We start from the raw sequence: 114534 nt of genomic DNA, 5'->3' as shown, positions 1-114534 counted from the left end.
GGCGAAGTCCTCGATCGGTGCGAGCCCGATCTGTATGCCGCTACGGGAATGCACCGAGTACGACATGATCCCGACGGCGATCATGATGTTATCGAACACGGCGGTCGCCACGAGTGTGAGCACGAGGGCGATGCCGATGGGCGCCAGCAGGCGCGGACGCCGGCGCAACGCCACGACGCCGACCACGGCCACGATGGCGAGCGCGATCGCGTCGAGCAGGGCGTAGGTCATGCGCGACGCCGTTTCATCAGGGATTCGGTCAGGGCGATCGCGTTCATGGTCAGGTAGCACAGCAGCACGAGGAAGAACGGCTCCTCGAGCGTCAGCTCGGGGGCCAACATGAGGCCGGTCAGGAAGGGCGAATCGCCCACGAGGAAGAGCCCAAGCGCGATTCCCGCGAGGTCCCAGAGGAGCAGGAAGGCGACCCCGATGGCGAGCACGGCCGCCGCCCGCCAGGGGGAGCGCCAGAAGAACAGCCGGAAGCGCGCATCGAGCACGACCATCCCCGCTATGGAGAGCAGCAGTGCCCCGAGGTAGGCCGCACCCATCAGCTCTCCGCCGCCACGGCATCCGCGACGGCGACGGGACCGGGTGCGACCTCGCCGCGCACCCGCTTCAGTTGCAGCTCTGCGCTGATGAGGCACATCGGCAGTCCCACTCCGGGAATGGTCGTTCCGCCGGCGTAGCTGAGGCCACGTACCCGGTGCGAGCGGTTGGACCCGCGGAGGAACGCGCTCTGGCGCAGGGTGTGGGCGGGACCGAGGGCGCCGCCCTGCCACGCGTTCAGGTCGCTCGCGAAGTCGGCCGGTCCCACGGTGCGCCGCAGCACGATGCGTTCCCGCAGATCGGGGATGCCGGCCCACTGCGCCAACCGGTCGATCGCGGCATCGGCCGCGGACTCGACCGCGGCGTCGCCGTCGCCCTCGAGCCCGCCGGCGCCGATCGAGGGATCGGCCGGCACCGGGATGAGCAGGAAGAGGCTCTCGTGGTCGGCGGGTGCCACGCTGGGATCGGTCGCGCTCGGCATCGAGACGTAGAACGAGGCCGGCTCGGGCACGCCCGGCCGGGCGCCGAAGATGCGAGCGAAGTTCGTGCGCCAGTCCGCGGTGAAGACGAGGGTGTGGTGCGCCAGCTGCGGCAGCCGCCCGCGCACTCCGAGCATGACGAGCACGGCACCGGGCCCGGGGTTGCGCCGTCTCCACCACCGTTCCGGATAGGTGCGCTGGGCCGCGGGAAGCAGTTCGGTCTCGGTGTGGTGCAGGTCGGCGCACGAGACGACCTCGTCGGCGGCGATCTGCTGCAGGCTTCCGTCGATCTCGACCTGCACCCCGGTCACCGAGACCGGCGACTCGGAGGTCGTGGTGATGGCGCGCACCCGCGCGCCCGTGAGGAGGAGCGCACCGTTCTCGCGAGCGAGGCGGGCGATGGAGTCGATCAGGGTGCGGAACCCGCCCTGCGGATAGCGCACGCCGTCGGCGAGGTCGAGGTGGCTCATCAGGTGGTAGAGCGCCGGGGCGTCGAAGGGCGATGAGCCGAGGAAGACCGCGGGGTAGCCGAGGATCTGGCGCAGTCGGCGATCGCGGAAGCGCCGGGAGACGTACGTGTCGAGGCTCTGGGTGAGCAGCCGCAGCAGGGCGGGTACGCGTGCGCCCAGCCCGGGGGAGCGGATCGCCGCGAGCGACGAGAAGTCTGTATAGAGGAATCGCTCCACGGCATCACGGTACGCGCCCTCCGCAGAGCGCAGGTAGCGCTCCAGCGCTGCACCGGCCCCAGGCTCGATGCTCTCGAAGAGACGGATGTTGGCCTCGCGCGACGCCGCGACGTCGACCGGCTGCGACGTGCCCTCGAAGTAGAGCCGGTAGCCCGGATCGAGGGTGCGCAGGTCCAGCTGCTCGGCGGCGCTCGTTCCGAGCAGGCGGTAGAAGTGGTCGAAGACCTCGGGCATGAGGTACCACGATGGCCCGGTGTCGAAGCGGAAGCCCGCGCTCTCCCACAGGCCGGCGCGTCCGCCCAGCGTGGCGTTCGCCTCGAGGAGCGTGACCTGCCTGCCCTCACGGGCCAGCAGTGCCGCCGTCGCGAGGCCGGCGATGCCGCCGCCGATGATCACGGTGCGCGTCACGGTCGTCGTCCTCCCGAGCTGAGCGCGGTGCGCGCCGCGATGCCGAGCTTGGCCGCATCCGTCACGCGCACGCGCGTGACCATGAGCCGCTCGGCCGGCGTGCGGCGCAGCTTCTCGGCCAGCCGCGCGAACAGCCGGGCGGCCGTGGCGACGGCGACCCTGCTCCCGCGCGGAAGCAGGGTGATCGCCTCCTCGGCGGCGAGCAGGTCGTCGTCGATGTCATCGAGCAGGGCGTTCTTGGTGGTCTCCGTGAGCGCGGCGCCCTGAACGCCGGGCAGGTAGTTGCGACCCAGCTGGCCGGCGTCGGCCGCGAGGTCGCGCAGGAAGTTCACCTTCTGGAACGCGGCGCCGAGACGGGTCGCGCCGGCTTCGAGCACGCGGTGCTGTTCGGGCGAATAGCTCACGCCGGCCACGAAGACCCGCAGGCACATCAGGCCGACGACCTCTGCGGAGCCGTGGATGTAGCTGCCCAACTCCCCGTCGGCCAGTGGGGCCGAGTCCAGGTCTCGACGCATGGAGGCGAAGAACGGGGCGGTCAGGCTCGGGGAGATGCCGTAGCGGCGCCCGACGTCGGCGAAGGCGTGCACGATCAGGTTGGTGCTGAAGCCGCAGTCCAGGGCCCGGACGGTCTCGTTCTCGAGGTCATCCAGCTGGCGCCTCTGCTCCGCGAGGCTGAGCCCCGCCTGGGCCGCCGATCCGTCGACCACTTCATCCGCGACCCGTACGAGGGCGTAGATGGAACGGATGGGGGTGCGCAACTCGGGGGCGAGCAGGCGCGTCGAGGTTCCGAACGACGTGGAGTAATGCGCGATGACGGCCGCCGCGCTCGCGTGGGCTGCGGCCGTATAGAGGGAGTCGGTCATCGCGCCCTGCTCACCGCGGACGAGGCGAACTCGGCCAGCTCATCGGCGAGGGTCTCCGGCAGCTCGGATGCGGCGAGTTCGGCGACCGCGAGAGCGGCGTACTGCTCAGCCAGTCGCTGCGTCTCGGCGTCGGCGCCGCAGAGGTGCAGGTGTTCGCGCACGACGGCCGCCGCGTCCTCCTCCAGCGAGGGGTCGCCGATGAGCGCGCTGATCGCCGCCCAGGAGTCCGTGGTCGCCGCATGCGCGAGCAGGGTGGTCGCCTTGCCGGCACGCAGGTCGGCCAGAACGCTCTTGCCGGTCACCGCACCGTCGCCGAATACGCCGAGGAGGTCGTCCGTGAGTTGGAAGGCGATACCGGCGAAGCGGCCGAATCGGCCGAGCGCGGAGATCTCCCGCTCGCCGGCGCCGGCGAGCACGGCGCCCGCCTGGAGGGGCGCCTCGCAGGAGTAGACGGCCGTCTTGCGCTCGAGCGTCGCGATGACCTCCGACAGGGGTGGCGTGTTGATCGCTCCGGCGACATCCGCGAGTTCGCCCGCAGCCGAGACGAAGACGGCACGGTCGATGATCTCGAGCAGCCGCATGCGCACCTCGGCGGGCACGTCGAGGGAGGCAACGAGGCGGTGGGCGAGGCTCAGGGCGAGGTCGCCGGCGAGCAGTGCTGCGGCGGTTCCCCATTCCCGCGCCCGGCCCGATTCGACGCCGCGGGCACGTGCCCGCGTCGCGAACGCGCCGGCGACGTTGGGAGCACCCCGCCGGAACTCGTCGCCGTCGATGATGTCGTCGTGGATGAGGAAGGCGGTGTGCAGCAGCTCGAACGCCGCCGCGAGAGCCGTCGCCGCCTCGGGGTCCGCGCCACCGAAGGCCTCGTAGGCGGCGAGAACGAGTGCCGGCCGTGCGCGCTTTCCGCCCGTACTCGCCGCCTCGAGCCGGCGCCAGAGTTCGACGTAGTCCGGCCCGAAGGCGTCGGCGCGCTCGAGCGCCTCGGCGAAGATCCGGTCGAGCCGGAGCTGCACCGCGTCGATGGCGATCTCAGGCATGGAAGCGTTCCAGCTCGCCCAGTTGCAGCACCATCCACGGGCTGAACGCCCACGGGGTCGCCTCGACGGCGTCGACGAGCGCCGCCGGGCTCACCCAGGTGAACTCGGCCACCTCGCGGGGATCGGGGTCGGGCGCGTCGTCGGTGACGGCGATGTAGACCGGGCAGATCTCGTTCTCGACCGTGCCGCCGGCATCCGTTGCGCGGTAGCGGAAGAGGGGCAGCACGAGCTGCACGTCGCGCACCCGGATGCCGAGTTCGGCGTCGGCGCGCCGGTGCACGGCGCTCAGGAGCGGCTCGGCCGGACGGGGGTGCCCGCAGAACGAGTTCGTCCACACACCGGGCCAGGTGCGTTTCGCCAGCGCACGCCGCGTGACGAGCAGGCGGCCGTCCCTGTCGACCACGTAGCACGAGAAGGCGAGGTGGAGGGCGGTATCCGGACCGTGGGCCTCGGCCTTCATGGCGGTGCCGACCGGCGCTCCGTCGAGGTCGACGAGAACGATCTCATCGTCCACTGGGTGCTCCGTCGGCAACAGCGTCATGCATTCCTCCACAATTAGCTAACTCAGTTAGCCAGATCGACGTTAGCATGTTCTCATGTCCACGGGAACCGACGCACGCGATGAGGGTGTGGCGTACTGGTACGACGTCGAGGACGGCGAGACCACCGCTGCGATCACCGTTCTCGAGGCGATGCGCCGGTTCCGGGCCGCGGACCGTTTGATGCGGGTGCGCACCCAGGGCGACATGGACATGGGGGAGACCGACCTCGCCGCCCTGCGCTTCATCATCGCCGCGGAGAAGAACGGCACCTCCGTCGGACCGACCGACCTGGCCCGGCACCTCGCCATCTCGACGGCGGCGACCGCGAAGCTCGTCACGCGCCTCGTGGCATCGGGGCACCTGCGCCGCCAGCCGCATCCGAGCGACGGGCGCGCGCTCGTGCTGACCACGACCGACAGCTCCCACGAAGAGGTGCGCAAGAGGCTCGGACCGATGCACCGGCGCATGCTGGAGGTCGCTGAGACCCTCACCCCCGATGAGCGCGTGATCGTCGGGCGCTTCCTCTCGGCCATGGCGGATGCCGTGACGGTTCACGACGATCGGTAACGCCTCACGGCTGGCCGTGGGGCATGCTGGGGGAGTGAGCATGCGCAGCGGAGACGCCTGGGTCGAGGGGCCGGACGGCGCCCGCTACTGGGGGCGATTCGGTGCGGCCGGGCTGCTGGCGTGGGATCCCGTCGCCGGAGTCCTCATGCAGCATCGGGCCGCGTGGAGTCATTTCGGCGGAACCTGGGGCCTGCCTGGCGGGGCCCGCCTCGAGGGCGAGAGCGCGGTCGACGGCGCCCTGCGGGAGGCCCAGGAGGAGGCGGGCGTACGCGCCGGCGACCTCGAGGTGCTCACCACCTCGGTCTTCGACGTGGGGTTCTGGTCGTACACGACGGTGATCGCCCGGGCCGTGCGTGCCTTCGAGCCCGTCATCAACGATCCCGAGAGCATCGCCGTGCGCTGGGTCCCCGTCGACGAGCTCGACGCCCTCGAGCTTCACCCCGGATTCGCGGCGAGCTGGCCGGGCCTGCGGGCGCTGCTGCCGACGGCCTGAGTTCAGCCGGTCGTCGCCGGTGTCGGATCGGCGTGCTTGCGCGGGAACCACGGGATGACGGGTGATGTGGCGGCCTGGTAGTCCGCGTACTCCGGATGCCGTGCCCGCGAGAGTGACTCGGTGAAGACGGTCGATCCCACGAACAGCAGCGTGAGCAGCACGGGGGCGAGCAGACTCCAGTGCAGCAGCTGGCCGGTCGCCGTGACGGCGAAGAGGAAGAACACCCACCATTGCGCCTGCTCGAAGAAGAAGTTGGGATGCCGCGAGAAGCGGAACAGACCCCGGGTGAGGAAGCCGGGTGACACGGTGCGGCCGGCCGCGAGTTCCCGCTTCTTCCACTGGTGGAAGTTCCACTGCTGCTGGTTGGCCGCCGTCTCGCCGGCGAGGAAGAGCAGGAACAGCACGGCGAGCACGATGTCCCAGCCGTTCAGCGCCGCACCGCCGTTGTCGTAGACCGTCCAGGCGGGCAGGCAGATGCCCAGGATGAGGGCGTTCTGGTAGAGGGCGATGAAGAAGAAGTTGAAGGCCTGGAATGCCGCCGGCGACATCCGGCTACGCAGTACGGCCCAGCGGTAGTCCTCGCCGCCCGGGGCGTAGCCGCCCTTGCGCGCGAAGTTGAACGTGAGCCGCGTACCCCACAGCGTGACCAGCACGGCCATGATCAGCAGGCGCGGGTCGGAGAATCCGCTGGCCGCCGCGAACACCCAGACGTAGGCGATCGGCGCGAGTGACCAGATGCGGTCCACCCACGAGTACTCGCGCGTGAGGAGGGAGGCGAGCCAGGTGGCTGCGACGAGTGCCCCGCAGATCCAGAGGCAGAGCACGAGGGGGTTCATGTCTCGCATTGTAGACTCGGCCCGTGGCCGCGCAGATGGAGCCCAGCGCTCGCGTGTTGACCGTGCCCAACGTGCTGAGTTTCATACGGCTCGCCCTCGTGCCGGTCTTCCTCATGCTGCTCGTCATCGGCGACTTCGTGGCGGCCCTCGTCGTGCTCGTCGTCTCGAGCATCACCGACTTCCTCGACGGCTACCTCGCCCGGCGCCTGAACCAGGTCTCGCGACTGGGCCAGCTGCTGGACCCGGCCGCCGATCGCCTCTACCTGTTCGCTGCGCTGCTGGGCCTTGCCACCCGCGAGCTGATCCCGTGGTGGCTCGTCGCCCTCATCGTCGGGAGGGACGTCTTCCTGCTCGTGCTCGGCATGGTGCTCGCCGGGCACGGCTTCGGCCCGCTGCCCGTGCACCAGCTCGGCAAGGTGGCCACCTTCGCGCTCTTCCTCGGCCTGCCCGTGATCATGCTCGGCGTGGCATTCCCGGCCGCCGCCGTCGTCGCGGAGCCGGTCGGCTGGGCGATCGCGTTGTGGGGCACGTTCCTCTACTGGTGGGCCGGCGTGATCTACGCGATCGAAACCGGGCGTGTCATTCGCCTCCCGCACCTCGCGCCGGCTGCGCGATCCGATACGCTGGAATGAAAAGGAAAGGGGCATCGTGGGTCAGTCGGAGAATCCGCTGTTCGGCCAACCGGCCAACGGCATCGGCGGGAAGCCGTTCGAGCCTTCCACGGACACGACGTTGTCGTTCACCCAGGAACAGGCCGCCGCACTCTCCGCCCTCGACTCCGATCTCACGGCCGAGGAGGAGGATGCCGTCTCGGCACTGCCCTCCGGCTCTGCGCTGCTCGTGGTGCGCCGCGGCCCGAACGCCGGCGCCCGCTTCCTGCTCGACTCCGACGTGACCACGGCCGGACGCCATCCCGACGCCGACATCTTCCTCGACGACGTCACCGTCTCACGTCACCACGCGCAGTTCCTGCGCCACGGCACGGCCTTCGAGGTCAAGGACCTCGGCTCGCTGAACGGCACCTACTTCGACGGGGTGCGCATCGACACGGCCATGCTCAGCGACGGGGCCGAGGTGCAGGTGGGCAAGTTCCGCCTGACCTTCTACTCGTCGAGGTACGACCTCGCCGGAGCGTGATGGCAGGCGCACCGGCCGCCGTACGCGCGCCGAGCACGGCGCAACTGCTCAGCATCGGACAGGTGCTGGCGCGTCTGAGCCCCGAGTTCCCTGACCTGACCCCCTCCAAGCTGCGCTTCCTCGAGGAGCAGGGCCTCATCTCGCCGGCCCGCACGGAGTCGGGCTATCGCAAGTTCGGCGCCGCCGACCTGGAGCGCATCGAGCGCATCCTCACGATGCAGCGCGACCAGTACCTCCCGCTCAAGGTCATCCGCAGCCATCTCGAGCAACTCGATGCCGGCCACGTGCCCACGTTGCCCGCCGCCACGGCGCCCTCCATGCTCGGCAGTGCCCGCCGGCTCAGCCGCGAGGAACTGCTGAGCGAGGCGGGTGCGAGTTCCGCCCTGCTCGGCGAGGCGGTCTCGGCCTCGCTCCTGAACGCCGGCGACGTGTTCGGCGAGGATGCCGTGACCGTGCTGCGCTGCCTCGTCGAACTGCGCCGTGTCGGCATCGAGCCGCGGCACCTGCGCGGTTTCCGGGCAGCCGCCGAGCGCGAGGCGGCTCTCGTCGAGACCGCGACGGCGACGCTCGCGCGCAAGCGCGACAGCGCCAGCCGCGCCAAGGCGGCCGAGCTCGCGATCGAGGTCGCGACCCATCTGGAGACGGTGCGCGCGAACCTCACGCGCGCCGCGATCGTGCGCGGGACGCAACGATGATCGGCGACACGCTGGGAGCGGATCATTGAGGCAGCACACTCGCATCGCTACCGTTGAGAGCAGCGGTGCTGTTCCGCCCGCACCGTTGAAAGAGGCCGACCATGAGTGAACTCAGCCGGAGTGATTCCGAGCGTTACGACCTCGGTCTCCTCTTCACCGACGGACTGCCCGAGATGGATGCCTCCACGGGCTACCGCGGCGCCGTCGCCGCCCGCGCTGCGGGCATCAGCTACCGCCAGCTCGACTACTGGGCACGCACCGAACTCGTCGAGCCGACGGTTCGGGGAGCAGCGGGTTCGGGTTCGCAGCGTCTCTACGGCTTCCGCGACATCCTGGTGCTGAAGCTCGTCAAGCGCCTTCTGGACACCGGCATCTCGCTCCAGCAGATCCGCACCGCCGTGAACCAGCTGCGCGAGGCCGGCGTCAACGACCTGGCGCAGACGACGCTCATGAGCGACGGCGCCAGCGTGTACCTCTGCACCTCCGACGACGAGGTCATCGACCTCGTGAGCCGCGGCCAGGGCGTCTTCGGCATCGCCGTGGGCAAGGTGCTGCGCGAGGTGGAGTCCAGCCTCGTCGAACTCGACATGCAGCCGAGCGATCACATGGACGAACTGGCCGTGCGTCGCGCCGTGCGCAAGACCGGCTGATCCGCCCCACACCACACGCGCCGCTCAGCTCGCGCGCCGCGGGGCGGACGATCGGCGCCGAAGCTAGGCGAGGTTGGCGTACTCGCCGATGCGCGCGGTGCGCAGCACCCGGTCCAGCAGCTGGTCGAAGTAGCGCGCCATCTCCAGGGCGCTCTCGCCCGGCCAGGCGTGCAGCGGCTGACCGGCGCCCTGCGCCTGCTGCAATGAGGTGCGCTCCGGCAGCTGGGGGGAGAGCACGAGCGGCCCGAACATGTCGCGCAGCTCCTTGATGCGGTACTGGTGCTCGAGTGAGGCGACGCGGGTGCGGTTCACGATGATGCCGAGCGGCTGGAGACGGCTCGACATGCCGCGGCGGATCTCCTCGATGGCGCGCAGTGCGCGGTCCGCGGCCGCGACGGAGAACAGGCCGGGCTCGGTGACGACGGCGACGCGGTCACTCGCGGCCCACGCCGTGCGGGTGAGCGCGTTCAGGGTCGGCGCGCAGTCCACGAGGACGAGGTCGTATTCGTCCTCGATCGTCTCGAGAGCGTCCTCGAGCTTCCAGATGTCGCGCTCATGCGGATGCGGTCCGTCGAAGTTGATCGCCGACGGGCTGCCGATCATGACGTCGAGCGTCGAATTCGGGCGACCCCGCGTCCACCCGCTCGTGGCGATCGCGCTGCGCACGATCTTCTCTTTCGGGCTCGCCAGCACATCGGCGACGTTGAGGTGTCCGGCGATGCTGACGGCCATTCCCGTCGACACGTCAGACTGCGGGTCGAGGTCGACGACAAGCGTGCGGATTCCACGGGCGAATGCGGCCGAGGCCAGTCCGAGGGTCACCGTTGTCTTGCCGACGCCTCCCTTCAAGGAGCTGACGGAGAGTACGTGCACAAACAGATACGTTACCTTTACTAGTCTGGGAGAACCTAAACCGCTGCGTTGCCCCTGTCGGGGTGCTGTGAAAGGCCTGCATGTTCACGAAGATCCTTGTTGCCAACCGCGGTGAAATCGCCATCCGAGCGTTCCGGGCCGCTTACGAATTGGGAGCGAGGACCGTCGCCGTCTTCCCGTTCGAAGACCGCAACTCCCTGCACCGCCTGAAGGCCGACGAGGCGTACCAGATCGGCGAGCCCGGGCATCCGGTGCGCGCGTATCTGGATGTCGCCGAGATCATCCGCGTCGCCCGCGAGTCGGGTGCCGACGCCATCTACCCGGGCTACGGCTTCCTCTCGGAGAACCCCGAGCTCGCCGAGGCGGCCGCCGCAGCGGGCATCACGTTCATTGGGCCGGGCAAGAGCGTGCTCGAGATGGCCGGAAACAAGGTCACCGCCAAGGAGCACGCGATCGCCGCCGGCGTTCCCGTGCTGGCCTCCACGCCGCCCTCGCGCGACATCGACGAGCTTCTCGCCGGTGCCGACGCGATCGGGTTCCCCATCTTCGCCAAGGCCGTCGCCGGCGGCGGCGGTCGTGGGATGCGCAGGGTCGACAGCAAGGACAAGCTGCGGGCGGCCCTGGCCGAGGCCATGCGCGAGGCCGACAGCGCCTTCGGCGACCCCACCATGTTCCTCGAGCAGGCCGTGCTGCGACCCCGGCACATCGAGGTGCAGGTGCTCGCCGACGCCACCGGCGAGACCGTGCACCTGTTCGAGCGGGACTGCTCCGTGCAGCGCCGCCACCAGAAGGTCATCGAGATCGCGCCGGCCCCGAACCTTCCCGAGGAGACCCGGCAGGCGCTCTACCGCGACGCCATCGCCTTCGCCCGCTCCATCGGCTACGTCAACGCGGGCACGGTCGAGTTCCTGCTCGACACGGCTGGCGAGCGCGCGGGCAAGCACGTCTTCATCGAGATGAACCCGCGCATCCAGGTCGAGCACACCGTGACGGAAGAGGTCACGGACGTGGACCTCGTGCAGTCCCAGATCCGCATCGCCGCCGGCGAGAGTCTGGCCGACCTCGGCCTGCAGCAGCAGAACATCCAGCTGCGCGGCGCGGCGCTGCAGTGCCGCATCACGACGGAGGACCCCACGGCGGGCTTCCGCCCCGACACGGGCAAGATCACCACCTACCGCTCCCCGGGCGGGGCCGGCGTGCGCCTCGACGGCGGAACGATCAACCCCGGCGCCCAGATCAGCCCGCACTTCGACTCGATGCTCGCGAAGCTCACCTGCCGCGGCCGCGATTTTCCCGCCGCGGTGGCGCGCGCCCGCCGTGCCCTCGCCGAGTTCCGCATCCGCGGCGTCTCGACGAACATCCCCTTCCTGCAGGCGGTGCTCGAAGACCCCGACTTCCAGCACGGCGACCTCAGCACCTCCTTCATCGACGAGCGGCCCGGTCTCGTGCGCGGCCGGCCCTCGAAGGACCGCGGCACGAAGATCCTCAACTGGCTCGCCGACGTGACCGTGAACCAGCCGAACGGCGCCCGCCCGATCGGCGGCAACCCAATCGACAAGCTGCCCTCCATCGATCTCAGCACCCCGGCACCCGATGGTTCCCGCCAGCGGCTGCTCGAGCTCGGCCCGGCCGGCTTCGCGGCGGCCCTGCGCGCCCAGCAGCCGCTCGCGGTCACCGACACGACCTTCCGTGACGCGCACCAGTCGCTGCTGGCCACCCGCGTGCGCACCCGCGACCTCGCGGCCGTCGCCCCCTACGTCGCCCGGATGACCCCGCAACTGCTCTCCGTCGAGGCGTGGGGCGGGGCGACCTACGACGTCGCCCTGCGTTTCCTCGGCGAAGACCCGTGGGAGCGGCTGGCCTCCCTGCGCCAGGCGCTGCCGAACATCAACATCCAGATGCTGCTGCGCGGACGCAACACGGTCGGCTACACGCCGTACCCGACGGCGGTGACCGAGGCGTTCGTGGCCGAGGCCGCCGCAACGGGCATCGACATCTTCCGCATCTTCGACGCGCTCAACGACGTCGGCCAGATGCGCCCCGCGATCGACGCCGTGCTCGCGGAGGGGCACGCGATCGCCGAGGTGGCGGTGTGCTACACCGGCGACCTGCTCGACCCGGCCGAGGACCTCTACACCCTCGACTACTACCTGCGACTCGCGGAGGCCATCGTCGAGTCGGGCGCCCACGTGCTCGCGATCAAGGACATGGCGGGCCTGCTGCGCCCCGCCGCCGCGACGAAGCTCGTGACCGCCTTCCGTGAGCGCTTCGACCTGCCCGTGCACCTGCACACGCACGACACGGCCGGGGGCCAGCTCGCGACCCTGCTCGCGGCCGCCGCCGCCGGGGTGGATGCCGTCGACGTCGCGAGCGCGCCGATGGCCGGAACGACGAGCCAGCCCTCCGCATCCTCACTCGTCGCCGCGCTCGCGCACACGCCGCGCGACACGGGCCTCTCGCTGGACGCGGTCTCGGACCTCGAGCCCTACTGGGAGGCCGTGCGCAAGGTCTACCGGCCCTTCGAGTCCGGGCTTCCTGGCCCCACCGGCCGCGTCTACCACCACGAGATCCCCGGGGGCCAGCTCTCCAACCTGCGGCAGCAGGCGATCGCCCTGGGCCTGGCAGAGGACTTCGAGCTCGTCGAAGACATGTACGCGGCCGCCAACCGCATCCTCGGTCGCATCCCCAAGGTCACGCCCTCCTCGAAGGTCGTCGGCGACCTCGCGCTGCAGCTCGCCGCCGTGCACGCCGACCCGGCCGACTTCGAGGCGAACCCGCAGAAGTACGACATCCCCGAATCCGTGATCGGCTTCATGGCCGGAGAGCTCGGCGAGCTCCCCGGCGGATGGCCGGAGCCCTTCCGCAGCAAGGTCCTCGCCGGCCGTACCGTCCGCGTCGGCGTGACCGAGATCAGCCCCGAGGATGCCGCCGACCTGGCGGCCGACTCGCAGACCCGTCGGGCGACGCTGAACCGCCTGCTCTTCCCGGCGCCCACCCGCCAGTTCGAGCAGATCCGGGAACTCTTCGGCGACCTCTCCGTCGTCGAGACCCCCGACTACCTGTACGGGCTGCGCCAGGGGAGCGAGCACGTCGTCGAGATCGACAAGGGAGTACGGCTCTACGCGGGTCTCGAGGCGATCGGCGAGGCCGACGACAAGGGCATGCGCACCGTCATGACGACGCTGAACGGCCAGTTGCGCCCGGTCTTCGTCCGCGATCGCGGCATCGCCGTCGAGTCCAAGGCGGCCGAGAAGGCCGACGCCAACCAGCCCGGACAGGTCGCGGCACCGTTCTCGGGCGTCGTCACCCTGCAGGTCGAGGTCGGCGCGAGCGTCCAGGCCGGCCAGGCCGTCGCCTCCATCGAGGCGATGAAGATGGAGGCGGCCATCACGACGCCCGTCGCGGGCGTCATCGAACGGGTCGCCATCCCGCGTACCCAGCAGGTGGACGCCGGTGACCTGCTCGTCGTGGTGCGGGCAGGATAGGCTGTCGTGCTGGATTGCCCGCGAGGAAGGAGCCGACCGTGACGGACCAGGGCGGTGACGGCGCCGACGCGCGCGCCCGTCGGGGACGGCAGGAGCCGGTGGACGAGTACAACAGCGAGCTTCCGCCCCAGACCGGGCCGACGCTGGCCGCTGCGCTGCCCGAGAGCTTCGGCGTCACCATCGACCTGAGCACCCCCCGCGACACCGAGTCCGATGACGACGTGGCGCGGGGCGAGATCACCCTGCAGCCGGTGCGGGCGGCCGACGTGTCGACGCACTCCATTCCGGTGACGACGGGGCCGACGCGCGGACTGCACCGCGGCCAGGGTCCGGCTGCGGGCTCCGCGGACGGCGCGGGAGCCGGCGCCCAGAAGCCGGCATCCTCGCCCTCGGCCACCTCCGCCACAGCGGGAACCACCAAGGCCGTCGCCTCGAAGGGCGCCTCGGCCAAGGCGCCTCCGCGGCCGGCCGGTCCCGAGACGGCGAGCATGCTCACCCCCGAGCGGCTGCTCGAGTCCAGCCGCAAGACCCGCCCGGCGCCCGAGGGCGGCTGGAACCGCGTGGTCTACAACGCGACGGGCCACCTCGTCAATCTCGGAGACTCGCGTGCCGTGCGGGCCCGCAAGAACCTCGACGAACGCATCCAGCGACCCTTCGGCGGCGGAACCCGCTTCGTTCCCGTGCTCACCCGCAAGGGTGGCGTCGGCAAGACGACCGTCACGGCCCTGCTCGGCATGGCGCTCGCGGATGCCCGTGAGGACCGGGTCGTCGCCATCGACGCCAACCCCGACCGCGGAACGCTCTCCGAACGCATCACCAAGCAGACCGGCGCGACCGTGCGCGACGTCGTCGGCAAGGCGCCCTCCATCGGCGGCTACACCGACTTCTCGGCGCTCGTCTCGCGCGACGAGACCCGCCTGGACATCCTCGCGTCCGACACCGACCCGCTGCTCTCCGAGGCGTTCGAGGCCGACGACTACAACGTCGTCGCCGACCTCTCGGCCCGGTTCTACTCGATCGTGCTCACCGACTGCGGCACCGGCATCGTGCACTCGGTCATGCGCGCGACCCTTCAGCGGGCGGATTCGATCGTCATCGTCTCCGGCGGCAGCGTCGACGAGGCCCGACTGGCGTCGGAGACCCTCACCTGGCTCGAGGCGAACGGCTACGCGGACCTGGTCAAGAACTCCGTGGTCGCGCTGAACACCGCGACGCAGGCCACGAATCTCGTGAAGCTGGAAGAGATCGACAGGCACTTCGCCTCGCGGGTGCGCGAGGTCGTCCGCATCCCCTACGACCCCGTGCTCGCCGCCGGTTCCGTCATCCACTGGAAAGACCTGAAACCACTCACTCGGCATTCCGCGCGCGTGCTCGCCGCACTCGTCGTCGAGGGACTGCCCGGCGACGGCGGCCACTGAGCCGCGCCGACATCGAACGAAAGAAACCATGACAGAGCGTGAGATCCGCCTCTTCGGCGACCCTGTGCTGAAGACGGTGTCCGAGCCCATCGGAGCGATCGACGACGGCGTGCGCGCCCTCGTGGCCGACCTCGTCGACAGCGTGAAGCTTCCCGGGCGCGCCGGCGTGGCGGCCGCGCAGATCGGCGTGAACCTGCGGGCGTTCAGCTACAACATCGACGGGGAGGTGGGCTACATCCTCAACCCCGAGATCGTCGAGCTCGCGGGGGAGGTGGAGCAGGTCGAGGAGGGCTGCCTGTCGGTACCCGGACTCTGGTATCCGACCCCGCGCTATCCCTTCGCCCGTGCGAGGGGGATCGACCTGGACGGCAACCCCGTCGAGGTCTCCGGCGATGGCCTGATGGCACAGGCGCTGCAGCACGAGACCGATCACCTCGACGGCCTGCTCTACCTCGACCGGCTCGAGAAGCCGAACCGCCGTGCGGCGATGAAGCAGATCCGCGAGTCCGACTGGTTCTGACCCGCGGGGGCGCCGCAGGAGCGCCGCGAGGACGGCCGCCTGCTCGCGCAGGCGGCCGTTCGCCCTACTGGGCCAGGCTGTAGCCCTGCGTCGCGGGAGCGCCGGAGTACATCTCGTCGATCACCTGGGCGAAGTCCTTCAGGATGACGTGCCGCTTGATGCTCAGCTTCGGGGTGAGGTGGCCGCTCTCCTCGGTGAGGTCGGTCGCGAGCACGGTGAACTTCCGGATGGACTCGGCGCGCGAGACGGTCTCGTTGGCGGCGTCGATGGCCCGCTGGATCTCGGCGATGACGATCGGGTTCACGGCCGCCTCGGCGAGGCTCATGCCGGCATCCTCGCCGTTGTTGCCGAGCCACACCGGCAGCATCTCGGCGTCGAGGGTGACGAGGGCCCCGATGAAGGGCTTGGCGTCGCCGACGACGATGACCTGGCCCACGAGCGGGTTGGCCCGGATGGGGTCCTCGAGCACCGCGGGAGCGACGTTCTTCCCGCCGGCCGTCACGATGATCTCCTTCTTGCGGCCGGTGATGGTGAGGAAGCCGTCCTGGTCGAGCGTGCCGAGGTCGCCGGTGCGCAGCCAGCCGTCGTCGAGTGCTGCCGCGGTCGCCTCGGGGTTCTTCCAGTACTCCTTGAACACGTTGACGCCCTTGACGAGGATCTCGCCGTCGTCTTCGATACGCAGGGAGACTCCCGGCAACGCGGGACCGACGGTGCCGATCTTGGACTTCGCCGGACGGTTGACCGTCGCGGGAGCCGTCGTCTCGGTCAGGCCGTAGCCCTCGAGGATGGTGATGCCGAGGCTGTGGTAGAAGTGGCCGAGACGCGATCCGAGCGGCGCCGAACCGGAGACGGCGTAGCGGACCCGGCCGCCGAGCGCCTTGCGCAGCTTCGCGAAGACGAGGCGGTCGAAGACGGCGAACTTCACCCGCAGGCCGAGCGGCACCTTCTCGCCGTTCTCGAGCAGTCGCGAGTGCTCGATCGCGGCCGTTGCCGCGGCCCGGAAGATCTTGCCCTTTCCGCCGGCCTCCGCCTTCTGCTCGGCGGAGTTGTACACCTTCTCGAACACGCGCGGCACGGCGAGCAGGAAGGTCGGCTTGAAGCTCTCCATGGCGGGAAGGAGCTGGCGCGTGTCAGGCTGGTGGCCCACGTGCACGCCGGCGTGCACCGAGAGCACCGCGATGAGGCGGGCGAACACGTGTGCCGTCGTGATGAAGAGCAGGGTCGAGGCGTTCTCGAGCACCTCGCCGAGGCCGAGGGCCGCGTTGCGGCTCGTCTCCACGAAGTTGGCGTGGGTGAGCACGCATCCGCGGGGCTTGCCGGTGGAGCCCGAGGTGTAGATGAGGGTCGCGATGTCGCTTCCGACGGCCAGGTTGCGTCGCCGCTCGATCTCGGCATCCGACACCTCGGCGCCCTGGGCGGCCAGCTTGTCCAGATCGCCGAGATCGATCTGCCAGACGCGGTCGATGAGCGGGAGCTCGGGGTGCACCTCGTCGAAGCGGGAGAACATCTCGGGAGTCTCGAGGATGAGGGCAACGGCGCCCGAGTCGCTGAGATTCCAGCGGATCTGGCTGGGGGAGCTCGTCTCATACACCGGAACGAGCACGGCGCCCGCGAACCACATGGCGAAGTCGATGAGCGTCCACTCGTAGCGCGTCTTCGACATCAGGCCGACCTTGTCGCCGGGCTGGATGCCGGCGGCGACGAAGCCCTTGGCGAGCGCAACGACCTGACGGTGGAATTCGGCGGTGGTGATCGGCGACCAGCCGGCGCCCGCGGGAACCGAGAACAGGACGGCGTCCGGCGTGCGTGCGACGCGATCCACGAGCAGGTCGGTGGCATTGGCGTCGGGATCCGCCGGCGAGAGGGCGGGCGCATCGAACTGTTTCACGGTATCTCCTTTGGCACCGGGGGAGCGAGGGCCTCCCAGCGCGCTCACCTTTGCGCACGCGGGAGGAGGGAACGTTTCCGGCAGAACTGGTTGATTACACTCTACTTGGTGCGCCGCGAGAGCTCTGCGACGTCACAGCTCGCCCCTCACTGTTGGAAAGGCTCTCAGCGTGCACGCAATCGGCATCGACATCGGCGGAACGAAGATCGCGGGAGCCCTGGTCGACGAGCTCGGAACCATCCTGCGCTCGGACCGGGTGCCGACGCCGAAGGACTCCGAATCGCTGGAGAACGCCCTCATCGAGATGATCCGCTCGCTCGCGGACGGGGGTGACGCGATCGCGGTCGGCGTGGCCGCTCCCGGCTTCATCGACGCGTCGCAGTCGGTCGTCTACTACACGCCGAACATCGACTGGCGCAACGAGCCCCTGAGGGCCAAGCTCGAGCAGCGGCTGGACCTTCCGGTCTTCATCGACAACGATGCCAACGCCGCCGGCTGGGCCGAGTTCCGCTTCGGAGCCGGCCGGCTCTACAGCGACATGGTCACCCTCACGATCGGCACCGGCGTCGGAGGCGCGATCGTCATGAGCGACCAGCTCGTGCGGGGCGGCTTCGGTGCGGGCGCCGAGATCGGCCACATGCGCGTCGTTCCCGACGGCCTTCCCTGCGGCTGCGGGGCCCGCGGCTGCATCGAGATGTACGGCTCCGGCCGTGCACTGCTGCGCTTCGCCAACGAGCTCGCGGATGCGGGCGGCATCGGGCAGACCCTCGCGGCCGTGCGCCGGCGCAACGGCGCGCTCACGGGCCACGACATCAGCGACCTCATCGGCTCGGGGGATGCCGGAGCCGAGGCGGCACTGCGCACCCTCGGCAACTGGCTCGGCCAGGCGAGCGCGAGCCTGTCGGCGATCCTGGATCCCCAGGTCTTCGTGTTCGGCGGCGGCGTCTCGGCGGCGGGCGAGGCCCTGCTCGAGCCCATCCGCAGCGCCTTCATCGAGCACGTGCCTGCCCGCGGCTATCACCCGGAACCGGACTTCCTCGTCGCCGAGCTCGTGAACGACGCCGGCGTCGTCGGAGCGGCCGACCTGGCGCGCATCGGCGCCACCCGCGCGGCCGCGCGATAGTCTCTCAACCGGCGGCGCGGCAGGAGCGGACATGTTCTATTGGGTGATGAAGCACATCGTGGTCGGTCCACTGCTGCTCAGCCTGTTCCGCCCGTGGGTCGTCGGCCTCGACAAGGTGCCCGAGCACGGCGCGGTCATCATGGCCAGCAACCACCTCTCGTTCATCGACTCGATCTTCCTGCCGCTCATCATGAAGCGGCGCATGGTCTTCCTCGCCAAGAGCGAGTACTTCACGGGCACCGGCCTCAAGGGCTGGGCAACGCGGCTGTTCATGAATGCGGCCGGGCAGCTGCCCATCGACCGCTCCGGCGGCAAGGCGAGCGAGGCATCGCTCGCCACCGGCCTGCGCGTGCTCTCCGAGGGCACGGTGCTCGGCATCTACCCCGAGGGAACCCGTAGTCCCGACGGCCGGCTCTACCGCGGACGCACGGGCGTGGCCCGCATGGTGCTCGAGGCGGGCGTGCCGATCGTGCCGGTCGCCATGATCGACACCGAGAAGGTCATGCCCATCGGCAAGCGCCTTCCCTCGGTGCGCCGGGTGGGCATGATCTTCGGCGACCCGCTCGACTTCTCCCGCTTCGAGGGCATGGAGGGCGACCGGTTCGTGCTGCGCAGCGTGACCGACGAGATCATGTACGAGCTCGACCGGCTCTCCGGACAGGAATACGTGGACGTCTACGCGAGTTCGGTGAAGGAAAGACGCGCAGGCCTTTCACGGTAGGCTGACGCAGTCCGTGCCCGTGCGCCCCGCGCGCGCGTGCGCATCCGCTCGCCGTGCCAGGAGAAGGAATGAACCCCGTGGCAGACCCCACAGAACAGGTTGTCGTCGCCGACGAGTCGGTCATCGAGGGCCTGGACTCCTGGCGTGACCTGCCGATCAAGCAGCAGCCGCAGTGGTACGACGCCGAGGCGGCCCGGGCGGCGTCTGCGCAGATCTCGACCCTCCCGCCGCTCGTCTTCGCGGGCGAGGTCGACAACCTGCGCGAGCGGCTCGCCGCGGCCGCCCAGGGGAAGGCCTTCGTGCTGCAGGGCGGGGATTGCGCCGAGACCTTCGCCGGTGCGACGGCGGATGCGATCCGCAACCGCGTGAAGACCCTGCTGCAGATGGCGGTCGTGCTCACCTACGGCGCGTCGATGCCCGTCGTGAAGATGGGCCGCATGGCCGGGCAGTTCGCCAAGCCGCGTTCCAGCGACGAGGAGACACGGGGCGGCGTCACGCTGCCCGCCTACCGTGGCGACATCATCAACGGCTACGACTTCACCCCGGAGTCGCGTCGCGCCGACCCCGCGCGGCTCGTGCAGGGCTACCACACGGCGGCATCGACGCTGAACCTCATCCGTGCCTTCACCCAGGGCGGGTTCGCCGACCTGCGGCAGGTGCACAGCTGGAACCGCGGCTTCGCGCAGAACCCGGCCAACCAGCGCTACGAGGGGCTCGCCCGCGAGATCGACCGCGCCGTGAAGTTCATGGAGGCGGCCGGAGCCGACTTCGACGAACTCAAGCGGGTGGAGTTCTACACCGCCCACGAGGGGCTGCTCATGGACTACGAGCGGCCGATGACGCGCATCGACTCACGCACCGGCACCCCCTACAACACCTCGGCCCACTTCGTCTGGATCGGCGAGCGCACGCGGGACATCGACGGCGCGCACGTGGACTTCCTCTCGCGGGTGCGCAACCCCATCGGCGTGAAGCTCGGCCCCTCGACGAGCGCCGATGACATGCTCGCCCTGATCGACAAGCTCGACCCAGACCGGGAGCCCGGCCGGCTCACCTTCATCACCCGGATGGGAGCGGGCAAGATCCGCAGCGCGCTCCCGCCCCTGCTGGAGGCCATCAAGGCGAGCGACGCCCGCCCGCTGTGGATCACCGACCCGATGCACGGCAACGGCCTCACCACTCCGACGGGCTACAAGACCCGCCGCTTCGATGACGTCGTCGACGAGGTCAAGGGCTTCTTCGAGGCGCACCGCGACGCAGGGACGCACCCCGGCGGCATCCACATCGAGCTGACCGGCGACGACGTGACCGAGTGCCTCGGCGGCAGCGAGCAGCTCGATGAGGCGAGCCTCGCCACGCGCTACGAGTCGCTGTGCGATCCGCGGCTGAACCACATGCAGTCGCTCGAGCTCGCATTCCTCGTGGCAGAGGAACTCAGCGCCCGCTGAGCGTGCGGTGCCACCGGGTCAGCCGTTGAAGTTGGCTTCCACCTTCGAGCCGCGCTTGACGGCGTCACCGGCGGCCGGCTCCTGCTCGTCGGCCTGCACGACGTTGCGGAAGAGCTCGGGAACGTTGGAGTCGAAGCTGAGTCCCGCGTCTTCGATGAGCTTCTTGGCCTCGTTGATGGTCTTGCCGACGACGTTCGGAACGGCGATGCGCTCCGGCCCCTTCGACGGGATGATGACGATGCCGTCGCCGGGGTGCATGGGGTCCGCCTGCGGCTCCGTGCGGATGACGGAGTCCTTGGGCACGTCTTCGCTGAACTCCGCGTCGCCCACCGTCGGTGCCAGGCCCGCGCCGCTCAGCGTGGCGGTGGCCGCGTCGACGCTCGCGCCCGTGACGTCGGGGATGGGCCCGGAGGAGACGACGAGCGTGATGGCGCCCTTCTCGGGATACTGAGCCGGCAGCGCGTTCCCGGATCCGTCGAGCGCGGCCAGGACGATCCCCGGTGCCTGATCCGAGAACTGCGCGCTCGAGGGACCGACCGTGAAGCGGGCGAGCTGGTTCTTCGCGTCCGCCTCCTGGGCGCCGACGACGGAGGGCACATCGAGGATGGCCGGACCGAGCGAGAGGTAGAGCGTCACGGTGCTGCCGCGATTGGCCGCTGAGCCCTCTGCGGGATCGGTTCCGGATGCGAGGTCCTTCGCGACCACGGGATCGTTGCGGGAGCCGAGCTCGACCTGGAACCCGGCGTCGGTGAGCGCGGCGACCGCGGCATCCTTGCTCGCTCCGACGACGCTCGGCACGGGGGCGGTCGAACCGGGCCCTGCACCGAAGTACCAGCCGGTCGCCCCGCCCATCGCGGCGAGCAGCACGACGAGCACGAGCAGCAGGTAGCCGCGCCGACTGCGCGTGCGGGCCTTCGCGGCCAGCACCGTCGTCGCATCCTGCTGCACGGGGCCGGTGCGGTGGCGCGCGGGCGGCTGGCCCAGTACCTGGGTCGCGGCATCGGCGGGGTAGGCGGGCCCGACCGGCAGGACCATCGTCGGCTGCACGCCCTCGGCGATCGCCGCCTCGGGGTCGCGCACGAGCTTCTCGACGTCCTTCAGCCGCTCGAGCATGACGCGAGCGTCGCGGGGTCGCTCCTCGGGGTCGCGCGCCGTGGCCCACAGCACGAGGTCGTCGAGCTCGGCAGGCACAGCCGGCACCTTCGCGCTCGGACGCGGCACGTGGTCGTTGGCGTGCTGGTAGGCGATCTGCATCGGGGCCTCGCCCACGAAGGGCTGCTGGCCGGTGAGCATCTCGTACATCATGATGCCGAGTGCATAGATGTCGCTGCGGGCATCAGCCACCCCGCGGGTCACGAGCTCGGGGGAGAGGTAGGCGATGGTTCCGAGCAGGGCCTGACCGGTGGCGGTGTTGGCGCTCGCCGCCCGTGCCAGCCCGAAGTCGCCGAGCTTGATGCGCCCGTCGTCGGCCAGCAGCACGTTCTCGGGCTTGAGATCGCGGTGCACGATGCCGGCCTTGTGCGCGGCGGCGAGCCCCGAGAGCACGGCGGAGAGGATGTCGATGGTCTGCTCGGGGGTCAGGCGGCCGTAGTCCTTCAGCAGGTCGCGCAGCGTGATGCCCGGAAGGTACTCCATGACCAGGTACGCCATGTCGGAGTCCTGGCCCTGGTCGAAGACGTTGACGACGTTCGGATGCGCCAGTCGCGCGGCCGAGCGCGCCTCCTGGACGAAGCGGCTCTTGAAGGTGTTGTCGTCGGCGAGATGGCCGTGCATGATCTTGATGGCCACCCGGCGTTCGAGCCTGAGGTCGGTCGCGAGGTAGACGGTGGCCATTCCACCGCGGGCGATCCGCGAGCGCACCTGATAGCGGCCGTCGATGAGACGGCCGAGCATCGGGTCCGTGGGCGTGATCGTCACCCCGGAATTGTACGAAGAGCCGGGGCGTCTTCTCCGCTAAAACTCCGTGAACTCCGGCATTGGAACGCTCCTGTGACGCAGCGCGCCTCAGCCCAGTTGTGCCAGCCAAGTGCTCGCCGAGAGCTCCCACTTGGCGTAGGCATCGGGGAACGCCGAGATCTGCACCGCCTGGGCGGCCTGCGCCAGGGTCATCTCGTGCCAGCCGGCGATGTCGAGCAGCCCGCGCGTGCGGCCGGCATTCGGATTCGTCGATCCGCCGAAGAACGCGTACGCGGCGCGCACGGGGTCGCGCACCTCGTCGGGGGTGCCCCATCCGGTGCTCGGTCGCTGCTGGAACACGCCGAGGGAGTCCCGGTCGCCGACGTCGAGGTTGCGCAGCCCCGATTCCTGGGCCGCGGCCGCGAGCGCGATGACGAGCCCGCGATCATCGACGCCGATGCTGCGCCCGACGGAGACGATGATCGCTGCGTTCTGGCGCATCTCCTCGGTGAGGGCGACGATACCCCCGGCTGCGGCAATGTCGGGGCCGTTGGTCGGGGCAACCGGAGCGACCGGAGCCGGCGCCGTCGGCGCGGGCGCGGGTGCGGCGGGAGCGAGCGGCGCCTCGGCTGCCGCCAGGGTGATGGCCGGCGCGAGCACGATGCCCTGCCCGGGATGGATGAGGGCGCCCGGCTCGAGTCCGTTCGCGTCCAGGAGCGCCTGCACGCTGGTTCCGGCCGAATGGGCGATCGCCCACAGGGTGTCTCCGGCCACGACGATGTGGGTGCCGGCGCTCGGAGCGGGGGTCGCCGGCGGGGCGGCGGTGTCGGCCACCGGTGCCACGGGGGCCGGCGCACCGAGGGCGAGCTGCTGGCCGGGGAAGATGAGGCTCGAACGCTCGAGGCCGTTCAGGGCGAGCACGGCATCGGTCGCCAGTCCATACCGGGCGGCGATGCCGCTCACGGTATCGCCCTCGACGACCGTGTACACGGCCGGAGCCACCTCCGCGCTGCGCAGGGCGGAGGGCGATGCATCAGCGGGGGTGAGGGAACGTTCCTGGGTCGGATGCCACCCGGCATCCGGGTGCACGGGAGGGGTGGCGGTCGCGTGCGAGCCGCCCAGGCTGACGGCGATGGCGCCGACGATGGCCGCGGGGGCGAGAGTCATGGGATCTCCCTCGATCGCGCCTCAGAGTGTCACAAAAGTGAGCAATTGTCTACTTCCGCGACCAATGTGGCTGGTGTGACATACCGAGTCTGTCAGAGACGCCTCCGAGGGCTGCGGTTGTCCGACGCGGTCCCGGCCGGCCGCGGCGCCCGGTTGGTGGTCGGCCGACGACGTGGCACTCTAGAGACCGTGACCGACGCCTTCTCCGATCGCCAATGGCTGAGAATCCCCGACCTCGTCGAACTGCTCGGCATCAGCCCGAGCCGTGTTCGCCGCCTCATCGAAGACAAGCACCTGCTGGGAATCCGGCGCGAGGGCGTTCTGATGGTTCCCGAGGTCTTCCTTCTCGAGAACGAGCCGCTCCACGAGCTCCGCGGGACCCTCTTCGTGCTGGCCGATGCCGGATTCAGTGACGACGAGGCGATGCGGTGGCTGCTGGAGCCCGAGGAGTCGCTCGAGGTCGCGCCCATCGACGCCCTGCGGTCCGGACGCAAGACCGAGGTGCGCCGCATCGCCCAGGCGCTCGCCTGAACCCTCGCCCGATCAGGCGGTACGGGCCGTGACCGTCTCGGCCAGTGCGACCAGTTCGCTGCGCGCCCGCCGGCTGAGCGGGGCGTCGTTCACGGCCGTGATGGCACGGACGACCTGACGGGCGATGAGCGCCTCGACCTCGTCGACCGCGCCGCTGGCGCGGATGGTGGACTGCAGCATCCGCACCTGGGCGGCGTCGAGGTCAGGGTCGCCGAGCAGTTCGTCGAGCAGTCGGCGCTGGCCCGGCTGCATGCGTTCGCGCGCGATGGCGACGAGCATCGTGCGCTTGCCCTCGCGCAGGTCGTCGCCGCTGGGCTTTCCGGTGAGCTGCTCGTCGCCGAAGACGCCGAGCAGGTCGTCGCGCAACTGGTAGGCCGTGCCGAGCGGCAGCCCGAACGTGCGCAGGGCGGCCAGTTGCGCATCCGTGCCGCCGGCGAGGGCAGCGCCGATCACGAGCGGGGCGAGCACGCTGTACTTCGCCGACTTGTAGACGATGACCGTCTCGGCACGGGAGCGCATCTCGCTCTCGGCCCGGCTCGGCCATGCCTGCTCCTCGAGGATGTCGAGGTACTGGCCGGCCGTGACCTCGGTGCGCATGAGATTGAACTCGCTGCGCGCCCGGCGGGCCTCGGCGCGAGGCAGTTCGGCGATGCCCTCGTCGAGCAGCTCGTCGCTCCAGCCGAGCAGCAGGTCGCCGAGCAGGATGGCGGAGGCGCGGCCGAATCCCTCGGGATCCCCGGACCAGCCGCCCTGGAGGTGCAGCGCCTCGAAGGCGCGATGCGCCGCTGGCGCACCGCGGCGCGTGTCGGAGTTGTCGATGATGTCGTCGTGGACGAGGGCGGCGGCGTGGAAGATCTCCAGTGCGGCCGCCACCGACACCACGGCATCGAGGTGTTCGGGGCCGCCCTCATCCGCGAAGGGATCGAACCCCTCCGGCTCGCCGGAGACCGCCTGCCAGCCCCAGTAGCAGAACAGCGCGCGAAAGCGCTTGCCACCGCTGAGAAACCGCCGAGAAATCTGGAGGAGCGGGTCGAGTTCCGTACTCACGGAGGTGAGAATTGAGGCACGATCTGACACGAACTCGTCGACGCGTGCGTGCACCAGATCGACCAGACGAGTGCTTTCTGCCACCCGCCTAGCCTAGCTATCCCGGCGACGCTAGACTTTCAAGCAACTCGCCTGGTCCCGAGGACGAAGGGAATCAGATGCCGCTTTCAGAGCAGGAGCAGCGGCTCCTCGACGAGATGGAGCGCAGCCTCTATCACAACGATGCCGATTTCGTGGCGCACGTCGGCGGCGGCCATGGTCGGCCGAACTACCGCGCCATCGTCGTCGGCGTCCTGATCGCCGTGGCCGGGGTCGCCGCGCTCATCGCCGGAGTGGCGTTGAACGTGCTGGTCATCGGCATCGGCGGCTTCGTGCTGATGCTCGCCGGCGTACTGCTGGCCATCACGCCGAGCAAGCGCGCTCCCGCTCCCGAGGAGCTTCCGAGCAGCGGCAAGGCGGGTGCGGGCAAGGCGAGCGCCCGTCGTGGCTTCATGGACCGTCTCAACGACCGCTGGGACAAGCGGCAAGACGGGCGCTGATCCTCCCCTTCCCTCCACTGGCTGCACTGACCTGAAAAGGGCCGATCGCTGATCGGCCCTTTTTTCGTGCCCGGATGACGCCCGGAATGGTGCGCGGCCGCCCGAACCGCTCCATTTCCCTCCACCTCGCTTCTGCCGCGTGATTTCGGGGTTCGTATGCCCAGAACGCGGGTGATTCGTCTGCATTTCCCACATGTGTGGTGCGAAGTGGAGTAAAGTGGAGTCACACTGAGACCTTGGCCGGAAGAGTGGGGGTGCCGCCCGTGTTCCTCGGCACCTACGCGCCCAAGCTCGACGAGAAGGGCCGCCTCATCCTTCCCGCCAAGTTCCGCGATGAACTCTCCGGCGGCGTCGTCATGACGCGTGGCCAGGAGCACTGCCTCTACGTCTTCTCGACCCGGGAGTTCGAAGACCTGCACGCGAAGATCCGCCAGGCTCCCGTGACGAGCAAGCAGGCCCGTGACTACCTGCGCGTCTTCCTCTCCGGTGCCAGCGCCGAGAACCCCGACAAGCAGAACCGCGTGACGATCCCCGCGAACCTGCGCGCGTACGCCGGGCTGGACCGCGACCTGACCGTCATCGGCGCCGGCAGCCGCATCGAGATCTGGGACTCCGAGGCGTGGGATGCCTACCTCGCCGAGCAGGAGGCCACGTTCGCCAACACGACGGAGGAGGTGATCCCCGGGCTCTTCTGATGCTCCTGTGCCGCGACTCCCAGCCGGCCACGCTGACGTACTTCCCCGGCGCCAGACCGACCGGATGGGGATCACGACACAGGAGAAGCCCGTAACGCCATGCAGATCGACCGTATTCACACCCCCGTCATGCTCGAGCGCTGCATCGAACTGCTCGCGCCCGCCATTCAGGGTCCCGGCGCGGTGCTCGTGGACGCCACCCTCGGGATGGCCGGGCACGCCGAGGCCTTCCTGGAGCGTTTCCCCGACCTCACCATCGTCGGCCTCGACCGGGACCTCGACGCCCTCGCCATCGCCCGCGAGCGCCTCGCCCGCTTCGGGGAGCGTGCCCGCTTCGTGCACACCGTCTACGACGGCATCCTCGACGCCCTCGAGGAGCTCGGCATCGACGAGGTGCATGGCGTGCTGTTCGACCTCGGCGTCTCCTCGCTGCAGCTGGATCGCGTCGAGCGCGGGTTCTCGTACTCGCAGGATGCTCCGCTCGACATGCGCATGGACGCAACGAGCGAGCTCACCGCCGAGCGGGTGCTCGCCGCGTACTCCGAGCTCGAGCTGCGCCGCATCTTCCACGAGTACGGCGAGGAGAAGCTCGCGGCCCGCTACGCGCGTGCCATCGTCCGCTCGCGTGAGAAGGCGCCTCTCACCCGGTCGGCCGACCTCGTGCGCATCATCTCGGACGCGACGCCCGCGGCTGCCCAGCGCGCGGGCCATCCAGCGAAGCGGGTCTTCCAGGCCCTGCGCATCGAGGTCAACCAGGAACTCGCCGTTCTCGAGGCGGCCGTTCCGGCCGCGCTGGAGGCGGTCGCGGTCGATGGCCGCATCGTCGTGCTCGCCTACCAGTCGCTCGAGGACCGCATCGTCAAGCGGGCATTCGCCGCGGCATCCGCCTCGACGGCGCCGGCCGGCCTTCCGGTCGAACTGCCCGAGCACAAGCCCGAGTTCCGCCTGCTGGTGCGCGGAGCCGAGCTCGCCACCGAGGCCGAGAAGGCCGCCAACCCGCGAGCGACTCCGGTGCGGCTCCGCGCGGCGCAACGACTCAGGAGGGCCTCATGAACGACAACCTCGCCCGTGCGCCGCAGCAGCCCATCTGGTCGGTGCAGCCCGCGACCGCACCCGCTCCGACGCCGGCCCCTGCGCCCAGGCCCACCCTGCGTCCGGCCACCCGTCCCGCAGAGCGCACCGACCGGCGCGCGCGGCCGCGGCTGTTCTATGCCGTCATCGCGGTCGCCGGCATCAGCGTGATCTTCCTCGTGAAGCTGCTGCTGAGCGTCGCCGTCTCGCAGGGCGCCTTCGAGACCTCGGCACTGCAGGATCAGTCCAAGCAGCTCACCCGCCAGCAGCAGGCGGCCTCCGAGGCGCTCGACCAGGTGCAGTCCCCGCAGTTCCTGGCGGCGAACGCCGAGGCGCTCGGCATGGTCTCCAACGCGCATCCGGTCTACCTGCGACTCTCCGACGGCGCCGTGCTCGGCCAGCCCCAAGCGGCGGACGCCTCGGCCGGCGGACAGGGCGGCGCTCGCTCGCTCGTGCCGAACGCCCTCATCAGCGACGTTCCGCTCGTGACGCAGCTGCCGCCTCCCGCGGCGGCGGCCACGGCACCGCAGGCCGGCGCGCCTGCGCCGAATACGGCCGCAGCGGAGACGGCTGCCGCGACGACGGATGCCGCGCAGCCCGACGCGGCGGCGGCAGCGGCTTCCGACGCGCCGACCCCTGAACCCGGCGTGCTGCCGACCCCGGTGACACACTGACCGCGACAGCCCGCGCGCGATTCGCGAGACCCGCGAGAATGGATGAGCCCCGGTGATGAACTCCCGCACCAACCGCCGCCGGACCGTCGTCGCGATGATGCTGCTGCTGGCCATCGTGAGCGTCTTCGTCGTGCGCCTCGTCGACATCCAGGTGGTGCGCGCCGACGAGCTGAACGCGGCGTCGGTGCAGGCCCGCACCACGACGGCGACGGTGCTCGGCACGCGCGGGGAGATCGTGGACCGCGACGGCCAGGTGCTCGCCCAGAGCGTGCTGCGCTACGACATCACCATCTCGCCGAAGAACGCCCAGGAGTTCGAGCGAGCCGGCGCCAAGGGTGACGTGAAGGTCTCGCTGGCCGAGGCGACCGAGGAACTGGGCACCGCCCTCGGCATCTCGGGAGCGGCCGTGGCGAAGATCATCAGCGATGCCCTCGCGGCGGACCCGAAGTCCGACTTCGCCTACCTCGCCAAGTCCGTCGACGTCGCGACGTTCCAGAAGATCGACGCACTCGGCATCCCGTGGGTCTACCCCCGCAAGCATCCCGGCCGCACCTATCCCGACGGGTCCGTCGCCGGGAACCTCGTCGGCTTCCTCGGTTCGGAGGGCGACCCCCAGGCCGGCGTCGAGATGGCCGACGACAAATGCCTCGCGGCCAAGGACGGCAGCGAGAGCTACCAGACCGATGCCGTGGACGGAGTCGCCATTCCCGGCAGTACCGACACGGTCGCGGCCCAGAACGGTGGAACCCTCAAGCTCTCGATCGACGCCGACCTGCAGTGGTACGTGCAGCAGACCCTCGCCGCCCAGGCGCAGGCGACGGGAGCCAAGTGGGGCACCGTGGTCGTGCAGGAGGTCAAGACGGGCAAGTTGCTCGCCGTGGCCGACTACCCGAGCGTGGATCCCAACAACGTCGACGGAACGGCCGACGAGGATCGCGGCTCGCGGGCCTTCACGGCATCGTTCGAGCCCGGCTCGACCTTCAAGGCGCTCACGGCGGCATCCGCCATCGATGCCGGCGTCGCCAACCCGCTCACCCAGGTCGTCGCGCCGTACCGCATCATCTTCCCCAACGGCGCCAACATCAACGACTCCGATCGCCACGGCGATGAGCACCTCACCCTGACGGGAGTGCTCATCGAGTCCTCCAACACGGGCATGTCGCAGATCGGTGCGCTCATGAGCGACCAGCAGCGCTACGACTACTACAAGAAGTTCGGCCTCGGCACCGAGAGCGAGGTCGGCTTCCCCGCCGAGGACACCGGCATCCTGCACGAGCCGGGAACGGATGCCTGGGACAACCAGACGAAGTACGCCACGATGTTCGGCCAGGGCCTGACGACCACGGCGGTGCAGCTCGCGAGCGTCTACCAGACCATCGCGAACGGCGGCGTGCGCCTGCCCGTGCAGCTCGTCGAGGGCTGCACGCACGAGGACGGCACCGTCACCGACGTGCCGAGCGCGAAGGGCGTGCAGGCGGTCTCGCCGGCCGCTGCCCGCACAACGAGCGACATCCTCGAGATGGTCTACCAGCGGGGCTGGCTGGCCAAGGCATGGAACATCCCCGGCTACCGCATCGCGGCCAAGACCGGAACGGCGCAGATGCCCGACGGAAACGGCGGCTACACGCACGGCTACCTCGTCTCCGTCGCCGGATTCGCTCCGGCTGACGATCCGCAGTTCGTGGTTTCGGTAAGCTTGGCTGACCCGGTCAACCTCAATTCATCGGCGGCCAGCGCCCCGATCTTCAAACAGGTGATGAGCCAAGTGCTCAAGAAGTACCGGGTCGTACCATCCGGCGCAGCAGCGCCCGACCTTCCGGCAGACTGGTGAGATCCAGCCCACCGGTGAGAAAGAGAGCCACGTGACCGACGGCAGGGCGACCCTCCGGCCGCAGCACCCCGTACCACGTGCCCTGTCAGGACTCGTCGACGAGTTCGCGCTCGAGACCCGTGGAGAGATCGACGGCGTCGAGCTGGCCGGCGTGAGCCTGAGTTCCGCCACGGTGCAGCCCGGCGACCTCTACGTGGGAGTCCCGGGGCGAAACGCCCACGGCGCCTCCTACTCCGACGCCGCCCGCGAGGCGGGTGCGGTCGCCGTGCTCACCGACGAGGCCGGCGCATCGGCCGCAGAGCAGAGCGGGCTCCCCGTTCTCGTGACCCCGGATGCGCGCGCCGCCCTCGGCGCCGTCGCGGCGTGGATCTACCGCACCGACGACAACCCCGCCACGCTGTTCGCGGTCACCGGCACGAACGGGAAGACGAGCGTGGTCTACCTGCTGTTCGCCATCCTGCGACAGCTCGGCGTCGAGGCGGGGCTCAGCTCGACGGCGGAGCGTCGCATCGGCGACACCGCCGTCACGAGTTCGCTGACGACCCCCGAGGCGAGCGAACTGCACGCCCTGCTCGCGCGCATGCGTGAGGCAGAGGTGCGCGCGGTGGGCGTCGAGGTCTCGGCGCAGGCGCTCAGCCGGCACCGGGTCGACGGTCTCGTGTTCGACGTCGCCGGCTTCACGAACCTCAGCCACGACCATCTCGATGACTACGCGGACCTCGACGAGTACTTCCAGGCCAAGCTCGAGTTGTTCCAGCCCGATCGCTCGCGCCGGGGCGTCGTCACGGTCGACAGCGAGTGGGGACGCAAGGTGGCCGAGTCCTCCCGCATCCCCGTCTCCACGCTCACCACCTCGCCCGAGCTGGATGCCGACTGGCGCATGAGCCTGCTCTCCGAGGGGGAGTCCCGCACGGAGTTCCGCCTCGAGGGGCCCGACGGCCGTTCCCTCGTGACGAACGTGCCCCTGCTGGGCTGGTTCATGGCAGCCAACGCCGCCCTGGCCATCGCGATGCTCGTGGAGTCGGGGTACGACCTCGATGCCATCGGGCACGTCCTCGAGCGCGACGGCGGCATCGACGCCTACATCCCGGGTCGGGCGGAGCGCATCTCGGGGGAGTCGGGACCGCGGGTCTACATCGACTACGGTCACAGCCCCGACGCGTTCCTGAACACCCTCGGCGCGCTGCGCAAGACCACCGACGGCCGCATCATCATGGTGTTCGGCGCCGACGGCGATCGCGACACCACCAAGCGCAGCGACATGGGGGCCATCGCCGCACGGGGCGCGGACGCCCTCGTCATCACCGACTTCCACCCGCGCTTCGAAGACCCCGCCGCCATCCGCGCCGCCCTGCTCGATGGCGCCCGCTCCGCCGTTCCCGATGGCGAATTCCATGAGGTGCCCGACCCTCGCGCCGCCTTCCGCCTGGCGCTCTCCCTGGCCGGCCCCGGAGACGTCGTGCTCTATGCCGGCCCCGGCCACGAGGACTACCACGAGGTCGCCGGCGAGAAGCTGCCCTACTCGGCACGCGAAGACGCGCGCATCGCGCTGCAGGAAGCGGGCTGGCTGTGATCGCGCTGAGCCTTGCCGAGATCGCAGCGGCCACGGGCGGGGAGCTTCACCTCGATGGGACGGATGCGACCCCGGCAACGGTCGTCGCCGGCCGCTCCCACACCGATTCCCGTGACGTGGGTCCGGGAGAGATCTTCTTCGCCAAGCGCGGCGAATTCACCGACGGCCACCTGTTCGCCCCCGCAGCCGTCGAGGCGGGAGCCGCACTGCTCGTCGTCGAGCACGTCCTCGACGCGCAGGCCATCGGGTCCGCCGTTCCCCAACTCGTCGTCGCCGACACGGTCGACGCCCTCGGCGCCCTCGCGACCGACGTCATCGCCCGGGTGCGCGCGCTCGGCGGGTTGCGCATCGTCGGCATCACGGGCTCGAACGGCAAGACGACCACGAAGAACCTGCTGCGCGCCATCCTCGAAGGCGTCGGCCCGACGATCGCACCGCGCGCCTCGTTCAACAACGAGGTCGGCGCCCCGTTGACGATGCTCGAGGTCGATGCCGAGACCCGCTACCTCGTCGCAGAGATGGGCGCGAGCGCCATCGGCGAGATCCGCCGGCTGGTGGGCATGGCGATGCCCGACATCGGCGTCGTGCTGAAGGTGGGCCTGGCCCACGCCGGCGGGTTCGGGGGCATCGAGGCCACTCAGCGCGCCAAGAGCGAGATGGTCGCCGACCTGCCCGAGAACGCCGTCGCGGTGCTCAACCGCGACGATCCGCGGGTGGCCGCCATGGCCGACCTCACGCGCGCCAGGGTGGTGTGGTTCGGACGGGATGAGGCCGCATCCGTTCGCGCGACCGACGTGCATGTCGGACCCCGTGGAACGCAGTTCACCCTGCACCTGGCGTCGGGGCAGAGCGCACCGGTGCGCTTCCGCGTGCTCGGCGAGCACCACGTGATGAACGCCCTCGCCGCCGCCGCCGTCGCGGAGGAGTGGGGCGTTGCCATCGGGCACATCGTCGAGCGGCTCGAGTCCGTGCAGATCGCCGAGCGCTGGCGCATGCAGGTGCTCGGCGGGCGCGACGGGGTGAGCATCATCAACGACGCCTACAACGCGAGCCCCGACTCCATGGCGGCGGCGCTGAAGACGCTCGTGCAGATCGCGGAGCCCGGCCAGCGCACCATCGCGGTGCTCGGCGAGATGAGCGAGCTCGGCGAGTACGCCGGCGAGGAACACGACCGTGTCGGCCTGCTCGCCGTGCGGCTGGGAATCTCGCAGGTGCTCGTCGTCGGGCAGGAGGCGCGCCGTATGCACATCTCGACCATCAACGAGGGCTCCTGGGACGGCGAATCGCGCATCGTCGATGACGCGGATGCCGCCTTCGCGTTCCTGCAGGGCATGATCCGGCCCGGCGACCTGGTTCTCGTCAAGTCCTCGAACTCGGCAGGTCTTCGCCACTTGGGCGACCGTCTGGGAGAGTTGTACTCGTGAGAGCGCTGCTGACCGCCGGGGTACTCTCGCTCGCCTTCACCCTCTTCCTGACTCCCGCCTTCATCAAGCTCTTCCACCGACTGCAGTGGGGCCAGTTCATCCGCGACGACGGGCCGAAGTCGCACCACTCCAAGCGCGGCACCGCGACCATGGGCGGCATCGTCGTGATCGTCGGCGTGCTCTTCGGCTACTTCGTGGCCGTCTACGCCAGCGGCGAGGCTCCCACGATCTCGGGCCTGCTCGTGCTGTTCATGATGGTGGGCCTCGGGCTGGTCGGCTTCATCGACGACTTCCTGAAGACCCACAAGCAGCAGAGCCTCGGCCTCGGCGGCTGGGCCAAGGTGATCGGCCAGGTCGTGGTCGCCGGCGTCTTCGCGGTGCTGGCCATCAACTTCCCCAACCGCGCCGGCGTCACGCCGGCCTCGACGAGCATCTCGTTCATCCGCGACCTGCCGATCGACTTCATGGTGCTCGGCACGTACGTCGGCATCGGCCTGTTCGTCATCTGGATCTGCCTGATCACCGTGGGCGCCTCCAACGGCGTCAACGTGACCGACGGACTGGACGGGCTCGCGAGCGGCGCGTCGATCCTCGCGATCGGCTCGTACATCGTCGTCGGCTTCTGGCAGGCGCAGCAGTGGTGCCAGAGCACGGGCATCGACCCCGACAACCTCTACAAGTGCTACGAGGTGCGCGATCCGTTCGACCTCGCCATCGTGGCGACCTCGATCGCCGGAGCGCTCGTCGGGTTCCTCTGGTGGAACACCTCGCCGGCGCAGATCTTCATGGGCGACACGGGCTCGCTCGCCCTCGGCGGCGCCCTCGCGGCCCTCGCCGTGCTCAGCCGCACGGAGCTGCTGCTCGTCTTCATCGGCGGCCTGTTCGTCATCGAGACCGGCTCGGTCATCGTTCAGCGCGCCTACTTCAAGATCACCCGCGGAAAGCGCATCTTCCTGATGAGTCCCATCCACCACCACTTCGAGCTGAAGGGCTGGGCCGAGATCACCGTGGTGGTGCGGTTCTGGATCGTGGCCGGCCTGCTCGTGGCCGCCGGTGTCGGCACCTTCTACCTCGAATGGCTCTCGCAGTGAGCGCTCCGACGGCCGGGCAGACGCCGGCTGAGAGCCCTGCCTCGCTGGATGCGCTGACGAGCTGGCACGCCGACTGGCGGGGCCTGCGCGTCGGCGTGCTCGGGCTCGGAGTGACGGGATTCGCCGTCGCCGACACACTCGCCGAGCTCGGCGCCGACGTGCTCGTCGTCGCCTCCTCGGCCGACGATGAGCGTTCCCGCCTGCTCGACGTGATCGGCGCTCGCCTCGTCGTCGCCGACCTCGCGACCGTTCCCGCGCAGCTCGTCGAGCAGCATCCCCAGGTCATCGTCGCCTCCCCGGGGTTCCATCCCGACCATCCCGTGCTGCTGTGGGCGCAGGAGCAGGGCATCCCCGTCTGGGGCGACATCGAGCTCGCGTGGCGGCTGCGCGACAAGGTCGGGGACCCGGCCGAGTGGATCCTCGTGACCGGCACGAACGGCAAGACGACGACGGTGCAGCTGACGGCCACCTTCCTGCACGCCGCCGGCCTGCGCGCCGCGCCGTGCGGCAACATCGGCATCCCCGTGCTCGACGCCATCCGCGACCCGCAGGGGTGGGACGTGCTCGTCGTCGAGCTCTCGAGCTACCAGCTGCACCACATCCCGACCTCGGGGCCGGGATCACTGGCGCCGCTCGCCTCGGTGTGCCTCAACATCGCCGACGACCACATCGACTGGCACGGCTCGGCGGCCGCCTACCGGGATGCGAAGGCCAAGGTCTACGCCAACACCCGCGTCGCCTGCGTCTACAACCGCGCCGACGAGACCACGATGCACATGGTCGAGGAGGCCGAGGTGCAGGAGGGCGCCCGCGCGGTGGGCTTCGGCCTCGGCGCACCGGGCCCGAGCGATCTCGGAATCGTCGACGGCATCCTGTGCGACCGCGCCTTCCTGGATGACCGCCGCAACACGGCCCTCGAGCTGACGACCCTGGATGAACTGCGTGAGTTCGGCCTGGCCGCGCCGCACGTCGTCGCGAACATCCTCGCGGCGAGTGCCCTGGCTCGTGCCACCGGAGTGGAGCCGAGCACCATCCACGACGCCCTGCGCTCCTTCCGGCTCGATGCGCACCGCATCGCGACGGTGGCGGTGGCCGACGGCATCCGCTGGGTCGATGACTCCAAGGCGACCAACCCGCACGCGGCCGAGGCGTCGCTGCGCGCCTACCCCTCCGTGGTGTGGATCGCGGGCGGGCTGCTGAAGGGCGTCGACATCGACGAGCTCGTGCGGGTGCAGTCCTCGCGGCTGCGCGGTGTGGTGCTCATCGGCGTGGAACGCGGCGAGCTGCGGGCGGCATTCGAGCGACACGCGCCCTCGCTGCCGCTCGCCGAGGTGCAGACCGATGACACTGGAGAGGTCATGCCCCGCGCAGTCCGATTCGCCGCCGGGATGGCGCAGGCCGGAGACACCGTTCTCCTGGCTCCTGCCGCCGCCTCGATGGACCAGTTCGCCGACTACGCGGAACGCGGCCACCTCTTCGCGGAGGCCGTTCGAGAGATGCTGGGAGGTGAGGCGGATGGTGCAGGCCCCGCCTCAGCCCACCACTAGGACCGCGCAGCTGGCGTCGACCGCATCCGCCGCCCGCATCTCGCTCGGACGGGTCTTCCGTGCCGACGGAGCGAACTACTTCCTGCTGCTCGGCACCACGCTCTTCCTGGTCATCTTCGGCATCGTGATGGTGCTCTCCTCCTCGTCGGTGGATTCCTACCTCGAGCACGAGGGCTCCTTCGGCGGCGCCTGGAAGCAGCTCATCTTCGCCGCCATCGGAGTGCCGATCATGCTGCTCGCGAGCCGCATGCCGCCCGCGTTCTGGCGGCGGCTGGGACTGCCGCTGCTCATCCTGGGCACCGTGCTGCAGGTGCTCGTGCTCGCCACGCCCCTCGGCATCGCCGACGGCGGAAACCGCAACTGGCTCGGGCTCGGCTCGTTCCAGTTCCAGCCCTCCGAGATCATCAAGGTCGCCCTCATCGTCTGGCTCGGCAACGTGATGTGGATGAAGCGGGCACGGTTGGGCGAGTGGAAGCACACGCTGGTTCCGGTCTTCATCATCGGCGGCGGCGCGACCGGGCTGGTCCTGCTCGGCGGCGACCTCGGCACGGTGATCGTCATGGGCGGCATCCTCGTCGGCGCGCTCTTCTTCGCCGGCGTGCGGCTGCGGTTCATCGTGCTGCCGATCGTGATCGGAGCAGCCGGTGCGCTGCTGATGGCCGTGACGAGCGACTCCCGCATGCGTCGGCTGCAGGCCTTCATCGCCCCGAACTGCACCGACATCCACAACGACTGCTGGCAGACCACCCACGGCGACTACGCCCTGGCCAACGGCGGCATCCTCGGCGTCGGGCTCGGCAATTCCACGGCCAAGTGGTCATGGCTGCCCGCGGCCGACAGCGACTTCATCTTCGCCGTCATCGGCGAGGAGCTCGGCCTCATCGGCGCGATCGTCGTGCTCGCCCTGTTCGTGCTGCTGGCCATCGTCTTCATCCGCATCATGCGCCAGGCGCCCGACATGTTCGCGCGCGTGACGACGGGGGCCGTGCTCGTCTGGGTCATCGGCCAGGCCTGCATCAACATCGGTGTCGTCGTCGGCGTCTTCCCCGTGCTCGGCGTTCCGCTGCCGCTCGTCTCGGCCGGCGGCACGGCGCTGCTGACGACCCTGTTCGCCATCGGCGTCGTGCTCTCCTTCGCGCGGGGCGGCTACGTCGGCCTCGACGCGGCTCCGAGGCGGATGCGGTGACGCGCTACCTTCTCGCCGGCGGAGGCACCGCCGGCCATGTCAACCCGCTCCTCGCCGTCGCCGACGCGCTGCGCGCGACGGAGCCCGAGAGCGAGGTGCTCGTGCTCGGAACCGCCGAGGGCCTCGAGGCCCGACTGGTGCCCGCTCGCGGCTACGAGCTGCTCACGATCGCCAAGGTGCCCTTCCCGCGCCGGCCGAACGCGAATGCCCTGCGCTTCCCGTCCCGCTTCCGCCGCACTGTCGCCGAGGTGCGGGCGATGATCGCCGAGCGCGGCGTCGACGTCGTCGTCGGATTCGGCGGCTACGTCTCGACGCCCGCCTACCTGGCCGCCCGGCGCACGGGAGCCGGCATCGCCATTCACGAGGCCAACGCCAAGCCCGGCCTGGCGAATCGGCTGGGAGCGCGGTTCACCTCGCACGTCGGGGTCGCCTTCCCGGGAACGCCGCTGCCGCACGCGCGCGTGGTCGGAATGCCGTTGCGCGCGGAGATCGCCCGGCTCGACGTGCCTGCCGCCCGAGCGCAGGCCATCGGGTTCTTCGGCCTCGATGCTTCTCGCCCCACCCTCCTCGTCACCGGGGGATCGCTCGGCGCCCGGCGCATCAACGGCACGATCAGCCGGTCGGCGGCCGAGATCATCGCGGCGGGCTGGCAGGTGCTGCACATCACGGGCGACGCCGCCGAGATCGCGGATCCGGGCGTGCAGGGCTACCACCTGCTGCCGTACTGCGACCGCATGGACCTCGCCCTGGCCGTCGCCGACTTCGCCGTCTCCCGCGCCGGAGCGGCGACGGTGAGTGAGCTCTCGGCGCTCGGCATCGCCGCCGTCTATGTTCCCTACCCGGTCGGCAACGGCGAACAGCGCTTCAACGCCGCCGGCCTCGTGCAGGTTGGTGGCGGACTGCTCGTCGATGACGCCGCGTTCCTGCCCGGCTGGGTGCGCGGCACGCTGCTGCCCCTGCTGGCCGACGCACCGGCCCGCGCGCGCATGGCTGCGGCAGCCGCATCCGTCGGCGTACTCGACGGCTCGGAGCGCATGCTGGCACTCGTGCACGAGGCGCTGCCGGGCAAGCGGCCGGCGGGCGCGTAACGTTGAGGGCGAACCACCCCGAACGAGAGAAATGACGACGTGACGATCAAGCCCGACCTGACCACGAGCATCCCCGACGACCTGGGGCGGGTGCACTTCGTCGGCATCGGCGGATCGGGAATGAGCGGCATCGCCCGCCTCTTCCTCGGCGCCGGTCACACCGTCACCGGCTCCGACCTGCGCGACACGGCGAACGTCGCCGCCCTGCGCGCCGCAGGGGCCACCGTGCACATCGGCCACGACGCGGCCAACGTCGGCGACGCCGACACCCTCGTGGTCACTGGCGCGCTCTGGCAGGACAACCCGGAGTACCAGTACGCGCTGGCCAACGGCATCCCGGTGCTGCACCGCTCCCAGGCCCTCGCCGCCCTCATCTCCGACCAGCGGCTCATCTCGGTCGCCGGCGCCCACGGCAAGACCACCTCGACGGGCATGATCATCACCGGCCTGCTCGGGCTCGGCCAGGACCCGAGCTTCGTGAACGGGGGAGTGATCGAGTCGCTCGGCACGAGCTCGGCCCGCGGATCCGGCGAGCTGTTCGTCGTGGAGGCGGACGAGTCCGACGGATCGTTCCTGCTCTACAACACCGCGGTCGCTCTCATCACCAACGTCGACCCCGACCACCTCGACCACTACGGGTCGCTCGAGGCCTTCGAGGACGCCTTCGTCACCTTCGCCCGCAACGCCCGCGAGTTCGTCGTGATCTCCTCCGACGACGCCGGCGCCCAGAGTGTCGCCGCTCGGCTCGACGACACCCGGGTGCTGAGCTTCGGCGAGTCGGATGCCGCCGACGTGCGCGTCTACGACGTGCAGACCGACGGGCCGGTCGCCTTCGCACTGGAGTGGCAGGGCTTCGAGTACCGGGCCCGGCTGCGCGTGCCCGGCCGGCACAACGCCATTAACGCCGCCGGAGCGTTCGCGGTTCTCGTCGGCCTCGGCTTCGATCCCGAGGACTCGCTCGCGGCGATCGCCGAGTTCGGCGGCACCGAGCGCCGGTTCCAGCTGCACGGCACTGTCAAGGGCGTGAGCGTCTACGACGACTACGCGCACCACCCGACCGAGGTCGCCGCAGCCCTGTCGGCCGCCCGCACGGTCGTCGGCGATGGGCGCATCATCGCCGTGCACCAGCCCCACCTCTACAGTCGCACCCGGCTCTTCGCCCAGGAGTTCGCCGACGTGCTCGAGCAGTACGCCGACGAGACCGTCGTGCTCGATGTCTACGGAGCGCGGGAAGACCCGGAGCCCGGTGTGACCGGTGCGCTCGTCAGCGAGCGGTTCAGCGATCCGGAGCGGGTCGCGTTCGTGGCCGACTGGCAGCAGGCGGCCGACCACACCGCGCAGATCGCACGGCCCGGGGACTTCGTGATCACGCTCGGATGCGGCGACGTCTACCGCATCGTGCCGCAGCTGCTCGACGCGCTCGAGAAGGCCGACGGATGAGGGGGCTCGCGCCGTGAAGCGCCCCAACGGGTTCGAACGGCCGCCCGCCCCTGAGCTCCCGCGCCAGCGGCCCTCCTCCCGTCCACGGGACGAGGCGATCACCGCCCCCGTCGCCGTGATCGAGCACCCGGCGCCCGAACTCGATGAGACCGACCGCCGCGATACCGCGCCCCCCGAACCACGCGGGCCTCGCGTCGGCCTGCGCTCCGCGGCATCGGCCGCTGCCGCAGAGGTGCGGCGTGCTGCGAAGGCGCGCCGCCGGTACGAGCGCGCCGAGGTGCGCCGGTTCACGGTCACGAGCCGCCGGCGGCGGCGCAACGTGCTCATCGGCATCGGAGCCGTGCTCGGCATGGCCGCGATCGTCGCGGCCGTCGCCTTCTCGCCGGTGACGGCGTTGCGCGTCATCCAGGTCGAGGGGGCGAACCGCGTGGCCCCGACGGCCATCGTCGACGCCCTCGACGACGAGATCGGCACCCCGCTCGCGCTCATCGATCAGGATGCGGTGCACCGCAAGCTCGCGGCCTTCTCGCTCATCCAGAGCTACACGACCGAGGCGCATCCGCCGGGAACCCTCGTGGTGCGCATCATCGAGCGCGAGCCGATCGGGCTCGAGAAGACGGCGAGCGGGTTCGATCTGGTCGACTCCGCCGGGATCGTCATCTCCTCCTCTGCCGAGCGACCGGCGGGATTCCCGGTGCTGAGCGCGACGAGCCCGACCGCCCTGGCCGCGTCCGGTGAGGTCGTGCGCGCGCTGCCCGCCGATATCCGGGGCCAGCTGGACACCATCACCGCCGCGACGCACGACGATGTCACACTGACCCTCACCAACGGACGCACCGTGGTGTGGGGCAGTGCCGATGACTCGGTGCTGAAGGCGGCCGTGTTCGGCCGGCTGCTCGGCGTGGCCCCGGACGCGAGTCGCTACGACGTCTCCTCGCCGACGAGTCCCGTCTACAGCTGAGGGTCGACGGCGCCGGTTCCGCTCCTTCGGCGCGATTTGTTCCGACACGCGGGAGACGCTTGCGCGGGCACGCGCGAGCGGCACCTAACGTCGAACTCAAGAAATGCATACCCAGCATAACTTTAAGCTTCCAGTAGAGGTTTAGGGTTTCAACCGGAGGCCGGACGTGTCAACAAACCAGAACTATCTCGCCGTCATCAAGGTTGTCGGAATCGGCGGCGGCGGTGTCAACGCCGTCAATCGAATGATCGAGCTGGGCTTGCGTGGAGTCGAGTTCATCGCGATCAACACCGACGCCCAGGCGCTGCTCATGAGCGATGCCGACGTCAAGCTCGACGTGGGGCGCGACCTCACCCGCGGTCTCGGTGCCGGCGCCGATCCCGAGGTCGGCCGACGCGCCGCCGAGGATCACGCCGAGGAGATCGAAGAGGCACTCGCCGGAGCCGACATGGTCTTCGTCACCGCGGGCGAGGGCGGCGGAACCGGTACCGGCGGCGCACCCGTCGTGGCGCGCATCGCGAAGTCCATCGGCGCGCTGACCATCGGTGTCGTCACGAAGCCCTTCGGCTTCGAGGGCCGCCGTCGCCAGACGCAGGCGGAGACCGGCGTCAGCACCCTGAAGAACGAGGTCGACACCCTCATCGTCGTGCCGAACGACCGCCTGCTCGAGATCAGCGACCGCGGCATCAGCATGATCGAGGCCTTCCAGACGGCCGACCAGGTGCTCCTCGCCGGTGTGCAGGGCATCACCGACCTCATCACGACGCCGGGCCTGATCAACCTCGACTTCGCCGACGTGAAGTCCGTCATGCAGGGAGCCGGGTCCGCCCTCATGGGCATCGGCTCCTCGCGCGGCGCCGACCGGGCGATCAAGGCGGCGGAGCTGGCGGTGGCCAGCCCGCTGCTGGAGGCCTCCATCGACGGAGCGCACGGCGTGCTGCTCTCGATCCAGGGTGGTTCCAACCTCGGCATCTTCGAGATCAACGACGCCGCCCGCCTCGTGCAGGAGGCCGTGCACCCCGAAGCGAACATCATCTTCGGTGCCGTCATCGACGACACGCTCGGCGACGAGGTGCGGGTCACCGTGATCGCGGCCGGCTTCGACGGCGGGGAGCCGCAGACGGTCGAGGCCGAGCCGCGTCGCGGCGTGCACGTCAAGGCCGGGGTCGCGGCCGCGGCTGCTGCCATGGGCGTGAAGACCGACGCGACGGCGGTCGACGAGATCGACGTGTCGGAGTTCGACATCGACGAGCTCGTCGATTCTGCGGCATGGTCGAGCGCCGAGGCGCCCGCGGATTCGGCCGTGATCGACCCCGCCTTCGCCGACGACAGCGAAGACCTCGACATCCCCGACTTCCTGAAGTAGGAGACGCACGATGAGTCTCGGCGACCGCCTCGCGCGCGTGCGCGACGGCATCGCCGAGGCGGCGGAGCAGGCCGGGCGGAACGCGGATGAGATCACCCTCATCGCCATCACCAAGTTCCACCCGGCTTCGCTCATCCGCGAGCTCGCGGAGGCCGGCGTGCGCGACATCGGCGAGAACCGGCACCAGGAGGCCCGCGAGAAGGCGGCAGAGCTGGCCGACCTCGGGCTCACCTGGCACTTCGTTGGGCAGCTGCAGACCAAGAAGGCGCGCCAGGTGCGCGCGTACGCGCGGGTGATCCACTCGGTCGACCGGCCAGAGCTCGTGCAGGCGCTCGCGTCTCGGGATGCCGTCGTCGACTGCTTCGTGCAGGTGAACCTGACGGGCGATCCCGAGCGGGGCGGGGCCAGCGCCGGTGCTCTCCCGGGACTCGTCGACGACGTGCTGGCCGCTCCCGGCCTGCGCCTGCTCGGCCTCATGGCGGTCGCTCCGCTCGATGAGGACCCCCGGCGGGCGTTCGCGCATGTACGCGCGCTCTCCGAGCGCATCCAGTCCCAGGCCCCGGATGCGACGGCCCTCTCGATGGGCATGTCACTGGATTACCGTGCCGCGATCGCAGAAGGCGCGACACACCTGCGAATCGGCACGGCCATTACCGGGAATCGGCCGCAGCGCGGCTAGCCTCGAAACGTAGGAATCGGCAACGGAGGTAGCGATGTCCAACCCGCTCAAGAAGACCATGGTCTACCTGGGTCTGGCTGACGAAGAGCTCGAGTACGACGAGCCGGCCGCGCCCGCAGCGCAGGCTCAGCAGTCCGCTGCGGCGACCCCTCGCGCCGCCGCAGCAGCTCCCGTGACGCCGCTGCGCCAGAAGGCCAGCGCGCCCCGTCCGGTCGCGCCGGTCGCCGAGATGAACGAGATCCTCACGGTGCACCCGCGTCAATACCGCGACGCGCAGGTCATCGCCGAGAGCTTCCGCGAGGGCATCCCCGTGATCATCAACCTCTCGCAGATGAGCGACGGCGACGCACGCCGGCTGATCGACTTCGCGAGCGGCCTGTCCCAGGGGCTCTACGGCAAGATCGAGCGCGTGACGAGCAAGGTCTTCCTGCTCTCGCCCGCGCATGTGGCCGTCTCGGGCGAGAACGCCCAGGTCGACGGCGACGTGGACGCGTCGTTCTTCGCCCAGCGCTAAGGAAGTGACGCTCGTCTCGCTCATCGCGAGCATCGCCTACTACCTTCTCCTGCTGTATTTCTTCGTCATGTGGGCGAGGTTCGTGCTCGATCTCGTGCGCACGTTCAACCACTCCTGGCGTCCGCGAGGCGTCTGGCTCGTCGTCGTCGAGTTCGTCTTCACGATCACCGATCCGCCCATCCGGTTCTTCCGGCGACTGCTGCCTCCCTTGCGTTTCGGGGGAGTCGCCTTCGATTTCGGGTGGAGTATCACGATGCTGCTCGTCATCGTGCTCATGTGGGTCACCGCGTTCCTGCGCTGATTTTCCGGGGCGCAGCCGGTGCTCGCCCACGTTGCCGCGCGGAATGGGGGCAGAGCACCGGCGTGGCGTGCGGTGCGAAGCGGCCGTGGCGTTTGCTACCGTTAGTCGATCATCATCACCAGCACGATTCTCAGTTCTAAGGGTGGCAGGCCATGGCGCTAACTCCGGAAGATGTAGTCAACAAGCGGTTCCAGCCGACGAAGTTCCGTGAGGGATACGACCAGGACGAGGTGGACGACTTCCTCGACGAGGTCGTCGTCGAACTGCGTCGTCTCAACCAGGAGAACGACGAGCTGCGCCAGCGTCTGGCAGCGGCAGAGGCACGCGGCGGCGAGGCGCCGGCCGCGGCTGCGCCCGCTCCGGTTCCGAGCTTCACCGAGCCGACTCCCGCCCCGGTGCCTGCGCCGGTTCCGGTCGCGGCTCCCGCCGCCGTCGAGGACGACCAGACGAGCACCACGAACCTGCTGCAGCTGGCCCGCCGGCTGCACGAGGAGCACGTGCGCGAGGGCATCGAGAAGCGCGACGCGCTCATCGCCGAGGGCCACGCCACCGCCGCGCGGGTCGTCGCCGAGGCCGAGGCCAAGCAGCGTGCCCAGATCGGCGCACTCGACAAGGAGCGCCAGGTTCTCGAGGGTCGCATCGACGAGCTGCGCAACTTCGAGCGCGACTACCGCGCCAAGCTCAAGAGCTACATCGAGGGCCAGCTGCGCGACCTCGACCAGTCCGCACCGGCAGCCCCGGCGCAGAGCTCCGCAGGCCAGTACGCCGCGCCGGTGACGGCATCCGGCGACGCCCAGGCTCCGAGCTTCCAGGGCTTTGGCGGATAGCGCGGGCGCGAAGAAGGTCAGCTCCACCGCACTCGCTGTCCTCGCCGCCGTCGCACTCTGCGCGTACGGGCTCGACCAGTTCAGCAAGTACCTTGTCGTCACGCACCTGACCGAGGGCGAGAGCGTTCCCGTCCTCGGTCCGGTGCTGCAACTGCTCTTCGTACGCAACGCCGGCGCGGCCTTCTCGCTCGCGAGCGGCATGACGTGGATCTTCACGATCGTTGCGACGGCCGTGATCGTGTTCATCGTCTGGTTCGCGGGCCGCATCCGCTCCGTCGCCTGGGCGATCGTCTTCGGGCTGCTGCTCGGCGGGGTCCTCGGCAACCTCACCGACCGCCTGCTGCGCGACCCGGGCTTCGGGGTGGGCCACGTGATCGACTTCATCTCGACGCCGTGGCTCGTTCCCGCCATCTACAACGTCGCCGACTCGTGCATCGTCTCGAGCATGGTGCTCTTCCTCATCCTGAGCCTGCGGGGCATCGGGCTCGACGGCAAGCGGGCCCCCAAGACGCCGAAGAACACGGATGCGAAGGGCGAGCCCGGCGTGAACCCCGTCATCACCGCGCCCGACCCCGAACCGCGCGGCTGAGATGGAGTCCCGCTCCCTTCCTGTGCCCGACGGCCTCGACGGCACCCGGGTCGACGCGGGCCTGGCCAAGCTGCTCGGGTTCTCGCGCAGCTTCGCCGCCGACGTCGCCGAGGCGGGCGGGGTGAGCCTGGACGGTCGCCCGGTCGGCAAGTCCGACAAGCTCGTCGCGGGAACGTGGCTCGAAGTGAGCTGGCAGGCCAAGGCGCCGGTCGAGATCGTGCCGATCGCCGTTCCCGACCTCGGCATCGTTCACGACGACGACGACATCGTGGTGGTGAACAAGCCCGCCGGCGTCGCGGCGCACCCCTCCGTCGGCTGGAGCGGCCCCACGGTCGTCGGCGCCCTCGCCGCAGCCGGCTTCCGCATCTCGACCTCCGGCGCCGCCGAGCGTGCGGGCGTCGTGCACCGGCTCGACGCCGGCACGAGCGGACTCATGGTCGTCGCGAAGTCCGAGCGGGCCTACACGGCGCTGAAGCGGGCCTTCCATGACCGCGAGGTCGAGAAGATCTACCACGCCGTCGTCCAGGGCCACCCCGACCCGCTCGCCGGTACCATCGACGCGCCGGTGGGGCGGCATCCGCGCTCGGACTGGAAGTTCGCCGTGACCGCCGACGGCAAGCACGCCGTGACGCACTACGAGGCGATCGAGGCGTTCCGGGCGGCATCGTTGCTCGAGATCCACCTCGAGACCGGCCGCACCCACCAGATCCGCGTGCACATGGCCGCGCAGCGGCATCCATGCGTCGGCGACGCCATGTACGGGGCCGACCCCACGCTCTCGGCACGGCTGGGCCTGACCCGCCAGTGGCTGCACGCGGTGCAGCTCTCGTTCGCGCATCCCGCGACGGGGGAGTGGGTCAGCTTCCAGGCGCCGTACGCCGACGACCTGCAGCACGCCCTCGACGTGCTGCGGGGCGACTGAGCCGCATCCGGCGCCGCGCCGACGGCTCGCCAGTCCGACACGCCGAGAGGGTCGGCGGAGCGGTTTAAGCTGGAGCCTCCACCCGAGCATTAGGAGCGTTGGTGTCCTCATCTGGTGACTCGTTCGTGCACCTGCACGTGCACAGCGAGTATTCGATGCTCGACGGCGCCGCGCGCATCAAGCCGCTCGTCGAGGCAGCCGTCGAGGCGGGAATGCCCGCCGTCGCGGTGACCGACCACGGCAACATGTTCGGCGCCTTCGACTTCTGGCGTACGGCGACGGATGCCGGCATCAAGCCCATCATCGGAACCGAGGCCTACGTCACCCCGGGCACCCACCGCGGCGACCGTACCCGGGTTCGGTGGGGCAACGGCGGCGAAGACGACGTCTCGGGCGCCGGCGCGTACACCCACATGACGCTGCTGTCCTCGACGACGGCCGGCATGCACAACCTGTTCCGGCTCTCCTCCCGCGCCTCCATCGAGGGCTACTACTTCAAGCCCCGCATGGACCGGGAGCTGCTCTCGCAGTACAGCGACGGGCTCATCGCCACGACGGGCTGCGTGAGCGGCGAGGTGCAGACCCGCCTGCGACTGGGGCAGTACGACGAGGCGCGCAAGGCGGCATCCGAGTTCCAGGACATCTTCGGCAAGGAGAACTTCTTCGCCGAGATCATGGACCACGGCCTGCCCATCGAGCGGCGCACGATGACCGACCTGCTGCGGCTGGCCAAAGAGCTCGACATGCCGCTCGTGGCCACGAACGACCTGCACTACACGCATGCGCACGACGCGACCAGCCACGCCGCGCTGCTGTGCGTGCAGTCCGCGTCGACGCTGGATGACCCCAACCGCTTCAAGTTCGACGCCGACGAGTTCTACCTGAAGACCCCGGCGCAGATGCGCGAGCTCTTCCGCGACTACCCCGAGGCCTGCGACAACACGCTGCTCATCGCCGAGCGCTGCGACGTCGCCTTCAACACGTCGGCCAACTACATGCCGCGCTTCCCGGTGCCCGAGGGCGAGACCGAGCAGAGCTGGTTCGTCAAAGAGGTCGAGAACGGCCTGAACGAGCGCTACCCCGACGGCGTGTCCGACACCGTGCGGGCGCGGGCGGACTATGAGATCGGCGTCATCAGCCAGATGGGGTTCCCGGGGTACTTCCTCGTCGTCGCCGACTTCATCAACTGGTCCAAGCGCAACGGCATCCGCGTGGGTCCTGGTCGTGGCTCCGGTGCCGGCTCCATGGCCGCCTACGCCATGCGCATCACGGATCTCGACCCGCTGCAGCACGGCCTCATCTTCGAGCGCTTCCTGAACCCCGACCGCGTCTCGATGCCCGACTTCGACGTCGACTTCGATGACCGTCGTCGCGGCGAGGTCATCAAGTACGTCACCGAGAAGTACGGCGACGCGCGCGTGGCCCAGATCGTGACGTACGGCACCATCAAGGCCAAGCAGGCGCTCAAGGATTCCTCGCGCGTGCTCGGCTTCCCGTTCGGCATGGGGGAGAAGCTCACCAAGGCGATGCCGCCCATGATCATGGGCAAGGACATCCCGCTCACCGGCATCATCGAGAAGGAGCACCCGCGCTACCGCGAGGCCTCCGACTTCCGTGCCGTGCTCGAAACGGATGCCGAGGCCCGCACCGTCTTCGAGACCGCCCTGGGCCTGGAGAACCTCAAGCGCCAGTGGGGCGTGCACGCCGCCGGCGTGATCATGTCGAGCGATCCGCTGATCGACATCATCCCGATCATGAAGCGCGAGCAGGACGGCCAGATCGTCACGCAGTTCGATTACCCGGCGTGCGAGTCGCTCGGGCTGATCAAGATGGACTTCCTCGGGCTGCGCAACCTGACGATCATCAACGACGCGCTCGACAACATCCGTGCCAACCGCGACGTCGACCTCGTCCTCGAAGACCTCGCGCTCGATGACCGGGGCGCCTACGAGCTGCTCTCCCGCGGCGACACGCTCGGCGTCTTCCAGCTGGACGGCGGCCCGATGCGCTCGCTGCTGCGGCTCATGCGCCCCGACAACTTCGAGGACATCTCGGCGCTCATCGCGCTGTACCGGCCGGGCCCCATGGGCGCCAACTCGCACACGAACTACGCGCTGCGCAAGAACGGGCAGCAGGAGATCACGCCGATCCATCCCGAGCTCGAGGAACCGCTCGCCGAGATCCTCTCGACCTCCTACGGCCTCATCATCTACCAGGAGCAGGTGATGGCCATCGCGCAGAAGGTGGCCGGCTTCTCACTCGGACAGGCCGACATCCTGCGCCGCGCGATGGGCAAGAAGAAGAAGAGCGAGCTCGACAAGCAGTTCGCCGGCTTCCGCGACGGCATGAACGCCAACGGCTACTCGGATGCCGCGGTCAACACGCTGTGGGAGATCCTGCTGCCGTTCTCGGACTACGCCTTCAACAAGGCGCACTCCGCGGCCTACGGCGTGATCAGCTACTGGACCGCGTACCTGAAGGCCCACTACCCGGCCGAGTACATGGCCGCGCTGCTCACCTCGGTGGGGGATGCGCGCGACAAGCTCGCGCTCTACCTCAACGAGTGCCGCCGTATGGGCATCAAGGTGCTCCCGCCCGATGTGAACGAGTCGATCGGGTTCTTCGCGGCCGTCGGCGACGACATCCGTTTCGGGCTCGGGGCGGTGCGCAACGTCGGCTTCAACGTGGTCGAGTTCATCCGGGGTGCGCGCGAGCAGAAGGGCCGCTTCGAGTCGTTCCACGACTTCCTGCGCAAGGTGCCGATTCCCGTCGCGAACAAGCGCACGGTCGAGTCGCTCATCAAGGCCGGGGCGTTCGACTCGCTCGGTGCGACGCGTCGCTCGCTCATCGAGATCCACGAGGGCGCGGTGGAGTCGGCCGTGAAAGAGAAGCGGGCCGAGGAGAAGGGCGACATCGGGTTCGACTTCGACTCGCTCTTCGACGACGTCGAGACCGCGCCGGTGTCGCTGGTTCCCGAGCGACCCGAGTGGGCCAAGCGCGACAAGCTCGCCTTCGAGCGCGAGATGCTCGGGCTCTACGTGTCGGATCATCCGCTCGCCGGTCTCGAGATCCCTCTCGCCAAGCACGCCTCGACGAGCATCACCGACCTGCTCGCGAGCGATCAGAACATGGACGGCGAGACCGTCACCATCGCCGGTCTCATCACGAGCGTGCAGCACCGCACGGCGCGTTCATCGGGCAACCAGTACGGCATGATCCAGGTCGAGGACTTCAGCGGCGAGATGACCGTGATGTTCATGGGCAAGGCCTACCAGGAGTTCGGTCCGGCACTGCAGGGCGACACCATCGTCGTCGTGCGCGGCCGGGTGTCGATGCGCGATGACGGCATGAACCTGCACGCCTACAGCATCTTCAGCCCCGACATGGGGCAGGGCTCGGACTCGGGGCCGGTGCAGATCACCCTTCCCGACGCGCGCGCGACGACGAACACGATGACGGAGCTCGCCGACGTGCTCATCCGGCACGCCGGTGACAACGAGGTGCGCCTGCGGCTCGTGAAGGGATCGACGGCACGGGTCTTCGAGGTGCCCTACCGGGTCAAGGTGACCGCAGACTTCTACGGCGAGCTCAAGAGCCTGCTCGGCCCGGCCTGCCTCGTCTGACACCCGCCGACTTGCCACTTTTCGCGGGTTCGAGGCGCCATCAACCCGCGAAAAGTGGCAAGTCGGCCCGGTCTGGGCAGCGTCAGAGGTCGATCGTGAAGAGCACGACGCCCGGCTCGACCGCGTCGGGCTGCCGGGTGAATCCGACCCGGGGGTAGAACGCCTTCCCGCCTTCGTTGCGCGGGTCCACCGCGAGGTGCAGCCCCTTCACTCCGGCCGAGCGGATGCCGTCGAGGGCCCGCGAGATGAGCTCCCGTCCCAGCCCACGACCCTGAAGCCGCGGCGCGAGATCGATGTGCAGGTGCGCCGGCCAGCGCTCGATCACGGAGTCCGTGCGCCGTTCCGGGGTGTGCAGCAGCCGCACCAGGGCGGCATCCGGAGTGTCGGCGGCGGCACCCTCGAAGGCCGAGAGGGGGTACTGCGCCCGCAGCGCCGGGTACCACTCGCGCTCCTGCCAGGCCTCGAAGTCACGGGTGTCGGGCACGGCGAGCACGTAGCCGCCCACGCCGTGTTCATCGACGACGACGTAGGCGAACTCGGGCGAACGCACCGCGTACGCGCCCGTGTAGATGTGCCCGAGCAGATCGGGGTTCGCGTGGCGCCCGGTGGCGTCGTTGCCCGCGTCGCCGGTGATGAGGCAGATGCGGTACATGCCGGGCAGGTCGGCGGGCAGCGGATGGCGGATTTCGAGCACGGGATCACGTTACCGGGGCGCTCGGCCGACCGCGATCAGGGGACGGGCGCGCATCCTGAGTCCTGGGTTCCGGCCGCGCTCAGAGGGGTTCGCCGGGAGCGTGGTACAGCCGCTCGTGGTAGAGCAGGGGCGCGTCGATGACGCCGAGTTCGCCGTTCTCGATCTGCACGACCACGACGGCGTTCTCGTGCACGGAGATGCGCTCGATGATGCGAGCCTGCATCCATGCCGTCACGTCGTGCAGGAGCGGCAGGCCGTTGGGTCCGGGCGACCAGTGATCGCCGGCGAATCGATCGGCCGCCGGGCCCGACATGATCTCAGCGAGGGGGCGGTTGCGGCGCCCGAGCATGTGGATGACGAGCTCATCGGTCTCGGCGATGGCCGGCCACGAGCTGGCCGAGCGGGCCATGTTGAAGGTGGCGAGCGGGGGAACGGCGGCGAGCGAGGCCAGTGAGGTCGCGGTGAAGCCCACCGGCTTGCCCGAACCGTCGCGCGCCGTGATGACGGCCACGCCGGCCGCGTGGCGACGGAAGGCCTGCTTGAAGGCGAGCAGATCCTCCGGCGTTCCCGCGTCGGAGAAGGCGATGGCAGGTGCGGCGGCTGATTCGGACATACGAGTGCATCAATCATCGCGCGCAGCGGAGTATTCCCGAAACGGCGTGCTTGGGGCCTCAGTAGACTGGCGACGATGATGCGCACGATCGATCTCCGTGGCCACGAGTACTCCAGCGCCGAGCTGCTCGCGCTCGTTCCGCGAGCCGCGACGGATGTCGCCGTCGCCAGCGAGACGGCGGCCGCCCTCATCGACGAGCTGCGCCGGGGCGGCGCCGAGGCCCTGCTCGCCCAGGCCGATCGCTTCGACGGCGGACGCCCGCCCGCCCTGCGGGTGCCGGCCGAGGAGATCGCCGCGGCCGTCGACGGGCTCGATGCCGCAGTGCGCACCGCCCTCGAGGAGACGATCCGCCGCGTGCGCACGGCGAGCGCCGCCCAGGTGCCGCCCGCCATCGTGACCCAGCTCGCTCCCGGTGCGCGCATCCGCCAGCGCTGGCAGCCGGTGGCGCGAGTGGGCCTCTACGTTCCCGGCGGCAAGGCCGTCTACCCGTCGAGCGTCGTCATGAACGTGGTTCCGGCGCAGGTGGCCGGTGTCGCATCCATCGCCCTCGTCTCGCCGCCGCAGCGCCAGCACGGCGGTCACGTGCACCCCGTCGTGCTCGCCGCGGCCGGACTGCTCGGCGTGAGCGAGGTCTACGCCATGGGTGGAGCCGGAGCCATCGGCGCGCTCGCGTACGGCGTCGCTGACATCGGCCTCGAGCCGGTTCAACTCGTGACCGGGCCCGGAAACGTCTACGTGGCCGCAGCGAAGCGACTCATCCGCGGCCAGGCCGGCATCGACGCCGAGGCCGGACCCACCGACATCCTCGTGATCGCGGATGCGTCGGCCGATGCCCGGCTCATCGCCGCCGACCTCATCAGCCAGGCTGAGCACGACGAGCTCGCGGCGGCCGTGCTCGTGACGGATGCCCCCGGCCTCGCGACCGCGGTGGCCGACGAGGTGGCCGCGCAGGCCGCATCGACGACGCACGGCGATCGCGTGCGCGCGGCCCTGACCGGCCCGCAGTCCGCCGTCGTGCTCGTCGACGACCTCGCCCAGGCTGCGGACTTCGCGAACGCATTCGGGCCGGAGCACCTCGAGATCCAGACGGCCGACGACGAGGCCGTGCTCGCCCGCATCCAGAACGCCGGGGCGATCTTCCTCGGAGCGCACTCGCCCGTGAGCCTCGGCGACTACGCGGCCGGATCGAATCACGTGCTTCCCACAGGCGGGCAGGCGCGCTTCGCCGCCGGTCTCGGCGCATCGACCTTCCTGCGCCCCCAGCAGGTCGTCGAGTACGACCGCGACGCGCTGCAGGCCGTCGCCGCGAACATCGCCGCACTCTCGGATGCCGAGGTGCTGCCGGCGCACGGCGACGCGGTGCGCGCCCGCTTCGCCTGAGGGCGGATCCCGAAAGCCCGGTCGCATCGCTTGGCCTCCCGACCGAGCACGGTCGCGTCCCACCGCCCAGTAGGCTGGAAGCACGATGTTCTGCCCCTTCTGCCGCCACCCGGACTCCCGCGTCATCGACTCCCGCACCAGCGACGACGGCCTCAGCATCCGTCGCCGTCGCCAGTGCCCCGAGTGCGGACGCCGCTTCTCGACGACCGAGACCGCGAGCCTCGCGGTCATCAAGCGCTCCGGGGTCGTCGAGCCGTTCAGTCGGGAGAAGGTCGTGTCGGGCGTGCGGAAGGCATGCCAGGGCCGGCCGGTGACCGACTCCGACCTCGCGGTCCTCGCCCAGAAGGTCGAGGAGACGATCCGGTCGACGGGCGCCTCGCAGATCGAGGCGAACGACATCGGCCTGGCCATCCTTCCGCCGCTGCGCGAGCTCGACGAGGTCGCCTACCTGCGCTTCGCGAGCGTCTACCAGGCGTTCGAGTCGCTCGATGACTTCGAATCGGCGATCGAGCAGCTGCGCGACGAGCACGGCCGCCTTCCGGCCCGCCCGCAGGAGTAGCCCGTGTACGCGATGCTGTTCACGCGGGTGCTCTCGCGCCTGGACCCTGAACAGGCCCACCACCTCGCCTTCGTCGTGATCCGCCTGCTCGGGCTGCCAGGCATCTCCGCGATCACCCGGCTCATCACGCGCGGCCGCACCGCCCACCCCGTGCACGCCCTCGGCCTGCGGTTTCCGACGCCGTTCGGCGTGGCCGCCGGCTTCGACAAGAACGCCCGCGGGGTGCTCGGCCTCGGCGCCCTCGGCTTCGGCCACGTCGAGGTGGGAACCATCACCGCCCATGCCCAGCCCGGCAATCCCAAGCCCCGGCTGTTCCGCCTCATCCCCGACCGTGCCGTCATCAACCGCATGGGCTTCAACAACGTGGGGGCGGATGCCGCGCGCCGCCAGCTCGAGCGGCTTCACCGCCGGCGTCGCCGGCCCGTCATCGGCGTGAACATCGGCAAGAGCCGCATCACCCCGGTGGAGGAGGCCACGCAGGACTACCTGGCCTCCACCCGCCTGCTCGCGCCGCTCGCCGACTACCTCGTCGTCAACGTGTCGTCGCCGAACACCCCCGGCCTACGGGGGCTGCAGGAGGTCGAACTGCTCTCGCCGCTACTGAGCGCCGTCAAGAGCGAGGCCGGCACGACCCCGCTGCTCGTCAAGATCGCCCCCGACCTCGACGACGACGCGATCGACCGCATCGCGGGGCTCGTCGTCGAGCTGGGACTGGCCGGAATCATCGCGACGAACACCACGATCGCCCGAGAGGGCCTGACCACGGATGCGTCGGTCGTGGCGGCTGCGGGAGCAGGCGGCCTCTCGGGGCGTCCGCTCGCGGCCCGCTCGCTCGAGGTGCTGCGCCGCATCCGTGCCGTCGTGCCCGAGGACCTGTGCGTGATCTCCGTCGGCGGCGTCGAGACCGCGGCGGATGTCTCGGAGCGGCTGGCCGCTGGCGCGACGCTCGTGCAGGGCTACACCGCGTTCCTTTACCTCGGCCCGTTCTGGGCCCGGCAGGTCAATCGGGGTCTGGACTCCGCCTGAATCCAGGCCGGCCGCGCGGGGCGAACCTCGCACTGGAGGCGCTCGACTGAGCGCGCTCGCGAGGATCACTGCACTGCTCCTGCGGCGACTGTCAATGGCTGTCAGCATCTTGCGCTCGCGACCTAGCATGAGGCACGGGCGGAAGGACGGGCGCGAAATGGGTTCATTGATCTATGGCACCTCCGGCATCGAGATCGAGTTCGACGATCGGGTGCTGGCACATCTCCAGGCAGTGATCAACGCGAAGCTCCGCCGTGGCGAGGCGTTCCTGTTCACCTGGCGCGACCACCCGTCGGTGGGCGACGGACGCAGCGCGGCGTGGATCGACGGCGGCATTCCCCTGTTCTTCCGGTTCAGCGGCAGCAAGCAGCCACTGCTCAACAAGAACTGGCTGGAAGAGATGGTCATGTCGGCCAGCAGCACGAACGGCCTGATGCTCATGGACGAGCCCCAGGGGGAGTCCGACGTGCGGGCAGCCGACAACAGCGTGAAGCGCAAGGATCATCCGGCTCGCTGAGCACGTCGGCCGCGTCTGCTCCGATCAGGCGGCGAACAGGGCGGCGCTCAGCCGCCGAGCATCCCTCTCAGCGTCCAGGCGTTGCGCACGGCGTTCCCGTCTCCGTCGTTGTTGAAGTACGCGTACACGTCGTGGCCGCCGTGCTCCCACTCACGGATGCGCTGCGCCCACCACGCCAGGTCATCGTCCGAGTAGGAACCCCCGTAGAGGTGATCGTGGCTCGGACCGTGCAGGCGCAGGTACACGGTGGGGCTGGTCGCCCGCAGCGCGCACACGAGTCCGGCACCGCTCATGACGCAGTACGCGGCGCCATGGCGTTCGAGCAGCTCGAAGACGGCGTCGACGTGCCAGCTCGGATGCCGGAACTCCACCGCCACCCGCATCCAATCGGGCAGCGCGGCCAGGAAGTACCGCAGCCGCTCGTCGTCGCGCTGCATCGTCGGCGGCAGCTGCACGAGCATCACGCCGCGCCGATCGCGCAGAGCGTGCCAGCCTGAGGCCATCCGTTCGATCCAGCCTTCAGGGCCGTAGAGGCGTTTGGCATGGGTGAGGCCGCGGGGCGCCTTCACCGACAGCTGGAATCCCGGCGGCAGTCGCCGATTCCAGCTGCGAAAGCTCCCCTCGCCGGGCCAGCGGTAGTAGCTGGCATTCAGCTCTGCGGTGCCGAAATGCGCCGTGTACACACCCAGGCGCTCGCTCGGGGGCAGGCCGGGGGAGTAGAGCACGTTCTCCCAGTGCGGGTAGCTCCAACCCGACGTGCCGATGTGGATGCCCACGCGCTGCCCTCCCTTGGTCGTATCGGTCGTCGAGCCGCTCGGAGTTGAGCCGCTCAGAACAGTGCGTGGATGCCGGCCGCCACCGCGTAGATCGCGACGCCGGCGATGGCCCCCACCACGGTTCCGTTGATGCGGATGTACTGCAGGTCGCGACCAACCCGCAGCTCGATCTTCTCCGTCGTCTCCGCGGGATCCCATCGCTCCACAGTGTCGGTGATCACGGCGGCGATGTCGCCTCGGTAGTTCTGGACGACGTAGGCTGCGGCATCCGCTGCCCACACGTTCACCTTCTCGGCGAGCGTCGGGTCGGTGGCCAGGCGGGTGCCGACGTCGATGACCGCCGCCTCCAGGCCGGTGCGCAGCTCGCTCTCGGGGTCGGCGAGCGATTCGGACAGGCTCGACTTGAGCGACTCCCAGACCTCGGTCGCGAACTCGCGCAGCCGGGGGCTTTCGAGCAGTTCGGTCTTGATCGCCTCGATGCGGGCCGACATCGCCTCATCGCCCTGCAGGTCGCGGGTGAGTTCGATGAGGTAGCGGTCGAGGGCCTGTCGCACCTGGTGGTCGGGGTCCTCCTGCACCGCCCGCAGCAGTCCGAGCGCCTCGCGGTGGGCGCGGTCATCGACGAACTTGTCGACGAACCCGGGCAGCCACGACGGCAGCCGGCTCGAGACCGTTCGTGAGAGCGCCTCGGGATGCTGCACGAGCCAGTTCTCCGCCGTCTCGAGCACGATGTCGAGAGCCGACTGGTGCTGGCCGGCCTCGACCATGCGGGAACCCACGCGGCCGATCGTGGGCGCCCAGTCGGGTTCGAAGAGGTGCCGCCGGGCGAGTCGTTCGATGAGGTCGCGCACGTCGTCGTCGCTCGTGAGGGTGAGCACGCCCAGCGCGGCAACCGAGACCTCGGCGGTCAGTCGTCGAGCGTGCGCCGGCACTGCCAGCCAGGCGCCGAGCTTTCCCGCGAGCCCGAAGGCGTCGAGCCGGTCGCGCACGACCTCCTCCGAGAGGAAGTTCTCCTCGACGAACTCGCCGAGGCTCGCACCGATCTCGTCCTTGCGCGTCGGGATGATCGCCGTGTGCGGAATCGGCAGGCCGAGCGGATGCCGGAACAGCGCGGTGACGGCGAACCAGTCGGCGAGCGCTCCCACCATGGCACCCTCGGATGCCGCGCGCACGTACTGCAGCCAAGGGTAGGCATCCTGCAGCGCGAATGCGATCGCGAACACCACGGCGGCGAGCACGAGCAGTCCGCCGGCGAGGCGTTTCATTCCGGCGAGCGCAGCCCTCCGCTCCTCATCGCTCGACGCGGGCGCGCGAGCGGTTCTCGGTGCGGGTGCGATATCGGTGGACATCGTGTCTCCTCTGGGGTCGCTTCCATCCTGTGCGTCGCACGGCATCCGTGCCAGAGGTTGACGGCGTGCAGCCGACTCCGCCCGCCCTACTGCCCGCCCCCCACCAGAACGCGGGAGAGTCGGTCGAGCGAACCAGGCACCAGCGCGTAGTACGCCCACGTGCCGCGCTTGGAACGAGTGAGGAAGCCGGCATCCATCAGGATCTTGAGATGGTGCGAGATGGTGGGCTGGCTGAGTCCGATGGGATCGGTCAGGTCGCAGACGCAGGCCTCTTCGCCCTCCGAGGCGGCAACGATGGAGAGCAGGCGCAGGCGTGTCGGATCGGCGAGGGCCTTGAAGAGCAACGCTGTGTTCTCCGCGTTCTCGGCTGAGATCGTCTCTGCTGTCAGCGGCGTGCAGCAGCCATCGGGCTGCAGCAGGGGAAGCTCTCTCAAACCGCTCATGCGACCACCGTAGTGCAATATTGACAAACTTCGATGGATGCTCCACAGTCAATGCATCGACATTCGTCAATGTCTGGAGAGCTGCGATGACCCTCTTGGACCTGCTGCCACCGGCAGCCCGCGACCGGCGCCTCGATGCCCTTCCCGTCGTCGTGATCGGCGCGGGACCCATCGGGCTCGCGGCCGCAGCCAACCTCAGCGAGCGGGGCATCCCCTTCGTCGTCTACGAGGCGGGTCGTTCCGTCGCCGATTCGATGCGGCGCTGGGGGCACGTGCGCATGTTCTCGCCGTGGCGGCACCTCGTCGACCCGCCCTCCGCGCGCCTGCTCGAAGCCGATGGGTGGGTGCGGCCGCCCGACACGCGGCCACCGACGGGCGCGGAACTGATCGAGTCCTACCTTGCGCCGCTCGCCGCGCTGCCGGAGATCGCCGATGGCCTGCACACCGGCGTGGAGGTTCTCAAAGTCAGCCGAGTGGGAGCGGATCGCACGCGCACGGCGAATCGGGCGGGCACCCCGTTCCTGCTCCGGCTCCGCGATGACGTCGGATCGGTGACGGATGCAACGGCTCGCGCCGTGATCGATGCCTCCGGCACCTATCGGCAGCCCAACTCGTTGGGCTCCTCTGGACTGGATCCACTCGGACTGGCCGAGGTGGCAGACCTCGTCTCGCCGGCATTGCCCGACGTGCTCGGTCGCGACCGCGCTCGGTTCGCCGGCCGCAGCGTCGTCGTCGTGGGCGCGGGCCATTCCGCCGCCAACACGCTGCTCGATCTCGTTCGCCTCGCCGAGAGGGCGCCTGCAACAACGGTCACGTGGATCATCCGGAACGAGAGGGCCGCCCGGATCGGTTCCTCCGCCGACGATGAACTGGCCGAGCGGGCATCCATCGGCCGCCGCGTCGACGAGTTCGTTGCCGCCGGCAGCATCCATCTCGTGGACCGTTTCGAGATCGTGCGCCTCGACCGCGCCGGTGGCAGGGTCGCCGTGACGGGCAGCCGCGCCGGGGAGTTGCAGAAGGTCACCGCGGATGTCGTCGTGAACGCCACAGGGTTCCGCCCCGACCTGGCGATGCTGCGTGAGGTGCGCCTGGACCTCGATGAGGTCGTGGAGGCGCCGCGCCGCCTAGCTCCGCTGATCGACCCCAATCTCCACAGCTGCGGCACCGTCCCACCGCACGGTTTCGCCGAGTTGCGGCATTTCGAGCCGGACTTCTACCTCGCCGGCATGAAGAGCTACGGGCGCGCACCCACCTTCCTCCTCGCCACGGGATACGAGCAGGTTCGCTCGATCGTCGCGCATCTCGCCGGAGATGACGGCGCAGCCTCCCGCGTGGCGCTCACCCTTCCGGCGACCGGCGTCTGCTCGACGTCATCCTCCACGGCATCATCGTGCTGCCAGACCACCGCCGGAGTGGGCTGCTGATGGTGCAAATCCGTCCGATGTCGGCCGGGGACTGGCCAGGCGTTCGCACGATCTACGCGGAGGGGATCGCCACCGGGCATGCCACTTTCGAGACCGCGCCGCCGGAGGAATGGGACGAGTTCGAGGCGCGCCGCGTGCCGAGCCCGCGTTTGGTGGCGGTGAGCATGGACCGGGTCGTCGGCTGGGCGGCCGCCAGCCCCGTCTCCGGCCGATCGGTCTATCGCGGGGTGATCGAGCATTCCCTGTACGTCGCCAGCGCCCATCGTGGCGCAGGTATCGGCAAGTTCCTTCTGGATGCCCTGATCCGGTCCGCCGACGAGGCCGGCTACTGGATGATCCAGTCCTCGATCTTCCCCGAGAACACGGCGAGCCTCCGGCTGCACGCAGGAGCCGGATTCCGGGTGGTGGGGCGTCGTGAGCGGATAGCGTTGATGACCCGCGGCCCATGCGCGGGCGCGTGGCGTGACACCATCCTCATCGAACGACGCAGCACCGTGAACGGAGCCACCGAATGACGCAACCGACCATCCTCTTCGTCTGCGTGCACAACGCGGGTCGCTCGCAGATGGCCGCAGGCTATGCCCGTGCCCTCTCGGATGGGCGGGTCACCGTTCTCTCCGGTGGCTCCGAGCCGGGCAGCGCCATCAACCCCGTCGCGGTCGAGGCCATGCGCGAGGAGGACATCGACATCAGCGCGGCCGTGCCGCAACTGCTGCAGACCGATGACGTGCGTGCAGCGGATGCGGTCATCACGATGGGCTGCGGCGATGCCTGCCCGATCTTCCCGGGCAAGCGCTACGAGGATTGGGAACTCGAGGACCCCGCCGGCAAGGACATCGAGACCGTCCGCCGCGTGCGCGACGACATCAGGGAACGCGTGACGCGCCTGCTCGGGGAGCTCTCGACCAGCTGATGCAGCAGTTTCCAACGCAAGCCCGAGGGCGGGTTTTTCGGAGGGGCTGACGAGAATCGAACTCGCATCATCTGTTTGGAAGACAGAGGCTTTACCACTAAGCTACAGCCCCGAATCTCCGGCTCCTCGAGTCCTTCCCTGACGGGCGGACGGGTTTTGCCGGATTTCTGTATTCAGTTGTCGGGGATCGCCGTACTTCCATGGATCCAGCGGCACGCACCGCAGTCTGGACGCCTGAGCCACCAGCGAGCTACATCCCCTGGCCCTCGCGGGCACTCGAAACATCGTAGTACAGATCGAGGATGACGCCGGTCACCCGCAACTGGGGCGGCCCGTCACTGAGCGCTTTGCTGTGAGTTCGAGCCTACTCCTCCACAGGGATTGCACGCAGCGAGTTATCCACAGAAACCAGCGCTGATCGGGGCATCCGAACGGTGCAATGTCGGTGGGTGCGACGAGTATGGAGTCATGACCGATTCCGCGCAGCGACTCGACGAGATGGTCGAGAGCGCGCTCGCCGAGGTGATGCCGGTGCTGTCCGCGCTCCTGGAAGCGGCACCCGGCGCGACTTCTGCGAGCCGGGACGACGAACTTCTCATGGGGGTCGCGTCCATCGAGACGCTCGGTCGGCTCGTCGACAGCCTCCGTGTGATCGCCGCAGGCGAGGTCGCCCATCGCTCTCGCCGGTCCCTCGGCACGGATGGCCTCGCAGCGCGCCGCTCCTGCAGCAGCCACGTCGAACTGCTGCAGCGCATCACTCGGCAATCCGGAGCATCCATGAAGCGGCTCAGCACTCTGGGGCTCGCCACTCGGCGCCGCTCGAGTCTCACGGGAACCATGGCGCCTCCGCTCTTCCCGGCCGTGTCCGGCGCACTCGAGCAGGGCCTGATCGGAACGGATGCGGCGGCTGCCATCGCGCGCACGCTCGGAGCGGTCACGTGCGGCGACGCCGAGGGGGTTGCGGCAGCGGAGCGGGAGCTCGTCGCCGCCGCGCTCGGAGTCTCCATTGATGGAAGCGCACCCGACGTGCCGGGCCATGCCGACGACATCCGGCTGCAAGCCGAGATCTGGCGCCAGATCCTCGACGCCGATGGTCTCCAGCCGGCCGAGACCGCCTCCATGAAGAAGCGAGGCTTCGAGGCTGGCACCCTCCGGGAAGGCCTGTTCGTCGGTCGCTACGCGCTCATGCCCGAAGTGCACGCGAAGTTCAAGCGCCTTCTCGACGCCTACCTGGCACCGCGCAGTGGTTTTCGGCCTTCGGATGACGAGACCGCCGAGCCGGATGAGAACGCAGCTGAGCCGTCGCCGTACGACGACGACCGGTCCCGTGATCAGGCCAGGCACGATGCCTTCGCGGCCATGGTGGATGCTGCCGCGCGCGCGGCCGACGCACCCTCCGTCGGAGGCGCAGCGCCGACCGTGCTGGTCTCCTGCACGGACGAGGATTTGCGGGACGGCGAAGGCGCCGGCTGGATCGACGGCATGGCGGTGCCCATCAGCTTCGAGTCGCTCACCCAGTTCGCCTGCGCCGGCGGAACGCAGCGCGTGCGGTTCGACGAAGCCGGGCGCATCATCGAGCTCGGATCGCCCGATCGATGCTTCACCGCCCAGCAGCGTCGAGCGATCGGCCTCCGTGACGGCGGCTGCATCATTCCCGGTTGCGGTATCCCGATCTCATGGTGCGAGATCCACCATGTGCAGACCGCGGCAGACCACGGCCCGACGCACACCGACAACGGCGTTCTGCTCTGCTGGTATCACCATCGCATGATCGAGCAGGGCGGCTGGTACATCGAGATGCGGCATGGGGTTCCCTATGTTCTGGCTCCGCCGTGGATCGACCCGAGCCGACGGTGGCGCCGTGCAGCCCAGTCGCCCACCCGCATGGCAGACCGACTGAGACGGCGGCGAGGAAGCGTGAAGACCCGGCCGGGGAATGCGGTGCCCGAGCCCCCTCCTGTCCTGCGTCGATGATGGAGCGCTCCCCGGAGCACTTCATCGCCGAGACACCAGCTCACTGACTCTCCACCGAAAGCCCACCCTGACCCGCTGGCACGCGCTCGGGCGCTCGCGCCAACCGTCGGCGCACCCGGTGTGCAGTAGACTTTCCGGGGTTCCCCGCAGATTGCGTGCTTCGGCGTGCGCTCATGGGGTGACTACGAGTTGAGTAGGCGACTCGGGGCGTAGCTCAGCTTGGCTAGAGCGCCCGCTTTGGGAGCGGGAGGTCGCAGGTTCGAATCCTGTCGCCCCGACCAGCCGCCGCATTCGACACACACCTTCATCTATCAGGAGATCTTCCCCATGCCGACCACTTCGGTTGAGAAGCTGAGCCCGACGCGCGCCAAGCTCACCATCACGGTGACGCCTGAGGAGCTCAAGCCCAGCATCACCCACGCGTACAGCCACATCGCCGAGCAGATCAACGTTCCGGGATTCCGCAAGGGCAAGGTTCCGCCGCCCATCATCGAGCAGCGCGTCGGCAAGGGCGCCGTGCTCGAGCACGCGGTCAACGAGGGCCTGGACGGGTTCTTCCGTGCCGCCGTCGAGGAGAACGAGCTGCGTACGCTCGGTCGTCCCGAGGCTGACATCGTGCAGTGGCCGAGCGACAAGGACTACTCCGGCGACCTCGTCGTCGCCGTCGAGGTCGACGTGCGTCCCGAGATCACCCTTCCCGACTACAACGGCATCGAGATCACGGTGGACGCCGCCGAGATCGCCGAGGGTGACGTCGACGAGGAGCTCGACCGTCTGCGCAGCCGTTTCGGCACCCTCATCACGGTCGACCGCCCCGCTACCACGGGCGACTTCGTGACGCTCGACCTCGTCGCCACCATCAACGGCGAAGAGGTCGACACCGCCAACGGCATCTCCTACGAGCTGGGCTCGGGGGAGCTGCTCGAGGGCATCGACGAGGCGCTCGAGTCGCTGACCGCCGACGAGACCACGACCTTCGCGTCCAAGCTGCTCGGCGGCGACCACGAGGGTGAGACCGCAGAGATCACCGTGACCGTCACCGCCGTCAAGGAGCGCGAGCTTCCCGAGGCCGACGACGACTTCGCACAGATCGCGAGCGAGTTCGACACGCTCGACGAGCTCAAGGCCAGCCTCTCCGAGCAGGTCACCCGCCAGAAGGCGTTCGGCCAGGGCAACCAGGCGCGCGACCTGCTGGTCGAGAAGCTCACCCAGCTGGTCGAGGTTCCCGTTCCCGCTGCGCTCATCGAAGACGAGGTGCACCGTCACCTCGAGTCCGAGAACCGTCTCGAAGACGACGAGCACCGCGCAGAGGTCGCCGAGTCGAGCGAGAAGACGTTCCGTACGCAGATCCTGCTCGACGCCATCGCCGAAGCCGAAGAGGTCAAGGTGAGCCAGGACGAGCTCTCGCAGTACCTCGTGCAGGGTGCGGCCCAGTACGGCATGGACCCCAACGAGTTCGTGCAGGCGCTCGGCCAGCAGGGTCAGATCCCTGCCATGGTCGGCGAGGTCGCCCGCAACAAGGCGCTCGCCGTCGTGCTCGGCAAGGCCGTCGTCAAGGACACCAACGGCAACCCGGTCGACCTCTCCGACTTCATCGCCGTCGAAGACGACGAGAACGAGGCCGAGGCTGAGGCCGAGACGGTCGCCGAGGCCGAGGAGATCGTCGAGGCCGCACAGGTCGCCGACGACCGCCGCCCTGAGCCTGCCGAAGGGATCGCCGACGAAGAGGCCGCCGAGAAGCCGAAGCGCAAGGCCGCTCCCAAGAAGAAGGCAGCCAGCAAGGCTGACGCCGAGTAACACCGCCTGAGGGCCGGATGCGATTCGCATCCGGCCCTTTCGCATCCCGCCGCTGCCTGCGCCGGCAGACGATGAAGGAGTACCTGCAGTGGACGAGAGCTGGGACGACCGCATCGCCGCGGTCTGGGAGCAAGCGGCCGGATCGATGGTCGATGACGAGGTCATCGCACGCATCGACGCTCTCGCCGCCGAGAGAGGCGCACAGGATGCGCGGGCCGAGTTCGAGCGGGCGGGTGCACGCGACTCCGCCGGCCGGCCCGATGAGGCCGTCCCGCTTTACCGCCACGCGCTCGAGCTCGGGCTCGACGACGAGCATCGGCCGCAGGCCGTCATCCAGATGGCGAGCAGCATCCGCAACCTCGGTGACAGCGCACAGGCGCTCGCCCTGATCGAGCAGGAACTCGACGAGCATCCCGATGCCCCCTACCGCGACGAGGTGGCCGCCTTCCTGGCGCTCGCCCTCGCCGACGACGGACAGGAGCGCCGGGCGCTCTCCGTCGCCCTGCTCGCGCTTGCTCCGCACCTGCGGCGCTACACCCGGTCGGTCTCGAACTACGCACGCGAATTCGCCGGTGAGGGCCGCTGATCTGCCCACGGCGAACACGGCCGGGTGGCCGAGCGGCCTCCGATAGATTCGACATACGCGATAACTGAAGGAGCGACACAATGGCCGAACCGACACTGGCTCCCAGTGTTTTTGACCGCCTGCTGAGGGACCGCATCATCTGGCTCGGTTCAGAGGTACGGGACGACAACGCCAACGAGATCTGCGCCAAGATCCTCTTGCTCGCAGCTGAAGACCCCAAGCGCGACATCTACCTCTACATCAACTCTCCCGGTGGTTCGATCACGGCCGGCATGGCGATCTACGACACGATGCAGTTCGTGCCGAACGACATCGTCACCGTCGGCATCGGCATGGCCGCCTCGATGGGACAGCTGCTGCTCACGAGCGGAACCAAGGGCAAGCGCTACATCACGCCCAACGCCCGCGTGCTGCTGCACCAGCCGCACGGCGGCTTCGGCGGAACCTCGAGCGACATCCAGACGCAGGCGCAGCTCATCCTCGACATGAAGAAGCGCCTCGCCGAGATCACCGCGGCCCAGACCGGCAAGTCGGTCGAGCAGATCAACGATGACGGCGACCGCGACCGTTGGTTCAACGCCCAGGAGGCGCTCGAGTACGGCTTCGTCGACCACCTCCGTTCCTCCGCGCTCGACGTGTCGGGCGGCGGCGGAACCGACATCCAGTAGCCACCGAAGATACAAGAAGGAAGCACTATGACCATCCAAGACTTCGGTGGAACCGCGTCGAGCTCCATGAGCCCGAGCGGCCTGCACATGCCGAACTCCCGCTACATCCTCCCGAGCTTCGAGGAGCGCACCGCCTACGGCTACAAGCGTCAGGACCCCTACGCGAAGCTGTTCGAGGACCGCATCATCTTCATGGGCGTTCAGGTGGATGACGCCTCGGCCGACGACATCATGGCCCAGCTGCTCGTGCTCGAGTCGATGGACCCCGACCGCGACATCGTCATGTACATCAACTCGCCCGGCGGCTCGTTCACGGCCATGACGGCGATCTACGACACCATGCAGTACATCCGTCCGCAGATCATGACGGTCGTGCTCGGCCAGGCCGCCTCGGCCGCCGCCGTGCTCGCCGCCGCCGGCACGCCCGGCAAGCGGCTGGCGCTGCCCAACGCCCGCGTTCTCATCCACCAGCCCTCCACCGGGGATGCGGGACACGGACAGGCCTCCGACATCGAGATCCAGGCGCAGGAGATCCTCCGCATGCGTACCTGGCTCGAGCAGACGCTGTCCAAGCACTCCAACCGCACTCCCGAGCAGGTGAACAAGGACATCGACCGCGACAAGATCCTCTCCGGTGCAGAGGCTCTCGAGTACGGCCTGATCGACCAGGTGCTCACCTCGCGCAAGAACCTCACCGCGATCGCGAAGTAGGGCGCCTCAGAGAGCATCACGTCGAGCGGCGGATGCCGGCCTCCGGGCCGGTGTCCGCCGCTTTTCTCGTACTCCGGCGAGGGTGGCGTGCCTCTTCGCGCACGGCGAAATACCCGGGCAGGCGGAATGTGGCGCCGTTACCCGCGATTGTCGGCGCCATAGCCTAGGCTCGAATCGAGACACCGGCAAAGGAGGCTTTGGATGGCTCGCATTGGCGAAAGCGCCGACTTGCTCAAGTGCTCCTTCTGCGGAAAGAGCCAGAAGCAGGTGCAGCAACTCATCGCAGGCCCGGGTGTGTACATCTGCGACGAGTGCGTCGAGCTCTGCAACGAGATCATCGAAGAGCGTCTCGCTGAAGCCGGCGAAGAGGTCGACGGCGAATTCGAACTGCCGAAGCCGAAGGAGATCTTCAATTTCCTCGAGGAGTACGTGATCGGCCAGGAGGCCGCGAAGCGGGCCCTCGCCGTCGCCGTCTACAACCACTACAAGCGCGTGCGCGCGCGCAACACCATCGGCCCGGCCGATGCCATCGACGACATCGAGATCGCCAAGTCGAACATCCTGCTGATCGGTCCGACGGGCTGCGGCAAGACCTACCTCGCGCAGACCCTCGCGAAGCGGCTCAACGTGCCGTTCGCGGTCGCGGATGCGACGGCTCTCACCGAGGCCGGCTACGTCGGCGAAGACGTCGAGAACATCCTGCTCAAGCTCATCCAGGCGGCGGACTACGACGTCAAGCGTGCCGAGACGGGCATCATCTACATCGACGAGGTCGACAAGATCGCCCGCAAGGCCGAGAACCCCTCGATCACGCGCGACGTCTCCGGCGAGGGCGTGCAGCAGGCGCTGCTCAAGATCCTCGAGGGCACCGTCGCCTCGGTTCCGCCGCAGGGCGGCCGCAAGCATCCGCACCAGGAGTTCATCCAGATCGACACGACGAACGTACTGTTCATCGTCGCTGGCGCGTTCGCGGGCCTGGAGGACATCATCTCCACACGTGCGGGCAAGAAGGGCATCGGCTTCGGGGCGCCCCTGCACATCAAGGGTGACGAGCTCAACCTCTTCAGCGAGGTGCTCCCCGAAGACCTGCACAAGTTCGGGCTGATCCCCGAATTCATCGGCCGCCTGCCCGTCGTCACCACGGTGACGCCGCTCGACCGCACCGCTCTCATGGAGATTCTCACCGAGCCGCGCAACGCGCTCGTGAAGCAGTACCAGCGCATGTTCGAACTCGACGGTGTCGAGCTCGAATTCGAGCGGCCGGCCCTCGAGGCCATCGCCGACCTCGCGGTTCTGCGCCAGACGGGCGCCCGTGGCCTGCGAGCGATCATGGAAGAGGTGCTCGGACCGATCATGTTCGAGGTGCCGTCCTCCGACGAGGTCGCCCGAGTGGTCGTCACGCGCGCCGCGGTACTCGACAACGCCGCTCCCACCATCGTGCCGCACAAGGCTCGTCGCGAAGAGAAGTCGGCCTAAGCGGCAGGCCTCCGCCGCCTCCGGCAGGAGGAGCGGCTAACAGGGCTGCGCCTGGCCGCCAGGCGGCCGCCCTCCGGTCAGTCGAAGACTCGCACGAGCTTCCAGCGATCGTCGGCGCCGTCGTGCTGCACGTCGAAGACGTGCGTCTCGCCCTCCTCCGTCGAGGCCTGGAAGCGCCAGCCGGAGATCTGCAGCGGCGGCCTGCCGTAGTTCATGCGGTGACCCTGCATCGGATGCCACCAGTCGCACGGTCCGACGAGCGCCGTGGGGGAGTCGTTCACGCGGAAGCGCCGAGAGCGCCACACCAGGCGCCGCGGCTCGCCGCTCTCACTCGTCCAGACGGCGACCGTCTCGTCCACCTGCATGCTGCCGCCTCCATCGCTCGCATTCGAAGATGCGTTCGATAGTAGCACCGGCCACAGACAACGGCCTTCGGAACATCCGCTCCGGGGCTGGCTCAGGCCAGGTCGTCGTCCGTTCGGGCGCCGAACACGATCTCGTCCCAGCTGGGCATCGAGGCCCGGCCCTTCTTGCGGGAAGCTCCGCCCGTCTGGTTGCCGTTCTGGGCTGCCCAGTCACGTCGGGGAGAGGAGCTCGGCGCCACAGTGGGGGCGTCGATGAGGGTCGGCTGCTCGACGGGAGGCTCCGGGGCACTCGGGGCAGCCTCACGCTCACCGCGGCGCCGGCGCAGGGCTTCGAGCAGGTCGGCGGTCTCGCTGAGCGTCTTGGGCGGTTCCTCTGCACGGTTGATGGCCGCCTTGTTGACGGCGGCCGTCGTGCTCGGCGCGCCCGAGCGTCCGTAGGGCACCGGTTCCGCGGGTGCCTCGGTCGCATCCGACGGCTCGAGCAGCGGGTCCTTGAACGTGAAGGCGCCACTGTCGAAACGGGAGTGATCGATGTCGGCAGGGTCGACGGCGCGCAGTCGCGGAATGAGCGAACCCGAGATCTCGCCCTGCTGCGAGAGCGTCATCGCCTCGCTGTTGAGCGGCGCGAGCGCGAGCTTCTTGGGTTCGAACGACCAGCGTGCGTCATGGTCGATGGTGTCGGCCGTGAACTCGAGCTTGATGATCCAGCCGCCGGCCGGTTCCTTCCAGCTCGCCCAGCGCTCGTTGCTGGCACCGAGAGACGCCAAGCGCGAACGCATCACGGCACCGAAGGTGGAATCCTCATCGGGATCCTCGTTCTCGGCGGTGGGGTGCACGAGCACGCTGAGGGCGCTCGTGAGCACATGCTCGCGCTCGGCGAGCACGGGGCCCTCGAATCGCTGGATGAAGTCCAGCGAGGCGCCCGTGACCGCGGCGACGTCTTCGGCAGACATTCCGGAGCGGATATACGCCTGCACCTCGCGCGGCGAGAGCTTCTGATTTCCGGTCGGTTCCGGGTTGGCTTTGCGCAGTCGTGACTGCAGCACCTCGTCGATGACGATCCGGAAGCGGTCGCCGTCGTCGCCTGCGACGACGAGGGCGCCGTTCTCGACTCCGATCACCTTCAATTCCTGCATCGGGACAGCCCTCTCGCGTTCGCTACTTCACCGCCAACCATGCCATGTCGACTCCCCAATTCACGGGAATACGCGCCGCGTGCCGCAAGTTGATTGAAGTACCTGAAAGGGACATGTAAAGCGTTTGCTATTCACGCCCGATTGGGGCACACTAACGTCGCCGTTCGAGTGCGAATGGCGGTAACTGAATGGATGGGCATGGCAACGGATTACGACGCACCGCGAAAGTCTGACGACGACTCCGAGTCGATCGAAGCACTCAAGGAGCGAGTACCCGACAAGCTGTCCGGCGTCGTCGACGTTGAGGACGCCGACAACCCCGGTGGTTTCGAACTCCCCGGGGCTGACCTCTCCGACCTCGACTTGGATGTCGTCGTGCTGCCTCCGCAGGCCGACGAGTTCACCTGCGTGAGCTGCTTCCTCGTGAAGCACCGCTCGCAGATCGACCACGAAGAAAAGCTCGGACCGGTCTGCCTGGAGTGCGCCGCGTAACGGCGTTCAGCTTTAGGGCTCGTTAGGCCGTCGCGATCCGTTGATCGCGGCGGCCAATTTCTTTGGGTTCCGCGTTGAGACGATCCAGTAGGGCGCGGGGTCGTCGGGGTCGGTCACCGGAACCCGCACGATGGGGTCGACCCAGCCGCGGATCATCAGGAAGGCGCGCGCGTCGAGCTGCGGGCCGCGCTGCTCCCATGCCGCGTGACCGGAGTAGGCCTTGACGGGTCCCACGAGCGAGAGCGGGATGCTCGCCTTGCCTGCCACCAGCATCCCGTCTCGTACGGCCACCGTCGGCGCCGACACGAACAGGCTCACCACGATGGCGCCGTAGAGCACGACGGCCGTGATGATGCCGGCGATCATCGAGATGGGGGCGAAGACGAGAAGGGCGGCGGGCACGACGAGTGCCGTCGCGATGAACAGCCAGGGGGCTGGCCAGAGGCGTTCCTGGTAAACGGGCATGGCTCTATTCGACCACCAGTTCTGCACTACCCTCGACACGTGACCGAATCCGTCGACGTCCTGATCACCGCGAGCACCGTGCCGACGTACGCGCACCCGGGCGATGCGGGAGCCGACCTGCACGCCGCAGAGGCCGTCGTCCTGGCTCCGGGAGAGCGGGCGACGGTCGGCACCGGCGTGGCGATCGCCCTGCCCGACGGCTATGCCGCCTTCGTGGTTCCGCGCAGCGGACTGGCCTCCAAGCACGGCATCACCATCGTCAACTCGCCGGGAACAGTGGATGCCGGTTATCGCGGCGAGATCAAGGTCGCGTTGCTGAACACCGACAGCACCATGGCGTACTCTGTCGCAGTCGGAGACCGCATCGCCCAGCTGATCATCATGCCGGTCTCCCGCGCCCGTTTCATCGAGGTGGAGCGCCTGCCCGGAAGTGACCGCGGTGAGGGCGGCTTCGGCTCGACCGGCATCGCCGCCCACGGCGGCGCCGCACAGCAGTCAGGAGAGATCGCGTGAGCGACATCGAGACCATCGGAGAGGTTCCCGGCGACCTCCCCAAGTCCGCGCCGGAGGACCGAGCCGAGAACGGCCCCCTCGACGAGGCGGAGGCGAACCCCGTTCGCCCCTACGTCGACCTGGGCGGCGTGAAGATCCTTCCCCGTGAGGGACTGCACCTGCGCTTGGAGATCGAAGAGGAGTCCAAGCGCGTCGTGGCCATCGGGCTCGACTACGCCGGCTCCACCCTGCAGGTGCAGCCGTTCGCCGCGCCCCGCTCGAGCGGGCTCTGGCACGAGATCCGCGAGCAGATCGCCGATCAGATCGCACGCCAGGGCGGATCGACGACGCTGCGGGAGGGTCCGTTGGGCCCGGAGCTCCTCGCGCAGATCCCCGTCGCGAGCAACACGGCCACTCCGGGAGCCACCCGGCTCGCGCGCTTCATCGGCGTCGACGGCCCGCGCTGGTTCCTGCGCGGCGTCATCGCCGGCGAGGGCGCGGTGAACCCGGATGCCGCCGCGGCCGTCGAGGAGCTGTTCCGTTCCATCGTGGTGGTGCGGGGCTCGACCCCGATGCCGCCGCGCGATCTCATCCCGCTGCGCATGCCGGCAGGACCTGCCGGCGGCGCCACCAGCTGAACATGCCGAACGACGACGAGCGGCCCGAGTCCGCTCCCGCGGAGAACGCGGAACCGGCGGGCCCGGGCTCCGCATCCCCGACGTTCAGCGAGAGCTTCGCCGCCGCGGCGCGCAAGGCCGGCCTCGGCGCTGTGGCTGAGGGCGAGCCGCTGACGGCGAACACGCTGCTCGCCGCGATCGGGGGAGTGCGCGGCATCATCGAGGCGGTGCTGCCTGGACTGCTCTTCCTCATCGTCTACACGATCACGCGCGATCTCGTGCTCTCGGTGATCGCTCCCGTCGTCGTGGGCATCGTGCTCGCCGGCATCCGTCTCGCGCAGCACCAGAGCGTCACCCAGGCGCTCAGCGGACTCTTCGGCATCGCGGCGTGCGCCGTGCTCGCATTGCTCTCGGGTCGTGCGAGCGACTACTACGTTCCCGGGTTCTGGATCGACGCCGCCTTCGGCGTGCCGCTGCTCATCTCCGTGTTCGTCGGATGGCCGCTGCTCGGACTCGCGATCGGGTACCTCATGGGGGACGGGACGGCGTGGCGCTCCAACCGCGCGAAGCGCCGCGTCATGCAGATCATCACCCTGTGCTGGGTGGGCCTGTTCGCCCTGCGCCTGCTCGTGCAGCTGCCGCTGTACCTGGCCGGGAACGTCGAGGCGCTCGGCGCCACCCGCCTGATCATGGGCGTGCCGCTCTACGGCCTCCTGCTCATCGTCACGTGGCTGCTCGCGCGCTCCGTCTACCCTCGACACGTGGCCGATCCGGCCTGATCGCCGCCTCGGGCTGGTGCTAGAGTTATCTCGATATCGAGATAAATATCGCCGTCGTGACAGGCTCTGCCTTCTGCCCGGACGCTAGGTTAGCCTTGCTGATGGGCGCACGATGTGGCTGCGAAGATGAGACCGCCGGAGGAATCCGGGTGCACCAGTAAAGAGGAGACGCGACGTGTCTGCAGTGAATAGTTTCGGGGCGAAGGACTCCCTCCGGGTCGGCGAGCAGGACTACGAGGTCTTCCGCATCGACTCCGTCGAGGGGTACGAGAAGCTGCCCTTCAGCCTCAAGGTGCTTCTGGAGAACCTGTTGCGCACCGAGGATGGCGCCAACATCACCGAGGCGCACATCCGCGCTCTCGGATCGTGGGACCCGGCGGCTGAGCCGAACACCGAGATCCAGTACACCCCGGCGCGTGTGGTCATGCAGGACTTCACCGGCGTTCCCTGCATCGTCGACCTCGCGACCATGCGCGAGGCGGTCGCTGCACTAGGCGGCGACCCCAACAAGATCAACCCGCTCGCGCCGGCCGAGATGGTCATCGACCACTCGGTCATCGCCGACCTGTTCGGCACGCCCGACGCGTTCGAGCGCAACGTCGAGATCGAGTACGAGCGCAACGGCGAGCGCTACCAGTTCCTGCGGTGGGGCCAGACGGCCTTCGACGACTTCAAGGTGGTTCCGCCCGGAACCGGCATCGTGCACCAGGTGAACATCGAGCACTTGGCCACGGTCACCTTCACCCGCGAGGTCGACGGCGTGCTGCGGGCCTATCCCGACACCTGCGTCGGCACCGACTCGCACACGACCATGGTCAACGGCCTCGGCGTGCTCGGATGGGGCGTCGGCGGCATCGAGGCCGAGGCGGCCATGCTCGGCCAGCCCGTCTCCATGCTCATCCCCAAGGTCGTCGGCTTCAAGCTCTCCGGCTCCATCCCCGCGGGAGTGACCGCGACGGATGTGGTGCTCACGATCACCGACATGCTGCGCAAGCACGGCGTCGTCGGCAAGTTCGTCGAGTTCTACGGCTCCGGCGTCGCATCCGTGCCGCTGGCCAACCGCGCCACCATCGGCAACATGAGCCCCGAGTTCGGCTCGACCGCCGCGATGTTCCCCATCGATGACGTCACCCTCGACTACCTGCGCCTGACCGGTCGCAGCGAGGAGCAGGTCGCCCTCGTCGAGGCCTACTCGAAGCTGCAGCACCTGTGGCACGACGCCGAGCGCGAGCCGGTGTTCAGCGAGTACATGGAGCTCGACCTCGCGTCCGTCGTTCCCTCGATCGCCGGCCCGAAGCGCCCGCAGGACCGCATCGTGCTCTCCGAGGCGAAGTCGCGGTTCGAGCACGACCTGAGCGACTACACGGAGGTCGACCACGACCTCGTCGACCTAGAGGTCAGCGAGTCGTTTCCGGCATCCGACCCGCCCAGCAACTCGCCCGAGGATGAGCACAACACGCACTTCCACTCCCACGCCTCGCACGCGCCGGTGACCGCGTCCAAGCCGACCCAGGTCGAGCTCTCCGACGGCACGGCCTACACGCTCGACCACGGAGCCGTCACGATCGCCGCGATCACGTCGTGCACGAACACGTCGAACCCGTCGGTCATGCTCGCCGCCGGCCTGCTCGCGCGCAACGCGGTGAAGAAGGGCCTCAAGGCAAAGCCGTGGGTCAAGACCACGCTCGCGCCCGGGTCGAAGGTCGTCACGGAGTACTACGAGAAGGCCGGTCTGACTCAGGACCTCGAGCAGCTGGGGTTCTACACGGTCGGCTACGGCTGCACGACCTGCATCGGAAACTCAGGGCCTCTCATCGAAGAGGTCTCCGCCGCGGTGCAGGAGAACGACCTCGCCGTCACGGCCGTGCTCTCGGGCAACCGCAACTTCGAGGGGCGCATCAACCCCGACGTGAAGATGAACTACCTCGCCAGCCCGCCCCTCGTCATCGCCTACTCGCTCGCCGGCTCGATGAACTTCGACTTCGAGTCCGACGCGCTCGGCACCGACCACGACGGCAACGACGTCTTCCTCAAGGACATCTGGCCCGCCGCATCCGAGGTGCAGGCCACGATCGACAACTCGATCAACACCGAGATGTTCACGCGGCAGTACGGCAGCGTGTTCGAGGGCGACGAGCGCTGGAAGACCCTTCCGACGCCGACCGGTGCGACCTTCGAGTGGGATGAGAAGTCGACCTACGTGCGCAAGCCCCCGTACTTCGAGGGCATGACCATGCAGACCACGCCGGTCACCGACATCGTCGGCGCCCGCGTGCTGGCCAAGCTCGGCGACTCGGTCACGACCGACCACATCAGCCCGGCCGGATCGATCAAGGCCGACAGCCCGGCCGGCCAGTACCTGACCGAGAACGGCGTGGACCGCAAGGACTTCAACTCCTACGGCTCCCGCCGCGGCAACCACGAGGTGATGATCCGCGGAACCTTCGCGAACATCCGGCTGCGCAACCAGCTGCTCGACGGGGTCGAGGGCGGCTACACGCGCGACTTCACGCAGGATGGCGCCCCCCAGTCGTTCATCTACGACGCGAGCATGAACTACCAGGCGCAGGGCACCCCGCTCGTCATCCTGGGCGGCAAGGAGTACGGCTCCGGATCCTCCCGTGACTGGGCGGCCAAGGGCACCAACCTGCTCGGCGTCAAGGCGGTCATCACCGAGAGCTTCGAGCGCATCCACCGCTCGAACCTCATCGGCATGGGCGTCGTGCCGCTGCAGTTCCCGGCGGGCGAGTCCGCGGACTCCCTCGGCCTGGACGGTACGGAGGTGTTCAGCATCACCGGCATCGAGCAGCTCAACGAGGGCACCACGCCCCGCACGGTTCACGTCGTGGCCGAGCCGAGCGAGCACTCCGCCGCCGGCAAGCAGGCGGTCGAGTTCGACGCCGTCGTGCGTATCGACACCCCGGGTGAGGCCGACTACTACCGCAATGGCGGCATCCTGCAGTACGTGCTGCGGAGCCTCGTCGCGTAGCTCGCGCACCGGTGACTGCCCGCGCCGCCGCTTCGTCGGTGGCGCGGGCAGTTCGTCTTCCGGCGGCCTCGCATTGTGGACGCGTAGACTCGATTGAGGCCCCGGCGATCCCGCGGGCCACGACGAAAGGCGGTTTCGATGACCCTTCTGGAGAGAATCCGGGGCCCCCGAGACCTCGACGCTCTCACGAAGGAGCAGCTCGAAGAGCTCGCCGCGGAGATCCGCGAATACCTCGTGGTGAATGTGGCGAAGACCGGCGGTCACCTGGGTCCGAACCTCGGCGTCGTCGAGCTGACCATCGCGATGCACCGCGTCTTCGATTCCCCGAACGACGCCATCGTCTTCGACACGGGGCACCAGTCGTACGTGCACAAGCTGCTCACCGGCCGTCAGGACTTCTCCACGCTGCGCCAGACGGGCGGCCTCGCCGGCTATCCGCAGCGGTCGGAGTCGGTGCACGACATCGTGGAGTCCTCGCACGCCTCGAGTTCGCTCTCGTGGGCGGATGGCATCTCCCGCGCCTTCACGATGACCGGACAGAACGAGCGCTTCGTCGTCGCCGTCGTTGGCGACGGCGCCCTCACCGGTGGCATGACGTGGGAGGCCCTGAACAACATCACCGACGACAACAACCGTCGCCTGGTCATCATCGTCAACGACAACGGCCGCTCCTATGCACCGACGATCGGCGGCATGGCACGCTTCCTCAACGGCGTGCGTACCCGCCGGAGCTACAAGAACCTCTACCTCACCAGCCGAAACGTCTTCGACAAGCTGGGCGCTCCCGGACGCGCCGTCTATCGGGGCGTGCGCGGGGGAACGCACGGCTTCCTCGCCCGGTTCTCCAACAACGAGGCCCTCTACTCCAACCTCGACCTCAAGTACATCGGCCCCGTGCACGGCCACGACGTCGAGGCGCTCATCGAGGCCCTCGAGCAGGCCAAGCACTACGAGGCGCCGGTGATCGTGCATGCCATCACCGAGAAGGGCCGCGGCTACGAGCCGGCGCTGCGGGATGCCGCGGACCAGTTCCATGCGGTCGGGCAGATCGATCCCGAGACCGGCGAGTCGATCCAATCCAGTGGCGGCCCGAGCTGGACCTCCGTCTTCGGCGACACCCTCGTCGAGCTCGCTGCGAAGAACGACCGAATCGTCGGCATCACGGCGGCCATGCTGCGCCCGACGGGCCTGCACAAGATGGCCGAGCGCTTCCCGTCCCGTGTCATCGACGTGGGAATCGCCGAACAGCACGCCGCCACCTCGGCGGCGGGCATGGCCTTCGGCGGTCTGCATCCCGTCGTGGCGTTGTACGCAACGTTCATGAACCGCGCATTCGACCAGGTGCTCATGGACGTCGCCCTGCACAAGGCCGGCGTCACGTTCGTGCTCGACCGCGCCGGCGTGACCGGTCCCGACGGACCCAGTCACCACGGTGTCTGGGACCTCGCCATCCTGCAGGTCATCCCGGGCATCCGGCTCGCCGCGCCGCGCGACGCCGCGCGGCTTCAAGAGGAGCTCGCAGAGGCCGTGGCCGTCGACGACGGCCCAACGGTGCTCCGCTTCCCGAAGGGCAACGCAAGCGAGAAGCTCGACGCGGTGCGCCGTACGGATGACGGCGTCGACGTGCTGCGCGAGTCCACCGAGAAGGACGTGCTCATCGTCACCGTCGGCCCGATGGCCGCCACCGGCCTCCAGGTGGCGGATCGGCTGGCGGCCCAGGGCATCGGCGCGACCGTCGTCGACCCGCGCTGGGTCGTGCCGGTGCCCGCCAGCGTGGTCGAGATGGCGGCAGAGCACCGTATCGTCGTCTGCATCGAGGACGGCGTGCGCGTGGGTGGCATCGGCACCCGCATCCGCCAGGACCTGCGCGAGGCCGGCGTCGACACCGCGGTCACCGAGGTGGGCCTGCCCGACGAGTTCCTCGAGCACGGCGATCGTGCCGACATCCTCGAGCGCACCGGGATGACCCCGCAGCACATCGCGCACGACGTGGTGGGCATGGTGCTCGGCTCCAAGCTCCCGCACGCCCGCGGAGTCTCGAGCGACACAGGGTCGGCGCCGATCATCGCCCGCTCGAGCGAGAACTAAGCGCTCGCCCCTCTTTGATCTACGCATGCTTTGACTTCGAGTGCGCTCGAAGTTCTAGGGTGGCGCTATGGACACCATCGCGCACGGCTACTCGATCTCCGAGGCGGCCAGCCGAACCGGACTGAGCGTGCACACCCTGCGCTACTACGAACGCGCAGGGCTCATGCTCATGCCGATCGACAGATCCTCCTCCACGCATCGGCGTTACAACGACCAGGACATCACGTTCCTCGAATTCCTCACGAAGCTGCGCGCGACCTCGATGCCCATCGCCCGCGTTCGCGACTACGTCGAGCTCGTTCGCGGGGGCGATGCCACCAACCCGGAGCGGCTCGAACTGCTGCTGAGGCACCGGATCGCCGTGGCCGCGCAGCTCGCCGAGATGGAACGCTCCCTCGCGGCCATCGACGCCAAGATCGCCATCTACTCGGCCAAGACAGGCCTGGCACCCACCGCGAACGCCGACCACACCACCGCGATCGCACGAGAAACAACCGCGAACGAACGAGTCACAGAAGGAAGCACGATCTCATGAAGCACATCACCCTCGGAACCCTCGACGTCTCCCGGCTCGGCCTCGGCTGCATGGGCATGTCGGCCTTCTACAGCGGGGCGGGCACCGATGATGCGGAGTCCGTCCGCGCGATCCATCGGGCCTTTGACCTCGGCGTGACGCTCTTCGACACCGCCGAGATCTACGGCCCGTACACGAATGAGGAACTCGTCGGGCGCGCCCTCGCCGACCGCCGCGACGACGTGGTCATCGCGACGAAGTTCGGCGTCGTTCGTCACCGTGATGGCGCCACTCGGGCAGTGGACGGAAGCGCCGAGAACGTGCGGTTCTCCCTGGAGGCCTCGCTGAAGCGCCTGGGCACGGACCATATCGACCTGTACTACCAGCACCGGATGGATCCGGAGACGCCCATCGAGGAGACGGTCGGTGCGCTGGCCGAACTGATCGCCGAGGGGAAGATCCTCGGCTACGGGCTGTCCGAGGCGGCACCCGCCACCATTCGCCGCGCTCACGCTGTGCATACTGTGACGGCAGTGCAGACCGAGTACTCGCTGTGGAGCCGCGACCCCGAGGCCGAGGTGCTGCCGACCGTACGGGAGCTCGGCATCGGCTTCGTTCCGTACTCGCCGCTCGGCCGGGGCTTCCTGACGGGCGCCATCCGCTCACTCGACCAGCTCGATGACGCCGACTTCCGGCGCAGCAACCCGCGCTTCGAGGGCGAGAACCTCGACGCGAACCTGCGCATCGTCGAGACGGTGGAGGCCGTCGCGGCCGAGCTCGAGGCGACGCCCGCCCAGGTCGCCCTCGCCTGGCTGCTCGCGCAGGGTGAGGACATCGCGCCCATCCCCGGAACCAAGCGCGTCGAGCGCATCGAGGAGAACGTGGGTGCGGATGCGCTCGAGCTCTCCGCAGACCAGCTGGCCCGCCTCGACGGCGTGCCCGCTGCCGCAGGTGACCGCTACGCCGACATGAGCCCTCTGAACCGGTAGTCCAGGGCGGTCTCTCGTCGGCATCCGTCGCCGGGTGCGGTATTCCGTGGCCGGTGCCGGATGGCCGGCGTACTCAGGAAAGCAACGTAACGTAGGGAGTGATGGTTTCGGGGCGTTCGCCCTGACTGGGCGGGTGCCATCGTGACGAAGGTTTTGTGTTTTGAGCGACGAGTGCATCCACGGTTTCGAACCCGGCTTCTGTGCCGCATGCTTCCCGCCGGCGACGGTCGTCGTCGAGCCGGCGAAGAAGGCCAGGCCGGTGCGGCAGAAGCCGGTATCCCTTCGTGAGCCCAGCGCCGCGAGGTCGGGTTCGCGTGGGGGAGGGGAGACGCCTGCAGTGGCGATCGGCGAGCGCCGTATCTACCACGCCGTGCACGTCGACAACCTCGCCGGCATCATCACGGGCGACGTCGTTCCCGACGAGGCGGGCGAGCAGAGCATCCTCTCCGCCGAGGCGAGTCAGGCGCGGCGCTCGACGCTCGTTCCCGGTCGGGCGCGGAGCGTCGCAGAGCACGTGGCCTTCACGCTGAGCCCCGGTTCCAGCGTCTGGGAGAGCATCCGGTCGGGGGCCGACGACGCGCGCCTGCACCGGTCGGCTGCCGAGTCGGCACCAGCGGACTTCGTGATCCTCGTGAGCACGATCGCGAGCGCGCTCGACCTCAGCGGCGAGGAGGAACGCGGCGGTCTCGTCGTGGCCGATGGCGACGCCACCGGTGCCCTCACCCGATTCGCGAGTTCCGAGGCCGACGTGCGGGGCATGCTCGCCCGCATCCTGGGCGATGGGGAATCCGACGTGCTGCTGCACGCCGAGGTGCTCGTGCCGGGCGTTTTCCCGTTCACGCGCGTGAGCCTCATCGGCGTAGCCAACGACAAGGTGCGCGACCGGGTTCGCACCGAACTGGCCAGCGCGGCCCACAGGCCGCGGATCGCCGTCTACCCGCCCTGGTTCCAGGCGGCGGAGGAAGCCCGGTTCTAAGCAGCTCCCAGCCTCGTCCCCGGTCCCTTCGACAGGCTCAGGGACCGGCGTGCGCTGGCAGGTCACCATGCTGTTCGCTGAGCTTGTCGAAGCGTGGTTCCCAGCGTCGGGTCCGGTCCCTTCGACAGGCTCACGGACCGGGCGAGCGCTGGCACGTCACCGTGACGTTCGCTGAGCTTGTCGAAGCGTGGTGAATCGGTCTGCGGGTGCGGTCCCTTCGACAGGCTCAGGGCCCGGGCGAGCGCTGGCACGTCACCATGCTGTTCGCTGAGCCTGTCGAAGCGTCGTTCCCAGCGCCGGGTCTGGTCCCTTCGACAGGCTCGGGGACCGGGCCTGCGCTGGCGGCTCACGTTGCTGTTCGCTGAGCCTGTCGAAGCGTGGTTCCCAGCGCCGGGTCCGGTCCCTTCGACAGGCTCAGGGACCGGGCTCTCCCACTCACGCGCCACAACGACGAACGGCCGGCCCCGCAGCGCGGGACCGGCCGTTCCTCGTACTGGGCCCCTACGCGCCCTGCGCCACCGTGGCCTCCACGCCGCGGATGGCGGGGTGGTGGAAGGTGTCGCCGAAGACACGCTCGCTCGCCCCGACTCGGTCGAGGTAGGGCGTGATGCCGCCCATCTGGAACGGGAAGCCGGCACCGAGGATCATGCACAGGTCGATGTCCTCCGGCGCGCCGACGACGTGGTCGTCCACGAGCATCCGGTGGATCTCGTCGGCGAGGCCGTCCTGCAGGCGCGTGAGGATCTCCTCCTCGCTGAGGGGGTTCTTGCCCCCGGACACGATCTTCAGGGCGCCCTTGTCGAAGCCCTTCACGTTGCCCTTGGCATCCTTCTCGAGCAGCTTGCCGTGCTCGGCGAGCTTGTGCAGGTTCTCGCTGCGGTAGAACCGGTCGGGGAAGGCGGCGTTGTGCGTGTCGAGCACGTGCGCGCCCACCTTCAGCCCGACGAGGTCCAGCAGCGCGGAGGGGGCCATGGGCAGGCCGAGCGGTGCGATGGCCTTGTCGACGGTCTGGAACGAGGTTCCGCTGTCAACGGCGTGCATCGCCTCGCCGAGCAGCTTGGCGAGGATGCGGTTGACCACGAAGCCGGGAGTGTCCGCCGTGATCACGGCGTTCTTGCGCAGCTTCGCGGCGATGACCATCGCCGTCGAGAGCGTCGCCTCGTCGGTCTGGGGTGCCTTCACGACCTCGATGAGCGGCATGACCGCGACCGGGGTGAAGAAGTGGAATCCCACGAGGCGTTCCGGATGCGCGAGCTTGGCGCCGATCTGCTCGACCGAGAGCGAGGAGGTGTTGGTGGCGAGCACGGCCTCGGGGGAGATGTGCTTCTCGACCTCGGCGAACACATCCTGCTTCACGCCGAGCTCCTCGAAGACCGCCTCGATGACCCAGTCGCAGTCCGCGAAGTCGGCCTTGTCGGTCGTGCCGTGCACGAGCGCCCGCAGGCGGTTCGCCTCGTCGGAGGAGATGCGGCCCTTCTGCTCGAGCTTGCCGATCTCCTCGGCGATGTATCCGACACCCTTGTCGACGCGCTCCTGGTCGATGTCGGTGATGATCACCGGCACCTGAAGGCGGCGCACGAAGAGCAGGGCGAACTGGCTGGCCATGTAGCCCGCGCCGAGCACGCCGATCTTCGTCACCTTCTTGGCGAGGGCCTTGTCGGGGGCTCCGGCGGGCCGCTTGGCGCGCTTCTGCACGAGGTTGAACGCGTAGATGGATGCCTGCAGCTGGTCGCCCACGATGAGGTCGGCCAGAGCGTCGTCTTCGAGCGCGAAGCACGCCTCCTTGTCGCCGCTCTTGGCCGCCTTGAGCAGGTCGAGCGCGACGAACGGGGAGCGGGGAACGGTGCCGAGGCGGCTCGCGACGGTGTCGCGGGCGATGCGGATCGCGATGTCCCACTTGGCCAGCCGCTCGATCTTGCCCGGCGTGTTCTTGCGGTCCACCTTCTCGCGACCCGAGAGCACACCGTCCACGAAGCGGATGGAGTCCTCGAGGAAGTTCACCGAGCCGAAGATGCGGTCCGCGATGCCGAGGTCGAACGCATCCTGCGCCTTCAGCGTGCGGTTCTGCTTCAACGGGTTCTCGATGACGACCTTGAGGGCGTTCTCGATGCCGATGAGGTTGGGCAGCAGGAACGTTCCGCCCCAACCCGGAATGAGTCCGAGGAACACCTCGGGCAGAGCGAGCGCGGGAGCGGTCGCATCCACCGTGCGGTAGTCGGCGTTCAGCGGCAGCTCGAGGCCGCCGCCGAGGGCGAGCCCGTTGATGAAGACGAACGAGGGCACGCCGAAGCGCGCCTGCTTGCCGAGCACGAAGTGGCCGAGCTGGGCCATCTTCTTGGCGACCTCGCGGCTCGGGATCTCGGCGACCTTGCTCAGGTCGGCCCCGGCGGCGAGGATGTAGGGCTTTCCCGTCGTCGCGACGGCGTGGATCTCTCCGCGGGCGGCACGCGCCGTGAGCTCGTCGTAGGTCGTGCCGAGCTCGAGCAGGCTGGCCGGTCCGAAGGTGCTGGGCCGGGTGTGGTCGCGCCCGTTGTCGAGGGTGACGAGGGCGAGCGTCTTGCCGTCGGAGAGGGGGATGTCGCGCACGAACGAGTGCGTGATCACCTCGTCGTCGGTGAGGGCGGCGAGATCGGAGAAGTCGATCGTGGAGTAGTCGGTCATCGAGGGGCTCCTACTTGCCGTACTTCTTGTGGTGGGGGTTCTCCCAGATGACGGATCCGCCCTGTCCGAGGCCGACGCACATGGCGGTCAGGCCGTAGCGCACCTCGGGGTGCAGCTCGAACTGGCGGGCCAGCTGGATCATGAGGCGCACGCCGCTCGCGGCGAGCGGGTGGCCGATGGCGATGGCGCCGCCCCACGGGTTGACCCGCGGATCCTCGTCATCGATGCCGAAGTGGTCGAGGAAGCTGAGCACCTGAACGGCGAACGCCTCGTTCAGCTCGAACGCCCCGATGTCGTCGATCGAGAGACCGGCACGCTTCAGCGCCCTCTCGGTCGAGGGGATAGGGCCGATGCCCATGACCTCCGGCTCGACGCCGGCGAAGCCGAAGCTCACCATGCGCATCTTGACGGGCAGACCGAGCTCCTTCGCGGCGGCGGAGCTGGCGAGGATGCTCGCTGTCGCGCCGTCCGTGAGGGGAGAGGCGTTGCCGGCGGTGACGCGGCCGTGGGGCCGGAAGGGGGTCTTCAGGGTGGCCAGGCCCTCCATGGTGGTCTGCGGGCGCATGCCCTCGTCCTGCACAGCGAGGTCCCAGCCGCTCTCGGTGCGCAAGGACACCGGAACCAGATCGGGCTGGATGTGGCCGGCCTCGTAGGCGGCCGCGAGCTTCTGCTGGCTGCGCATGCCGAAGGCGTCCGAGCGCTCCTTCGTGAGCGCGGGGAAGCGGTCGTGCAGGCGCTCGGCCGTGTTGCCCATGTTGAGCGCGTCTGCGGCCACCAGCTTCTCGGTGAGGAAGCGCGGGTTGGGGTCGGCATCCGCTCCCATGGGGTGACGGCCCATGTGCTCGACGCCTCCGGCGATGACGACGTCGTACTGGCCGAAGCCGATGCCCGATCCCGTCGTCGTGACGGCGGTCATGGCGCCCGCACACATGCGATCGATGGCGAAGCCGGGAACCGTCGTTGGCAGGCCGGCCAGCAGGGCAGCGGTGCGGCCGAGCGTGAGGCCCTGGTCGCCCTGCTGCGTCGTCGCTGCGATGGCCACCTCGTCGACGCGGTCCTTGGGCAGCTGCGGATTGCGCTCGAGCAGGCCGACGATGGCCTTGACGACGAGGTCGTCCGCCCGAGTGTTCCAGTACATGCCCTTTTCGCCTGCTCGTCCGAACGGGGTGCGTACCCCGTCGACGAACACGACATCTGTTCTTTCGGCCACTTCGCCTCCAACTAATGGATCAGGTCGTCTGAAATCCTAGGCAGGGGCGCAGTGGCATCGGAATCGTTTGCGCGAACCTACGAAGCCCCTTCGTCGCTCTCGGCGGCAGGTTGGCGGGCTTCCACAAAGGCATCGGCGATCACCTGTGAGGTTGCCGCAATCTGCCAGGGCCGTGCGCCGAGACGAGTGAGCTCGTCGGCGATGGATGCCGCGTCGGGCGTCTCGGGGGGCGTCCATGCCACGCGCCGCAGCAGCTCGGGCGTCAGCAGGTTTTCCAGCGGAAGATTGAGGGCCTGGGCCACGTCGCCGACCGCCGTGCGCGCCTTCTTCAGGCGGGCGTCGGCCTCGGGGTTCCGGTCGGCCCACGCCCGTGCGGGCGGCAGCGTGTCGCCGGTCACCTTGACGACCGGCAGCTCCTTGGTCGTCAGGCCGGTCTCGATGGCCTTCCACCAGCGGTCGAGCTCCGTGCGGCTGGCCCGGCCCGTGAACTCGCGCAGGTCGGCGAGGGCGCGCTTGCTCGCCGGCATCGCGCGTGCCGCCGCCAGCAGCGAGGAATCGGGCACGAGCCGGCCCGGCGCGATGTCGCGCTCTTGGGCCAGAGCATCCCGTGCCAGCCAGAGCTCACGGGCGACGGCGAGCGAGCGCTGGCCGCGCAGGCCGTGGATGCCCGAGAGGCGTCGCCAGGGGTCGGGCCGCACGACCTTGGCCTCCTTGGCCAGCACGGCCTCGAACTCCTGCGCCGCGATGGCCTGCTTTTCGGACTCCGCGAGCATCTCCGCGAGGCGGTCGCGCAGGTCGACGAGCAACTCGACGTCGAGGGCGGCGTATTCCAGCCACGATGCGGGCAGCGGGCGCGTGGACCAGTCGGCGGCGGAGTGCTCCTTGGCGAGGTGGATGCCGAGCAGCTCCTCGACCACGGTGCCGAGTCCCACGCGCGGCAATCCCAGCAGGCGGGCGGCCAGCTCGGTGTCGAAGATCTCGTCGGGGTCCAAGCCGACCTCGCGCAGGCAGGGCAGATCCTGACTGGCGGCATGCAGAACCCATTCCGTGCCGTGGATGGCGTTCTGGAGCTCCTCGAAGGAACCCACAGCCGGCGGGTCGAAGAGATAGACGCCCGCACCGCGACGGAACAGCTGGATGAGATACGCCCGCTGGGAGTAGCGGAAGCCGCTCGCACGCTCGGCGTCGACGGCGATGGGACCCTCGCCTTCCCTCAGCTGGTCGACGGCTGCGAGGTACTCCTCCCGGGTGGCGATGACGTGACGCTGCGTCATGGGCGCGCTCGCCGTGTTCGCAGGGCGGTCACCCCGTCGGCCGCCGGCGGAAGTCCGGCAAGCATGCTGAGAAGCTCTCCCCATCCCTCGACATGGCTCGTGACATCGGGATCGAGTGGTGTCCACGACGCACGCAATTCGATTTGGGCGCCGTCGCCCTGGCGGGCGAGTTCGCCGAAGCCCGAGGAGAGGATCTTGGTCGCCGTTCCGGAGGCCGCGGTGTAGCGCGCTCCCCGGGTGTCGAGCGCGTCGACGAGCCACGACCACGCCACCTCGGCGAGGAAGGGGTCAAGTCCGATCTCGGTCTCGAGCGGCGCTTGCGCGAAGCAGACCACGCGGAAGCGGCCGTCCCATGACTCCTGGCCGTCGGGGTCGTACAGCAGCACGAAGCGGCCGGTTCCCAGGTCGGAGTCACTGCCATGGCGCGAGGGTGAAACATCGGCCGAGAGTGCGACGGCGTACGGGGCGAGGCTGCCGGGGGCGCTGATCTCGGACACGACGAGGTCGGATCGATGGCGGGCCCGGCGCACCGCGGCGAGGGCCGCAGCAAATTCTGCGGGGGGTTCAGCCGCTCGTGTTTCGGACACGTGTGCAGACTAGAGTCTCATCGGGGCGGCGGCGCGGAGGGCGCGCCGTTCACCGCCCGGGGTGAAGGGGCGTGCGCATGGCGCGACAGGGGGAGGCCGCCTCGGCGTGGCGTGGGCTCGGAGTGCTCATCACCGGCGTGGCCGCCGTGTCGGTCGGTGCGCTCGCCGCCATCGGAACGGTCGCCGTGATCGCACGGTTCGCTCGCACCATCGTCATTCCGCCCACGACGAGCATCGAGCGGGTGCGCATCCGTCACGTCGATACGGATGCCGGAACCATCACGTTCGACGCGAGCGATGAGGCACGGCTTCCCGGACGCTACAGCTTCTGGTTCAGCGATGGCACGGGGCATGCCCGCGTCGGCCACGTGATCGGCGGGTCTGCCGTGACGGTGACCCGTCGGCTCATCGACGTGGACTTCGGCGACATCGCCTCGGCCCATAGGGGCCGGCTGAGCGGCTGGTACTACCTGGGACCGTGGGAGCTCGAGCATCCCTACGAAGACGTCACCGTCGAGACTGAGCTCGGGCCGGCACCGGCCTGGCACGTTCCGCCCGCCGAACCCAGCCAGGACTGGGTCATCATGGTGCACGGCTGGTCGGTGCGCCGGCAGGAGTGCGTGCGGGCGATCGACACCTTCCACGCCGCGGGTCGGCACAGCCTGCTCATCTCCTATCGCAACGACGGCGAAGGCCCGGAGACGGCGGACCGGCGATATGGGCTGGGATCGACGGAGTGGCGTGACGTGGAGGCCGGCATCCGTTTCGCGCAGCAGCATGGAGCCGAGCGCATCGTGCTGGCCGGCTGGTCGATGGGCGGGGCGATCGCCCTGCAGACCGTGCTGCGCACCGCGATCGACGCCATCGCCGGCGTCGTGCTCGACTCGCCGGCCGTGGACTGGAACGACGTGCTCGCCTACCAGGGGGCGCTCTACCGGCTGCCGATGCCGATCGTGCGCGGCGTCATCGGTGCGCTCGGGAACTCGTGGGGCCGCGGCATCACGGGCCTGGCCGAACCGATCGACTTCCCGGCGCTCGATGTGGCCACGCACGCCGAACGTCTCGACGTGCCGATTCTGCTCATGCACAGCGTCGACGACGGCTTCGTGCCGGATGCGGGCTCCCGCCGGCTGGCGGCGCTGCGACCCGACATCGTGCGCTACGACGAATGGACCGAGGCCAAGCACGCGAAGCTGTGGAACTACGACAGCGAACGATGGAGCCGAACCGTGCACGAGTGGTTGGCGGAACTGGACTAGTCCCGCTCCCGGCGGAGCTGGACTACTCCTGCGTCTCGCGGAGGGCGGCCTGGAGTGCTGCGTGCTCCCGCACCTGGCGCTTGGAACGACCGAGGAGGCCGGTCATGCCGCGGATGCGCAGGGGGGAGACTGCCTCAGTCAGGCCGATGCTGAGGGGGAAGTCGTCGGGGATCGCGAGCGCCTCCTCCACGGTGAGACCATCGAGTCCCTGCACGAGGATCGACGCGAAGCCGCGGGTCGTCGGAGCCTCGCGCGGAGCAGTGGCGTGCAGGTGCACCCGATTCTCCTCGTCGATCTCGGCGAAGATGAACACCGGTGCCTGGCACTCCAAGACGCGCTCGAGCAGGTCGGGGTGATCCGCGTAGCGGGCAGGCAGCTCGGGAAGCTCGTTGGCGAACTCGAGCAGCAGCTGCAGGCGTTCCCGGGTATCGAGCGCGAGGAACTCCTCGCGGATCTCGGCGAGCTGGGCGGGAAGAACGGTGGCGGTCATCGCCACCATTCTCCCACTCGGTGACGCCTCAACCGCGCGGAGCCGGCGCCTCGCCCGGCTCGGTGCCCGTGACGATGGGCACACGCACCGCGCTGCCCCACTCCGTCCACGAGCCGTCGTAGTTGCGCACCTTCGGCAGGCCCAGCAGGTGGGTGAGCACGAACCAGGTGTGGCTGGAACGCTCGCCGATGCGGCAGTACGCGATGACCTCGTCGTCTGCGGTCAGTCCCGCCTCGCCGAGGTAGATGGACTCGAGGTCGGCGCGGTCCTTGAACGTGGCATCCGGAGCGGCAGCACGCGCCCACGGCACGGAGGCCGCCGACGGGATGTGGCCGGCACGCAGCGCGCCCTCCTCGGGATAGGCGGGTGCCGTGGTGCGCTCGCCGCTGTACTCCTCGGGGGAGCGCACGTCGATCAGCGGGTGGCCGAAGTGGGCGAGAACGTCTTCCTTGAAGGCACGCACCGTGCTGTCGTCGCGCTCGACGACCGGGTAGTCCGCGGCAGCGGGCGTGGGCACGTCGGTCGTGAGGTCGCGGCCCTCGGCGACCCAGAGGTCGCGACCGCCGTCGAGCAGGCGCACGTCTTCGTGTCCGAACAGGGTGAACACCCACAGTGCGTAGGCCGCCCACCAGTTGTTCTTGTCGCCGTAGATGACGACGGTGCTGTCGCGGCTGATGCCCTTGGAGGCGAGCAGGGCGGCGAAGCGCTCGCCGTCGATGTAGTCGCGCAGCACCGGGTCGTTCAGGTCGGTGTGCCAGTCGATCTTGACCGCCCCGGGAATGTGCCCGGTCTCGTAGAGCAGCACGTCTTCGTCGGATTCGACGACCACGAGGCCCTCGTCGCCGAGGTGCTCGGCGAGCCACTGGGTCGAGACGAGCCGTTCGGGGTGGGCGTAGTCGGCGAACTTCGGTGATGCGTCTGTGCTGACGGCCATGGGGACCTCCTGGGGACGCCCGATCGGGGCGGGGGTGTGGGAGCGGATTAGGCTGGGTTGAAGCCCTATCGACCCTACGCGGGGAACCCGGTGGGCGCAGCCGTTCCGCAACGAACCGAAACACGAAGGCAGTCATGGCACCGGCACGCCCCATCGTTCGTCTGACCGACCGTTCGCCCCAGATCACCGGCGCGGAGATCGTGGCGGAGCTCACCCCGCCGCCCCAGTTCGAGCACGCGAGCTTCGAGTCGTACAGACCGGACCCGAACTATCCCTCCCAGGCGGAGGCGGTGGCCGCCCTCCACGAGTTCGCCGGCGTGTGGCGGGCGCAGCGCCCCGGCGGGTTCTTCTCCCGCAATCGCAAGCCGAAGGCATCCCTGCCGGGCATCTACCTCGACGGCGGCTTCGGTGTCGGCAAGACCCACCTGCTCGCCGCGCTCTGGCACAGCGCGCCCGGGCGCACCTACTTCGGCACCTTCATCGAGTACACCGCACTGGTCGGAGCCCTCGGGTATGCCGAGACCGTGAAGCTGCTCACCGGTACCGACCTGATCTGCATCGACGAGTTCGAACTCGACGATCCCGGCGACACGATGCTCATGACCCGCCTGCTCGGCGAGCTGATGGCGACCGGAACGATGGTCGCGGCGACCTCGAACACGCCCCCGAACGCGCTCGGAGAGGGCCGGTTCGCCGCATCCGACTTCTTGCGCGAGATCCAGGCGCTCTCCTCCAACTTCCGCACCCTGCGCATCGACGGCCTGGACTACCGTCGGCGCGACGTGCAGGGCAGGGCCGTCGCCGTCGAGCCGGCGTCGCTCGAACGCATGGTGGGCGGCATGGCCGGCAAGGGCGAGCGGGTCTCCTGCGACGGGTTCGACGCGCTCATGTCGCACCTGGCGACGGTGCATCCGTCGAAGTACATCAAGCTCATCGAGGGCATCGACGTGATCGCCATGCAAGACGTGCACGAGCTGCACAACCAGACGGATGCGTTGCGCCTGGTGGCCTTCATCGACCGGGTCTACGACGCGGAGATCCCGATCATCGCCAGCGGGCATCCGCTGAGCGAGGTCTTCGACGCCGAGATGCTGGCCGGGGGCTACCGCAAGAAGTACCTGCGGGCCGCGAGCCGTCTCATCGCGCTGACCACCGGCGAGCTCCCGCCGCACGACTGAGGCAGGTTTCCGCGGGCCGGGCAGCCATCTCAATGCCGGCCCCCGACTTGCGAGCGAACTCCCGGTCGCCGGAAACACGATGTTTACACGGCCGCCATCGCCGTAACGAACCGGAAACAACCCAACCTCTCCGCGGAAACGTGCCGCGTCAAAACTGGGCGTCAATGCACCGTACGCCCGCCCTGGGGCACAGCCGGTGACAAGCGCATCACTGAGAGGGATATCTATGTTGATACACGCAGCGGACTACGACGCCGCGACCGCCGTGAACTCGCTGTGGCTCCTCGTCGCCGCGGCACTCGTGCTCCTGATGACGCCCGGCGTTGCCTTCTTCTACGGCGGCATGGTTCGGGCCAAGAGCGTCATCAGCATGATGATGATGAGCTTCGGCGCGATCGCCCTCGTCGCCGTGCTCTGGGTGCTCTACGGCTACGGGCTCTCGTTCGGCTCGCCCAGCATCCCTCACGTGCTCGGTACGCCGGACTGGGGTCTGGCGAGCCTGCTCGGCAAGGACGGCGCGACGCCCGACCTGAACGGGCTGGCGTTCGCCGGCTTCCAGGCCACGTTCGCCATCATCACCGTCGCGCTCATCTCGGGTGCCATCGCCGACCGTGCGAAGTTCGGTGCGTGGATGGTCTTCGCCGGCATCTGGGTGACCGTTGTCTACTTCCCCGTCGCCTACTGGGTGTTCAACCTCGGTGACGGCTGGATCGTCTCGGTGCTGCACGTGAACGACTTCGCCGGTGGTACGGCCGTGCACATCAACGCCGGCGCCGCCGGCCTCGCCCTGGCGCTCGTGCTCGGCAAGCGCGTGGGCTTCTCGAAGGGCATGTCGAAGCCGCACAACGTTCCGCTGACCCTGCTCGGCGCCGCACTGCTCTGGTTCGGCTGGTTCGGCTTCAACGCCGGCTCCGAGGCTGCCGTCGACGGCGTCGCGGCGATCGCCTGGATCAACACCCTGGCCGCTCCGGCTGCAGCGACCCTCGGCTGGCTGCTCGTGGAGAAGCTGAAGGACGGCAAGCCCACCTCGATCGGCGCGGCATCCGGTGCGGTGGCCGGTCTCGTCGCCATCACCCCGGCCTGTAACGCCCTCACCCCGTTCTGGGCGATCATCCTCGGCGTCATCGCGGGTGCGGTCTGCGCGCTGGCCATCGACCTGAAGTTCAAGCTGGGCTTCGACGACTCGCTCGACGTCGTGGGCATCCACCTCGTCGGCGGCCTCATCGGAACGATCTACATCGGCTTCTTCGGCCTGACCCACATCGACGGCGACGCCTCCAAGGGCTTCTCGAGCCTGCTCTACGGCGGCAGCTTCGTTCAGCTCGGTGCGCAGTTGATCGGCGCGCTGTCGGTGCTCATCTACTCGTTCGTGCTCGCCTACGCCATCGGCTGGGTCATCCAGAAGACCATGGGCTTCCGCATCACCAACGAAGACGAGGCAGCGGGCGTCGACACCATCGTTCACGGTGAAGAGGGCTACGCGCTCGAGACCGTGTAACGCGAGCGCCGTCAGGAACCGGACGGCTCGGGGCGGCGAGGGAGACCTCGCCGCCCTTTTCGTGCGCCCGGTATTCGACGGCAGTTGTTGGCCGGGGTCGTTGTTCGCCGGGGTGTTCGAGGGATGCCATAGGGTGCCAGAGTGTCGAGGCTCCGGAACATCATGCGTTCGCTGTTCGGCCGGCGTGCCGCTCCCACGGCGGCGCCGGTCACTACACGTGTCGGCACGCCCTCCGTGGGTCAGTCGGGCGCATCCGCCACCGTCGAGATCGACCCGGCGAGGCTGCGCGGGGTGCGCCTGAGCTACGCGCCGACACCCGATGGGCTGCCCGATCCCGGTGAGGTCGTCTGGACCTGGGTGCCGTACGAGGAACGCGATGGGCGCGGGAAGGACCGGCCCGTCGTCATCGTCGCCGCAGAAGGTGGAGGCACCTTCCTCGCCGTCCAGCTGACGAGCAAGCCCCACGAGTCGCGGGACTATCTCCCGCTCGGAGCCGGTGCGTGGGACGCCGAGGGCCGCCCGAGCTGGGCCATCCTGGATCGCGTCTTCCGCGTGCGGGCCGGGGGAGTGCGGCGGGAGGCCGCCAGTCTCGATCGCGACCGCTATGCCCGGCTCGTCGACGCCCTGCGCGCCCGGCACGGCTGGCGGTAGCGCTCAAGCCCTCAGACGGTGTCGTCCTCCTGGTCGCCCTCTTGCGTGACGCCGTCCTCGGCGAGCTGCTCGTCGTCGTCGACCGGCTCGGTGCGGTACTCGTCATCGACGTCGTACAGCGGTCGGCCGCCGCTGCGGTCGGCGTCGAGGGGTTCCATGCGCGGATCGATGAAGTCGCTCATCCGTGTCTCCAATGCTCGTTGCCTCACACGCTACAGCCTGTGCCCGTGACGTCTGGGGTCACGATTTCGGGATGCCACGGCCCGAGGGTGTCCGGACAGGAACGATACGGAGGGTAGCGACCGGGTGCGGCCTGCCGGGGCGATCTGCCTGAAGTGTCGGAGGCTGGCGCTACTTTGGTGACAGGTCAAGAGTTCATCCGCACGCATCCGGGCGTGGGTGAACGACAACCGCGCCCCCGGCACGGTGCCCCCCGGATAAGACCCGACCTGACGCCGACCGGCGGAAGGTAAGACGGGCCATGGGCCCTTTTCAGAGGGAGATACCTCCATGTACGACGACAACTGCGGCTTCGATGAATCCGGTGTCTGCAGCAGCTACCATGCTGGACACAACGTCCACGCCATCCAGGCTAGGTTGCTCCGTGAACGACCGGAACACTGGCGAGACGCCGTTATCTCCTCCGTCGATGGGCAGACGGCGACAGTGGCATACCTGGACGACCCGGCGATCCCGACTCTCTGGCACCACCAAGACTTCGCGAAGCTGGTCCAGCCCGGTGACCCGTGCACCCTCCACGAGAACCTCCACGTCCTGCAGGTCGGAACGCGCGTGTACTGCGTGAAAGTGTTCGACGGGGCCGGCGACGCCGTCGATGCAGTCAGCGACCGGCGACCGGGTGAGGTGTTCATCGCCGATCTTGCCAGCGGAATCGGCCACGCAGGCCAAGATAGCTGAGCCGCACAGCCGCCGATCCATGGTTCCGGGCCCACGATCGAGCGCGAGGGTCATGACAACTCCGACCACGACGGGCGGTACGTGAAAATGACGACAACGACTGCTTCGGATGGTCGGCGTTGTACTGCTTCGGCCGCTATGCTCACGACATCTTCCATCATGAGGAGCATCTGTTGCGAACACCCGCGGCTGATCAGGCGTCGGATAGCGCGTTTGCTCGTCACCCTGTCGGCAGGCAGCCCCTTGACGTGGAGACGCCCGACACGCAGCCGACGATCGATGCTCCCTCCGCTCAGCCCACACGCAGGCGGCGGGATATCCCCGGTCTCCGGGCTGAGTACAAGGAATCGCTGGCTGTGGCCTCCACTGCGGCTGCGATCTTCCTCACGGTCCTCGTCGTCACGCACTGGTCGGCGATCACCGCCGATCCGCCGCATCTCCACGGAGGCAAGATCCTCGGGTACTTTCTCGGTTCGCCGGTATTTGCCGTGCTCTTCGTCGTCATGCACGTGCGTGCGCGACGCAAACTGAAAGCGCGCAACGAACGCGACGGCACCGATGTCAAGTGGTGGGTGACTTGAAGGGGCCAGCCCGTATGAAGCGGAAACCTCCGACGAGGCAGTGCCTTTTTATGGTGGGCGATACCAGACTCGAACTGATGACCTCTTCCGTGTGAAGGAAGCGCGCTACCAACTGCGCCAATCGCCCGTCGCGCTCGATTGCTCGAGCAGCGAGTACCGATACTAGCCGACGGCGGCACCCGAATGCACATCGAGGCGGCACGCCGGGGAGTTGGGCAGCGTGCGGCCGGGTCGCGGCATCCGGTTTGCAGGAGATGAGTCGATGTGCAGGACGCGCTCACGTAGGGCCGTCCTGCAGACCGGCTCAAGTCCTTGGAAGTGAAGGGCCAGGATCCTCGCCAGGCAGCCCGGATCGGACACGCCCGGCCGTCGCGGATTTGGCACTGCGCGCGTCAATAGGTAGTCTCTTTCTTGCACCGCGGAACGGCGAAAGCCGGACTGCGAAGCAATGCGGATGTGGCGCAGCGGTAGCGCATCACCTTGCCAAGGTGAGGGTCGCGAGTTCGAATCTCGTCATCCGCTCGAACAGGATCGGGCGAAAGCCCGGTCCTCTTCACATGGAGTGAACCCGCACGGTGGATTGGCCGAGAGGCGAGGCAGCGGCCTGCAAAGCCGTATACACGGGTTCGAATCCCGTATCCACCTCCAAGCTGATACTGTGTTTCAGCCTTGGGCGATTGGCGCAGCGGTAGCGCGCTTCCCTGACACGGAAGAGGTCACTGGTTCGATCCCAGTATCGCCCACCAACGCAGAACCCCCGGCTCGCCGGGGGTTTTCTTTTGCCCTGACGGCGGGGAATCTGCAGGACGAGGGGCACGGCGAGTGGCTCAGGGCCTCGTCGTGCCGCTGATCCTGCATTTGGGCGCGGCGGAGGCCTCCGGCGGCGGCTGACCGGCCCGGCGCGCGCTCCGTAGCGCCGCCGTCAGAGCCGGCGGAGCAGCCACTCCTCGGCCGTGACTCCCTCGTCGGCGGCTCGCCGAGCGAGGCGGGCGTACTGGTCGGCGGTGAGGCGCAGCGTGAGCTCGCGCAGTGGTTCCGGCGCCGCATCGAAGAGCGTCGGGTGCGCGGATGCCGCGGCCGCAGGTGCGGGGGAGACGGTCGAGCGAGCCGGCGCCGTCGTCCGTTCAGCGGCCACCGGTGCCGAGCGCGTCCCGTCAGCGGCCACCGGCGCCGAGCGCGGCGCGACAGCGGCCCGCGGTTCCGGGCGGGCTTCCGGCACCGGTTCCGGGCGCGCGGTCGAGAGCACCGTGCCGCCCACGGTGTAGCCCGGACCCGAGGGAACGGGCGTGCCGCGCTGATAGGCCTCAGCGGCTCCACGGGCACGCTCGTCGGCGGCCTCGTTCAGCGGGTGGCCGGCGTGGCCCTTCACCCACTCGAAGCGGTAGCGACGTCCGCTGATCGCGGCATCGAGGTCCTGCATGAGTTCGAGATTCATGACCGGCTTGCCGTCGCCCTTGCGCCAGCCCTTGCGCTTCCATCCCGGCATCCACTTGGTGATCGAGTTGATCACGTACTGGCTGTCGCAGAGGATCAGCAGGTCGTCGTCGAGGTGCGCCGTGGCACGGAACAACTCCAGCACCGCGGTGAGCTCGCCGATGTTGTTGGTGCCGTGCGGCCATCCTCCCGCGGCCCAGGAGTGCTCATCGACGTACCAGGCCCATCCGGCGGGGCCGGGATTCCCCAGCGCGGATCCGTCGGCTGCGGCGGTGATCGTCAAGGGCGCTCCAATGGCTCGAGGGGACCCTCAATGATAGACGGCGCCCTCGCCGGCGCCCGTGCGCGCCTAGTGCCGCGGCTTGCGGTACGGCGGCCGATCCGCACCCTCGCTACGACGGGCCGGGCCACCACGATCGGGGCGCAGCTCGATGAGCTTGCCGCCGATGCGCGTGTCTTTCAGCTGAGACAGCACGGACTCCGGCAGGTTCGCCGGCAGTTCCACGAGCGAGAAGTCGGGGCGGATGTCGATGGCGCCGAAGTCCTCACGGCTGAGGCCGCCCTCGTTCGCAAGGGCGCCGACGATCTGGCGCGGCTCGACCTTCTGGCGCTTGCCGACGGCGATGCGGTACGAGGCGAGGGGGCCGGATGCGGGCCGCACGCGCCGCTCGGGCCGGTCGCCCCGATCGCCCCGGTCGCCGCGAGCGCCGCGGTCGCCGCGCTCGGGCCGGTCGCGACGCTCGCCGCGTTCCTGGCGCGCGAGGTCGTCGCGTTCCTGACGCTCGCGACGCTCGTCCTCTGCAGAGAGCAGCAGCGGTGTCTCGCCCTGCGCGACGACGGCGAGAGCCGCCGCCACGTCGGCCTCGGGAACGTCGTGGTGCTCCACGTAGTGCGCGATGATGTCGCGGAAGCGCTCGATGCGATCCGTCTCGGCCAGCGCCGCACTGATCGAGTCGTCGAAGCGGCTGAGCCGGGTCGCGTTCACGTCGTCGACGCTCGGCAGCTGCATCTGGGTGAGCGGCTGGCGAGTCGCCTTCTCGATCGAGGTCAGCATGCGCCGCTCGCGCGGGGTGACGAAGCTGATCGCCTGGCCGCTGCGTCCGGCCCGGCCGGTGCGGCCGATGCGGTGCACGTACGACTCCGTGTCGATCGGGATGTCGTAGTTGACCACGTGGCTGATGCGCTCGACGTCGAGGCCGCGCGCCGCGACATCCGTCGCCACGAGGATGTCGAGCTTGCCCGCCTTCAGCTGGTTGACGGTGCGCTCGCGCTGCACCTGGGCCACGTCGCCGTTGATGGCGGCGGCGGAGTACCCGCGGGCGCGCAGCTTCTCGGCGAGGGTCTCGGTCTCGTTCTTGGTGCGCACGAACACGATCATGCCCTCGAAGTTCTCGACCTCCAGGATGCGGGTGAGGGCATCGACCTTCTGCGGGTACGAGACGACGAGGTAGCGCTGCGTGGTGTTCGCCGAGGTCGTGGTCTTGGCCTTGACCGTGATCTCCTCGGGATCGTGCAGGTACTTCGACGAGATGCGGCGGATGGATGCCGGCATGGTCGCCGAGAACAGGGCCACCTGCTTATCGTCCGGGGTGTCGGCCAGGATGGTCTCGACGTCTTCTGCGAAGCCCATCTTGAGCATCTCGTCGGCCTCGTCGAGCACGAGGTACTTCAGTTCCGACAGGTCGAGCGTGCCCTTATCGAGGTGGTCCATGATGCGGCCCGGCGTTCCGACGACGATGTGTACGCCACGGCGCAGGGCAGAGAGCTGCACTCCGTATCCCTGGCCGCCGTAGACGGGCAGCACGTGCACGCCGCGCAGGTGCGCGGCGTAGCTCTCGAACGCCTCGCAGACCTGAAGGGCGAGCTCACGCGTGGGCGCGAGCACGAGGGCCTGCGGGGTCTTCTGCGCGGTGTCGAGCCGCGAGAGGATCGGCAGCGCGAACGCGGCCGTCTTTCCGGTTCCCGTCTGCGCCAGTCCCACGACGTCGCGGCCGGAGAGCAGCAGCGGGATCGTGGCGCCCTGGATGGCGGACGGGGTCTCGTAGCCGACATCCTTCAGGGCCTTGAGCACGGCGTCGGCGAGGCCGAGGTCGGCGAAGGTCTGGGCAGTGCGGGTGCTGTCCGCCTCGGTGGTGGTGGTGTTCTCAGGCGGGGTCATGCCTCAACGGTAGTCCCCGACGGGTTCCACGGCATCCGATGCTCGCGCCGACGCCCGCCGACGCTGCGTCCACCGGCGCGACCGGATGCGGTGAAGAGCCGCCTGCGCGCGGCAGGCGGCCCTTCACGCGGTTTCAGCCCTCGCTGCGCAGATATTGCACCGAAGGCGTCAGCCTGACCGTCGCCCGGCCGTCGAGCAGGGGGATCGAGGGGCCTCCGACGACGCCGCCCGTTGCCGTGCCCGTCATCGCGATCGAGGCATCGTGGGGTGTCAGGCCGTAGACCGCGGCGATGGAGAACCCCTTGCCGGCGAGGTTCATGCCGCGCACGACCGAGCCGTAATGCGCGCTCAGCGCCTTGACGCTGACCGAGCCGGCGTTCACGCCGAGGAGGCCCTTGTACACGGAGACGGTCGACACTGTGATGGGGTAGTCGATCACGCCGTCGCCCGAGTGCGTGTAGTTGGAATCGCCGCCGTCCAGCGTGAAGGTCTCCCGCGACCAGCCCTTCACACCGACGTTGCCGATCTTGGCTTCGAAGCTCTCACCGCCGGCATCCGTGAATTTCAGGTACAGCGAGCTGCCGCTCCCGTCACCGGCGACCTGCACCGACAGCGCGGTCGGAGTGCCCGCGACCGGTGCGTTGACCTTCACGGCCACGCCCTTCGCCGCCGCGAAGTTGTAGCCGACGGTGAGCGTGCCGTCGCCCGGGCGGCTGACGCCGCTGACTGCTCCGGATCCAGAGACCGAGGAGACCGAGCGATCCGGCAGGGCGGAGAGATCGCCGAAGGCCGTCGTCGCCCCGTCCGTCGGCGGCAGTGGTGTGGCGGTCGTCTCGGCGAGGGCGGTCCCGATGTTCTTGAGGGCCGCATACGCGGGCTTCTGCCGTCCGTCAGCCGTCACAAGTCCGTAGTTGTCGAGTCGCCCCGTGCCGGTTCCGCGCTCGGTGATCCCCCACCACGAGATTCCGCGGATGCCCTCCGCCGCTGCGATGAGGTAGCTGCGGGCCAGGTAGTCCGCCTGCGTCTGCTCATCGACGCCGCCGTCGCAGCCGTCGGTGCACGTCGACCACGCGAGTTCCGTGATCCAGAGCGACGCGGTGGGGTTGTAGGAGGCCACGTAGGACTTCGCTGCTGCGATCCACGTGGGGAGCATGCTCGCTTCGGGGGCGTCGCGCACGAAGGTGTGGAACGAGAGGCCGTCATAGGATGCACCGGCGCCGTTGGCTGCGACGCTCTGCATGAACGCCACGTCGAAGCCGGCGAGCGAGCCCGCGAGCACCGTTGCCGACGGATCGACCTGCTTGATAGCGGAGTAGGAGGCCTTGAGGATCTCGGCGTAGCGCGCCGGGTTCACCCCCGACCGCCAGTAGTCCGTCGTGTTCGGCTCGTTCCAGACCTCCCAGACGTGCACGCGGTCCTTGTAACGCGCAACGACCGATCTCACGTAGGAGATGTAGTCCGCCGTGTTCGCCGGCGGGTAGTACGCGGCGGCGGCATCCGTGGGTCCGGCCGGCGAGGATGTCGCCCACTTCGCCGAATAGACGAGCTTTCCGATGGGGGCGACGTTGCGCGCGGTGAGCAGGTTCACGGCCTGGTCGAACTTCCACCAGTCATAGGAGCCCTTGCGGGGTTCCAGCCGGTTCCAGTCGAACTCCTCACGGGCGTAGTGCACCCGGGCGGATTCGAGCAGCGCGGCCTGCTGGTCGGCCGCCGCTGCGCTGTCGGTTGCGGTGAGGAAGCTGTTCACGCCGACAGGGGAGGCGTTGTTCGAGTCCACGGGCCGCGCGCTCACCCCCGTCAGGTACGGGGAGCTCACCTTCACGGTCGCGGCATCCATGCCGTTGCCCGGTGTCAGGTCGTAGGACAGCACGCCCGCGACGTTCCCCGTGAACGCGTCCCCGGCGCTCGTCGTGCCGTTCCACGGCACAGCGACGCTTCCCGGCGCGCTCGCCGAGCCCGTGAAGGTACGGGAGTGCCCGGAGAGGTCCCGCAGCAGCAGGCACCAATCGCCCGCTCCGCCCGCGGTGAATCCCAGGTCGACCGATGAACCCGGCACGGATGGCGACACCCGTCGGCTCGAGGCCGTCGGGGCGCTCCAGCCCTGGTCGGTGAGCTGCAGGCGGTCCAGTGCGAAGGAGCCGGTCGCCGATGCGGCGCCATTCCTGGCGACGCGCAGGTCGACGAGCGAGATGGGGGCGTCGATGATGCCGTCGTGGTCGCCCAGTTCCGAGATGCTCGGCGCCTTGGTGAGGTCGGCCGTCAGCGTGGTCCAGTTCTTCGAGTTCAGCGTGCCCAGGCGATAGGTCAACTGCTCGCCCGCGGCATCCCTGATGCGCACGTAGAGGGTGTTGTAGCTGCCGTCGCCGCGCACAGAGACGCTGAGCGCGGTATAGGCGACCGTGCCCTGCTCCGGGGATGCGGAGGGAGCGATGCGCAGATCGCCCTTGCCCAGGTCGTAGCCGACCTGGATGGCGGCGGTCGAGACGCCGGGATCGGCGGCGGGTTGCACCGTACCCGACCCCGTCGTGACCGACCATTCCGACGGAGTGTCGAACTCGCTGAGCACTGAGGTGTGGAGGGCGGCAGCGCTCGCCGGTTCACTCACCAGCAGGGAGGCGACCAGGGCGGTCGCAGCAGTCGCGGCGACGGCGAGAAGTCGGTTGAGGCGGAGGGGTCGGATTCCAGGCGCGCGAAAGCGCGCCCTCAAGGTGGGCGTCACAGGGCTCCGGTCGGTAGGGCGAGAGCAGACGCGCACAAATGCGCTCTATGGAACGACGTCGGCGACACCGGCGTCGAACACAGGCTAACTGAACAAACCTCCATCTTCGAATCCCCCCAGTCGGGGGGTTCGTTCGAAGGTGGATGCGAGCGATCCTCATGTACGGTCGGCCGTAGCCGTGGTCCGCCGCTGTCGCGGCGGTAGGCTCTCGGCATGCCCGCAGCAGATCCGGAGTCGCGTCGAGAGCAGCTCACGCGTGCCCCCAAGTCCGACTCCGCCGACGCCGATGCCCGGGTGGAAACGCACAAGAAGGGTGATGTCACTCGCGTCGAGGTGCGGGACGACGCGACTGTGCGTCCGGGCACCCCCGCGCGGGAGGACTGAGGTCAGCACAGTGTCGGCGTGCTCGTGCCTGCAAGTCGGCACACGCCTTTCGCAAGCGCCGCAAGCGAGAGCCTGACTTCCGCAAGAAGCTGACTTTTCATCGATATTCCGCCACGCGCCCTTGCGACCCGCTGATCGGCGGCCCTACAGTCGCGATTGCGGGCGGCCGTTCAGGCCGGGCACGCCCCGATCACGAGAAACCGAGTCGATGATGACACGAAGCTCCCAGACCTCCGCTCCCCGTTCTGTTCTGCGGAGACGACGCTCGCTCGCCACCGCGCTGGTTGCCGCGACGGCCGTCGCGTTGGGTTCCCTCGCTGCGGTCACCCCAGCCGTGGCCGCACCCGCGCCCACCGTCACCCGCGCCGCCCTCGCACCCGCGCTCGTGTCGGGCCGCGGTGCAACGGTGGGCTTCCTGGAGCAGGAGGCCGAGAACGCCGCCACGAACGGGAGCATCATCGGTCCCGACCGCACGGCCTACACGCTCGCCGCCGAGGCCTCCGGCCGCAGCGCCGTCAAGCTGACGCCCGGCCAGTACGTGGAGTTCACGCTGCCGGCGGACGCCAACGCGATCACCGTGCGCTACAGCATCCCGGATGCCCCCCAGGGCGGCGGCATCCGTGCACCCCTGCGGGTGAGCGTGAACGGCGGCGCGAGCCAGACGGTGAGCCTGACCTCGGAGTACTCCTGGCTCTACAACCAGTACCCGTTCTCGAACGACCCGAACGCCGGACTCCTGCATCCGGACTGGTGGATCACGGAGTGCGGTTGCGTCCCGTCCGCCACCACTCCCGCCCCGACCATCACGACGCCCTTCCGTCCGAGCCACTTCTACGACGAGCAGCGCATCCTGCTCGGGCGGAACGCGCGGGCCGGCGACACCGTGCGGCTCACCTCTCCCGCGACCAGCAACGCCGCTTGGACTGTGATCGACCTGCTCGATTCCGAGAAGGTCGGGCTTCCCCGGGTGAAGCTGCTGGCATCCAACGTGCTGCTGTTCGGAGCCGACCCCTTCGGTAAGCGCGACTCCGCCGATGCGTTCGACCGGGCGATCGCCTTCGCCAAGAAGGCGCACCTCGACGTCTACGTGCCGCCGGGGGTGTACTCCGTCAACCGGCACATCATCGTCGACCGGGTGAGCATTCTCGGCGCGGGCAGCTGGTACACCGTGATCAAGGGAAAGCAGGTGACGCTGCCGGTACCGGCCCCCGACGGCTCCGTGCACACCGGCGTCGGGTTCTACGGCAAGGATGCGGCGGTCGGCGGCAGCACCGACGTGCACCTCTCCGGCTTCAGCATCGAGGGCGACGTGCGCGAACGCATCGACACCGACCAGGTGAACGGCGTCGGCGGAGCCATGAGCGACTCCACCATCGACGGTCTCTACATCCACCACACCAAGGTCGGGCTGTGGTTCGACGGCCCCATGTCGAACCTCACGGTGACAAGGTCGATCATCACCGACCAGATCGCCGACGGGCTCAACTTCCACACCGGGGTGACGGACTCGATGGTGCGCGGGAACTTCCTGCGCAACACCGGCGACGACGCCCTCGCGATGTGGTCGGAGGGTTCGGCGGATGCACGCAACACCTTCGACCACAACACCATCCAGACGCCCGTGCTCGCCAACGGCATCGCGATCTACGGGGGAGCGGACAACACCGTCTCGAACAACCTGATCGCCGATCCCATCCGGGAGGGCAGTGGCATCCAGGTCGGCTCCCGGTTCGGGGCGCTCCCCTTCACCGGTTCGCTCGCGATCACCGACAACACGACCGTGCGCGCCGGAACCTTCGAGCTCAACTGGCAGATCGGGCTCGGCGCCATCTGGTTCTACGCCCTGGAGAGCAGCATCGACGCCGATATCCGGGTCGTCGGCGACCACTTCCTCGACAGCACCTACAACGCCATCATGCTGGTCTCCGACTGGCCGGTGAAAGACCTCTACTCCATCTCGAACGTTCACTTCGCCGACATCCGGGTCGACGGCACCGGCACCTCGGTGCTCAGTGCCCGCGCCGCCGGCTCGGCCTCGTTCCAGAACGTGGACGCCCGCAACGTCGGGGCGGTCGGGGTGAACAACTGCGGCAGCTTCCACTTCACACCGGCCGGCTCCGAGTTCAGCATCGTCGACCTCGGTGGCAACGACAGCAGTGGTACGAACGCGACGGGGCCGTGGCTGGCGCCGTGGGAGCTGCCGAACACCATCACGTGCGATGACCGGCCCGCAGTGGTGCCTCCGCCCGCTCCGTCCACCTGGTAGCAGCCTCGGCGGCGGTGCTCGGGCGACTAGTCTGGACTGGTTCCCCAAGCACCCCAAGGAGTGGATCACGTGGTCGACGGTTTCGAGCTGTTCACCGACCGGTCCGTTGTCGCCATGCGCGTCAACGGCGAGCTCAAGGACCTCGCGGCCACGGTGACGGATGCCGACGACGTGCAGCCCGTCGGCATCGATACGCCCGACGGACTGAACATCCTTCGCCACAGCGCGGCCCACGTGCTCGCCCAGGCGGTGCAGTCGATCAACCCGGAGGCCAAGCTCGGCATCGGGCCCCCCGTCACCGACGGCTTCTACTACGACTTCGACGTGGAGGAGCCCTTCAGCACCGAGGACTTCAAGGCCCTGGAGAAGGCCATGGAGCGCATCGTGCGCCAGGGGCAGCGCTTCATGCGCCGCGTCGTCACCGAGGACGAGGCGCGCGCGGAACTCGCGGACGAGCCGTACAAGCTCGAGCTCATCGGCCTGAAGGGCCACGCGAGCGGCACCGAGCAGTTCGAGGAGAGCGAGAGCGTCGAGGTCGGTGGTTCCGAGCTCACCATCTACGACAACGTCGACCCGCGAACCGGCGAGACCGTCTGGAAAGACCTCTGCCGCGGTCCGCACCTGCCGAACACCCGCATGATCGGCAACGGCTTCGCGCTCATGCGCGTCGCGGCCGCCTACTGGCGCGGCAGCGAGAAGAACAAGCAGCTGCAGCGCATCTACGGCACGGCCTGGCCTACCAAGGACGCCCTCAAGGACTACCAGTTCCGCCTCGCCGAGGCGGCACGGCGTGACCACCGCAAGCTCGGCACGGAGCTCGACCTGTTCAGCTTCCCCGAGGAGATCGGCCCTGGCCTTCCCGTCTTCCACCCCAAGGGCGGAATCATCAAGCGCGAGATGGAGGACTACGTTCGCCGCCGCCACATCGAGGAGGGCTTCCAGTACGTCTCGACCCCGCACATCACGAAGGCGCACGTCTTCGAGCTCTCGGGTCACCTGCCGTACTACAAGGACACGATGTACCCGCCGATGGAACTCGAGAACAGCGAGTACTACCTCAAGGCGATGAACTGCCCGATGCAGAACCTCATCTTCCGCTCGCGCGCACGCTCATACCGTGAGCTGCCGCTGCGCTTCTTCGAGTTCGGCACCGTCTACCGCTACGAGAAGTCCGGCGTGGTTCAGGGGCTCACCCGGGTACGCGGGCTCACCCAGGACGACTCGCACAGCTACGTGACCGCAGAGCAGGCTCCGGCCGAGATCGAGCACCTGCTGGGCTTCGTGCTCGGCCTGTTGCGCGATTTCGGCCTGAACGACTTCTACCTCGAGCTGTCCACGCGCGATGAGAACTCCGACAAGTTCATCGGCAGCGATGAGGAGTGGGAGAACGCGACCGAGGTGCTGCGTCGCGCGGCGGAGGACACCGGCCTGCAACTCGTGCCCGACCCGGGTGGCGCCGCGTTCTACGGCCCCAAGATCTCGGTTCAGGCGAAGGATGCCATCGGCCGCACCTGGCAGATGTCGACGATCCAGTACGACTTCAACCAGCCGAAGGGCTTCGGCCTGGAGTACACGGCGGCCGACGGCAGCCACCAGCAGCCGGTCATGATCCACTCCGCCAAGTTCGGTTCCATCGAGCGCTTCTTCGCTGTGCTCACCGAGCACTACGCCGGCGCCTTCCCGGTGTGGCTCTCGCCCGTCCAGGTCGTCGCCATCCCGGTCGCCGAGGAGTACGCCGACTACCTCGCCGACGTGGTGAAGCAGATGCTCGCCGCCGGCATCCGTGCCGAGATCGACCTGAGCGATGACCGCATGCAGAAGAAGATCCGCAACCACACCCTGCAGAAGGTGCCGTTCCAGATCATCGCGGGCGAGCAGGATCGCGCGTCGGGCTCGGTGTCGTTCCGTTTCCGCGACGGCACGCAGGAGAACGGCGTTCCCGTGGCGGATGCGATCGCCCGCATCCAGGCCGCCATCTCCGACCGCCGTCAGGTCGTCACGGCGGGCGAGGTATGACGACCGAACCGCAGAACGAGTTTCCGGGTGTTCCGGTCGAGCACTCGAGCGACTTCGCCGCGGTTCCGGATGCCTTCCAGCGGCTGTGGACGCCGCACCGGATGGTCTACATCGACGCGGGGGAGCAGCCCCACAAAGACAGCTGCCCCTTCTGCGTCGCTCCCACGCTCGATGACGAGACGGCGCTCATCGTGGCACGCGGCACGCACGCCTATGCGCTCCTGAACCTGTTCCCCTACAACAGCGGCCACCTGCTCGTGTGCCCCTACCGGCATATCAGCACCTACGACCTCGCCACGACCGAGGAGGTCGCCGAGATCGCCGAGCTGACCCAGGTCGCGATGTGGGTGCTGGCCGAGGTGTCGCACTGCGACGGCTTCAACATCGGCATGAACCAGGGCCGCGTCGCCGGGGCGGGGGTGGCCGACCACCTGCACCAGCACATCGTGCCCCGGTGGGCGCAGGACGCCAACTTCTTCCCGATCATCGCGAAGACCAAGGCGCTGCCCCAGCTGCTCGGCGACGTGCGCCGTTCTGTGGCCGACGCCTGGCCGGCGTAGGACGTCGGGAGCCTCGGCTCAGCGCACCTGGCTCACGCCGAACTGCATGCGCGGCTCGGCATAGAACTCCTGGGACTCCACGAGCTGCAGCTCGCGCTGGCCCGATTCGTTGGTGCGCGCCAGCAGGTCGAACACGCTGGACGCCGTGCGGGCGAGTGCGTCAGGGGCATCGCCCGTGCGCCGGTAGTGGGCGGTGAACAGCGCGGCGGCGACGTCGCCGGAGCCGTTCGCCTTCAGCGGCAGAAGGGGTGTCTGCACGATCCAGGCCCCGTTGTCGTCCACCGCGAGCATCTCGATCGTCCCCTCGGGGCGGTCGGGTCGCTCGACGCTCGTGACGAGCACCGTGCGGGGCCCGGATGCGCGGGCCAGGTCGACGGATTCGAGGGTCGAGGCGAGGGTGTCGGGATCGGTGTTCGTCAGGTAGCCGAGCTCGAACTGGTTCGGCGTGATGAGGTCGGCAGCGGGCACGACGCGGTCGCGCAGCAGCACGGGGATCTCGGGCGCGACGAAGCAGCCCGACTTCGCGTTGCCCATGACGGGGTCGCACGAGTAGATCGCGCCGGGATTCGCGGCCTTGATACGGGCGACGGCGTCGAGGATGACGTCACCGATGCCGACGCCGCCCTGATAGCCCGACAGGACGACGTCGATCTCGCCGAAGACGCCGCGCTCCTCGATGCCCGTGATGACCGCAGCGACGTCGTCGGGGGAGATGAGGGGTCCGCGCCAGGCGCCGTAGCCGGTGTGGTTGGAGAAGTTGACCGTGTAGACCGGCAGCACCTCGACGCCGATGCGCTGCAGCGGGAAGACGGCGGCCGAGTTGCCGACGTGTCCATAGGCGACCGCCGACTGGATGGAGAGGATCTTCACCCCTCGATCCTCCCACGCGCCCGTCGTGCGTGTGCCCGAGCGGTCCGGCGGCGCCTGCGGAGGCGAATACACTTGGCGTTCATGACCGAGACCACTTCCTCCGAGCAGTTCGGCTCGAGCCGCGTCAAGCGCGGGCTCGCCGAGATGCTCAAGGGCGGCGTCATCATGGACGTCGTCACCGCCGAACAGGCCCGAATCGCCGAAGACGCCGGCGCCGTCGCCGTCATGGCGCTGGAGCGCGTTCCCGCCGACATCCGCTCCCAGGGCGGCGTCGCCCGCATGAGCGACCCCGACCTCATCGAGGCGATCATCGCCGAGGTCTCCATCCCCGTGATGGCCAAGGCCCGCATCGGCCACTTCGTCGAGGCGCAGGTTCTGCAGGCGCTCGACGTCGACTACATCGACGAGTCCGAGGTGCTCTCGCCGGCGGACTACGTCAACCACATCGACAAGTGGCAGTTCAACACGCCCTTCGTCTGCGGTGCGACCAACCTCGGTGAGGCGCTGCGCCGCATCAACGAGGGTGCGGCCATGATCCGCTCGAAGGGCGAGGCCGGCACCGGCGACGTCTCGGAGGCGACCAAGCACATCCGCAAGATCTCCAGCGAGATCCGTGCGCTCAACTCCATGAGCAAGGACGAGCTGTATGTCGCAGCCAAGGAGCTCCAGGCCCCGTACGACCTCGTCGTCGAGGTCGCGGAGACCGGCAAGCTGCCCGTCGTGCTGTTCACGGCCGGCGGCGTGGCAACCCCCGCCGACGCGGCCATGATGATGCAGCTCGGAGCCGACGGCGTCTTCGTGGGCTCGGGCATCTTCAAGTCCGGAAACCCGGCACAGCGAGCGGCAGCCGTGGTGAAGGCCACGACCTTCTACGACGACCCCGCCGTCATCGCTGAGGTCTCGCGCGGGCTCGGTGAGGCGATGGTCGGCATCAACGTGTCCGACCTCGCGGCACCCCACCGGCTGGCCGAGCGCGGCTGGTGAGCCTGCGCGCGGAATCGCTCGGCAGCGGCGCCGCATCCTCTGAATCGGGGGACTCCGGACCTCGCGTTGGGGTTCTGGCCCTTCAGGGCGACTTCCGCGAGCACGCGCGCGTGCTCGCGGGGCTCGGTGCACGGGTGTCGCTCGTGCGCCGTCCCGAGGAACTCGCTGAGATCGACGGCCTCGTCATTCCGGGCGGCGAGTCGACGGTGATGGACAAGCTGTCGCGTGCCTATGGGCTGGCGCAACCGCTCAAGGACGCGATCGCGGGCGGAATGCCCGTGTACGGAACCTGCGCGGGCCTCATCATGATCGCGGACACCGTTCTGGATGCGATCGCCGGGCAGGAGTCCTTCGGCGGACTCGACGTCGTGGTGCGCCGCAACGCCTTCGGCGCGCAGAACTACTCCTTCGAGACCGACCTGGCCATCCCCGAGCTCGGCGAGGCTCCCGTGCACGCCGCCTTCATCCGCGGACCCGTGGTCGAATCGGTCGGACCGGCGGCCCGCGCCCTCGCGACCCTCGATGACGGCCGGGTCGTCGCCGTCGAGCAGGGCAACTTGCTCGGAACGAGCTTCCACCCCGAGATCACGGGGGAGCATCGCTTCCACGAGTACTTCCTGGCGAAGGTGGCCGCCGCGAGCGCACCCAGAACGCAGGGGAACGGGTAGCCCCCGCCGGTCGCGGGCGCGCGAGGCACAGGCTGTCTTAGACTGGCTGGGCGGTACCTGCAGAGGGCTGCGCAGACTTTTCGAAACGGAGCGGTATGTCCGGGCATTCCAAGTGGGCGACGACCAAGCACAAGAAGGCGATCATCGATTCGCGTCGTGCGAAGTCGTTCGCGAAGCTCATCAAGAACATCGAGGTCGCCGCGAAGATCGGCGGAGCCGACCTCTCGGGTAACCCCACCCTCGTCGATGCCGTGCAGAAGGCGAAGAAGACCTCTGTACCCAACGACAACATCGATCGCGCCATCAAGCGCGGCGCCGGCCTGACCGGCGAGAGCGTCGACTACGCGACGATCATGTACGAGGGTTACGGCCCGAACGGCGTCGCCCTGCTCATCGAGTGCCTCACCGACAACAAGAACCGCGCCGCCGCCGACGTGCGCACCGCCATGACGCGCAACGGCGGCACGATGGCCGACCCCGGCAGCGTCTCGTACAACTTCCACCGCAAGGGCCTCATCGTCGTCGCCCAGAGCGACAGCCTCACCGAGGACGACGTGCTCGCCGCGGTCCTGGATGCCGGTGCAGAAGAGGTCAACAACGAGGGCGAGAGCTTCGAGGTCGTCACCGACCCGAGCGAACTCGTCGCGACGCGCACGGCGCTGCAGGATGCCGGAATCGACTACGAGTCGGCCGATGTGGCCTTCGTGCCCTCGCTCAAGGTCGAGGTCGACGCCGAGACCGCCCGCAAGGTGTTCCGGCTCATCGACGCGCTCGAGGACTCCGACGACGTGCAGAACATCTACTCCAACCTCGACCTGACCCCCGAGGTCGCCGCCGAGCTCGAGACCGAGGACTAGCACCGTCGTGCGGGTGCTCGGCGTCGACCCCGGCCTCACCCGCTGCGGCGTTGGCGTCGTCGATGTCGCGCCCGATCGATCGGCGACGCTCGTCGACGTCATCGTGCTGCGCTCTCCGGTCGACCTCTCCATCGAGAAGCGCCTGCTGCGCATCGCCGAGGGCCTCGAGGCGATCCTCGATGAGCACCGGCCCAACGCGGTCGCGCTCGAGCGGGTCTTCGCGCGAAGCGACATCTCGACCATCATGGGCACCGCGCAGATCTCCGGAGTCGCCATGCACCTGGCCGCCAAGCGACGGCTCCCGGTCGCCCTGCACACCCCGAGCGAGGTGAAGGCCGCCATCACCGGGTACGGGGGAGCGGACAAGAAGCAGGTCACCGCGATGGTCACGCGCATCCTGGGTCTCTCGGTGGCTCCGAAACCGGCGGATGCCGCCGACGCGCTCGCCCTCGCCATCTGCCACGCCTGGCGCACCGGTTCGACCCCGTCGCTGCCCGATTCCGATGACGCCCTCGCCACGCCGGCGCAGAAGGCATGGCTCGCCGCCGAGCGTGCGGCTCGGGCGTCGGGGGCCGCCCGTAGTCTTAAGCGGTGATCTCCTCCCTTCGCGGCACCGTGCTCTCGGCACTCGGCACGCTCGTCGTCATCGAGGTCGGTGGTGTCGGTTTCAGCGTGAACGTCACGCCGGCCGAAGCCCTCGCCGCTCGCACGGGCAGCGAACTCCGCCTGCACACCACTCTCATCGTGCGTGAAGACGCCCTCACGCTGTTCGGCTTCGCCACAGTGGAGGAGCTGGCCGTGTTCGAGCTGCTCATCGGCGTCACGGGCGTCGGGCCCAAGTCGGCGCTGGGGGTGCTCTCCGCCCTCTCGCCCGATGAGGTCGCTCGCGCCGTCGCGGTCGACGACGACGCCGTCTTCCGCAAGGTGAGCGGCATCGGTCCCAAGACCGCCAAGCTCATCACCGTCTCGCTCGCGGGCAAGGTCGTTCCGACGTCAGCCACAGCGCCCAGTCGCGCGAGTGCGCCGGCATCCATCAGCGATTCCGTGCTCGCGGCGCTCGTGGGGCTCGGCTGGTCGGAGAAGGTTGCCCTCGGCGCCCTCGACGAGGTGCTGGCCGACGCCTCCGATGCGGAGCGCTCCTCGGTTCCGGCGCTGCTGCGTGCCACCCTGAGCCGCCTCGGACCGGCACGGGTGTAGCGAAAATGAGCGAGAACGAGATCGACCTGACCAATCCGGCGTTGACGACGGAGGCGGAGCTCGCCTTCGAGGGAGCGCTGCGGCCGAAGACGCTCGAGGAATTCGTCGGCCAGACCCGTGTGCGGGGCCAGCTGCAGCTGCTGCTGCGTGCGGCCGCCATGCAGGATCGCACCCCCGACCACATCCTGCTGGCCGGTCCACCCGGGCTGGGCAAGACGACCCTCGCGATGATCGTCGCCCACGAGGGCGGTCGTCCGTTGCGCATGTCGAGCGGGCCCGCCATCCAGCACGCCGGCGACCTCGCGGCCGTGCTGAGTTCGCTCATCCCCGGCGAGGTGCTCTTCATCGACGAGATCCACCGCATGGCGCGCTCCGCCGAGGAGATGCTCTACCTGGCGATGGAGGACTTCCGTATCGACATCATGGTCGGCAAGGGCGCCGGAGCGACCTCAGTACCGCTCGACCTCTCGCCGTTCACCCTCGTCGGGGCGACCACGCGCGCCGGCCTGCTGCCGAACCCCCTCCGCGACCGGTTCGGCTTCACCGCCCACCTGGAGTTCTACGACGAGCCGGAGTTGCGCCAGGTGCTCGCCCGCGCCGCGCGCATGCTCGACCTGTCCATCGACGGGGAGGCCATCGCCGAGATCGCCGGCCGCTGCCGGGGAACGCCGCGTATCGCCAACCGGCTGCTGCGACGGGTGCGCGACTACGCGCTGGTGCACTCGCGCACGGGCCGTGCCGATGTCGAGACGGTGCGCGCCGCCCTCGACCTCTACGACGTCGACGCGCTGGGCCTGGACAGGCTCGACCGCGCCGTCATGCTCACCCTTCTCAACCGCTTCGACGGCGGCCCGGTCGGGTTGAACACGCTCGCGGTCTCCGTCGGAGAGGAGGCCGAGACGATCGAGTCGGTCGTCGAGCCCTTCCTCGTGCGCATCGGGCTCATCACGCGCAGCCCGCGGGGGCGCATCGCGACCCATGAGGCATGGCGTCACTTCGCGCTCAGCCCGCGCGCAGGAGCACCGACGCTGCATGACCTATAATTCGAAATCGGCCCATGTGCATCCCGCGCCAGTCCGGCGCGGTTGAGGGGCCCCCTCCGAAAGGCTTTACAGGTTTTGGATCCCATCACCATCGTCATGCTCGCCGTTCTGGCGCTGCTCGTCTTCTTCATGTTCCGCAACAGCCGCAAACGCCAGAAGGATGCCGCATCGCTGCAGTCCAAGGTCGTTCCCGGCGCGAAGGTCATGACGAACTTCGGCGTCTTCGGCACCATCCTCTCGATCGATGAAGACGAGAACGAGGTGCTCCTGGAGACCACTCCGGGAACGGTCCTCGCCGTTCACCGCCAGACCGTCGCACGCGTGATCACCCCCGTCGACGTCGTCGACTCTCCCGCCGAGCCCCTCGAGACGCCCACCGGCGAGCCCGAGTTCGGCGAGCGCGTCGATGAGCCCGTCGTGGACCAGCCCGTTCTGCGGGACGAGCCGGTCATCGACGTGGATGCCGACCGCAAGAAGTCGAACGACTAACACAACCACCTCCCTCCGCACTCGGCCCGAGGCTGGTCCGAGCGCGCGCGTAGAAAGCTGAGTGCTCTCAGTGGCAAAGTCGACACCCGTCAAGAAGGCGTGGCGTTCTCTCACCTGGCTGGGCGTGATCATCGCCCTGCTGCTGGGCATCAACACGGCAGCCGTGCTGTGGGGCGGCGGCTCGTGGACGCCGAAGCTCGCCCTCGACCTCGAGGGCGGAACGCAGATCATCCTCGCCCCGAAGGTCGAGTCCGGCCAGACGGTCACGGATGAGCAGCTGAACCAGGCGGTCTCCATCATCCGCCAGCGCGTGGACGCCTCGGGCGTCTCGGAGTCCGAGATCAGCACCCAGGGCGGCAACAACATCGTCGTCGCGATTCCGGGCAAGCTCGATGAGGACACCCGCAATCGCATCGAGTCCTCGGCGAAGCTCGAGTTGCGTCCCGTGCTCGTGGCCGGAGCGCCGACGGACCAGTCGGCGAACAGCACCAACACCGCCACCCCGCCGCCCACGCCCACCGAGGCTCCCGTCAGCACGCCGTCGGTCAGTCCGACGAGCGGGTCGGACCTGAACTGGGTGACGCCCGCACTGCAGGAGCAGTTCGACAGCTTCGACTGCTCCAAGATCAACACGAGCAACGTCGCGCCGGCCGACGAGCCTCTCGTCACCTGTGACGACAACGGCCAGGTCAAGTACATCCTCGGTCCGGTCGAGGTCGACGGCGCCGACATCTCCGACGCCTCTGCGGGCATGATCCAGACGAGTCAGGGCGGCGCGACCGGCCAGTGGGCCGTGAACCTCGTCTTCAACGACAAGGGCACCAAGGACTTCGCCACCGTCAGCGAGCGCCTCTTCGGCCTCAAGTCGCAGGCGCCGCTGGACCAGTTCGCCTTCGTGCTCGACGGCCGGGTGCTCTCGGCTCCGTCTATGAACGGCATCATCACCGACGGCAAGCCGCAGATCACCGGAAACTTCGACCAGAAGTCCTCGCAGGCCCTCGCCGACCAGCTCAAGTTCGGCGCCCTGCCGATCAGCTTCACGGTACAGTCCTCCGACACCATCACGGCGACCCTCGGCTCCTCCCAGTTGCAGAGCGGCCTGATCGCGGGCCTCATCGGCCTGATCCTCGTCGTGATCTACACGCTGTTCCAGTACCGGCTGCTCGGACTGGTGACGATCGCCTCCCTCGTGGTCGCGGCGGTCATCACGTACTTCTCGATCACGATCCTGTCCTGGTACAACGGCTACCGCCTCTCGCTCGCCGGCGTCGCGGGCCTCATCGTGGCCATCGGCTTCACGGCGGACTCGTTCATCGTCTACTTCGAGCGGGTGCGTGACGAACTGCGCGAGGGCAGGGCCCTCGTGGGCGCCGTCGAGGCCGGATGGCGGCGCGCCCTGCGCACCATCTACGCCTCGAAGGCCACGAACCTGCTCGCCGCCATCGTCCTGTTCATCATCACGGTCGGCAGCGTCAAGGGCTTCGCCTTCACGCTCGGACTGACGACGGTCATCGACGTGCTCATCGTGGTGCTGTTCACGCACCCGATGCTGCAGCTGCTCGCGCAGACGAGCTTCTTCTCGAGCGGCCACCCGCTCTCCGGGCTCGACCCGACGGCGCTCGGAGCCGTCTACCGCGGTCGGGCGCAGTTCCGCAAGCCGACCGCGCCGGCGACGAAGGTCGCCTCCGCCTCGCGTGAGGCGGCCAAGCGCCAGACGATCGCGGAGCGCAAGGCGGCTGAGCTCGCCGGCGTCGGCGCACGATCGGCAGACAGCGAAGACAAGGGAGCCAAGGACTGATGGCCAATCGCCTGACCGAGTTCGGCAACGACCTCTACACCGGAAAGCGCTCCTTCAACTTCGTCGGCAAGCGCCGCATCTGGTTCGCCATCGTCGGCGCGCTCGTGCTCATCGCCATCCTCATTCCGGTGCTGCGCGGCGGTTTCAACCTCGGCATCGAGTTCCGCGGCGGTTCCCAGTTCCAGATCACGGGCGTCAGCGATGCCGAGCAGGGTCCGGCAACGGATGCGGTCGCCTCCGTCGTGCCCGATGCCGTCTCGCACGTGACCATCGTCGGCAACGGCAGCGGTGTGCGCGTGCAGACCGACCAGCTGACGACCGGACAGACCAAGGACGTCGCCGACGCCCTCGCTGATGCCTACGACGTGACCGCCGACGACGTGTCATCCTCCTTCATCGGCCCGGTCTGGGGCGCCGACATCACTCGCCAGACGATCCAGGGCCTCGTGGTCTTCCTGATCCTCGCGGCCATCGGCATGGCGCTCTACTTCCGCACCTGGAAGATGTCGCTCGCGGCCATCATCGCCCTCATGGCCGACCTCATCGTCACCACGGGCGTGTACGCCGCCGTGGGCTTCGAGATCACGCCGGCTGCCGTCATCGGCATCCTGACGATCCTCGCCTACTCGCTCTACGACACCGTCGTGGTCTTCGACAAGATCCGCGAGAACACCAAGGAAGACGTCGTGAAGACCCGGCGCACGTTCGGGGAATCGGTGAACCTCGCGGTCAACCAGACCCTCGTGCGCTCGATCAACACGAGCGTCGTCGCCGCCCTTCCGGTCGCCTCGATCCTGTTCATCGGAGCGTTCGCCCTCGGTGCCGACACACTGCGCGACATCTCGCTCGCCCTGCTCATCGGCATCCTCGTCGGCACCTGGTCGACGGTCTTCCTCGCGGCTCCGCTGTACTCGATGCTGCGCGAGCGTGAGGCGCCCATCAAGAAGCACGATGCCGCGGTGCTCAAGCTGCGCGGGCGGGCTGCTTCCAGCCAGGCGCTGGAGGACGTTCCCGCGTGATCGCCGAGGGCGTAGCCCCGGTGGTCGGATCCCCCCTCGGCGACCGGCGATAATTGGAGCACGGAGGCAGGTGAGCACATGACGGAGACGACATCGTCGCAGACCGCCTCGTTGCGCCGCCTCGTGCCGCGCATCTTCTCCAAGACGCAGCCCGTCGGAGCGGTCGACACCCTCATCCGCACGGTGCGCATGCACCACCCGAAGGCCGACATCGCCCTCGTCGAGCGGGCGTACGCCACGGCCGAGCGCGCCCACTCCGGGCAGATTCGGCGCAGTGGCGAGCCCTACATCACCCACCCGGTCGCGGTCGCGCAGATCTTGGCCGACCTCGGGATCGGAGCGAAGACGGTGGCAGCCGCGCTGCTGCACGACACCGTCGAAGACACCGAGTACACCCTCGAGCAGGTGCAGGCCGACTTCGGTGACGAGATCGCCATGCTCGTGGACGGCGTGACGAAGCTCGACAAGGTCAAGTACGGCGACTCGACCCAGGCCGAGACCGTGCGCAAGATGATCGTCGCGATGTCGAAGGACATCCGGGTGCTCATCATCAAGCTCGCCGACCGGTTGCACAACGCGCGCACGTGGGGCTTCGTGCCGGCCGCATCCGCTGCCCGCAAGGCGACCGAGACGCTAGAGATCTATGCCCCGCTCGCGCACCGCCTCGGAATCCAGACCATCAAGTGGGAGCTCGAGGACCTTTCGTTCGCGGTGCTCTACCCCAAGCTCTACGCCGAGATCGAGAGCCTCGTGCGCCAGCGCACGCCGCAGCGCGAGGAGTTCGTGCAGCAGGTCATCGACGCCGTCAACGAAGACCTCAAGGCGGCGAAGATCCGGGGCAAGGTCGTCGGGCGTCCCAAGCAGTACTACTCGATCTACCAGAAGATGGTGGTGCGCGGCCGCGACTTCGACGACATCTACGACCTCGTCGGAATCCGCGTTCTCGTGAACTCCGTGCGGGACTGCTACGCGGTGCTCGGATCCATCCACGCCCGCTGGACACCACTGCCTGGGCGGTTCAAGGACTACATCGCCACGCCCAAGTTCAACCTCTACCAGTCGCTGCACACGACGGTGCTGGGCCCCCAGGGCCGGCCCGTGGAGCTGCAGATCCGTACGCACGAGATGCACCAGCGCGCCGAGTACGGCGTCGCGGCGCACTGGAAGTACAAGGAGCAGACCACCGGCAAGTCCTCGGGCGGTCCCGCGATGGACAACGACATGGCCTGGCTCGCCCAGATCTCGGACTGGCAGGCCGAGACGAGCGACCCGGGGGAGTTCCTGGACTCGCTGCGCTACGAGATCGGCGCCAAGGAGGTCTACGTCTTCACGCCGAAGGGGCGCGTGATCGGCCTGCCGTCGGGCGCAACTCCCGTGGACTTCGCCTACGCGGTGCACACCGAGGTCGGCCACCGCACCATGGGCGCCAAGGTGAACGGCCGGCTGGTGCCGCTGGAGTCCACCCTGACCAGCGGCGACGTCGTCGAGGTCTTCACCTCGAAGAACCCCGACTCCGGGCCCAGCCAGGACTGGCTCAACTTCGTCAAGAGCCCGCGGGCGCGCAACAAGATCCGCCAGTGGTTCACCAAGGAACGCCGCGACGAGGCCATCGAGCAGGGCCGGGATGCGATCGCCCGGGCGATGCGCAAGCAGAACCTGCCGCTGCAGAAGCTCATGGGCCAGGACTCCTTCGCCGAGGTGGCCGCCCAGATGAAGTACGTCGATGTCTCCGCGCTGTACGCGGCCGTCGGCGAGGGCCACGTGAGCACGCAGTCGGTGCTCGAGAAGGCCGTCGCCCTCGTGCAGACCGACCAGGAGGTCGACGTTCCGGAGTTCGCCCTCCCGACGAAGGGGCGCGCCCCGACCCTGCGGGACAGCGACTCGGGTGTTCTCGTGCGCGGCGCGCCCGACATCCTCGTCAAGCTCGCACGCTGCTGCACGCCCGTTCCGGGCGACACGATCGTCGGCTTCATCACGCGCGGCCAGGGCGTCTCGGTGCACCAGGAGAACTGCCACAACATCTCGGCACTCATGCGCGAGCCCGAGCGCATGATCGAGGTCGAGTGGGCGCCGACGTCCAAGAGCGTCTTCCTCGTGCAGATCCAGATCGAGGCGCTCGATCGTGCCGGCCTGCTCTCCGACGTGACGCGGGTGCTCTCCGAGCACCACGTCAACATCCTGTCGGCGAACGTCTCCACCTCACGCGACCGCTTGGCCCTCAGCCGCTTCGTCTTCGAGATGGGCGACACGACGCATCTGGATCGGGTGCTGAACGCGGTGCGGCGCATCGACGCCGTCTACGACGTCTACCGGGTGCACGAGGGCTGAGAGTGCCAGCGGGTCTTCGGCGACCCGATGCAGGCGCACGAGGCCACGGCGGCTGAAGGCGCGTTCGTCGTGCCGGTGCGCGAAGGTGAGCGCCCGCTCGAGGTCTGCCCGCGTGACGACGGCGATCGCGGCCATCACCCGCACGGCGCTCTCGTCGTCCATGCCGGGATCGCGGGCGAGGTCGTCGATCGTGCGCAGCGGCATGGTGAGCGCCGTGCCGTGCAGGGTTCCGACGTCGCGGTAGCGCAGCCGCACCTCGCGCGTCTCGAACCGTGGGGTGGGACGCGGCCGGTGCGTGCCCTCCACGTCGACGCCGAACTGGTGCCGGGCGGGCGGCTCGTCGATCGCCTGCCAGAGCCAGGCGGCCGTGAGGCGTTCCGCGATGAAGCCGTTCGGCGCCAGGAGGGCGACGGACCGGGCGCGCAGGGCGGCGAGGCTCGGCAGGTCGCTCGGCGCGAAGTGGCCGCCGATCGAGACGAGCTCGCCCTGCAGGCGAAGCGCGTGCAATTCTGCGAGCGGCAGGTCGTCGATGCCGAGGATGTCGGCGAGGACTGTGCTCATACCTTCAGCCTGCGACGCCCGGCATCCGCGAAGCGCGCCGATCGCCGGCTGTGGACGGATCGGCGGGCGCCGCGGCGCCTGTGGACGAGTGCTAGCTGTGATGTCCAGGGACGTTGTTTCGTGAATCGTCTTTGATC

The 114534-nt window shown here is 68.9% G+C and carries 107 protein-coding genes, 6 tRNA genes and 1 riboswitch (1 of these 114 only partly in view); of the genes, 80 read left to right on the top strand and 33 right to left on the bottom strand.

Annotated elements, in window-relative coordinates:
- The 6 genes in view from WDJ51_RS14970 to idi are tightly spaced (each overlapping or abutting the next) and all read right to left on the bottom strand, a layout consistent with a single transcriptional unit that may run on beyond the window.
- On the bottom strand, window positions 1-231 hold the 5' portion of the coding sequence (locus tag WDJ51_RS14970; RefSeq protein ID WP_337853267.1) for a lycopene cyclase domain-containing protein. It extends 75 nt beyond the left edge of the window; 231 of the gene's 306 nt are visible here — the first part of the coding sequence; it begins with the start codon at window positions 229-231; its stop codon lies beyond the left edge, outside the window.
- Window positions 228-548 carry a lycopene cyclase domain-containing protein gene (locus tag WDJ51_RS14965; protein WP_337853266.1) on the bottom strand — a complete coding sequence of 107 codons (321 nt, stop codon included), beginning with the start codon at window positions 546-548 and terminating at the stop codon, window positions 228-230. The genes WDJ51_RS14970 and WDJ51_RS14965 overlap by 4 nt, the downstream gene beginning before the upstream one ends.
- A complete protein-coding gene (gene crtI, locus WDJ51_RS14960) occupies window positions 548-2119 on the bottom strand; it encodes a phytoene desaturase family protein (protein ID WP_337853265.1) in 1572 nt (523 codons plus the stop codon). Before crtI ends, WDJ51_RS14965 begins: the two co-directional genes overlap by 1 nt.
- Window positions 2116-2982 carry a phytoene/squalene synthase family protein gene (locus WDJ51_RS14955; RefSeq protein WP_337853264.1) on the bottom strand — a complete coding sequence of 289 codons (867 nt, stop codon included), beginning with the start codon at window positions 2980-2982 and terminating at the stop codon, window positions 2116-2118. The genes crtI and WDJ51_RS14955 overlap by 4 nt, the downstream gene beginning before the upstream one ends.
- Entirely contained in the window at window positions 2979-4019 is a 1041-nt protein-coding gene (locus WDJ51_RS14950) for a polyprenyl synthetase family protein (protein ID WP_337853263.1), read from the bottom strand. Before WDJ51_RS14950 ends, WDJ51_RS14955 begins: the two co-directional genes overlap by 4 nt.
- Window positions 4012-4533 (bottom strand): isopentenyl-diphosphate Delta-isomerase, encoded by a 522-nt coding sequence (idi, locus tag WDJ51_RS14945; RefSeq protein WP_337853262.1) that lies wholly within the window; start codon window positions 4531-4533, stop codon window positions 4012-4014. Before idi ends, WDJ51_RS14950 begins: the two co-directional genes overlap by 8 nt.
- Before the next feature lie 82 nt (window positions 4534-4615).
- On the opposite strand from idi, the gene WDJ51_RS14940 reads away from it, so the two are divergent.
- Window positions 4616-5128, top strand: a complete 513-nt coding sequence (locus WDJ51_RS14940) for a MarR family winged helix-turn-helix transcriptional regulator (RefSeq protein ID WP_337853261.1) — start codon at window positions 4616-4618, stop codon at window positions 5126-5128.
- Window positions 5129-5168: 40 nt separating this feature from the next.
- Complete coding sequence (locus WDJ51_RS14935) at window positions 5169-5621, top strand: NUDIX hydrolase (protein WP_337853352.1); 453 nt, start codon at window positions 5169-5171, stop codon at window positions 5619-5621.
- Between the two features lie 2 nt (window positions 5622-5623).
- On the opposite strand, the gene WDJ51_RS14930 is transcribed toward WDJ51_RS14935, so the two are convergent.
- Window positions 5624-6457 carry a DUF1295 domain-containing protein gene (locus tag WDJ51_RS14930; RefSeq protein WP_337853260.1) on the bottom strand — a complete coding sequence of 278 codons (834 nt, stop codon included), beginning with the start codon at window positions 6455-6457 and terminating at the stop codon, window positions 5624-5626.
- 23 nt (window positions 6458-6480) lie between these two features.
- On the opposite strand from WDJ51_RS14930, the gene WDJ51_RS14925 reads away from it, so the two are divergent.
- From WDJ51_RS14925 to WDJ51_RS14910, 4 genes are all read left to right on the top strand, one after another.
- On the top strand, window positions 6481-7089 hold the full coding sequence (locus WDJ51_RS14925) for a CDP-alcohol phosphatidyltransferase family protein (RefSeq protein ID WP_337853259.1): 609 nt from the start codon (window positions 6481-6483) through the stop codon (window positions 7087-7089).
- Between the two features lie 13 nt (window positions 7090-7102).
- On the top strand, window positions 7103-7594 hold the full coding sequence (locus tag WDJ51_RS14920) for an FHA domain-containing protein (protein WP_443218511.1): 492 nt from the start codon (window positions 7103-7105) through the stop codon (window positions 7592-7594).
- A complete protein-coding gene (gene ftsR, locus WDJ51_RS14915; protein ID WP_337853258.1) occupies window positions 7594-8289 on the top strand; it encodes a transcriptional regulator FtsR in 696 nt (231 codons plus the stop codon). The genes WDJ51_RS14920 and ftsR overlap by 1 nt, the downstream gene beginning before the upstream one ends.
- Before the next feature lie 101 nt (window positions 8290-8390).
- A complete protein-coding gene (locus tag WDJ51_RS14910; RefSeq protein ID WP_337853257.1) occupies window positions 8391-8939 on the top strand; it encodes a MerR family transcriptional regulator in 549 nt (182 codons plus the stop codon).
- Between the two features lie 63 nt (window positions 8940-9002).
- On the opposite strand, the gene WDJ51_RS14905 is transcribed toward WDJ51_RS14910, so the two are convergent.
- Window positions 9003-9812: a ParA family protein gene (locus WDJ51_RS14905; protein WP_337853256.1), complete on the bottom strand. Its 810-nt coding sequence runs from the start codon at window positions 9810-9812 to the stop codon at window positions 9003-9005.
- A gap of 80 nt (window positions 9813-9892) precedes the next feature.
- On the opposite strand from WDJ51_RS14905, the gene WDJ51_RS14900 reads away from it, so the two are divergent.
- From WDJ51_RS14900 to def, 3 genes are read left to right on the top strand one after another with little or no spacing between them, the layout of a single operon-like run.
- Entirely contained in the window at window positions 9893-13297 is a 3405-nt protein-coding gene (locus WDJ51_RS14900) for a pyruvate carboxylase (RefSeq protein WP_337853255.1), read from the top strand.
- Window positions 13298-13335: 38 nt separating this feature from the next.
- The gene (locus tag WDJ51_RS14895) at window positions 13336-14715 is read left to right on the top strand and encodes a MinD/ParA family ATP-binding protein (RefSeq protein WP_337853254.1); all 1380 of its coding nucleotides are present in this window, start codon (window positions 13336-13338) and stop codon (window positions 14713-14715) included.
- Window positions 14716-14743: 28 nt separating this feature from the next.
- Window positions 14744-15235, top strand: a complete 492-nt coding sequence (gene def, locus WDJ51_RS14890) for a peptide deformylase (protein WP_337853253.1) — start codon at window positions 14744-14746, stop codon at window positions 15233-15235.
- Window positions 15236-15299: 64 nt separating this feature from the next.
- Here def and WDJ51_RS14885 read toward each other — a convergent pair whose 3' ends face one another.
- Window positions 15300-17123, bottom strand: coding sequence for an AMP-dependent synthetase/ligase (locus WDJ51_RS14885; RefSeq protein ID WP_337853252.1), 1824 nt, complete (start codon window positions 17121-17123; stop codon window positions 15300-15302).
- Between the two features lie 169 nt (window positions 17124-17292).
- Between WDJ51_RS14885 and WDJ51_RS14880 the strand changes: the two genes are divergently transcribed.
- The 3 genes from WDJ51_RS14880 (at window position 17293) to WDJ51_RS14870 (ending at window position 20415) form a co-directional block, all read left to right on the top strand.
- Complete coding sequence (locus WDJ51_RS14880) at window positions 17293-18246, top strand: ROK family glucokinase (protein ID WP_337853251.1); 954 nt, start codon at window positions 17293-17295, stop codon at window positions 18244-18246.
- 31 nt (window positions 18247-18277) lie between these two features.
- Entirely contained in the window at window positions 18278-18967 is a 690-nt protein-coding gene (locus WDJ51_RS14875) for a lysophospholipid acyltransferase family protein (RefSeq protein WP_337853250.1), read from the top strand.
- Between the two features lie 68 nt (window positions 18968-19035).
- A complete protein-coding gene (locus WDJ51_RS14870) occupies window positions 19036-20415 on the top strand; it encodes a class II 3-deoxy-7-phosphoheptulonate synthase (protein WP_337853249.1) in 1380 nt (459 codons plus the stop codon).
- An 18-nt stretch (window positions 20416-20433) separates the two neighbouring features.
- Here the strand turns inward: WDJ51_RS14870 and pknB are convergent, their stop codons facing one another.
- Both pknB and WDJ51_RS14860 read right to left on the bottom strand, forming a co-directional pair.
- Window positions 20434-22308 carry a Stk1 family PASTA domain-containing Ser/Thr kinase gene (pknB, locus tag WDJ51_RS14865; protein ID WP_443218510.1) on the bottom strand — a complete coding sequence of 625 codons (1875 nt, stop codon included), beginning with the start codon at window positions 22306-22308 and terminating at the stop codon, window positions 20434-20436.
- A gap of 111 nt (window positions 22309-22419) precedes the next feature.
- The gene (locus WDJ51_RS14860) at window positions 22420-23478 is read right to left on the bottom strand and encodes a LysM peptidoglycan-binding domain-containing protein (RefSeq protein ID WP_337853247.1); all 1059 of its coding nucleotides are present in this window, start codon (window positions 23476-23478) and stop codon (window positions 22420-22422) included.
- A gap of 189 nt (window positions 23479-23667) precedes the next feature.
- Here WDJ51_RS14860 and WDJ51_RS14855 point away from each other — a divergent pair, with 189 nt between their 5' ends.
- Window positions 23668-24009 carry an Rv2175c family DNA-binding protein gene (locus tag WDJ51_RS14855; RefSeq protein WP_337853246.1) on the top strand — a complete coding sequence of 114 codons (342 nt, stop codon included), beginning with the start codon at window positions 23668-23670 and terminating at the stop codon, window positions 24007-24009.
- A 12-nt stretch (window positions 24010-24021) separates the two neighbouring features.
- Here the strand turns inward: WDJ51_RS14855 and WDJ51_RS14850 are convergent, their stop codons facing one another.
- Complete coding sequence (locus WDJ51_RS14850; protein WP_337853245.1) at window positions 24022-25140, bottom strand: polyprenyl synthetase family protein; 1119 nt, start codon at window positions 25138-25140, stop codon at window positions 24022-24024.
- A 74-nt stretch (window positions 25141-25214) separates the two neighbouring features.
- Here WDJ51_RS14850 and WDJ51_RS14845 point away from each other — a divergent pair, with 74 nt between their 5' ends.
- The 21 genes from WDJ51_RS14845 (at window position 25215) to dnaE (ending at window position 48997) form a co-directional block, all read left to right on the top strand.
- Window positions 25215-25595: a DUF3040 domain-containing protein gene (locus WDJ51_RS14845; RefSeq protein WP_337853244.1), complete on the top strand. Its 381-nt coding sequence runs from the start codon at window positions 25215-25217 to the stop codon at window positions 25593-25595.
- Between the two features lie 263 nt (window positions 25596-25858).
- Entirely contained in the window at window positions 25859-26290 is a 432-nt protein-coding gene (gene mraZ, locus WDJ51_RS14840; RefSeq protein WP_337853350.1) for a division/cell wall cluster transcriptional repressor MraZ, read from the top strand.
- Window positions 26291-26389: 99 nt separating this feature from the next.
- Window positions 26390-27343 (top strand): 16S rRNA (cytosine(1402)-N(4))-methyltransferase RsmH, encoded by a 954-nt coding sequence (gene rsmH / locus WDJ51_RS14835; protein WP_337853243.1) that lies wholly within the window; start codon window positions 26390-26392, stop codon window positions 27341-27343.
- The gene (locus WDJ51_RS14830; protein WP_337853242.1) at window positions 27340-28035 is read left to right on the top strand and encodes a hypothetical protein; all 696 of its coding nucleotides are present in this window, start codon (window positions 27340-27342) and stop codon (window positions 28033-28035) included. The genes rsmH and WDJ51_RS14830 overlap by 4 nt, the downstream gene beginning before the upstream one ends.
- Before the next feature lie 55 nt (window positions 28036-28090).
- Window positions 28091-29866 (top strand): peptidoglycan D,D-transpeptidase FtsI family protein, encoded by a 1776-nt coding sequence (locus WDJ51_RS14825; protein ID WP_337853241.1) that lies wholly within the window; start codon window positions 28091-28093, stop codon window positions 29864-29866.
- A 31-nt stretch (window positions 29867-29897) separates the two neighbouring features.
- Window positions 29898-31439 (top strand): Mur ligase family protein, encoded by a 1542-nt coding sequence (locus WDJ51_RS14820; protein ID WP_337853240.1) that lies wholly within the window; start codon window positions 29898-29900, stop codon window positions 31437-31439.
- A complete protein-coding gene (locus WDJ51_RS14815; protein WP_337853239.1) occupies window positions 31436-32863 on the top strand; it encodes a UDP-N-acetylmuramoyl-tripeptide--D-alanyl-D-alanine ligase in 1428 nt (475 codons plus the stop codon). The genes WDJ51_RS14820 and WDJ51_RS14815 overlap by 4 nt, the downstream gene beginning before the upstream one ends.
- A complete protein-coding gene (mraY, locus tag WDJ51_RS14810; RefSeq protein ID WP_337853238.1) occupies window positions 32860-33954 on the top strand; it encodes a phospho-N-acetylmuramoyl-pentapeptide-transferase in 1095 nt (364 codons plus the stop codon). The genes WDJ51_RS14815 and mraY overlap by 4 nt, the downstream gene beginning before the upstream one ends.
- Window positions 33939-35501 carry a UDP-N-acetylmuramoyl-L-alanine--D-glutamate ligase gene (murD, locus tag WDJ51_RS14805; RefSeq protein WP_443218506.1) on the top strand — a complete coding sequence of 521 codons (1563 nt, stop codon included), beginning with the start codon at window positions 33939-33941 and terminating at the stop codon, window positions 35499-35501. Before mraY ends, murD begins: the two co-directional genes overlap by 16 nt.
- Window positions 35470-36687, top strand: coding sequence for a putative lipid II flippase FtsW (ftsW, locus tag WDJ51_RS14800; protein ID WP_337853236.1), 1218 nt, complete (start codon window positions 35470-35472; stop codon window positions 36685-36687). The genes murD and ftsW overlap by 32 nt, the downstream gene beginning before the upstream one ends.
- A complete protein-coding gene (locus tag WDJ51_RS14795) occupies window positions 36684-37775 on the top strand; it encodes a UDP-N-acetylglucosamine--N-acetylmuramyl-(pentapeptide) pyrophosphoryl-undecaprenol N-acetylglucosamine transferase (protein ID WP_337853235.1) in 1092 nt (363 codons plus the stop codon). The genes ftsW and WDJ51_RS14795 overlap by 4 nt, the downstream gene beginning before the upstream one ends.
- Window positions 37776-37814: 39 nt before the next feature.
- Window positions 37815-39215 (top strand): UDP-N-acetylmuramate--L-alanine ligase, encoded by a 1401-nt coding sequence (gene murC / locus WDJ51_RS14790; protein ID WP_337853234.1) that lies wholly within the window; start codon window positions 37815-37817, stop codon window positions 39213-39215.
- A 13-nt stretch (window positions 39216-39228) separates the two neighbouring features.
- Window positions 39229-40176, top strand: coding sequence for an FtsQ-type POTRA domain-containing protein (locus tag WDJ51_RS14785; RefSeq protein ID WP_337853233.1), 948 nt, complete (start codon window positions 39229-39231; stop codon window positions 40174-40176).
- 166 nt (window positions 40177-40342) lie between these two features.
- A complete protein-coding gene (gene ftsZ / locus WDJ51_RS14780) occupies window positions 40343-41542 on the top strand; it encodes a cell division protein FtsZ (protein WP_337853232.1) in 1200 nt (399 codons plus the stop codon).
- 10 nt (window positions 41543-41552) lie between these two features.
- Window positions 41553-42221: a YggS family pyridoxal phosphate-dependent enzyme gene (locus tag WDJ51_RS14775; protein ID WP_337853231.1), complete on the top strand. Its 669-nt coding sequence runs from the start codon at window positions 41553-41555 to the stop codon at window positions 42219-42221.
- Window positions 42222-42255: 34 nt separating this feature from the next.
- Entirely contained in the window at window positions 42256-42735 is a 480-nt protein-coding gene (locus WDJ51_RS14770; protein ID WP_337853230.1) for a cell division protein SepF, read from the top strand.
- A 4-nt stretch (window positions 42736-42739) separates the two neighbouring features.
- Complete coding sequence (locus WDJ51_RS14765; protein WP_337853229.1) at window positions 42740-43036, top strand: YggT family protein; 297 nt, start codon at window positions 42740-42742, stop codon at window positions 43034-43036.
- Between the two features lie 152 nt (window positions 43037-43188).
- Window positions 43189-43863, top strand: a complete 675-nt coding sequence (locus WDJ51_RS14760; RefSeq protein WP_337853228.1) for a DivIVA domain-containing protein — start codon at window positions 43189-43191, stop codon at window positions 43861-43863.
- The gene (gene lspA / locus WDJ51_RS14755; RefSeq protein WP_337853227.1) at window positions 43853-44452 is read left to right on the top strand and encodes a signal peptidase II; all 600 of its coding nucleotides are present in this window, start codon (window positions 43853-43855) and stop codon (window positions 44450-44452) included. Before WDJ51_RS14760 ends, lspA begins: the two co-directional genes overlap by 11 nt.
- 1 nt (window position 44453) lies before the next feature.
- Window positions 44454-45374, top strand: a complete 921-nt coding sequence (locus tag WDJ51_RS14750) for an RluA family pseudouridine synthase (RefSeq protein WP_337853226.1) — start codon at window positions 44454-44456, stop codon at window positions 45372-45374.
- Window positions 45375-45529: 155 nt separating this feature from the next.
- On the top strand, window positions 45530-48997 hold the full coding sequence (gene dnaE / locus WDJ51_RS14745) for a DNA polymerase III subunit alpha (protein ID WP_443218509.1): 3468 nt from the start codon (window positions 45530-45532) through the stop codon (window positions 48995-48997).
- An 82-nt stretch (window positions 48998-49079) separates the two neighbouring features.
- Here dnaE and WDJ51_RS14740 read toward each other — a convergent pair whose 3' ends face one another.
- Entirely contained in the window at window positions 49080-49691 is a 612-nt protein-coding gene (locus WDJ51_RS14740; protein ID WP_337853224.1) for a GNAT family N-acetyltransferase, read from the bottom strand.
- Between the two features lie 79 nt (window positions 49692-49770).
- Window positions 49771-50304, bottom strand: a complete 534-nt coding sequence (locus WDJ51_RS14735; protein WP_337853223.1) for a flavin reductase family protein — start codon at window positions 50302-50304, stop codon at window positions 49771-49773.
- 75 nt (window positions 50305-50379) lie between these two features.
- Between WDJ51_RS14735 and hisD the strand changes: the two genes are divergently transcribed.
- The 4 genes from hisD (at window position 50380) to WDJ51_RS14715 (ending at window position 53786) form a co-directional block, all read left to right on the top strand.
- Window positions 50380-51684 (top strand): histidinol dehydrogenase, encoded by a 1305-nt coding sequence (gene hisD, locus WDJ51_RS14730; protein WP_337853222.1) that lies wholly within the window; start codon window positions 50380-50382, stop codon window positions 51682-51684.
- Between the two features lie 85 nt (window positions 51685-51769).
- Window positions 51770-52243 carry a transcriptional regulator NrdR gene (gene nrdR / locus WDJ51_RS14725; RefSeq protein ID WP_337853221.1) on the top strand — a complete coding sequence of 158 codons (474 nt, stop codon included), beginning with the start codon at window positions 51770-51772 and terminating at the stop codon, window positions 52241-52243.
- 3 nt (window positions 52244-52246) lie between these two features.
- Complete coding sequence (locus WDJ51_RS14720; RefSeq protein WP_337853220.1) at window positions 52247-53269, top strand: quinone-dependent dihydroorotate dehydrogenase; 1023 nt, start codon at window positions 52247-52249, stop codon at window positions 53267-53269.
- A 157-nt stretch (window positions 53270-53426) separates the two neighbouring features.
- Complete coding sequence (locus WDJ51_RS14715; RefSeq protein ID WP_337853219.1) at window positions 53427-53786, top strand: DUF7882 family protein; 360 nt, start codon at window positions 53427-53429, stop codon at window positions 53784-53786.
- A 47-nt stretch (window positions 53787-53833) separates the two neighbouring features.
- On the opposite strand, the gene WDJ51_RS14710 is transcribed toward WDJ51_RS14715, so the two are convergent.
- The 3 genes from WDJ51_RS14710 to WDJ51_RS14700 all read right to left on the bottom strand — a co-directional run bounded on the left by WDJ51_RS14710 (window position 53834) and on the right by WDJ51_RS14700 (window position 56354).
- On the bottom strand, window positions 53834-54562 hold the full coding sequence (locus tag WDJ51_RS14710) for a DUF72 domain-containing protein (protein WP_337853218.1): 729 nt from the start codon (window positions 54560-54562) through the stop codon (window positions 53834-53836).
- A 53-nt stretch (window positions 54563-54615) separates the two neighbouring features.
- Window positions 54616-55911: a DUF445 domain-containing protein gene (locus tag WDJ51_RS14705; protein ID WP_337853217.1), complete on the bottom strand. Its 1296-nt coding sequence runs from the start codon at window positions 55909-55911 to the stop codon at window positions 54616-54618.
- Between the two features lie 86 nt (window positions 55912-55997).
- Window positions 55998-56354: an ArsR/SmtB family transcription factor gene (locus tag WDJ51_RS14700; protein ID WP_337853216.1), complete on the bottom strand. Its 357-nt coding sequence runs from the start codon at window positions 56352-56354 to the stop codon at window positions 55998-56000.
- An 86-nt stretch (window positions 56355-56440) separates the two neighbouring features.
- Here WDJ51_RS14700 and WDJ51_RS14695 point away from each other — a divergent pair, with 86 nt between their 5' ends.
- The 3 genes from WDJ51_RS14695 to WDJ51_RS14685 are packed head-to-tail and all read left to right on the top strand — an operon-like array spanning window position 56441 to window position 58691.
- Window positions 56441-57778 carry an NAD(P)-binding domain-containing protein gene (locus tag WDJ51_RS14695; protein WP_337853215.1) on the top strand — a complete coding sequence of 446 codons (1338 nt, stop codon included), beginning with the start codon at window positions 56441-56443 and terminating at the stop codon, window positions 57776-57778.
- Window positions 57778-58293, top strand: a complete 516-nt coding sequence (locus WDJ51_RS14690) for a GNAT family N-acetyltransferase (RefSeq protein ID WP_337853349.1) — start codon at window positions 57778-57780, stop codon at window positions 58291-58293. Before WDJ51_RS14695 ends, WDJ51_RS14690 begins: the two co-directional genes overlap by 1 nt.
- Window positions 58290-58691, top strand: coding sequence for an arsenate reductase ArsC (locus tag WDJ51_RS14685; RefSeq protein WP_337853214.1), 402 nt, complete (start codon window positions 58290-58292; stop codon window positions 58689-58691). The genes WDJ51_RS14690 and WDJ51_RS14685 overlap by 4 nt, the downstream gene beginning before the upstream one ends.
- A 41-nt stretch (window positions 58692-58732) precedes the next feature.
- On the opposite strand, the gene WDJ51_RS14680 is transcribed toward WDJ51_RS14685, so the two are convergent.
- Window positions 58733-58803 (bottom strand) — tRNA-Gly (locus tag WDJ51_RS14680).
- Between the two features lie 356 nt (window positions 58804-59159).
- Here WDJ51_RS14680 and WDJ51_RS14675 point away from each other — a divergent pair.
- From WDJ51_RS14675 to clpX, 7 genes are all read left to right on the top strand, one after another.
- The gene (locus tag WDJ51_RS14675) at window positions 59160-60665 is read left to right on the top strand and encodes an HNH endonuclease signature motif containing protein (RefSeq protein WP_337853213.1); all 1506 of its coding nucleotides are present in this window, start codon (window positions 59160-59162) and stop codon (window positions 60663-60665) included.
- Between the two features lie 203 nt (window positions 60666-60868).
- Window positions 60869-60946 (top strand) — tRNA-Pro (locus WDJ51_RS14670).
- Window positions 60947-60992: 46 nt separating this feature from the next.
- Window positions 60993-62462 (top strand): trigger factor, encoded by a 1470-nt coding sequence (gene tig / locus WDJ51_RS14665; RefSeq protein WP_337853212.1) that lies wholly within the window; start codon window positions 60993-60995, stop codon window positions 62460-62462.
- A gap of 88 nt (window positions 62463-62550) precedes the next feature.
- Complete coding sequence (locus WDJ51_RS14660; RefSeq protein ID WP_337853211.1) at window positions 62551-63048, top strand: tetratricopeptide repeat protein; 498 nt, start codon at window positions 62551-62553, stop codon at window positions 63046-63048.
- Between the two features lie 80 nt (window positions 63049-63128).
- The gene (locus WDJ51_RS14655; protein ID WP_337853210.1) at window positions 63129-63716 is read left to right on the top strand and encodes an ATP-dependent Clp protease proteolytic subunit; all 588 of its coding nucleotides are present in this window, start codon (window positions 63129-63131) and stop codon (window positions 63714-63716) included.
- A 66-nt stretch (window positions 63717-63782) separates the two neighbouring features.
- A complete protein-coding gene (locus WDJ51_RS14650; RefSeq protein WP_337853348.1) occupies window positions 63783-64427 on the top strand; it encodes an ATP-dependent Clp protease proteolytic subunit in 645 nt (214 codons plus the stop codon).
- A gap of 201 nt (window positions 64428-64628) precedes the next feature.
- Window positions 64629-65903 (top strand): ATP-dependent Clp protease ATP-binding subunit ClpX, encoded by a 1275-nt coding sequence (clpX, locus tag WDJ51_RS14645; RefSeq protein WP_337853209.1) that lies wholly within the window; start codon window positions 64629-64631, stop codon window positions 65901-65903.
- 77 nt (window positions 65904-65980) lie between these two features.
- On the opposite strand, the gene WDJ51_RS14640 is transcribed toward clpX, so the two are convergent.
- Together WDJ51_RS14640 and sepH are read right to left on the bottom strand one after the other, a co-directional pair.
- Window positions 65981-66268 (bottom strand): DUF6504 family protein, encoded by a 288-nt coding sequence (locus WDJ51_RS14640; protein WP_337853208.1) that lies wholly within the window; start codon window positions 66266-66268, stop codon window positions 65981-65983.
- Between the two features lie 92 nt (window positions 66269-66360).
- Window positions 66361-67404, bottom strand: a complete 1044-nt coding sequence (gene sepH / locus WDJ51_RS14635; protein ID WP_337853207.1) for a septation protein SepH — start codon at window positions 67402-67404, stop codon at window positions 66361-66363.
- 198 nt (window positions 67405-67602) lie between these two features.
- Between sepH and WDJ51_RS14630 the strand changes: the two genes are divergently transcribed.
- Window positions 67603-67896: a DUF4193 domain-containing protein gene (locus tag WDJ51_RS14630; protein ID WP_337853206.1), complete on the top strand. Its 294-nt coding sequence runs from the start codon at window positions 67603-67605 to the stop codon at window positions 67894-67896.
- 12 nt (window positions 67897-67908) lie between these two features.
- Here the strand turns inward: WDJ51_RS14630 and WDJ51_RS14625 are convergent, their stop codons facing one another.
- The gene (locus WDJ51_RS14625) at window positions 67909-68361 is read right to left on the bottom strand and encodes a DUF3093 domain-containing protein (protein ID WP_337853205.1); all 453 of its coding nucleotides are present in this window, start codon (window positions 68359-68361) and stop codon (window positions 67909-67911) included.
- Between the two features lie 39 nt (window positions 68362-68400).
- Here WDJ51_RS14625 and dut point away from each other — a divergent pair, with 39 nt between their 5' ends.
- The 8 genes from dut to WDJ51_RS14585 all read left to right on the top strand — a co-directional run bounded on the left by dut (window position 68401) and on the right by WDJ51_RS14585 (window position 77805).
- On the top strand, window positions 68401-68874 hold the full coding sequence (gene dut / locus WDJ51_RS14620; protein WP_337853204.1) for a dUTP diphosphatase: 474 nt from the start codon (window positions 68401-68403) through the stop codon (window positions 68872-68874).
- Window positions 68871-69491: a DUF3710 domain-containing protein gene (locus WDJ51_RS14615; protein WP_337853203.1), complete on the top strand. Its 621-nt coding sequence runs from the start codon at window positions 68871-68873 to the stop codon at window positions 69489-69491. The genes dut and WDJ51_RS14615 overlap by 4 nt, the downstream gene beginning before the upstream one ends.
- Window positions 69492-69493: 2 nt before the next feature.
- The gene (locus WDJ51_RS14610; RefSeq protein ID WP_337853202.1) at window positions 69494-70249 is read left to right on the top strand and encodes a DUF3159 domain-containing protein; all 756 of its coding nucleotides are present in this window, start codon (window positions 69494-69496) and stop codon (window positions 70247-70249) included.
- A gap of 175 nt (window positions 70250-70424) precedes the next feature.
- Complete coding sequence (locus WDJ51_RS14605; protein ID WP_337853201.1) at window positions 70425-73238, top strand: aconitate hydratase; 2814 nt, start codon at window positions 70425-70427, stop codon at window positions 73236-73238.
- A 138-nt stretch (window positions 73239-73376) separates the two neighbouring features.
- Window positions 73377-75326, top strand: coding sequence for a 1-deoxy-D-xylulose-5-phosphate synthase (gene dxs, locus WDJ51_RS14600; RefSeq protein ID WP_337853200.1), 1950 nt, complete (start codon window positions 73377-73379; stop codon window positions 75324-75326).
- Window positions 75327-75393: 67 nt separating this feature from the next.
- Window positions 75394-75861, top strand: coding sequence for a MerR family transcriptional regulator (locus tag WDJ51_RS14595; RefSeq protein WP_337853199.1), 468 nt, complete (start codon window positions 75394-75396; stop codon window positions 75859-75861).
- Window positions 75858-76829: an aldo/keto reductase gene (locus WDJ51_RS14590; RefSeq protein WP_337853198.1), complete on the top strand. Its 972-nt coding sequence runs from the start codon at window positions 75858-75860 to the stop codon at window positions 76827-76829. The genes WDJ51_RS14595 and WDJ51_RS14590 overlap by 4 nt, the downstream gene beginning before the upstream one ends.
- 160 nt (window positions 76830-76989) lie before the next feature.
- Window positions 76990-77805 (top strand): DarT ssDNA thymidine ADP-ribosyltransferase family protein, encoded by an 816-nt coding sequence (locus WDJ51_RS14585; RefSeq protein WP_337853197.1) that lies wholly within the window; start codon window positions 76990-76992, stop codon window positions 77803-77805.
- A gap of 501 nt (window positions 77806-78306) precedes the next feature.
- On the opposite strand, the gene WDJ51_RS14580 is transcribed toward WDJ51_RS14585, so the two are convergent.
- From WDJ51_RS14580 to WDJ51_RS14565, 4 genes are all read right to left on the bottom strand, one after another.
- On the bottom strand, window positions 78307-80466 hold the full coding sequence (locus WDJ51_RS14580) for a 3-hydroxyacyl-CoA dehydrogenase NAD-binding domain-containing protein (RefSeq protein WP_337853196.1): 2160 nt from the start codon (window positions 80464-80466) through the stop codon (window positions 78307-78309).
- A 10-nt stretch (window positions 80467-80476) separates the two neighbouring features.
- On the bottom strand, window positions 80477-81676 hold the full coding sequence (locus tag WDJ51_RS14575) for a thiolase family protein (RefSeq protein WP_337853195.1): 1200 nt from the start codon (window positions 81674-81676) through the stop codon (window positions 80477-80479).
- Window positions 81677-81753: 77 nt separating this feature from the next.
- Window positions 81754-82950 carry a ribonuclease D gene (locus WDJ51_RS14570; protein ID WP_337853194.1) on the bottom strand — a complete coding sequence of 399 codons (1197 nt, stop codon included), beginning with the start codon at window positions 82948-82950 and terminating at the stop codon, window positions 81754-81756.
- Complete coding sequence (locus tag WDJ51_RS14565) at window positions 82947-83537, bottom strand: DUF3000 domain-containing protein (protein WP_337853193.1); 591 nt, start codon at window positions 83535-83537, stop codon at window positions 82947-82949. The genes WDJ51_RS14570 and WDJ51_RS14565 overlap by 4 nt, the downstream gene beginning before the upstream one ends.
- A gap of 77 nt (window positions 83538-83614) precedes the next feature.
- On the opposite strand from WDJ51_RS14565, the gene WDJ51_RS14560 reads away from it, so the two are divergent.
- The gene (locus WDJ51_RS14560) at window positions 83615-84796 is read left to right on the top strand and encodes an alpha/beta hydrolase family protein (protein WP_337853192.1); all 1182 of its coding nucleotides are present in this window, start codon (window positions 83615-83617) and stop codon (window positions 84794-84796) included.
- Window positions 84797-84818: 22 nt separating this feature from the next.
- Here WDJ51_RS14560 and WDJ51_RS14555 read toward each other — a convergent pair whose 3' ends face one another.
- Together WDJ51_RS14555 and WDJ51_RS14550 are read right to left on the bottom strand one after the other, a co-directional pair.
- Window positions 84819-85286: a SufE family protein gene (locus WDJ51_RS14555; RefSeq protein WP_337853191.1), complete on the bottom strand. Its 468-nt coding sequence runs from the start codon at window positions 85284-85286 to the stop codon at window positions 84819-84821.
- 28 nt (window positions 85287-85314) lie between these two features.
- On the bottom strand, window positions 85315-86220 hold the full coding sequence (locus tag WDJ51_RS14550; RefSeq protein ID WP_337853190.1) for a sulfurtransferase: 906 nt from the start codon (window positions 86218-86220) through the stop codon (window positions 85315-85317).
- Between the two features lie 134 nt (window positions 86221-86354).
- On the opposite strand from WDJ51_RS14550, the gene zapE reads away from it, so the two are divergent.
- From zapE to WDJ51_RS14535, 3 genes are all read left to right on the top strand, one after another.
- Complete coding sequence (gene zapE / locus WDJ51_RS14545) at window positions 86355-87398, top strand: cell division protein ZapE (RefSeq protein ID WP_337853189.1); 1044 nt, start codon at window positions 86355-86357, stop codon at window positions 87396-87398.
- Window positions 87399-87624: 226 nt separating this feature from the next.
- Window positions 87625-88896, top strand: coding sequence for an ammonium transporter (locus WDJ51_RS14540; protein ID WP_337853188.1), 1272 nt, complete (start codon window positions 87625-87627; stop codon window positions 88894-88896).
- Window positions 88897-89037: 141 nt separating this feature from the next.
- Complete coding sequence (locus WDJ51_RS14535; RefSeq protein WP_337853187.1) at window positions 89038-89547, top strand: type II toxin-antitoxin system PemK/MazF family toxin; 510 nt, start codon at window positions 89038-89040, stop codon at window positions 89545-89547.
- Between the two features lie 11 nt (window positions 89548-89558).
- On the opposite strand, the gene WDJ51_RS14530 is transcribed toward WDJ51_RS14535, so the two are convergent.
- Window positions 89559-89729 carry a hypothetical protein gene (locus tag WDJ51_RS14530; protein ID WP_337853186.1) on the bottom strand — a complete coding sequence of 57 codons (171 nt, stop codon included), beginning with the start codon at window positions 89727-89729 and terminating at the stop codon, window positions 89559-89561.
- A 183-nt stretch (window positions 89730-89912) separates the two neighbouring features.
- Window positions 89913-90029, top strand: a riboswitch (SAM riboswitch).
- Between the two features lie 28 nt (window positions 90030-90057).
- Between WDJ51_RS14530 and WDJ51_RS14525 the strand changes: the two genes are divergently transcribed.
- Entirely contained in the window at window positions 90058-90465 is a 408-nt protein-coding gene (locus WDJ51_RS14525) for a hypothetical protein (protein ID WP_337853185.1), read from the top strand.
- A gap of 248 nt (window positions 90466-90713) precedes the next feature.
- On the top strand, window positions 90714-91046 hold the full coding sequence (locus tag WDJ51_RS14520) for a hypothetical protein (RefSeq protein WP_337853184.1): 333 nt from the start codon (window positions 90714-90716) through the stop codon (window positions 91044-91046).
- Between the two features lie 51 nt (window positions 91047-91097).
- Here the strand turns inward: WDJ51_RS14520 and WDJ51_RS14515 are convergent.
- Window positions 91098-91173: transfer RNA gene (locus WDJ51_RS14515), tRNA-Val, on the bottom strand.
- A 323-nt stretch (window positions 91174-91496) separates the two neighbouring features.
- Here WDJ51_RS14515 and WDJ51_RS14510 point away from each other — a divergent pair.
- The 3 genes from WDJ51_RS14510 to WDJ51_RS14500 all read left to right on the top strand — a co-directional run bounded on the left by WDJ51_RS14510 (window position 91497) and on the right by WDJ51_RS14500 (window position 91792).
- Window positions 91497-91568 (top strand) — tRNA-Gly (locus tag WDJ51_RS14510).
- 52 nt (window positions 91569-91620) lie between these two features.
- Window positions 91621-91694, top strand: a tRNA-Cys gene (locus tag WDJ51_RS14505).
- A gap of 23 nt (window positions 91695-91717) precedes the next feature.
- Window positions 91718-91792 (top strand) — tRNA-Val (locus WDJ51_RS14500).
- Window positions 91793-91968: 176 nt separating this feature from the next.
- On the opposite strand, the gene WDJ51_RS14495 is transcribed toward WDJ51_RS14500, so the two are convergent.
- The 3 genes from WDJ51_RS14495 to WDJ51_RS14485 all read right to left on the bottom strand — a co-directional run bounded on the left by WDJ51_RS14495 (window position 91969) and on the right by WDJ51_RS14485 (window position 97243).
- The gene (locus tag WDJ51_RS14495; protein WP_337853183.1) at window positions 91969-92763 is read right to left on the bottom strand and encodes an RNase H family protein; all 795 of its coding nucleotides are present in this window, start codon (window positions 92761-92763) and stop codon (window positions 91969-91971) included.
- A gap of 66 nt (window positions 92764-92829) precedes the next feature.
- Window positions 92830-94638, bottom strand: a complete 1809-nt coding sequence (locus WDJ51_RS14490; protein ID WP_337853182.1) for a DEAD/DEAH box helicase — start codon at window positions 94636-94638, stop codon at window positions 92830-92832.
- 133 nt (window positions 94639-94771) lie between these two features.
- A complete protein-coding gene (locus tag WDJ51_RS14485; protein WP_337853181.1) occupies window positions 94772-97243 on the bottom strand; it encodes an endo-1,4-beta-xylanase in 2472 nt (823 codons plus the stop codon).
- Window positions 97244-97570: 327 nt separating this feature from the next.
- On the opposite strand from WDJ51_RS14485, the gene WDJ51_RS14480 reads away from it, so the two are divergent.
- The 4 genes from WDJ51_RS14480 to WDJ51_RS14465 all read left to right on the top strand — a co-directional run bounded on the left by WDJ51_RS14480 (window position 97571) and on the right by WDJ51_RS14465 (window position 102583).
- On the top strand, window positions 97571-97741 hold the full coding sequence (locus WDJ51_RS14480) for a hypothetical protein (RefSeq protein ID WP_337853180.1): 171 nt from the start codon (window positions 97571-97573) through the stop codon (window positions 97739-97741).
- 208 nt (window positions 97742-97949) lie between these two features.
- Window positions 97950-100007: a glycosyl hydrolase family 28-related protein gene (locus WDJ51_RS14475; RefSeq protein ID WP_337853179.1), complete on the top strand. Its 2058-nt coding sequence runs from the start codon at window positions 97950-97952 to the stop codon at window positions 100005-100007.
- Between the two features lie 114 nt (window positions 100008-100121).
- On the top strand, window positions 100122-102023 hold the full coding sequence (gene thrS, locus WDJ51_RS14470) for a threonine--tRNA ligase (protein WP_337853347.1): 1902 nt from the start codon (window positions 100122-100124) through the stop codon (window positions 102021-102023).
- Window positions 102020-102583: an HIT family protein gene (locus tag WDJ51_RS14465; RefSeq protein ID WP_337853178.1), complete on the top strand. Its 564-nt coding sequence runs from the start codon at window positions 102020-102022 to the stop codon at window positions 102581-102583. The genes thrS and WDJ51_RS14465 overlap by 4 nt, the downstream gene beginning before the upstream one ends.
- An 18-nt stretch (window positions 102584-102601) precedes the next feature.
- On the opposite strand, the gene pdxY is transcribed toward WDJ51_RS14465, so the two are convergent.
- Window positions 102602-103453: a pyridoxal kinase PdxY gene (gene pdxY, locus WDJ51_RS14460; RefSeq protein ID WP_337853177.1), complete on the bottom strand. Its 852-nt coding sequence runs from the start codon at window positions 103451-103453 to the stop codon at window positions 102602-102604.
- A gap of 81 nt (window positions 103454-103534) precedes the next feature.
- Between pdxY and pdxS the strand changes: the two genes are divergently transcribed.
- The 10 genes from pdxS to WDJ51_RS14410 all read left to right on the top strand — a co-directional run bounded on the left by pdxS (window position 103535) and on the right by WDJ51_RS14410 (window position 113836).
- The gene (gene pdxS, locus WDJ51_RS14455; RefSeq protein ID WP_337853176.1) at window positions 103535-104437 is read left to right on the top strand and encodes a pyridoxal 5'-phosphate synthase lyase subunit PdxS; all 903 of its coding nucleotides are present in this window, start codon (window positions 103535-103537) and stop codon (window positions 104435-104437) included.
- Window positions 104438-104439: 2 nt separating this feature from the next.
- Entirely contained in the window at window positions 104440-105105 is a 666-nt protein-coding gene (gene pdxT / locus WDJ51_RS14450) for a pyridoxal 5'-phosphate synthase glutaminase subunit PdxT (RefSeq protein ID WP_337853346.1), read from the top strand.
- Window positions 105106-105200: 95 nt separating this feature from the next.
- On the top strand, window positions 105201-105962 hold the full coding sequence (locus WDJ51_RS14445) for a YebC/PmpR family DNA-binding transcriptional regulator (RefSeq protein WP_337853175.1): 762 nt from the start codon (window positions 105201-105203) through the stop codon (window positions 105960-105962).
- A gap of 7 nt (window positions 105963-105969) precedes the next feature.
- Window positions 105970-106557, top strand: a complete 588-nt coding sequence (ruvC, locus tag WDJ51_RS14440) for a crossover junction endodeoxyribonuclease RuvC (RefSeq protein ID WP_337853174.1) — start codon at window positions 105970-105972, stop codon at window positions 106555-106557.
- The gene (ruvA, locus tag WDJ51_RS14435) at window positions 106554-107159 is read left to right on the top strand and encodes a Holliday junction branch migration protein RuvA (RefSeq protein ID WP_337853173.1); all 606 of its coding nucleotides are present in this window, start codon (window positions 106554-106556) and stop codon (window positions 107157-107159) included. The genes ruvC and ruvA overlap by 4 nt, the downstream gene beginning before the upstream one ends.
- A 5-nt stretch (window positions 107160-107164) precedes the next feature.
- On the top strand, window positions 107165-108202 hold the full coding sequence (ruvB, locus tag WDJ51_RS14430) for a Holliday junction branch migration DNA helicase RuvB (protein ID WP_337853172.1): 1038 nt from the start codon (window positions 107165-107167) through the stop codon (window positions 108200-108202).
- 75 nt (window positions 108203-108277) lie between these two features.
- On the top strand, window positions 108278-108691 hold the full coding sequence (gene yajC / locus WDJ51_RS14425) for a preprotein translocase subunit YajC (protein WP_337853171.1): 414 nt from the start codon (window positions 108278-108280) through the stop codon (window positions 108689-108691).
- A 70-nt stretch (window positions 108692-108761) separates the two neighbouring features.
- Complete coding sequence (gene secD / locus WDJ51_RS14420) at window positions 108762-110489, top strand: protein translocase subunit SecD (protein WP_337853345.1); 1728 nt, start codon at window positions 108762-108764, stop codon at window positions 110487-110489.
- Entirely contained in the window at window positions 110489-111508 is a 1020-nt protein-coding gene (secF, locus tag WDJ51_RS14415) for a protein translocase subunit SecF (RefSeq protein WP_337853170.1), read from the top strand. Before secD ends, secF begins: the two co-directional genes overlap by 1 nt.
- A 78-nt stretch (window positions 111509-111586) precedes the next feature.
- Window positions 111587-113836, top strand: coding sequence for a RelA/SpoT family protein (locus WDJ51_RS14410; protein ID WP_337853169.1), 2250 nt, complete (start codon window positions 111587-111589; stop codon window positions 113834-113836).
- Window positions 113837-114534: the final 698 nt, after the last annotated feature.

The sequence above is a fragment of the Rathayibacter sp. YIM 133350 genome (genome assembly GCF_037404875.1).
In the GTDB taxonomy this organism is placed as follows: domain Bacteria; phylum Actinomycetota; class Actinomycetes; order Actinomycetales; family Microbacteriaceae; genus Orlajensenia.
This window is presented reverse-complemented; position numbering and strand designations above follow the sequence as displayed.

Coding starts and splice junctions, on each gene's coding strand:
- murD (WP_443218506.1), top strand. CDS start 33,939: ATGGCTCTCGCAGTGAGCGCTCCGACGGCCGGGCAGACGCCGGCTGAG.
- WDJ51_RS14445 (WP_337853175.1), top strand. CDS start 105,201: ATGTCCGGGCATTCCAAGTGGGCGACGACCAAGCACAAGAAGGCGATC.
- WDJ51_RS14480 (WP_337853180.1), top strand. CDS start 97,571: ATGCCCGCAGCAGATCCGGAGTCGCGTCGAGAGCAGCTCACGCGTGCC.
- WDJ51_RS14900 (WP_337853255.1), top strand. CDS start 9,893: ATGTTCACGAAGATCCTTGTTGCCAACCGCGGTGAAATCGCCATCCGA.
- WDJ51_RS14475 (WP_337853179.1), top strand. CDS start 97,950: ATGATGACACGAAGCTCCCAGACCTCCGCTCCCCGTTCTGTTCTGCGG.
- WDJ51_RS14775 (WP_337853231.1), top strand. CDS start 41,553: ATGAGTCTCGGCGACCGCCTCGCGCGCGTGCGCGACGGCATCGCCGAG.
- def (WP_337853253.1), top strand. CDS start 14,744: ATGACAGAGCGTGAGATCCGCCTCTTCGGCGACCCTGTGCTGAAGACG.
- WDJ51_RS14640 (WP_337853208.1), bottom strand. CDS start 66,268: ATGCAGGTGGACGAGACGGTCGCCGTCTGGACGAGTGAGAGCGGCGAG.
- secF (WP_337853170.1), top strand. CDS start 110,489: ATGGCCAATCGCCTGACCGAGTTCGGCAACGACCTCTACACCGGAAAG.
- WDJ51_RS14655 (WP_337853210.1), top strand. CDS start 63,129: ATGGCCGAACCGACACTGGCTCCCAGTGTTTTTGACCGCCTGCTGAGG.
- WDJ51_RS14770 (WP_337853230.1), top strand. CDS start 42,256: ATGTCCAACCCGCTCAAGAAGACCATGGTCTACCTGGGTCTGGCTGAC.
- WDJ51_RS14965 (WP_337853266.1), bottom strand. CDS start 548: ATGGGTGCGGCCTACCTCGGGGCACTGCTGCTCTCCATAGCGGGGATG.
- WDJ51_RS14950 (WP_337853263.1), bottom strand. CDS start 4,019: ATGCCTGAGATCGCCATCGACGCGGTGCAGCTCCGGCTCGACCGGATC.
- WDJ51_RS14560 (WP_337853192.1), top strand. CDS start 83,615: ATGGCGCGACAGGGGGAGGCCGCCTCGGCGTGGCGTGGGCTCGGAGTG.
- WDJ51_RS14910 (WP_337853257.1), top strand. CDS start 8,391: ATGAGTGAACTCAGCCGGAGTGATTCCGAGCGTTACGACCTCGGTCTC.
- WDJ51_RS14955 (WP_337853264.1), bottom strand. CDS start 2,982: ATGACCGACTCCCTCTATACGGCCGCAGCCCACGCGAGCGCGGCGGCC.
- nrdR (WP_337853221.1), top strand. CDS start 51,770: ATGTTCTGCCCCTTCTGCCGCCACCCGGACTCCCGCGTCATCGACTCC.
- WDJ51_RS14530 (WP_337853186.1), bottom strand. CDS start 89,729: ATGAGCGACTTCATCGATCCGCGCATGGAACCCCTCGACGCCGACCGC.
- sepH (WP_337853207.1), bottom strand. CDS start 67,404: ATGCAGGAATTGAAGGTGATCGGAGTCGAGAACGGCGCCCTCGTCGTC.
- pdxS (WP_337853176.1), top strand. CDS start 103,535: ATGACCGAGACCACTTCCTCCGAGCAGTTCGGCTCGAGCCGCGTCAAG.
- WDJ51_RS14625 (WP_337853205.1), bottom strand. CDS start 68,361: ATGCCCGTTTACCAGGAACGCCTCTGGCCAGCCCCCTGGCTGTTCATC.
- WDJ51_RS14825 (WP_337853241.1), top strand. CDS start 28,091: ATGAACTCCCGCACCAACCGCCGCCGGACCGTCGTCGCGATGATGCTG.
- WDJ51_RS14860 (WP_337853247.1), bottom strand. CDS start 23,478: ATGACTCTCGCCCCCGCGGCCATCGTCGGCGCCATCGCCGTCAGCCTG.
- WDJ51_RS14700 (WP_337853216.1), bottom strand. CDS start 56,354: ATGAGCGGTTTGAGAGAGCTTCCCCTGCTGCAGCCCGATGGCTGCTGC.
- clpX (WP_337853209.1), top strand. CDS start 64,629: ATGGCTCGCATTGGCGAAAGCGCCGACTTGCTCAAGTGCTCCTTCTGC.
- WDJ51_RS14930 (WP_337853260.1), bottom strand. CDS start 6,457: ATGAACCCCCTCGTGCTCTGCCTCTGGATCTGCGGGGCACTCGTCGCA.
- WDJ51_RS14410 (WP_337853169.1), top strand. CDS start 111,587: ATGACGGAGACGACATCGTCGCAGACCGCCTCGTTGCGCCGCCTCGTG.
- WDJ51_RS14555 (WP_337853191.1), bottom strand. CDS start 85,286: ATGACCGCCACCGTTCTTCCCGCCCAGCTCGCCGAGATCCGCGAGGAG.
- WDJ51_RS14580 (WP_337853196.1), bottom strand. CDS start 80,466: ATGACCGACTACTCCACGATCGACTTCTCCGATCTCGCCGCCCTCACC.
- WDJ51_RS14735 (WP_337853223.1), bottom strand. CDS start 50,304: ATGTCCGAATCAGCCGCCGCACCTGCCATCGCCTTCTCCGACGCGGGA.
- hisD (WP_337853222.1), top strand. CDS start 50,380: ATGATGCGCACGATCGATCTCCGTGGCCACGAGTACTCCAGCGCCGAG.
- WDJ51_RS14705 (WP_337853217.1), bottom strand. CDS start 55,911: ATGTCCACCGATATCGCACCCGCACCGAGAACCGCTCGCGCGCCCGCG.
- WDJ51_RS14540 (WP_337853188.1), top strand. CDS start 87,625: ATGTTGATACACGCAGCGGACTACGACGCCGCGACCGCCGTGAACTCG.
- dxs (WP_337853200.1), top strand. CDS start 73,377: ATGACCCTTCTGGAGAGAATCCGGGGCCCCCGAGACCTCGACGCTCTC.
- pknB (WP_443218510.1), bottom strand. CDS start 22,308: ATGCTCGGCCGTCTCATCGACGGCCGCTATCAGGTGCGCTCGCGGATC.
- WDJ51_RS14630 (WP_337853206.1), top strand. CDS start 67,603: ATGGCAACGGATTACGACGCACCGCGAAAGTCTGACGACGACTCCGAG.
- WDJ51_RS14675 (WP_337853213.1), top strand. CDS start 59,160: ATGACCGATTCCGCGCAGCGACTCGACGAGATGGTCGAGAGCGCGCTC.
- WDJ51_RS14550 (WP_337853190.1), bottom strand. CDS start 86,220: ATGGCCGTCAGCACAGACGCATCACCGAAGTTCGCCGACTACGCCCAC.
- WDJ51_RS14690 (WP_337853349.1), top strand. CDS start 57,778: ATGGTGCAAATCCGTCCGATGTCGGCCGGGGACTGGCCAGGCGTTCGC.
- WDJ51_RS14715 (WP_337853219.1), top strand. CDS start 53,427: ATGGGTTCATTGATCTATGGCACCTCCGGCATCGAGATCGAGTTCGAC.
- WDJ51_RS14525 (WP_337853185.1), top strand. CDS start 90,058: ATGTACGACGACAACTGCGGCTTCGATGAATCCGGTGTCTGCAGCAGC.
- ftsR (WP_337853258.1), top strand. CDS start 7,594: ATGGCAGGCGCACCGGCCGCCGTACGCGCGCCGAGCACGGCGCAACTG.
- WDJ51_RS14845 (WP_337853244.1), top strand. CDS start 25,215: ATGCCGCTTTCAGAGCAGGAGCAGCGGCTCCTCGACGAGATGGAGCGC.
- WDJ51_RS14875 (WP_337853250.1), top strand. CDS start 18,278: ATGTTCTATTGGGTGATGAAGCACATCGTGGTCGGTCCACTGCTGCTC.
- rsmH (WP_337853243.1), top strand. CDS start 26,390: ATGCAGATCGACCGTATTCACACCCCCGTCATGCTCGAGCGCTGCATC.
- WDJ51_RS14695 (WP_337853215.1), top strand. CDS start 56,441: ATGACCCTCTTGGACCTGCTGCCACCGGCAGCCCGCGACCGGCGCCTC.
- WDJ51_RS14465 (WP_337853178.1), top strand. CDS start 102,020: ATGACGACCGAACCGCAGAACGAGTTTCCGGGTGTTCCGGTCGAGCAC.
- WDJ51_RS14570 (WP_337853194.1), bottom strand. CDS start 82,950: ATGACGCAGCGTCACGTCATCGCCACCCGGGAGGAGTACCTCGCAGCC.
- WDJ51_RS14610 (WP_337853202.1), top strand. CDS start 69,494: ATGCCGAACGACGACGAGCGGCCCGAGTCCGCTCCCGCGGAGAACGCG.
- WDJ51_RS14490 (WP_337853182.1), bottom strand. CDS start 94,638: ATGACCCCGCCTGAGAACACCACCACCACCGAGGCGGACAGCACCCGC.
- WDJ51_RS14595 (WP_337853199.1), top strand. CDS start 75,394: ATGGACACCATCGCGCACGGCTACTCGATCTCCGAGGCGGCCAGCCGA.
- WDJ51_RS14760 (WP_337853228.1), top strand. CDS start 43,189: ATGGCGCTAACTCCGGAAGATGTAGTCAACAAGCGGTTCCAGCCGACG.
- zapE (WP_337853189.1), top strand. CDS start 86,355: ATGGCACCGGCACGCCCCATCGTTCGTCTGACCGACCGTTCGCCCCAG.
- WDJ51_RS14685 (WP_337853214.1), top strand. CDS start 58,290: ATGACGCAACCGACCATCCTCTTCGTCTGCGTGCACAACGCGGGTCGC.
- tig (WP_337853212.1), top strand. CDS start 60,993: ATGCCGACCACTTCGGTTGAGAAGCTGAGCCCGACGCGCGCCAAGCTC.
- WDJ51_RS14830 (WP_337853242.1), top strand. CDS start 27,340: ATGAACGACAACCTCGCCCGTGCGCCGCAGCAGCCCATCTGGTCGGTG.
- WDJ51_RS14935 (WP_337853352.1), top strand. CDS start 5,169: ATGCGCAGCGGAGACGCCTGGGTCGAGGGGCCGGACGGCGCCCGCTAC.
- WDJ51_RS14590 (WP_337853198.1), top strand. CDS start 75,858: ATGAAGCACATCACCCTCGGAACCCTCGACGTCTCCCGGCTCGGCCTC.
- WDJ51_RS14750 (WP_337853226.1), top strand. CDS start 44,454: ATGGAGTCCCGCTCCCTTCCTGTGCCCGACGGCCTCGACGGCACCCGG.
- dnaE (WP_443218509.1), top strand. CDS start 45,530: ATGCTCGACGGCGCCGCGCGCATCAAGCCGCTCGTCGAGGCAGCCGTC.
- WDJ51_RS14940 (WP_337853261.1), top strand. CDS start 4,616: ATGTCCACGGGAACCGACGCACGCGATGAGGGTGTGGCGTACTGGTAC.
- WDJ51_RS14650 (WP_337853348.1), top strand. CDS start 63,783: ATGAGCCCGAGCGGCCTGCACATGCCGAACTCCCGCTACATCCTCCCG.
- ruvB (WP_337853172.1), top strand. CDS start 107,165: ATGAGCGAGAACGAGATCGACCTGACCAATCCGGCGTTGACGACGGAG.
- thrS (WP_337853347.1), top strand. CDS start 100,122: ATGCGCGTCAACGGCGAGCTCAAGGACCTCGCGGCCACGGTGACGGAT.
- WDJ51_RS14870 (WP_337853249.1), top strand. CDS start 19,036: ATGAACCCCGTGGCAGACCCCACAGAACAGGTTGTCGTCGCCGACGAG.
- ftsW (WP_337853236.1), top strand. CDS start 35,470: ATGGTGCAGGCCCCGCCTCAGCCCACCACTAGGACCGCGCAGCTGGCG.